This is a genomic window from Methanolacinia paynteri (genome assembly GCF_000784355.1).
Lineage (GTDB): Archaea > Halobacteriota > Methanomicrobia > Methanomicrobiales > Methanomicrobiaceae > Methanolacinia > Methanolacinia paynteri.
The window spans coordinates 125491-240361 of sequence record NZ_KN360928.1; the positions used below are offsets into that span (position 1 = coordinate 125491).

At 48.1% G+C, this 114871-nt stretch carries 117 protein-coding genes, 2 tRNA genes and 1 pseudogene (1 of these 120 cut by a window edge); 47 read left to right on the forward strand and 73 right to left on the reverse strand.

Going from position 1 to position 114871, the window contains the following annotated elements:
* Positions 1-514 precede the first annotated feature (514 nt).
* The 4 genes from METPAY_RS14060 to METPAY_RS04060 all read right to left on the reverse strand — a co-directional run bounded on the left by METPAY_RS14060 (position 515) and on the right by METPAY_RS04060 (position 5217).
* The gene (locus METPAY_RS14060) at positions 515-3004 is read right to left on the reverse strand and encodes a protein kinase domain-containing protein (protein ID WP_052418648.1); all 2490 of its coding nucleotides are present in this window, start codon (positions 3002-3004) and stop codon (positions 515-517) included.
* A gap of 122 nt (positions 3005-3126) precedes the next feature.
* Positions 3127-3921, reverse strand: coding sequence for an FHA domain-containing protein (locus tag METPAY_RS04050; protein ID WP_048149371.1), 795 nt, complete (start codon positions 3919-3921; stop codon positions 3127-3129).
* 50 nt (positions 3922-3971) lie between these two features.
* Positions 3972-4679, reverse strand: coding sequence for a PP2C family protein-serine/threonine phosphatase (locus tag METPAY_RS04055; RefSeq protein ID WP_048149373.1), 708 nt, complete (start codon positions 4677-4679; stop codon positions 3972-3974).
* 181 nt (positions 4680-4860) lie between these two features.
* Positions 4861-5217, reverse strand: coding sequence for a hypothetical protein (locus tag METPAY_RS04060; protein ID WP_048149375.1), 357 nt, complete (start codon positions 5215-5217; stop codon positions 4861-4863).
* A 149-nt stretch (positions 5218-5366) separates the two neighbouring features.
* Between METPAY_RS04060 and METPAY_RS04065 the strand changes: the two genes are divergently transcribed.
* On the forward strand, positions 5367-5954 hold the full coding sequence (locus METPAY_RS04065) for a HEAT repeat domain-containing protein (protein ID WP_052418649.1): 588 nt from the start codon (positions 5367-5369) through the stop codon (positions 5952-5954).
* 13 nt (positions 5955-5967) lie between these two features.
* Here METPAY_RS04065 and tfrB read toward each other — a convergent pair whose 3' ends face one another.
* Together tfrB and tfrA are read right to left on the reverse strand one after the other, a co-directional pair.
* Positions 5968-7440: a fumarate reductase (CoM/CoB) subunit TfrB gene (gene tfrB / locus METPAY_RS04070; protein WP_048149377.1), complete on the reverse strand. Its 1473-nt coding sequence runs from the start codon at positions 7438-7440 to the stop codon at positions 5968-5970.
* A complete protein-coding gene (gene tfrA / locus METPAY_RS04075; protein WP_048149379.1) occupies positions 7441-9075 on the reverse strand; it encodes a fumarate reductase (CoM/CoB) subunit TfrA in 1635 nt (544 codons plus the stop codon). It lies immediately after the preceding gene.
* A 162-nt stretch (positions 9076-9237) separates the two neighbouring features.
* Here tfrA and METPAY_RS04080 point away from each other — a divergent pair, with 162 nt between their 5' ends.
* Together METPAY_RS04080 and purM are read left to right on the forward strand one after the other, a co-directional pair.
* On the forward strand, positions 9238-10626 hold the full coding sequence (locus tag METPAY_RS04080; protein ID WP_013330566.1) for an aspartate kinase: 1389 nt from the start codon (positions 9238-9240) through the stop codon (positions 10624-10626).
* Positions 10623-11633, forward strand: a complete 1011-nt coding sequence (gene purM / locus METPAY_RS04085; RefSeq protein ID WP_048149381.1) for a phosphoribosylformylglycinamidine cyclo-ligase — start codon at positions 10623-10625, stop codon at positions 11631-11633. The genes METPAY_RS04080 and purM overlap by 4 nt, the downstream gene beginning before the upstream one ends.
* Before the next feature lie 488 nt (positions 11634-12121).
* Here the strand turns inward: purM and METPAY_RS04090 are convergent, their stop codons facing one another.
* Genes METPAY_RS04090 through METPAY_RS04105 form a run of 4 tightly spaced genes read right to left on the reverse strand, consistent with a single transcriptional unit; the run spans position 12122 to position 14575 of the window.
* Positions 12122-13084, reverse strand: coding sequence for a Vms1/Ankzf1 family peptidyl-tRNA hydrolase (locus METPAY_RS04090; RefSeq protein WP_048149383.1), 963 nt, complete (start codon positions 13082-13084; stop codon positions 12122-12124).
* Positions 13085-13111: 27 nt separating this feature from the next.
* On the reverse strand, positions 13112-13651 hold the full coding sequence (locus METPAY_RS04095; RefSeq protein ID WP_048149385.1) for a ZPR1 zinc finger domain-containing protein: 540 nt from the start codon (positions 13649-13651) through the stop codon (positions 13112-13114).
* Between the two features lie 2 nt (positions 13652-13653).
* Positions 13654-14022, reverse strand: a complete 369-nt coding sequence (locus tag METPAY_RS04100; RefSeq protein ID WP_013330570.1) for a cell division protein SepF — start codon at positions 14020-14022, stop codon at positions 13654-13656.
* A gap of 55 nt (positions 14023-14077) precedes the next feature.
* Positions 14078-14575, reverse strand: a complete 498-nt coding sequence (locus METPAY_RS04105; protein ID WP_048149387.1) for an RNA-binding protein — start codon at positions 14573-14575, stop codon at positions 14078-14080.
* Positions 14576-14696: 121 nt separating this feature from the next.
* Between METPAY_RS04105 and METPAY_RS04110 the strand changes: the two genes are divergently transcribed.
* The 3 genes from METPAY_RS04110 to purF are packed head-to-tail and all read left to right on the forward strand — an operon-like array spanning position 14697 to position 16600.
* The gene (locus METPAY_RS04110; RefSeq protein ID WP_048149389.1) at positions 14697-14924 is read left to right on the forward strand and encodes an LSM domain-containing protein; all 228 of its coding nucleotides are present in this window, start codon (positions 14697-14699) and stop codon (positions 14922-14924) included.
* A 44-nt stretch (positions 14925-14968) separates the two neighbouring features.
* Positions 14969-15151: a 50S ribosomal protein L37e gene (locus METPAY_RS14575; protein WP_013330573.1), complete on the forward strand. Its 183-nt coding sequence runs from the start codon at positions 14969-14971 to the stop codon at positions 15149-15151.
* 27 nt (positions 15152-15178) lie between these two features.
* Positions 15179-16600: an amidophosphoribosyltransferase gene (gene purF / locus METPAY_RS04115; RefSeq protein WP_048149391.1), complete on the forward strand. Its 1422-nt coding sequence runs from the start codon at positions 15179-15181 to the stop codon at positions 16598-16600.
* Here the strand turns inward: purF and METPAY_RS04120 are convergent, their stop codons facing one another.
* Positions 16601-17086 carry a hypothetical protein gene (locus METPAY_RS04120; RefSeq protein ID WP_157198988.1) on the reverse strand — a complete coding sequence of 162 codons (486 nt, stop codon included), beginning with the start codon at positions 17084-17086 and terminating at the stop codon, positions 16601-16603.
* A 340-nt stretch (positions 17087-17426) separates the two neighbouring features.
* Here METPAY_RS04120 and METPAY_RS04125 point away from each other — a divergent pair, with 340 nt between their 5' ends.
* On the forward strand, positions 17427-19052 hold the full coding sequence (locus tag METPAY_RS04125) for a PKD domain-containing protein (protein WP_048149394.1): 1626 nt from the start codon (positions 17427-17429) through the stop codon (positions 19050-19052).
* 33 nt (positions 19053-19085) lie between these two features.
* On the opposite strand, the gene METPAY_RS04130 is transcribed toward METPAY_RS04125, so the two are convergent.
* Positions 19086-19160 (reverse strand) — tRNA-Met (locus tag METPAY_RS04130).
* 138 nt (positions 19161-19298) lie between these two features.
* Between METPAY_RS04130 and trxA the strand changes: the two genes are divergently transcribed.
* Positions 19299-19718, forward strand: a complete 420-nt coding sequence (gene trxA, locus METPAY_RS04135; protein WP_048149397.1) for a thioredoxin — start codon at positions 19299-19301, stop codon at positions 19716-19718.
* A 13-nt stretch (positions 19719-19731) separates the two neighbouring features.
* On the opposite strand, the gene METPAY_RS04140 is transcribed toward trxA, so the two are convergent.
* Entirely contained in the window at positions 19732-20073 is a 342-nt protein-coding gene (locus METPAY_RS04140) for a 4a-hydroxytetrahydrobiopterin dehydratase (RefSeq protein WP_048149398.1), read from the reverse strand.
* Between the two features lie 342 nt (positions 20074-20415).
* On the opposite strand from METPAY_RS04140, the gene METPAY_RS04145 reads away from it, so the two are divergent.
* The 5 genes from METPAY_RS04145 (at position 20416) to METPAY_RS04165 (ending at position 24112) form a co-directional block, all read left to right on the forward strand.
* On the forward strand, positions 20416-20958 hold the full coding sequence (locus tag METPAY_RS04145; RefSeq protein ID WP_048149400.1) for a pyruvate ferredoxin oxidoreductase subunit gamma: 543 nt from the start codon (positions 20416-20418) through the stop codon (positions 20956-20958).
* Between the two features lie 2 nt (positions 20959-20960).
* Complete coding sequence (gene porD / locus METPAY_RS04150) at positions 20961-21221, forward strand: pyruvate synthase subunit PorD (RefSeq protein WP_048149401.1); 261 nt, start codon at positions 20961-20963, stop codon at positions 21219-21221.
* A complete protein-coding gene (gene porA / locus METPAY_RS04155; RefSeq protein ID WP_048149402.1) occupies positions 21221-22381 on the forward strand; it encodes a pyruvate ferredoxin oxidoreductase in 1161 nt (386 codons plus the stop codon). The genes porD and porA overlap by 1 nt, the downstream gene beginning before the upstream one ends.
* Positions 22381-23271 (forward strand): thiamine pyrophosphate-dependent enzyme, encoded by an 891-nt coding sequence (locus METPAY_RS04160; protein ID WP_048149403.1) that lies wholly within the window; start codon positions 22381-22383, stop codon positions 23269-23271. Before porA ends, METPAY_RS04160 begins: the two co-directional genes overlap by 1 nt.
* A gap of 79 nt (positions 23272-23350) precedes the next feature.
* A complete protein-coding gene (locus METPAY_RS04165; protein WP_048149406.1) occupies positions 23351-24112 on the forward strand; it encodes a tetratricopeptide repeat protein in 762 nt (253 codons plus the stop codon).
* 6 nt (positions 24113-24118) lie between these two features.
* On the opposite strand, the gene METPAY_RS04170 is transcribed toward METPAY_RS04165, so the two are convergent.
* Positions 24119-25204: a DUF3821 domain-containing protein gene (locus METPAY_RS04170; RefSeq protein WP_245611520.1), complete on the reverse strand. Its 1086-nt coding sequence runs from the start codon at positions 25202-25204 to the stop codon at positions 24119-24121.
* 126 nt (positions 25205-25330) lie between these two features.
* Between METPAY_RS04170 and METPAY_RS04175 the strand changes: the two genes are divergently transcribed.
* On the forward strand, positions 25331-26179 hold the full coding sequence (locus METPAY_RS04175; protein ID WP_048149408.1) for a cache domain-containing protein: 849 nt from the start codon (positions 25331-25333) through the stop codon (positions 26177-26179).
* 32 nt (positions 26180-26211) lie between these two features.
* On the opposite strand, the gene METPAY_RS04180 is transcribed toward METPAY_RS04175, so the two are convergent.
* Positions 26212-26850, reverse strand: coding sequence for an MASE1 domain-containing protein (locus METPAY_RS04180; RefSeq protein ID WP_048149410.1), 639 nt, complete (start codon positions 26848-26850; stop codon positions 26212-26214).
* Positions 26851-26890: 40 nt separating this feature from the next.
* On the opposite strand from METPAY_RS04180, the gene METPAY_RS04185 reads away from it, so the two are divergent.
* Complete coding sequence (locus METPAY_RS04185; RefSeq protein ID WP_052418650.1) at positions 26891-27859, forward strand: sensor histidine kinase; 969 nt, start codon at positions 26891-26893, stop codon at positions 27857-27859.
* A 24-nt stretch (positions 27860-27883) separates the two neighbouring features.
* On the opposite strand, the gene larE is transcribed toward METPAY_RS04185, so the two are convergent.
* The gene (gene larE / locus METPAY_RS04190) at positions 27884-28717 is read right to left on the reverse strand and encodes an ATP-dependent sacrificial sulfur transferase LarE (RefSeq protein ID WP_084600681.1); all 834 of its coding nucleotides are present in this window, start codon (positions 28715-28717) and stop codon (positions 27884-27886) included.
* Positions 28718-28816: 99 nt separating this feature from the next.
* Here larE and nifS point away from each other — a divergent pair, with 99 nt between their 5' ends.
* From nifS to METPAY_RS04210, 4 genes are all read left to right on the forward strand, one after another.
* Positions 28817-30001, forward strand: a complete 1185-nt coding sequence (gene nifS, locus METPAY_RS04195) for a cysteine desulfurase NifS (RefSeq protein ID WP_048149943.1) — start codon at positions 28817-28819, stop codon at positions 29999-30001.
* 17 nt (positions 30002-30018) lie between these two features.
* Complete coding sequence (gene nifU, locus METPAY_RS04200) at positions 30019-30432, forward strand: Fe-S cluster assembly scaffold protein NifU (protein WP_048149411.1); 414 nt, start codon at positions 30019-30021, stop codon at positions 30430-30432.
* A gap of 57 nt (positions 30433-30489) precedes the next feature.
* Complete coding sequence (locus METPAY_RS04205) at positions 30490-30669, forward strand: hypothetical protein (protein ID WP_048149413.1); 180 nt, start codon at positions 30490-30492, stop codon at positions 30667-30669.
* Between the two features lie 68 nt (positions 30670-30737).
* Positions 30738-30950 (forward strand): hypothetical protein, encoded by a 213-nt coding sequence (locus METPAY_RS04210; RefSeq protein ID WP_048149415.1) that lies wholly within the window; start codon positions 30738-30740, stop codon positions 30948-30950.
* A 106-nt stretch (positions 30951-31056) separates the two neighbouring features.
* Here the strand turns inward: METPAY_RS04210 and METPAY_RS04215 are convergent, their stop codons facing one another.
* From METPAY_RS04215 to iorA, 7 genes are all read right to left on the reverse strand, one after another.
* The gene (locus METPAY_RS04215) at positions 31057-31680 is read right to left on the reverse strand and encodes a hypothetical protein (protein WP_048149417.1); all 624 of its coding nucleotides are present in this window, start codon (positions 31678-31680) and stop codon (positions 31057-31059) included.
* Complete coding sequence (thrC, locus tag METPAY_RS04220) at positions 31620-32822, reverse strand: threonine synthase (protein WP_048149420.1); 1203 nt, start codon at positions 32820-32822, stop codon at positions 31620-31622. The genes METPAY_RS04215 and thrC overlap by 61 nt, the downstream gene beginning before the upstream one ends.
* A gap of 71 nt (positions 32823-32893) precedes the next feature.
* Positions 32894-33622, reverse strand: a complete 729-nt coding sequence (locus tag METPAY_RS04225) for a metal-dependent hydrolase (RefSeq protein WP_048149422.1) — start codon at positions 33620-33622, stop codon at positions 32894-32896.
* Positions 33623-33634: 12 nt separating this feature from the next.
* On the reverse strand, positions 33635-34441 hold the full coding sequence (locus METPAY_RS04230) for a nitrilase-related carbon-nitrogen hydrolase (RefSeq protein WP_048149424.1): 807 nt from the start codon (positions 34439-34441) through the stop codon (positions 33635-33637).
* Positions 34434-34646 carry a hypothetical protein gene (locus METPAY_RS04235; RefSeq protein ID WP_013330597.1) on the reverse strand — a complete coding sequence of 71 codons (213 nt, stop codon included), beginning with the start codon at positions 34644-34646 and terminating at the stop codon, positions 34434-34436. The genes METPAY_RS04230 and METPAY_RS04235 overlap by 8 nt, the downstream gene beginning before the upstream one ends.
* 84 nt (positions 34647-34730) lie before the next feature.
* Entirely contained in the window at positions 34731-35318 is a 588-nt protein-coding gene (locus METPAY_RS04240) for an indolepyruvate oxidoreductase subunit beta (protein WP_048149426.1), read from the reverse strand.
* Positions 35315-37090: an indolepyruvate ferredoxin oxidoreductase subunit alpha gene (gene iorA, locus METPAY_RS04245; protein ID WP_048149428.1), complete on the reverse strand. Its 1776-nt coding sequence runs from the start codon at positions 37088-37090 to the stop codon at positions 35315-35317. Before iorA ends, METPAY_RS04240 begins: the two co-directional genes overlap by 4 nt.
* 119 nt (positions 37091-37209) lie before the next feature.
* Here iorA and METPAY_RS04250 point away from each other — a divergent pair.
* Positions 37210-37282: transfer RNA gene (locus METPAY_RS04250), tRNA-Ile, on the forward strand.
* Between the two features lie 32 nt (positions 37283-37314).
* On the opposite strand, the gene METPAY_RS04255 is transcribed toward METPAY_RS04250, so the two are convergent.
* The 5 genes from METPAY_RS04255 to serS form a co-directional block, all read right to left on the reverse strand.
* Complete coding sequence (locus METPAY_RS04255; RefSeq protein WP_048149430.1) at positions 37315-38181, reverse strand: ion transporter; 867 nt, start codon at positions 38179-38181, stop codon at positions 37315-37317.
* Positions 38182-38619: 438 nt separating this feature from the next.
* Positions 38620-39039 (reverse strand): nuclear transport factor 2 family protein, encoded by a 420-nt coding sequence (locus METPAY_RS04260; RefSeq protein WP_048149432.1) that lies wholly within the window; start codon positions 39037-39039, stop codon positions 38620-38622.
* Positions 39040-39060: 21 nt separating this feature from the next.
* A complete protein-coding gene (locus METPAY_RS14065) occupies positions 39061-39744 on the reverse strand; it encodes a cysteine hydrolase family protein (RefSeq protein WP_052418651.1) in 684 nt (227 codons plus the stop codon).
* Positions 39741-41117 carry an MmgE/PrpD family protein gene (locus METPAY_RS04270; protein ID WP_084600698.1) on the reverse strand — a complete coding sequence of 459 codons (1377 nt, stop codon included), beginning with the start codon at positions 41115-41117 and terminating at the stop codon, positions 39741-39743. The genes METPAY_RS14065 and METPAY_RS04270 overlap by 4 nt, the downstream gene beginning before the upstream one ends.
* Before the next feature lie 81 nt (positions 41118-41198).
* Positions 41199-42476 carry a serine--tRNA ligase gene (gene serS / locus METPAY_RS04275; protein ID WP_048149435.1) on the reverse strand — a complete coding sequence of 426 codons (1278 nt, stop codon included), beginning with the start codon at positions 42474-42476 and terminating at the stop codon, positions 41199-41201.
* Between the two features lie 125 nt (positions 42477-42601).
* Here serS and METPAY_RS04280 point away from each other — a divergent pair, with 125 nt between their 5' ends.
* The 3 genes from METPAY_RS04280 (at position 42602) to METPAY_RS04290 (ending at position 44527) form a co-directional block, all read left to right on the forward strand.
* A complete protein-coding gene (locus METPAY_RS04280; RefSeq protein WP_048149437.1) occupies positions 42602-43279 on the forward strand; it encodes a hypothetical protein in 678 nt (225 codons plus the stop codon).
* An 83-nt stretch (positions 43280-43362) separates the two neighbouring features.
* Positions 43363-43821, forward strand: coding sequence for a hypothetical protein (locus METPAY_RS04285; protein WP_048149439.1), 459 nt, complete (start codon positions 43363-43365; stop codon positions 43819-43821).
* 187 nt (positions 43822-44008) lie between these two features.
* Positions 44009-44527: a hypothetical protein gene (locus METPAY_RS04290; protein ID WP_048149442.1), complete on the forward strand. Its 519-nt coding sequence runs from the start codon at positions 44009-44011 to the stop codon at positions 44525-44527.
* Positions 44528-44529: 2 nt separating this feature from the next.
* Here METPAY_RS04290 and METPAY_RS04295 read toward each other — a convergent pair whose 3' ends face one another.
* Together METPAY_RS04295 and METPAY_RS04300 are read right to left on the reverse strand one after the other, a co-directional pair.
* Positions 44530-45072 carry a hypothetical protein gene (locus METPAY_RS04295; protein WP_048149444.1) on the reverse strand — a complete coding sequence of 181 codons (543 nt, stop codon included), beginning with the start codon at positions 45070-45072 and terminating at the stop codon, positions 44530-44532.
* A gap of 48 nt (positions 45073-45120) precedes the next feature.
* Entirely contained in the window at positions 45121-46335 is a 1215-nt protein-coding gene (locus METPAY_RS04300) for a tRNA (N(6)-L-threonylcarbamoyladenosine(37)-C(2))-methylthiotransferase (RefSeq protein ID WP_048149445.1), read from the reverse strand.
* Between the two features lie 157 nt (positions 46336-46492).
* Here METPAY_RS04300 and METPAY_RS04305 point away from each other — a divergent pair, with 157 nt between their 5' ends.
* On the forward strand, positions 46493-47917 hold the full coding sequence (locus tag METPAY_RS04305) for a PAS domain S-box protein (protein WP_084600682.1): 1425 nt from the start codon (positions 46493-46495) through the stop codon (positions 47915-47917).
* A 9-nt stretch (positions 47918-47926) separates the two neighbouring features.
* Here METPAY_RS04305 and METPAY_RS04310 read toward each other — a convergent pair whose 3' ends face one another.
* A complete protein-coding gene (locus tag METPAY_RS04310) occupies positions 47927-48340 on the reverse strand; it encodes a DNA polymerase ligase N-terminal domain-containing protein (RefSeq protein WP_048149448.1) in 414 nt (137 codons plus the stop codon).
* A gap of 163 nt (positions 48341-48503) precedes the next feature.
* Here METPAY_RS04310 and METPAY_RS04315 point away from each other — a divergent pair, with 163 nt between their 5' ends.
* Complete coding sequence (locus METPAY_RS04315) at positions 48504-48938, forward strand: hypothetical protein (RefSeq protein ID WP_048149450.1); 435 nt, start codon at positions 48504-48506, stop codon at positions 48936-48938.
* A gap of 20 nt (positions 48939-48958) precedes the next feature.
* Here the strand turns inward: METPAY_RS04315 and METPAY_RS04320 are convergent, their stop codons facing one another.
* From METPAY_RS04320 to METPAY_RS04335, 4 genes are all read right to left on the reverse strand, one after another.
* Positions 48959-50395 carry an MATE family efflux transporter gene (locus tag METPAY_RS04320; protein WP_048149453.1) on the reverse strand — a complete coding sequence of 479 codons (1437 nt, stop codon included), beginning with the start codon at positions 50393-50395 and terminating at the stop codon, positions 48959-48961.
* Positions 50392-50862: a MarR family winged helix-turn-helix transcriptional regulator gene (locus METPAY_RS04325; RefSeq protein ID WP_048149454.1), complete on the reverse strand. Its 471-nt coding sequence runs from the start codon at positions 50860-50862 to the stop codon at positions 50392-50394. Before METPAY_RS04325 ends, METPAY_RS04320 begins: the two co-directional genes overlap by 4 nt.
* Positions 50863-50935: 73 nt before the next feature.
* Complete coding sequence (locus tag METPAY_RS04330; protein WP_211251516.1) at positions 50936-51361, reverse strand: GNAT family N-acetyltransferase; 426 nt, start codon at positions 51359-51361, stop codon at positions 50936-50938.
* A 160-nt stretch (positions 51362-51521) separates the two neighbouring features.
* Positions 51522-51881 carry a DUF5518 domain-containing protein gene (locus METPAY_RS04335; RefSeq protein WP_048149458.1) on the reverse strand — a complete coding sequence of 120 codons (360 nt, stop codon included), beginning with the start codon at positions 51879-51881 and terminating at the stop codon, positions 51522-51524.
* 139 nt (positions 51882-52020) lie between these two features.
* Between METPAY_RS04335 and METPAY_RS04340 the strand changes: the two genes are divergently transcribed.
* The 3 genes and pseudogenes from METPAY_RS04340 to METPAY_RS15620 all read left to right on the forward strand — a co-directional run bounded on the left by METPAY_RS04340 (position 52021) and on the right by METPAY_RS15620 (position 53965).
* Positions 52021-52605 (forward strand): HdeD family acid-resistance protein, encoded by a 585-nt coding sequence (locus tag METPAY_RS04340; protein ID WP_048149460.1) that lies wholly within the window; start codon positions 52021-52023, stop codon positions 52603-52605.
* Positions 52606-52785: 180 nt separating this feature from the next.
* Positions 52786-53226, forward strand: a pseudogene (locus METPAY_RS15720) (solute carrier family 23 protein); the annotation flags it as partial.
* A 154-nt stretch (positions 53227-53380) separates the two neighbouring features.
* Entirely contained in the window at positions 53381-53965 is a 585-nt protein-coding gene (locus tag METPAY_RS15620) for a purine/pyrimidine permease (protein WP_052418655.1), read from the forward strand.
* A gap of 12 nt (positions 53966-53977) precedes the next feature.
* On the opposite strand, the gene METPAY_RS04350 is transcribed toward METPAY_RS15620, so the two are convergent.
* From METPAY_RS04350 to METPAY_RS04400, 12 genes are all read right to left on the reverse strand, one after another.
* Positions 53978-54967: a chorismate synthase gene (locus tag METPAY_RS04350; protein ID WP_048149461.1), complete on the reverse strand. Its 990-nt coding sequence runs from the start codon at positions 54965-54967 to the stop codon at positions 53978-53980.
* A complete protein-coding gene (gene aroE, locus METPAY_RS04355; protein ID WP_052418656.1) occupies positions 54964-56343 on the reverse strand; it encodes a shikimate dehydrogenase in 1380 nt (459 codons plus the stop codon). The genes METPAY_RS04350 and aroE overlap by 4 nt, the downstream gene beginning before the upstream one ends.
* On the reverse strand, positions 56340-57611 hold the full coding sequence (gene aroA, locus METPAY_RS04360) for a 3-phosphoshikimate 1-carboxyvinyltransferase (RefSeq protein ID WP_048149463.1): 1272 nt from the start codon (positions 57609-57611) through the stop codon (positions 56340-56342). The genes aroE and aroA overlap by 4 nt, the downstream gene beginning before the upstream one ends.
* Positions 57611-58420: a prephenate dehydratase gene (locus tag METPAY_RS04365; protein ID WP_048149464.1), complete on the reverse strand. Its 810-nt coding sequence runs from the start codon at positions 58418-58420 to the stop codon at positions 57611-57613. Before METPAY_RS04365 ends, aroA begins: the two co-directional genes overlap by 1 nt.
* Complete coding sequence (locus tag METPAY_RS04370) at positions 58417-59247, reverse strand: prephenate dehydrogenase/arogenate dehydrogenase family protein (protein WP_048149466.1); 831 nt, start codon at positions 59245-59247, stop codon at positions 58417-58419. Before METPAY_RS04370 ends, METPAY_RS04365 begins: the two co-directional genes overlap by 4 nt.
* A 10-nt stretch (positions 59248-59257) precedes the next feature.
* Positions 59258-60250 carry a 3-dehydroquinate synthase II gene (locus METPAY_RS04375; protein WP_048149468.1) on the reverse strand — a complete coding sequence of 331 codons (993 nt, stop codon included), beginning with the start codon at positions 60248-60250 and terminating at the stop codon, positions 59258-59260.
* A complete protein-coding gene (locus METPAY_RS04380; RefSeq protein ID WP_048149470.1) occupies positions 60247-61041 on the reverse strand; it encodes a 2-amino-3,7-dideoxy-D-threo-hept-6-ulosonate synthase in 795 nt (264 codons plus the stop codon). The genes METPAY_RS04375 and METPAY_RS04380 overlap by 4 nt, the downstream gene beginning before the upstream one ends.
* 19 nt (positions 61042-61060) lie before the next feature.
* Positions 61061-61855 (reverse strand): 2-amino-3,7-dideoxy-D-threo-hept-6-ulosonate synthase, encoded by a 795-nt coding sequence (locus METPAY_RS04385; RefSeq protein ID WP_048149472.1) that lies wholly within the window; start codon positions 61853-61855, stop codon positions 61061-61063.
* 77 nt (positions 61856-61932) lie between these two features.
* Positions 61933-62184, reverse strand: coding sequence for a hypothetical protein (locus METPAY_RS14835; RefSeq protein WP_157198991.1), 252 nt, complete (start codon positions 62182-62184; stop codon positions 61933-61935).
* 77 nt (positions 62185-62261) lie between these two features.
* The gene (locus METPAY_RS04390; RefSeq protein ID WP_048149474.1) at positions 62262-63125 is read right to left on the reverse strand and encodes a sensor histidine kinase; all 864 of its coding nucleotides are present in this window, start codon (positions 63123-63125) and stop codon (positions 62262-62264) included.
* Between the two features lie 142 nt (positions 63126-63267).
* Entirely contained in the window at positions 63268-63738 is a 471-nt protein-coding gene (locus tag METPAY_RS04395) for a chemotaxis protein CheW (RefSeq protein ID WP_048149476.1), read from the reverse strand.
* A gap of 14 nt (positions 63739-63752) precedes the next feature.
* Positions 63753-65378, reverse strand: a complete 1626-nt coding sequence (locus METPAY_RS04400) for a methyl-accepting chemotaxis protein (protein WP_048149487.1) — start codon at positions 65376-65378, stop codon at positions 63753-63755.
* A 470-nt stretch (positions 65379-65848) separates the two neighbouring features.
* Between METPAY_RS04400 and nadX the strand changes: the two genes are divergently transcribed.
* Genes nadX through nadC form a run of 3 tightly spaced genes read left to right on the forward strand, consistent with a single transcriptional unit; the run spans position 65849 to position 68385 of the window.
* Positions 65849-66607 (forward strand): aspartate dehydrogenase, encoded by a 759-nt coding sequence (gene nadX / locus METPAY_RS04405; RefSeq protein ID WP_048149489.1) that lies wholly within the window; start codon positions 65849-65851, stop codon positions 66605-66607.
* An 18-nt stretch (positions 66608-66625) separates the two neighbouring features.
* A complete protein-coding gene (nadA, locus tag METPAY_RS04410) occupies positions 66626-67522 on the forward strand; it encodes a quinolinate synthase NadA (protein ID WP_048149491.1) in 897 nt (298 codons plus the stop codon).
* 2 nt (positions 67523-67524) lie between these two features.
* Entirely contained in the window at positions 67525-68385 is an 861-nt protein-coding gene (nadC, locus tag METPAY_RS04415) for a carboxylating nicotinate-nucleotide diphosphorylase (RefSeq protein ID WP_048149493.1), read from the forward strand.
* 3 nt (positions 68386-68388) lie between these two features.
* Here the strand turns inward: nadC and METPAY_RS04420 are convergent, their stop codons facing one another.
* The 16 genes from METPAY_RS04420 to METPAY_RS04495 form a co-directional block, all read right to left on the reverse strand.
* Positions 68389-68622 (reverse strand): helix-turn-helix transcriptional regulator, encoded by a 234-nt coding sequence (locus tag METPAY_RS04420; protein ID WP_048149495.1) that lies wholly within the window; start codon positions 68620-68622, stop codon positions 68389-68391.
* Positions 68623-69045 carry a hypothetical protein gene (locus METPAY_RS04425; protein ID WP_048149498.1) on the reverse strand — a complete coding sequence of 141 codons (423 nt, stop codon included), beginning with the start codon at positions 69043-69045 and terminating at the stop codon, positions 68623-68625.
* 97 nt (positions 69046-69142) lie between these two features.
* Positions 69143-70834 (reverse strand): cache domain-containing protein, encoded by a 1692-nt coding sequence (locus METPAY_RS04430; protein ID WP_048149499.1) that lies wholly within the window; start codon positions 70832-70834, stop codon positions 69143-69145.
* A 417-nt stretch (positions 70835-71251) separates the two neighbouring features.
* Positions 71252-71947, reverse strand: coding sequence for a roadblock/LC7 domain-containing protein (locus METPAY_RS04435; RefSeq protein WP_048149501.1), 696 nt, complete (start codon positions 71945-71947; stop codon positions 71252-71254).
* On the reverse strand, positions 71944-72291 hold the full coding sequence (locus tag METPAY_RS04440) for a roadblock/LC7 domain-containing protein (protein ID WP_013330633.1): 348 nt from the start codon (positions 72289-72291) through the stop codon (positions 71944-71946). Before METPAY_RS04440 ends, METPAY_RS04435 begins: the two co-directional genes overlap by 4 nt.
* Before the next feature lie 26 nt (positions 72292-72317).
* Positions 72318-73694, reverse strand: coding sequence for a Ni/Fe hydrogenase subunit alpha (locus tag METPAY_RS04445; RefSeq protein ID WP_048149504.1), 1377 nt, complete (start codon positions 73692-73694; stop codon positions 72318-72320).
* The gene (locus METPAY_RS04450; RefSeq protein ID WP_013330635.1) at positions 73691-74608 is read right to left on the reverse strand and encodes an NADH-quinone oxidoreductase subunit B family protein; all 918 of its coding nucleotides are present in this window, start codon (positions 74606-74608) and stop codon (positions 73691-73693) included. Before METPAY_RS04450 ends, METPAY_RS04445 begins: the two co-directional genes overlap by 4 nt.
* A 10-nt stretch (positions 74609-74618) precedes the next feature.
* Positions 74619-75182, reverse strand: a complete 564-nt coding sequence (locus METPAY_RS04455; protein ID WP_048149506.1) for a hypothetical protein — start codon at positions 75180-75182, stop codon at positions 74619-74621.
* Positions 75182-75427, reverse strand: coding sequence for a 4Fe-4S dicluster domain-containing protein (locus METPAY_RS04460; protein ID WP_048149508.1), 246 nt, complete (start codon positions 75425-75427; stop codon positions 75182-75184). The genes METPAY_RS04455 and METPAY_RS04460 overlap by 1 nt, the downstream gene beginning before the upstream one ends.
* 34 nt (positions 75428-75461) lie before the next feature.
* Positions 75462-75665, reverse strand: coding sequence for a hypothetical protein (locus tag METPAY_RS04465; protein WP_013330638.1), 204 nt, complete (start codon positions 75663-75665; stop codon positions 75462-75464).
* Positions 75662-76459: a cell division ATPase MinD gene (minD, locus tag METPAY_RS04470; protein ID WP_048149510.1), complete on the reverse strand. Its 798-nt coding sequence runs from the start codon at positions 76457-76459 to the stop codon at positions 75662-75664. The genes METPAY_RS04465 and minD overlap by 4 nt, the downstream gene beginning before the upstream one ends.
* A gap of 45 nt (positions 76460-76504) precedes the next feature.
* Entirely contained in the window at positions 76505-77152 is a 648-nt protein-coding gene (locus tag METPAY_RS14085) for a hypothetical protein (protein WP_157198992.1), read from the reverse strand.
* Positions 77139-77711 (reverse strand): hypothetical protein, encoded by a 573-nt coding sequence (locus METPAY_RS04480; RefSeq protein ID WP_157198993.1) that lies wholly within the window; start codon positions 77709-77711, stop codon positions 77139-77141. The genes METPAY_RS14085 and METPAY_RS04480 overlap by 14 nt, the downstream gene beginning before the upstream one ends.
* Positions 77712-77835: 124 nt before the next feature.
* Complete coding sequence (locus METPAY_RS04485; RefSeq protein ID WP_052418658.1) at positions 77836-78318, reverse strand: hydrogenase maturation protease; 483 nt, start codon at positions 78316-78318, stop codon at positions 77836-77838.
* 23 nt (positions 78319-78341) lie between these two features.
* Positions 78342-80204, reverse strand: a complete 1863-nt coding sequence (feoB, locus tag METPAY_RS04490) for a ferrous iron transport protein B (RefSeq protein WP_048149514.1) — start codon at positions 80202-80204, stop codon at positions 78342-78344.
* The gene (locus tag METPAY_RS04495; RefSeq protein ID WP_169743637.1) at positions 80201-80881 is read right to left on the reverse strand and encodes a metal-dependent transcriptional regulator; all 681 of its coding nucleotides are present in this window, start codon (positions 80879-80881) and stop codon (positions 80201-80203) included. Before METPAY_RS04495 ends, feoB begins: the two co-directional genes overlap by 4 nt.
* A 199-nt stretch (positions 80882-81080) precedes the next feature.
* Between METPAY_RS04495 and METPAY_RS04500 the strand changes: the two genes are divergently transcribed.
* Complete coding sequence (locus METPAY_RS04500) at positions 81081-82277, forward strand: hypothetical protein (RefSeq protein ID WP_157198994.1); 1197 nt, start codon at positions 81081-81083, stop codon at positions 82275-82277.
* A gap of 11 nt (positions 82278-82288) precedes the next feature.
* Here METPAY_RS04500 and METPAY_RS04505 read toward each other — a convergent pair whose 3' ends face one another.
* Complete coding sequence (locus METPAY_RS04505; RefSeq protein ID WP_245611521.1) at positions 82289-83608, reverse strand: PEGA domain-containing protein; 1320 nt, start codon at positions 83606-83608, stop codon at positions 82289-82291.
* A gap of 130 nt (positions 83609-83738) precedes the next feature.
* Here METPAY_RS04505 and METPAY_RS04510 point away from each other — a divergent pair, with 130 nt between their 5' ends.
* Both METPAY_RS04510 and METPAY_RS04515 read left to right on the forward strand, forming a co-directional pair.
* The gene (locus METPAY_RS04510; RefSeq protein ID WP_048149520.1) at positions 83739-85511 is read left to right on the forward strand and encodes a YIP1 family protein; all 1773 of its coding nucleotides are present in this window, start codon (positions 83739-83741) and stop codon (positions 85509-85511) included.
* Between the two features lie 78 nt (positions 85512-85589).
* Positions 85590-86819, forward strand: coding sequence for a PKD domain-containing protein (locus METPAY_RS04515; RefSeq protein WP_157198995.1), 1230 nt, complete (start codon positions 85590-85592; stop codon positions 86817-86819).
* 39 nt (positions 86820-86858) lie between these two features.
* On the opposite strand, the gene gpmA is transcribed toward METPAY_RS04515, so the two are convergent.
* Together gpmA and METPAY_RS04525 are read right to left on the reverse strand one after the other, a co-directional pair.
* Complete coding sequence (gpmA, locus tag METPAY_RS04520; protein ID WP_048149962.1) at positions 86859-87605, reverse strand: 2,3-diphosphoglycerate-dependent phosphoglycerate mutase; 747 nt, start codon at positions 87603-87605, stop codon at positions 86859-86861.
* Positions 87606-87624: 19 nt separating this feature from the next.
* The gene (locus METPAY_RS04525; protein WP_048149522.1) at positions 87625-89271 is read right to left on the reverse strand and encodes a zinc ribbon domain-containing protein; all 1647 of its coding nucleotides are present in this window, start codon (positions 89269-89271) and stop codon (positions 87625-87627) included.
* A 194-nt stretch (positions 89272-89465) separates the two neighbouring features.
* Here METPAY_RS04525 and METPAY_RS04530 point away from each other — a divergent pair, with 194 nt between their 5' ends.
* Positions 89466-91211, forward strand: coding sequence for a histidine kinase dimerization/phosphoacceptor domain -containing protein (locus tag METPAY_RS04530; protein ID WP_048149524.1), 1746 nt, complete (start codon positions 89466-89468; stop codon positions 91209-91211).
* A gap of 13 nt (positions 91212-91224) precedes the next feature.
* Here the strand turns inward: METPAY_RS04530 and METPAY_RS04535 are convergent, their stop codons facing one another.
* Together METPAY_RS04535 and METPAY_RS04540 are read right to left on the reverse strand one after the other, a co-directional pair.
* Positions 91225-92154 (reverse strand): hypothetical protein, encoded by a 930-nt coding sequence (locus METPAY_RS04535; RefSeq protein WP_048149526.1) that lies wholly within the window; start codon positions 92152-92154, stop codon positions 91225-91227.
* 117 nt (positions 92155-92271) lie between these two features.
* Positions 92272-92898, reverse strand: coding sequence for a YIP1 family protein (locus METPAY_RS04540; protein ID WP_048149527.1), 627 nt, complete (start codon positions 92896-92898; stop codon positions 92272-92274).
* Between the two features lie 241 nt (positions 92899-93139).
* Between METPAY_RS04540 and METPAY_RS04545 the strand changes: the two genes are divergently transcribed.
* The gene (locus METPAY_RS04545) at positions 93140-93433 is read left to right on the forward strand and encodes a hypothetical protein (RefSeq protein WP_048149530.1); all 294 of its coding nucleotides are present in this window, start codon (positions 93140-93142) and stop codon (positions 93431-93433) included.
* Positions 93434-93548: 115 nt separating this feature from the next.
* On the opposite strand, the gene METPAY_RS04550 is transcribed toward METPAY_RS04545, so the two are convergent.
* The 3 genes from METPAY_RS04550 to METPAY_RS04560 form a co-directional block, all read right to left on the reverse strand.
* A complete protein-coding gene (locus METPAY_RS04550) occupies positions 93549-94127 on the reverse strand; it encodes a YIP1 family protein (RefSeq protein WP_048149532.1) in 579 nt (192 codons plus the stop codon).
* Positions 94128-94234: 107 nt separating this feature from the next.
* Entirely contained in the window at positions 94235-94543 is a 309-nt protein-coding gene (locus METPAY_RS04555) for a hypothetical protein (RefSeq protein WP_048149533.1), read from the reverse strand.
* 78 nt (positions 94544-94621) lie between these two features.
* Positions 94622-95416, reverse strand: coding sequence for a TrmB family transcriptional regulator (locus METPAY_RS04560; RefSeq protein ID WP_048149535.1), 795 nt, complete (start codon positions 95414-95416; stop codon positions 94622-94624).
* A 78-nt stretch (positions 95417-95494) separates the two neighbouring features.
* Between METPAY_RS04560 and METPAY_RS04565 the strand changes: the two genes are divergently transcribed.
* From METPAY_RS04565 to METPAY_RS04585, 5 genes are all read left to right on the forward strand, one after another.
* Complete coding sequence (locus METPAY_RS04565; protein ID WP_048149537.1) at positions 95495-95908, forward strand: hypothetical protein; 414 nt, start codon at positions 95495-95497, stop codon at positions 95906-95908.
* A gap of 38 nt (positions 95909-95946) precedes the next feature.
* Complete coding sequence (locus METPAY_RS04570; protein WP_048149540.1) at positions 95947-98235, forward strand: efflux RND transporter permease subunit; 2289 nt, start codon at positions 95947-95949, stop codon at positions 98233-98235.
* A gap of 161 nt (positions 98236-98396) precedes the next feature.
* Entirely contained in the window at positions 98397-100103 is a 1707-nt protein-coding gene (locus METPAY_RS04575) for a CHASE4 domain-containing protein (RefSeq protein ID WP_048149542.1), read from the forward strand.
* A 250-nt stretch (positions 100104-100353) separates the two neighbouring features.
* Positions 100354-102378, forward strand: coding sequence for a methyl-accepting chemotaxis protein (locus METPAY_RS04580; RefSeq protein ID WP_048149964.1), 2025 nt, complete (start codon positions 100354-100356; stop codon positions 102376-102378).
* A 22-nt stretch (positions 102379-102400) separates the two neighbouring features.
* Positions 102401-102868 (forward strand): chemotaxis protein CheW, encoded by a 468-nt coding sequence (locus METPAY_RS04585; protein WP_048149544.1) that lies wholly within the window; start codon positions 102401-102403, stop codon positions 102866-102868.
* Positions 102869-102938: 70 nt separating this feature from the next.
* Here METPAY_RS04585 and METPAY_RS04590 read toward each other — a convergent pair whose 3' ends face one another.
* A complete protein-coding gene (locus METPAY_RS04590) occupies positions 102939-105224 on the reverse strand; it encodes an efflux RND transporter permease subunit (RefSeq protein WP_306413911.1) in 2286 nt (761 codons plus the stop codon).
* Between the two features lie 169 nt (positions 105225-105393).
* On the opposite strand from METPAY_RS04590, the gene METPAY_RS04595 reads away from it, so the two are divergent.
* The 6 genes from METPAY_RS04595 to METPAY_RS04620 all read left to right on the forward strand — a co-directional run bounded on the left by METPAY_RS04595 (position 105394) and on the right by METPAY_RS04620 (position 112851).
* Complete coding sequence (locus METPAY_RS04595; protein ID WP_048149548.1) at positions 105394-106683, forward strand: COG1361 S-layer family protein; 1290 nt, start codon at positions 105394-105396, stop codon at positions 106681-106683.
* 27 nt (positions 106684-106710) lie between these two features.
* A complete protein-coding gene (locus METPAY_RS04600; protein ID WP_245611522.1) occupies positions 106711-108048 on the forward strand; it encodes a COG1361 S-layer family protein in 1338 nt (445 codons plus the stop codon).
* 320 nt (positions 108049-108368) lie between these two features.
* Positions 108369-109355, forward strand: a complete 987-nt coding sequence (locus METPAY_RS04605) for an AAA family ATPase (RefSeq protein ID WP_048149553.1) — start codon at positions 108369-108371, stop codon at positions 109353-109355.
* Between the two features lie 30 nt (positions 109356-109385).
* Positions 109386-110321 (forward strand): DUF58 domain-containing protein, encoded by a 936-nt coding sequence (locus tag METPAY_RS04610; protein WP_157198996.1) that lies wholly within the window; start codon positions 109386-109388, stop codon positions 110319-110321.
* Between the two features lie 2 nt (positions 110322-110323).
* Positions 110324-111274, forward strand: coding sequence for a vWA domain-containing protein (locus METPAY_RS04615; RefSeq protein WP_048149557.1), 951 nt, complete (start codon positions 110324-110326; stop codon positions 111272-111274).
* A complete protein-coding gene (locus METPAY_RS04620) occupies positions 111271-112851 on the forward strand; it encodes a hypothetical protein (RefSeq protein ID WP_245611523.1) in 1581 nt (526 codons plus the stop codon). Before METPAY_RS04615 ends, METPAY_RS04620 begins: the two co-directional genes overlap by 4 nt.
* 679 nt (positions 112852-113530) lie before the next feature.
* On the opposite strand, the gene METPAY_RS04625 is transcribed toward METPAY_RS04620, so the two are convergent.
* Positions 113531-114871, reverse strand: partial view of a sodium-translocating pyrophosphatase gene (locus METPAY_RS04625; protein WP_048149559.1) — the 3' portion only. It continues 696 nt past the right edge of the window; only the last 1341 of its 2037 coding nucleotides appear in the window; its start codon lies off the right edge, out of view; its stop codon occupies positions 113531-113533.

Consider the following 114871-nt stretch of genomic DNA (forward strand, 5'->3'; position numbering starts at 1 on the left):
ATTATTTTCAGCCTTCCCAGGTTAAACCAAGTCAGAAACTGATAAAACAAAAATATTGAAAAAACAAAAAGGCGATCCTTTGGAACCAGAAAAGGAGGGGTGTGGTGAATTTTTCACCACAGTGGTTTTGTCTGGTTTTTTTCTGGGGATTGGTGGGATTATATTATATATTGTATTATTATCTGTACCTGTCCGGCACAAGCGGGATTGGAGTTGAAACGTGGTTTTTCCCGTTGTGCTTCGCAGATGGGGCGTATCTGGTTGCCAATTATTGGTTGCTGATTTAGGTTGCCTGAAGGCAGCCATTGACTGGTGATTTAATTTTCCGTTTGATACGGAATATGTTTCTACTGACTTATCAGGTTCCTAGTATTACCATGCATATTTGCCGGTTACCACCTCCTCATTTTGATCAATCCTTTCCGGTGTCATCGAAGATTCTTATCCTCTCAACCCTGATAGTAAGATTCTTTTGGGCTAATATAAATGAATAATATGCCGGTGGGTAACTCATTTAACCGGACGGTTCAACGTCTTTAAAGAATTCCTTCAGGTTGTCGTTTTGAAGGACAATCCCGGTTAGGAATTTTTTAAACTCATCTACAGAAGAAAAACGCTCATCCTGGTTCTTATTAAGGCATTTCATGACTACATCGTCAAAGAGATCATCCAAGGCTCCAGCTTCCGAAGGAACGACGGGCTGCAAATGCAGGATCTCGTCGGTAACCTCTGCGACACCTGAACCGGAGAATGGTTTCTTTCCGGTTATCAGCTCATAGAATACAATTCCAAGCTGGTATATATCGGTCCTTTCGTCAGGATAGCCGAAGGTCTTCGGAGCGACCTGCTCCGGCGCCGCATAATTCAGGGAAAATCCTATAATGGTCGTTTCATTCCCGTCCGACATTATCTTCCCAAGCCCCCAGTCGGTAATCTTTGCTGTTTTGTCTGCAGAAAGCATAATGTTCTGGGGTTTTATGTCACGGTGGATTATGCCTCTCGAATGGGCATAAGAAAGCCCTTCTGCAACATCATAGATTATCCTTAACGATTCCACGGGAGGAAGCGGTTTTTCAAGAGCCGCCAGAGGCGTTTCAAGATATTCCATCTCTACATAAGGGACAGGGAATATATTTACCGAATTAAGTTTGGCAATGTTCGGATGCTCCAGTCCTTCCCAGATCCTCATCTCCTTCAAAAACAGCCTTCCGGTAGTCTCGTCAAAGTTTATCGGAACTTTTACCGCCACTACGACTCCGTCTTTTCGCCTTTTTGCTTTAAAAACCCTGGCGATCCCTCCTTTTCCGATAAATTCGACATCGCTGTATTTATCATGGAGACTTTCCGGGAAATAGGAAGATGAGAGCGATGAACTCATAATATCCTCTTCTTTCATGAAGAGCGAAGTCGAATCAGGATCGAACGAAGAGGCCGTTACATCGCCGTTCTCTGCGTACCATCTCATGACCAGTGATTTGAAACGATGCCTGAAGACAAGCGGAAGAACTATTGAAAGGAGAAGAGCTGCAGGATATGCCATTCCTGTAACCGGACCGAGTTCCACAGGTACTGTATACAAAGATATTCCCATGAGAACTGTTGCAACAATCGCAACAGGGCACTGGAGACGGTAGACGTTTACAGGGAACCTACCGCTGAGAAGACCTAAAGCCAGAAATGCGGATGATGTAATCAGGAATGTAGTAATAAATATGAAAGCAACCTGAATCATCCCGTAATCGATAAACCCGTATATCAGCCTTGACGTATACGATACAACAGTGTAAAGCAGGGCAATAGACATGGCGCCAAAGGCAAGACCCATGAAGACGACTTCATACTTCCTCCCGCCTTTCAAACCGTACATTCTCCCGAACTTTCCCATAATCCCAATTAATCCGACGAATACCCCGGCAATAAGAACCATAACCAAAACGATCTCAACCGGACTCTGGAGGTAGAGCATCGGCTCGATTCTGGCCGGATCACCGCCAGTGCCACCCGGGGTAGCCTGAACCGAAATATTCTCTTTACCCCCGGGAACGCTCAGGTTTATAGAAATATTCTCCGGCAGCTGTATAATCGGAATTCCCGTCGGTCCCGTACCGTTGACACCGCCTGCAGTAATGATATCGGCCTGCGTTGTCTTCGGGACTACCACATACATTGAATTTTCAGATATCAGCGGATACTTATCCTTCACATAATTCTCATTCCTGAAAAGACCTTTCCAGTATCCTTCGTAGATCTGCTTTACTCCTTCATCAGAGAGCGAACCGATAAAGTCAGAGCCCACGGCATCCCGGATATCCGATGCCGAGGTATAGGGCATATAAGGAGTGCTGCCTATGCCGTTTCCGTCATCATCACTCCCCTTGTAATCGTCCCAGTAGTTCCCCAGAGACGAATTATAGATATCATTTTCGTAAAGATACGAAGAATTGTCCGAGGACCAGTTCAGGGTCGTCGTCAGGGATTTCGCATTCACCCTGTTGTCAAAATTATTCAGGGTTATAATACCGGAAACATTCTTATCCGCGTATATGCCGACACTATGGTTATTTATGGAATTCCCTGAAAACGAAAGCCCGCTCCCGGATATGATGCTTATAGCTATCGGAGTTCCGAGAAAGGTGTTGTCGGAGATTGTCGTATCGTTTCCCTCAATCCATACTGCGCAGTCGGCATCGCCAGAGATTGTAAATCCCTCGATGGTTACGTTATCTGAAGTTATTGTAATCCCGGCAAGCCCCTCTTTGGTAATAATATGCGGTTTTCCCGTCCCGCTATCCATTCCAAGGAGGGAGATCGGTTTATCAATTATGAAATTGCCCCCCCATTCACCGCTCTCGATCAACAGAACAGAACCTGGTTCAGCTCCTGCTACTGCTGCAGCAATGCTGTTCGTGACTGTCTGATTTATAATTCCTTCACTGCTGCTGGTATTATTTACTGCTGCAACCGGTGAGACAAGAAGCAGGAAGAAAAGAAATAAAATAACCATATGCAGAGAGCACCAGCTCAGGCAGGTAATCCTTCGCGTTATTTTATTATCCCCCCTCACCGTTTTCATCGATTATTCTGTCCTCTGTTTCGTTATCCGTACGGGTTATATTTTGAGATTTATTATTCAGGTGTGTCTTTATGAGTCAGATTGAAGATGATTCTTGCTCCTTTCGATCCTCTTGCAAGATCGATCATATCCCCGTCGATAACGGATGTCTCACGGCAGGCCTGAATCTTTGTATTATTGATATATGTACCTCCCGTACTTCCGCAGTCTTCTATGAACCAGTCCCCTTTGCGATTGATAAACTTGGCATGCGGCCTGCTTACCCTTGTTACTGCCTCATAGGAGTTGGGAAGGACTATGGCATTGTCGGAATTACTGAATTCAGGGGATTTGTTGTCTTCACGACCTATCCGGATTTCGTCTTCTTTTAAGGCATAGGCCTCTCCGTCGCATTCGCCGCCAAGAACAACTATCAGCGGGACACCTGTGCTGTTGTCCTCTGAAAGAAGTTTCCTGACCTCGTCCAGTTTGGCGTTTAATTCCTCATGCCCTATCCTTACATCGATATTTGAAAAGATACTGAGGTTGCGGATAATTCCTTCCATTCCGCCGGGGATAAGTGAATATTTCCATACTGGAAGTGCTCCTTTTGAGGTCTGCCTGCCCATCCCGGCTTCTTTCTTTATGACACCTGTCTTAAGCAGTTTATCGAGATGTTTTTTTGTATTTTCATAGCTCGTATCGATCTCCCTGGCGATTTCGCGAACCTCTTTTGGGTGGTTTTCAATCAGCTTCAGGATCCTGAGCCTTGTAGGATTTGACAGGACGTTCAGGTATTCCGAGAGGTCCTCATAAAAATCCGGATCCGAGGATATCGCAATTGTTTTGTCATTAATACCACCGCTCATTTTATCACTCCCTCGTTAATAAATCAATTCACTTTCAACTATTACATAACTTATCTTTTCAAAACAACAACCGAAATATTGTCCTCCGAGACAGGCATGGCGGATTTGACGAGCAGTCTGGCAGTTCCGTTCGCAGTTTCCACCGAATTCAGCCCATCTGATATAACATCATCTTCTATATAATCATGAAGACCGTCGCTGGATAAAAGAAGAACCTCTCCTGAATTGATCCCTATATGATACAGATCTACGGAAAAGTCTCCGCCGATAGATCTTGTTATGACGTTCTTCATCGGGTGCGTCCTCCTTTTTTCAGGATCTATTGCTCCTTTATCCACAAGTTCCTGAACAAGAGAATGATCCACGGTTATCTGCTTTAGCATTCCGTTAAAGAGATAAACCCTTGAATCGCCGGTATTTGCAATGAAAACTTCCAAATCACGGACAAATGCGGCAACGAGCGTTGTACCCATTCCGGCCCTGTCTCCTACGGCCAGAGTGCTGACATTTTCATCGGCCATCGCAAATGAATTTCTCAATAACTTTTCAATTTCAGCGGCACTCATGCCCGCCCTGTAATTTTTTGAGAACTCTGAACGCAGGGTATCTATGGCTATGCGTGATGCCACATCACCGGCAGCATGACCTCCTATCCCGTCGGCAACCGCCATAAGAAGGCCGTCCTTAATTTGTGAAGCTAAACAGGAGTCCTCATTGTGCCGCCTTTTTCCTGCAATCGAAACACAGCTGTATTCCATATAATATATCCGGTACCTGAAATGCTGGACTGAATCTGAATTTCCTGTAAAGACACGAAAACAATTACCTGTCCGCTTGAAGAGAGTTTATCCTGTTTATTTATTAATATTGACAGTGAGGAAGGTTAATAGATCTAACAATCCGGTTCAATAAAAAACAGTTTTAGATATATAATACGAATTATAATAATGCCATCCAGACCATATACGACCCTATGACCATTATGACTATAACCAAGATCAGGAGCTTATAGCAGCACTTATCACACAGGCATAAGAATCCCTTCTCTCCTTTGGATGCACCGCAGAGCCTGCATTTTTTATCTGAACCGGCAGTTATTCCGTGCTCCTTTTCGTACATTTTCTTTATTTTCGAATCAAGATTGGGGCTGTTGTGGATCCTGTGCCATTCATCAGCGCTCATTCCAAGGAAAAAATCGCAATCCTTACATTTAAGCCAGACTTCATACTCATCGGGATGTTCAATGTAAACTGATTTGTTTTTACATTTAGGGCATTCAATCTCTTTTTCACTCATAAGAAACTCCTAAAAATTAATCGAAGTTTATGCATAATAAGAGTTCCATGTGATTTCGGAACCTAAGTCCGGCGAGGCAATTATTCAGGAACCACTCTCTACCCGGTTCATCATGAACATTTTTCAGCTGAAAGGACAAAATTTGTGCAATGAAATTCAGGGCAATTCATATCGCTTCAATACTGATACTCACAGCATTCATTTTTACTGCTGCATGTACCGGTTCGTCAGGGCAGGACAATAGTGAAATTTCCAGGTATATTGAAGACCTGTATTCAGATGACAAGGATACGGTGACATCGGCTGTAAAAGAACTTGCAGCCAGCGGTGAGGCAGCGGTAAATCCCCTGATCAATGTATTCTCTTCAGGGAATCGGCAGGCTTCGGGTTACGCAGCCGTAGCTCTTGTATATATCGGAGAACCTGCGATCGAACCTCTCACCAAAAAGCTTGATTCAGATAACGAAGACGAGAGTGATTGGGCCTCAAATACACTGGCACTGATGGGCAGTAAAGCTGTTCCGGATCTTATAGAGATAGTAAATACCGGAAGCGACACAGAAAAAGAGCAGGCTGCAATAACGCTCATTAAGATCGGGGATAACGCGCTTCCTCTGCTAAATCTGGAACTCAATACCAATGCGGAGGCGGATCAGGCAGAGATCATCTCGATTATCCGGTCAATAGAAGCAACACAAAACCTGCAGGAAAAGTTAAACTATACGGGAACTGGATAAAAATTCAGGCAAATTAATTTGCCTTCTTTTCATCTTTTTTCCTGTAACCCTCAAGAATAAGTGAATTGATATTTTTAACGGGTTTATCAGTCGATTCCTGGATATGGAATTCACAGAACGGACAGGATGTTACAACAATGTCGCAGCCGGTCTTCCCGATCTCCTCTCCCCTTTTCATCCCGAGCGCTTTCGCCTCATCAGGAAGCCCGGATCTCACACCACCCCCCGCACCGCAGCAGATAGACGGCATCTCGACAAATTCTCTCGCGAACATCCCGATGAGTTCTCTCGGCTCGTCATGTACGCCCTGACCGCGGAGAAGGTGGCAGGGATCATGATATGTTACCCTTACATCAAGTTTTTCCGGGGGCTCGATCCCGTATTTGACAAGCAGCTGGTTGATATCAATCACTTCAAACGGTGTGTCATAGTCATTTTTAAGTGTCGATCCACATCCCGCACACATTGTAAGAACGGTATCAATGCCCCTTTTGGCAAAGCATACGATATTCGTCTTTTTCAGGTTTTCAAGGATCTGCGTCTGACCGGTCCTGATAAGAGGCGATCCGCAGCAGACCTGATCTTTCGGGACAATGACCCTAATGCCGTTTCTTTTAAGAACCTCAATAGTATCGAGACAGGTCTGAACAACTCTCATATTGTACATGCAGCCTACAAAGAAGCCTACCTCGCAGCGAACCTCACCATAAGGCTCGATTACCTCAGGAACCATCTCAAGGAAGGTTTCACCTGCCTTCTCGACACTTCTTCCTGTGGTCCTGACCAATTCTGCAACTGCCTTGTGCCGGTCAAGTGTTAAGCCCTGCCTGTTGGCAAGTTCCCTGAGTTTCTCTATCGCTCTTCCGGGAATAGCTATCTTCTTAGGGCAGGCAAGGTAGCAGGCCTGGCAGGAAGTGCATGTGAAAAGCCCTTCATCGACAGCCAGCGGAACCCGGTTCCCTGAACTCCGCGGATCAAGTGCAAGCCTCATCTCCTGCCTCATCAGGGTCGGCCCTGCAAAATCCACAACCCTCATCGCGGGACATACCGATACACAGCACAGGCACTCGATGCAGTCTCTTATCGGTCTTATCCTGTCGATCTCTTCCTTTTCCGGAAGTTCACCGCATCCGCAGGGGACAAGGCCGGGCATCTTTGAAAGCTCGGAGACCAGATCGACAGCAAGATCCTTTATGACCGGAAGATCAAGAGGTTCCAGAATCATCCTGTCTTCTGCGATAGTCATGCATGCAAGCTTCGGTTCGCCGTTTATCTTTATTGCACAGCTCCCGCACTGGCCTGCACCGCAGCAGTACCTGAAAGAGAGAGACGGGTCCAGGTTGTCCCTTACAGCGATCAGTACATCGAGCACCCTAGCTCCCTCGTTGACCTCAACATTATAATCCTTGTAAGAGGGAGTGATTCCTGAAGAAGGGTCCTGCCTCAGGATCTTTACTTTCAGGCTGACTTTCTTAACCGAAGCCATCTACTGCTCCTCCTTCCGTTCAATTCCCGATTTTTCAAGTGACTGGAACGTGTGGCTGTACGGTGATTTTTCCGGATTTTTACAAGGTCCTAGATCTGTCCTCATGTTGGCACCCCGTGATTCGGGCCTGATCAGTGAGCCTTTCACGACGAGAACGGCTGTAGTGAGCATATCTGCAACTGTACAGCAGTCAATAAGATTTTCACGCGATTCAGCCTTAGGTTTCTCTACGGAGAGTTTTTCAAGCTCTGAAAGAGCTGTTTTCAGGCCTTCTTCAGTCCTGAATATTCCGGCTTTCTCCCACATCAATGCCTTCATTCTCCTGCGGATTTGGGCAGGGTTCTTATCTCCTTTAAGGTATCCCTCCAGGCGGGTCCGGATTGCATCGATCTGAATCGGATCGATCTTTCTGCTGGTCAAAGAACTCTTTCCCGCAGATTCTCCGGCACGCTTACCGAATACCTGGGTATCTGCAAGCGAATTCCCGCCGAGACGATTTGCACCGTGGACTCCGCCGGTCACTTCGCCGCATGCAAAGAGCCCGGGGACATTAGTCACCCCATGAGGATCTATCCTGATGCCTCCCATGAAATGATGGGCGGTGGGTGCGACCTCCATCGGCTCTTTCCTTATGTCGACACCGAAGTTGAGGAACTGCTCAAGCATGAGCGGGAGCTTTACTTCAATATATTTATCGTTAAGGTGCGAAACATCGAGATACACGCCTCCTTTTTCAGTTCCCCTGCCTTCGAGGATCTCGGTTGCAATTGAGCGTGCGACGACATCTCTTGTCGAGAGCTCCATCCTTTCGGGATCATAATTCTTCATGAACCTCTCGTCTTTGGTATTCTTCAAAACACCGCCTTCACCGCGGACAGCCTCAGTAATAAGCCTCCCGCGGGCGTCATACGGCTGAACTGCACCTGTCGGGTGGAACTGCACCATCTCCATGTCTATAAGCTCCGCTCCTGCCCTGAATGCAAGTGCAAAACCCTGGCCGTTGCCCGTTGCACAGTTTGTATTCACCTCGTAAATCTGCCCGGCCCCGCCGGTTGCGAGCACGACGGCATCGGCTTTTATGACGACCAGATTTCCATTTCTGTCAAGCCCGGCCGCACCGCAGACTCTTCCTTCGGATTTTAAAAGTTCTATTGCAGAGATCTCGTGAAGTATTTTGATATTTTCTGTTCTCAGGTGCTCGACGAGAGTCATCATCATCTCGTGACCGGTCCTGTCTCCTGCATAGCATGTCCTGTTGAACCTCTGGCCGCCGAACGGGCGCTGGGCAAGCTGTCTTTCGGGCGTAAGGTCAAAGACTGCACCCCAGTCAATAAGATCCTTCATCCTCTCAGGCGCTTCAGCCACAAGTGTCTTTACAAGTTCAGGATCGTTCAGGTATGCACCGCCCTTCATCGTATCCTCTTCGTGAAGGGTACAGCAGTCCGCAGGATTCAGCACCGCATTGAAACCGCCCTCGGCCATAGGGGTGCAGCCGCCCTTTCCGGCAACAGAGCGGCTCATCATTACCACGTCACCGTAAAGTGCAGCTTCAATTGCCGCTCTTGTTCCGGCACCACCGCTTCCGATGACCAGAACATGGCAATCTATGATATTTTCCGTATTCTCTGCAACCATTAGGATTAAAGGTTAGTTATTTATAAGACATAAAGAAATGGCAGACTGCAAAATTTATAAACAGCACCCTAAACCCGGATAATCCCCACGCTTATTTTAATACCATAGCAACTCCATACACTATAAAACCAATAAAAAGAGTGAGCTAAATTGAGGCTTTTAATGAAATTTGGCGGCACATCGGTCGGCGATGAGAACTGCATCGGGCGCGTTGTGTCGATCATCAGCCATTACCGGAGTTCAGGGTGCGAACTTGCGGTTGTAGTATCGGCGATGTCCGGGGTTACGGATCAGCTTATTGCAATAGCGGAGGAGGTCGAAAAATCAACTGACAAGCCTCCGATTGAGGCTACCATACAGTCCCTGAGAACCAGGCACACAAAGGTGCTTAAAGGTGTTGCACCCGACGAATATGAGGCGGTCTCATCTGATATTGAAAACCGTCTCGACAACCTGAAAAACATCCTCACCGCCGTCCACAATTTAAGAGAGCTCACTCCAAGATCCAAAGACTACATCATTTCTTTCGGCGAAAGGCTCTCGGCATTGATCGTGAGCGCAGCACTGAGGCAGAACGGGATCGATTCGATGCCACTCAACGGATGTGAGGCAGGGATCATCACAAACGAGCGTCACGGATGCGCAAATGTACTGCCTGAGAGCGATGCAAGGATCAAAAGCAGGGTCGGAGCACTTTTGCAGGATATGGTCCCGGTTGTCATGGGATATATGGGATGCACGAAGGACGGAATCGTCACAACACTCGGGAGGAGCGGTTCGGATTATTCGGCGGCTGTCGTCGGTTCGGGGATAGATGCCGATGAGATCTGGATCTGGACTGATGTAGACGGCGTAATGACTGCAAACCCCCGCATAATTCCCGATGCCCGTGTAATATCCGACATCTCATACCATGAGGCGATGGAGCTTTCATACTTCGGGGCGGAAGTGCTCCACCCGAGATCTATCGAACCCGCGATGCAGAAAGGAATCCCTGTCAGGGTCAAAAACACCTTCAACCCCTCTGCCGGAGGAAGCTGCGTCCTTGCATACGAGAAGAAGGATGACCGGGTAGTAAAGGGGATAACATATATCGAGAAGGTCTCCATCATAAACATCACAGGTGCTATGATGGTCGGAAGGCCGGGGGTCGCAAAAGCGATATTCACCGAACTTGCAGACAGAAACGTCAATGTTATGATGATCTCACAGGGATCATCAGAGGCGAACATCTCCCTGATAGTGGATGATGAGCATCTCGATTCTGCAATCGCGGCACTTTCAAAGGTCCAGCAGGGAGGATACGTCCGTGAGGTTACATATGACAGGGATGTAGTCGCAGTGGCCGTTGTCGGGACCGGAATGGCAGGAACACCTGGGATCTCCGGCAGGATATTCACAGCGCTTGGAAAAGCGGGAGTCAACCTCATGATGATATCGCAGGGATCTTCAGAGGTGAACATATCCTTCGTAATAGCAGCCGAGGACGGAAAGAAGGCGGTGGCTGTTCTTCACGATGAATTCGAACTTTCTAAAGAGGAGAGCATATGAAAAAGAACGTCGCGGGCGGGTACACATACAGCGAGGCAGGTGTGGACATCAGCCTTGAAGAACTGGGCGTCAAAACCCTTGTCTCACAACTCACGTACAGAAGAACCGGCGGATATCAAATGTGCAGCGATGTAGGCCATTTCGCCGGACTCGTCGATTTTGGAGATTACGTGCTTGCACTTGCCGTAGACGGCGTCGGGACGAAGATGCTTGTTGCCGACAGGCTGAAAAACTGGTCGACTCTTGGAATTGACTGCATCGCGATGAATGTAAACGACCTTTACGTGATGAACATAGAGCCGGTTGCATTCGTCGATTATATCGCAACCGACAAAGTCGAGCCTGATAAGATGAGGCAGATCGGTGTCGGGCTAAACGAGGGTGCAAGGCTTGCAAATATGAACCTCATCGGCGGCGAAACTGCGACACTAAAAGGGCTTGTAAACGGCCTTGATCTTGCAGGAACCTGCCTGGGTGTAGGGAAAAAGGATGAGATCATCACCGGTGCGGCAATAAAGGAAGGAGATGTCATTATCGGGATTCCTTCAACCGGTATTCATTCCAACGGCCTGACACTTGCAAGGAAGGTCGTCGATTCTTACGCGGATTACAGCGAGAAGATGCCGTGGGGAAAGACACTTGGCGAGGAGCTTCTTACACCTACAAGAATCTACAGCGAAGTCCTCGAAGTAACCCGTAATTGCGAGATCCACGGGATGTGTCATATTACAGGCGGAGGCTTAAACAACCTCAGAAGACTCGGACCCTACGGGTTCGACATCTCCAGTCCCCTTGTACCCTCACCGATATTCAAATGGATCGAGGAGATCGGAAATATCGATAAACACGAGATGTACAGGACATTCAATATGGGAATGGGCTACGTCTTCATCGCACCGAAAGAAGAAGCCGGAAAGATCACGGAGATTGTTCCCGATTCAAAGATTGTCGGCGAAATCACCGGCGAAGAAGGCGTCCGCCTCGAAGGCGAAGTCTTCGAGAAATAATTTTTTTAATTAAGTTTCGGTGATTCCGGTCATTTCTATGGGATATAATCCTACAGAGATTTATAAAAGGGCATAAGCCCCTATCGAACCCCATCACAGGTTTGCTTCGCAAACATGTGCAATTATGATACCCCGGCCTCACGGCCGGAAAATGTCATATTCCACGTTACAAGGCGAAAATTTGATGAGCAGGTCCCTTCATTCTGCTAAGACCAGTATATTTCCTATCGAAATTTTAAAATATATTCTCAACTTGTAATCCCCCGGCCGAGGCTTACCCGGAAGGGTAGCGTCCAGGCCGGCTATCGCCATAGCGCAAAGCCCTGAGGTCAGGGCGTGTTCACGTAGTGAACTTGCGCAGGGGTTGCCTACCGAAGGGCTGTCGGCCCAATCGATTCCTACAGTGACCTTTGATCACCTGTAAAAAAATGAGTCAGGGAAGATGAATGCCTCCCCTCTATTCAAATTCCAGATAAACATTCAAAAACCTAAAACCTAAACCAGACGGAAGACCAGATCTCTTTTCGAAGAGCCTCACCACAGTGCCTGTCCGGTTTGATATCGGTAGTTCGTATGATCCTTTCAAGAGGGCAGTCTGCAGCAATCGCCTCTGCAAGCCGGACATCGCCCATAAGGACAAGGCAATCTGCAATATCCGCATGGGATTCCATCATAGAATCAAACGCAGCTGCGGCCTTTTCCGCATGATGTCGGATATCCTCCTCCCTGAGCCTCTCGAATCTCTTCTGCGACCACCCGCCCTTCGAATGCTTCTCCTTGACACCCGTTTTTACAAGTTCGCCTGAGAGAATATTCTTTGCATCGGCAATTCCTATGAAAGACTCTCCCGCATGTGCCAGTACAAAGGCTGCCGCCCGCTCGGAATTCAGGATGGCTGACAATTCGGCGGTTTCATAGGAATTACCGGATACTGAAAAAGACGATTCAACAGGGAATGGGGGGATAACCGCAAAAACAGGCAATAATTCAGATCCGCCGCCATGAAAGAGAGCAAATCCCGTATCCCTCTGGTCATCACGAATAACATCAACAATTTCCTGCACCGGCACTTTCGAAAGGACCTCATCATCCCCGGGAGTACCGTAAACAGACAGAAGATCTCCCTTTTCCGATCGCAGTGAGGACAGAAGGCCTATAAACTCAAGTGATTCCCTCTGTGAGAGCTTAAAACTTTTAAAAGACGGACCACAGGAGTCATTATTATCGCTCCTGCAGACCTCGAGTTCATGCTCGAGAACACCAATCTTTGTCAGTGCCTTTTTCAGCGACTCTTCGAGCTCCTGCCTCCTTGCAGGGTCCTCAGACGCCTTTGTTTCCCTCTTTGAAAGCCTTTTGCGGAGACTTTTATTATCCTTCTCGAGATCTCTTATTGTATTCAGAAGGCGCTCTTTCTCCTCTTCTGCGCCGCGATTCAAAAATTTATCAAGCATGATCAAAACCGGCCGAAAAAGATGCGATCAGGATTCGTCAGGCACATCGCCATACGGGATATATTCGGATTTTTTGGCCTTTTTGCTGACGATTCCACTGTTCCCGTTGATATCCTGGATAATTAATGTAAACGGCTCTTTTCCTTCGCGTGCCCTCTCAAGCCTTTCTTTTAACGCGATGGCATTTGCCTTCTCAGGCTCTTCATCTGAACGGGTGATAATTCCTTCGACGACATTTAGGATTCTCAAAAGAACACCTTCGACATTCGATATGAATGCCTCGCACATAGGACCCGGTTCGACAAGTATACCGAATTCAGGAATCTCGATCGAGCCCCTGCTGCTCCTGACGACTCTTATCGCGAGATCCTCCTCTCCATCGACCTTTACAGTGTACCGGATTGGATTATTGTCTCCCATGACCATAGTGTCAACCGATTTAAAACCACAGTCACAGGAAGCATGGGCAAGCATAACCTCTGAAAAATAGGGAATTCTTTCAGTCTGATATATATATTGGATATCCTTCGAACAGACCGGACATGGAGCTGTAATAACCCTTCTCAAACTCAGGCTCCAATTTTTTCGCGGGAGACCTTGACAGACATCGGAGTTATGATAATGTATTTCTGGTCGCCGAGACCGATTATATCCCCGTTGATATCATTTGCAACATCCCTGAGATCCTTTACCACCCTTTCATATGTGATCTTGTCCATTTTAAGGCGCCCGATGTCCACGATCACAATATTACCGTTATAGACCTCGTCTTTTATTCTTGGTGTGTCACGTATCTCGTTTATAGTCGCGATCTTGACGTACATTGTCGCCGGACCCCCCGAACCCGAGGATTCGACAGAGGCCAGATCAAGTTCCATGTAATCCGCTTCATCCGATGGACTTCCCTTTTTGAAGAGGGATGTAAACTTTTTAGCCATATGAAGAATTGTAGAGTGAATTTTATTTAATTTTATCTTTTGTTATTCGAATAAATCAGATCTCGAGGTTCCAGAGATCGTCTCCCACATAGTGGATATTCTTGGCCACCTTTCCCTTATCAGAAGCCATAATGCCCTCAGAATCCATAAGCGCAACCGCTATTGCCAGTGGTTTGCCATGCTTTTCCTCCACGATGACAAACGGCCTGCCCTCCCTGATGTCGCCGGTAAGACTGACAATGCCCGGGCGCATAAGATCTGCACCCTTGGCCATAAAAGCCACCGCACCGGAATCGACAACAGCCTTGCGGACTTCAAAAGGAGTCTCAACAAATGCCCTCAGGGTAGGAAAAACCCAGCCGTCCCTCTCCATAATCGCCGGTTTCCTGTTGACAAGATAGATCATAAAATCGCTGTCCGTCTCTGCAATCTCCACATTTCCGGAAAGAAAACTGTCAGCCGATTCCCCGATCTCCTCTTCCAGTTTCTTTTTAAGATCGGCAAGACGCGATTTCCGTATAGAATATCTCTTTTTTACATTCAGCTTTGCCATTTTAACTCCGATATTAGTTATTCATCATATCGATGCCAGGACTGATACACCTTTTGCGCTATATTTATCTATCTTACACTCGCAATTATACTAATCCTCATCAAAGAATAAAGGGAACCCCATGACAAAGAGACCACTGGAAATTTTGGACCAGGCTTTAAATCAGAAGCCGGTAATAGTCAGTCTGAAGGGCGGCAGAGAAATTCGCGGGATATTACAGGGATACGATGTTCACATGAATCTCGTCCTTGAGAACGCAGAAGAAGAGATTAACGGAGTTATCAAGAGCCAGGGGACATTAATTGTCCGTGGCGACAATGTAATCTACATATCTCCGTCGGTAAACTAAGAGTATTTTTTGAAAGAGAAATTTATAATTTTAGGTGATTTAAAATGACAAAAGGAACTCCATCAAGAGGAAAGAGACAGACCCAGACCCACATCGTATGTAGGAGATGTGGAAAGGTGTCCTATCACAAGCGCGATAAAGTCTGTTCGGCATGTGGATTCGGAAAGACATCAAGAATGCGCAAATATAACTGGGTTACGAAAAAATCGAAAACCCCCACACACTAAAATCTCCAGCCTAACAAGACAGATATCATGTGCGGTATCGTTGGCATCATCGGTGCCGGTGATGTTTCAATCCCGATATACTACGCTCTTTACGCCCTGCAGCATCGCGGGCAGGAGAGCGCGGGTATTACCACTTTTGACGGTAAAACACTTTTTAAGCATAAAGGTCCCGGCCTTGTCGCAGAGGTATTTGACGAGGATATACTCCACGAACTGAAGGGTTTTTCAGGTCTGGGTCATGTCCGTTACCCTACAACAGGCGAAAAGATCGCGGAAAATATCCAGCCCTTTACATTCAGGTTTATGGGAAGGTTTTGTGCCATAGCACACAACGGCAACCTGACAAATACGGAAAAGCTGCGCGAAGAGTTCGAAAAACGTGGCCAGATATTTTCTACAACCACGGATACGGAAGTTATCGGAAATGTAATCGCCGATGAACTCAGGAAATCCGGGCGCATGGAAGATGCGGTATTGGCCTGTATGAAAAGGCTCGAAGGCTCATATTCCGTGGTTTTTCTCTCCGAAGACAAGGTCTATGCATTCCGTGATCCCCTCGGGATCAGGCCGCTCTGCATCGGAAAAACGAAAGACGGATATATAGTATGTTCTGAATCCGTTGCCGTGGACGCTTTAAACGGCACGTTGATCCGCGATGTCAGGCCGGGAGAGCTTGTCTGCATAAGTAAAAAAGGGCTGGAGTCCGTACAGATTGCAGAGAGTTCAGGCCATGCACACTGTGTTTTTGAATACATCTATTTTGCAAGGGCCGATTCGGTTATTGACGGCCGCCTGGTTTATGATGTCAGGAGAAAGATCGGCCAGGCATTGTACCTCGAAGCTCCCGTAAAGGCCGATCTCGTCTCACCTGTTCCCGATTCCGGAATAGCCCATGCAACAGGCTATTCGGAAAGTTCCGGCATCCCTTACAGGGAGGGCCTGATCAAGAACAGGTACATGGGCAGGACCTTCATAATGCCTACGCAGGAAGACAGGGAGAACGCCGTCAGGATAAAACTGAATCCTGTAAAAGGCCATATCAAGGATAAATCCATTGTTATCGTCGACGACAGCATAGTCAGGGGAACAACCTCAAAGAGAATTATAAATATCCTGAAGGAAGCCGGAGCTGAAGAGGTCCACATGAGAGTAGGATCCCCCCCGATAAAGGCCCCCTGTTACCTTGGAGTTGATATGCCGACAAGAGAGGAGCTTATCGCAAGCGACAAGTCGAATGAAGAGGTGAAGGAGGGGATAGATGCTACTTCACTCCATCATGTGTCTGTCGAATCGCTCATTGATGCAATAGGCATGCCCGCAGATGATCTCTGCCTCGGCTGCCTTACCGGAGTATATCCTCTCTGGATCAAGGGCGAAAAGGCCTGCCCGAGATATACCGATTTTATAAAAGGCTCGTACCAGACGAATATTAAGGAATTCAACGAATAATCAGATATCCAGTTCCCTCTTTTTTTCCTTTATCCATTCCTGCAGCAGGATCGTCAAAAACGATTCTGCCTCCGAAAGATACATCAGGTCCGCAGATTCGCCACCTTCACAGGATTCACCGGACGACAAACGGTCCGCCGAATACAGGAACCAGCCCAGCTCATCATCAGAACACCATCCTTTCGCCACGGGATTTCCCGCAGAAGACTCGATCATCCGGAACAATTTTAAAAATCCATCCCATGTTCCGAATGCACCGGGGATCTCGCTTATTGCTGCGCCGAGGTCGCTATCCGCAGTTGCAACGAGAAAAACCGACTCGAAAGGGCTCCTGATCTGAATCTCCTCGTCATTCCCGTCCTCACACGAGATAATGAAATTCCCGTCATTTCCTGAATGCGTGTCACTCAAAAAATCTTTCTTTTCCTGCTGTGTCTCGCTAATATCTTCCGCCTTTATTTTAGGATCGCCGTTAAAGACCAGCATCGACACCCCCCGTATAAGTTTGATCTTATTGCCGGCGTCAGAGCTGACATCTTCCGCAGTAGAAAAATCCCCGGAAGAATCATAAAAAAAAGCGTACCGGCAGTCTGAAGCGGTGCGGATCAATAGTTCTGGAGCTGACCGGGATATAATATCCATGAGGTGAGCGTCTCCGGAAAGATAAACAAGCCAGTTCATAATAGTAATATGATCAGAAGAAGTAGATTCTTTTCATATTTTCCTAACATATGATTAAATACTGTATTTCCAAATTTAACCATAGCTTTTAGCAACTCATTTATTTAACCCGGAAAAATACTATTTCATATTCAGGGTTTGTAAAATGGGTGAATACAGGGGTTTGATCGTATTATTCTTTCTGGCTGTATGCCTCGTTCCGGCTGTTTCAGCAGTCCATTACCAGGCGGCAGGTACAATCTCCACGTTAACGGATTATCCGGAAGACAGATGGGAGATAGGAATCAGCGGAGACAATGTTATCTGGGTCGAACCCGGAGAAGGATATGGAGAACAGATCCTGTACCTATATAATATTCCTGAAAAGGAAGTCAAAAAGATTGCATCATCAAAATATTCCACCTTTCATCCGGGGATTGCAGACGATCTTCTTCTCTGGGGAGAGAAGACAGACATTCCGGGACCCATAAACCTAATCCGCTACGATATCCTGAATGGGAGCCTGTCTTATGTCGATCCCTACCTCTCAAACCAGGATTTTCCTGCAACCGACGGCAGTACCGTTGTATGGCTGGACAGCAGGACAGGAGGCTATACGAATATCTATCTGAAGAAAGGTGATGACGGCAGCTATCTGTTCCACGGATCGGACACAAGCGACAAGCACACCCCTCAGATTAGCGGAGAGTACGTCTACTGGGTGGAGAAAGGAACGCTCTACAGGCAGAACATAGATTCCGGGAACGCAGAGGCCATAATATCAGAAATACCGGACGATTACTCGATCTCGGGAGAAAATATAGTATGGGAGTACGAGAACGGCGATCAAACCGACATTGCCCTCCTCGACACGAACGCGATGTCAGCCGAAACCGAAGTGGATAACCCCGGCGACCAGTTGAACCCGGATATCGACGAAAACAACATAGTCTGGCAGGAAAAAGAAGACGGCCTGAATTTAATCAGGGTAAAGAACATCGAAACCGGAATAAGCGCCGGGATCTATTCTTCCGAATATCTTCAGTCCGAACCGAAGATAAGCGGTGACAACATAGTCTGGTTCGATTCCACGCCTGGAAATGAATCGGTCAGGATGTTCGATCTTGACAGTTATGCGGTGCCCTCCGCTGATTTCATATCGGATGCCGAACCTTCGCTCGTGCCGTTTACGATTCATTTTGTTCCCGAGATCACAACTTCGGTAAATATCAAACCCGATCTGCTATGGAATTTCGGAGACGGAACATTCTCGCCAGAGGCCGAGCCGGATCATACGTACACAGAGCCCGGCATATACAATGTCTCATTGACCATCTCCAACGAATATGGTACAAAAACCGAATTCAAACCCTCATATATCATTGCCGGCGAACTGCCCGACCCTGACTTCTACTCTGAAATCACTACAGGATATACACCGCTCACTGTAAGATTCACGGACAACTCCACTGGGTCTTATGACACGATACTATGGGACTTTGGAGACGGAGTGGGATCATTACTGGAAAACCCGGTACACACCTATGATGAGCCGGGACTCTATACCGTGGCACTTACCCTGTCCAACCGGTTCGGATCGGTTACAGAGACAAAATACGGATACATCAGGGCCGGTTTTGAAGTCGACATCCAGGAGCAGGATGTAACGAAAGAGGAAGGGGCATTAGGCCTCCCGGATATCTTCACCCACGGATCGACGGGAACCAGCGGTAATGAATCGGAGATGCCTTCGTTTGACGTTGAGGACTTCATAGGACTATTAAACAAATAATGAAACGGAACAAAAAAAATAACAGAATAATAGTAGCGAGGAATGGATTTGAACCATTGATCTACGGGTTATGAGCCCGCCGGGATTTCCTGACTACCCCACCTCGCTATTGTGCTATAAACCTCTGGCATTATTGCTGATATATGTTTTGATATCTACATCTGGCAGATTATTCATTATTGAGGGAATTTATCCATGCATCCGGGATATATAATAAATATTGAATAAGCGACAAAACTGAGTACTATGTCAGGAAGCGACAATGCGGACGATGATATCCAAAAGCTCAGGGAACAAAGGAAGGCAGAAATAATGAACAAGATCGGAAAAAAAAGAAATCCCGGGGTAAATGTTGTGGACGAACTGAATTTTCGCGCATTTATATCAGAAAACAGGTTTTCAGTTCTTGATGTGTGGGCCGAATGGTGCGGCCCGTGCCTGAGAGTTGCACCCGTCATCGAAGAATTTTCAAATGAATTTTCTGGAAAAATCGCATTCGGAAAGTGCAATGTCGATGAAAATCAGAATATTGCGGCGGCATTCGCCATATCTGCAATACCTACCCTGCTTTTTTTCTCCGAAGGAAAACTGATAAACAGAATCACCGGCGCATACCCGAAGGAAGCGCTTGAAAAACAGATCCGGTCCATTTTCCCGGGCATATAAAATAAATTAATTATTATTTCCCTTTTTTAAACCTCTCTTTGAAATTCATCTTCGCAGCCATTATGAAATCATTGATAGTCAGGCTGCCGACCGGATAAGTATAGAAACTCACCTCAACATATTTCCCCTGATAGATACGGACATCAGGATAATGACCCTCCCTCTTTGAAAGATCTGCAATTTCGATGAAGAACTCCTCGCATTTCTGGAAGTTTCCAAGATCATAAATCCTGAAAATCCTCCCGTCCCTGACCTCCCAGCCCGGAACCGCCCTGATGTATTCAAGGACCTCCTTTCTTGTCAGTGGTGAAAGGCGGCCGGGATTGGGATCGCATTTCATAGCATGCAGTTCCATTACTCTTAAATCCCCATTATTCTAAAAAAAGTTTTGTAAAAAAAAATGTGTATCTGCCGGCAATTCTGCATAGAGGCGCTGATGCAATAAATGTAGAAAAGGGACAGATCCAATGCGCTTTACGGCACAAAAAATACTGAAAAATCCCATCCGGGCCACATTTGCGTTTATACTATCACGACAGATAATATCCTGAGATCATTCCCGAAAAAAAGACCGTCCGTCAACCTGTACAAAATTCAAAAGGGAATCAATTTTTATTTCTTTTTCAAAAAAATAAAGAGAATGAAAAGGATACGAATATTTTTATTATTAATCATGTAAAATTTATTGGGGATTTTTTTGAGAGAACTTCGTATACACGGAAGAGGCGGACAAGGTTCGGTCACCGCTGCCGAACTCATTGCTACAGCGGCCTTCAAGAGTAATATCTACTCACAGGCCTTTCCCGCATTTGGAGTTGAAAGAAGAGGAGCTCCGGTGCAGGCATTTGTCCGTTTTGATGATAAGAAGATCAGGCTTAGGAGCCAGATCTATGAACCGGATTACATCATCGTCCAGGACAGCACATTAATCGGCGATGTGAACGTCTTCAGCGGAATGAAAGAAGGCGGAATAGCAATAATCAATACGGAAAAGGAGATCGATGGCGGAGTACCGGAAGGAGTTAAAGTGGTAAAGATCAACGCGACATCGATCGCGCTGGAGACACTTGGTCTTCCTATCGAGAACACAACTCTCATGGGCGCATTCGCAGCGGCAACAGGAGAGATCGAGTTCGACGCCCTTGAAGAATCTCTCCGCGAGAGATTCCCGGGAGTGCTTGCAGACAAGAATATTGCAGCAGCCAGAAAGGCATATGATATCGTAAAAGGAGGCACCTGAGTATGCCGCTCAACGTAGGCTGTTCCGCTAGGCCCGGAAATGCAAGGGACAACAAAACAGGTTCGTGGAGAACATTCAGGCCCGAGTTCGACAACGACAAATGCAACAAATGCGGAACCTGCATGATGATCTGCCCCGAGGTCTGTATCGGCGAAGATGAAGAAGGATACCCGGATGTCGACTACGATTTCTGCAAGGGCTGCGGCCTGTGCGCCGAAGAATGCCCCAAAGAGGCAATCACGATGAAAAAGGAGGAGAAATAATGCTTCAGATAATGGAAGGCTCACACGCAGTCGCAGAGGCCGTAAAAATGAGCAGGCCCCAGGTTGTATCAGCCTACCCGATTACCCCACAGACTCATATAGTCGAAAGGCTCGCCGAGATGGTGGCCGACGGAGACCTGAATGCGGATTATATCTGTGTTGAGAGTGAATTTTCCGCCTTATCGTCATGCCTCGGCGCCTCTGCTGCAGGTTCAAGGGTCTATTCAGCAACGACATCGCAGGGCCTCGCCTTTATGACAGAGGTCGTATTCAATGTCGCGGGAATGAGGCTTCCGATTGTAATGACAATCGCCAACCGTTCTCTCGGTGCTCCCCTGAGCATATGGAACGATCAGCAGGACTCAATATTCCTCAGGGATTCCGGCTGGATGCAGTTATATGCAGAAGACGCACAGGAGGCAACAGATCTCCATTTCATTGCATACAAGGCTGCGGAAAACTATGATGTTCTCCTTCCGGCGTTCGTGTGCTTCGACGGCTTTATCCTCACGCATACTTTCGAACCGGTAGATATCCCCACGCAGGAGGAAGTCGATGCATATCTTCCTGCATTCAAACCGTACCAGCGGCTGGATGCAAAGGATCCGATATCGTTCGGAATGTATGCAACACCCGACTACTACCAGGAGTTCAGGTACGAGATCAATGCCGCAATGACAAGGGCAGATAAAGTCCTGAGAGAGGCCGGTGCCGAATTCGGAGAAATGTTCGGGCGCGACTACTCCGGCCTTGTAGAAAGCTACAGGCTTGACGATGCAGATACAGCCATAGTGGCACTCGGTTCAGTCTGCGGAACGATAAAAGACGCAGTCGACGAGATGAGAGACGACGGAAAGAAGGTAGGGCTCCTGAAGCTCAGGTCTTTCCGCCCGTTCCCGGCCGAAGACGTAAAGAAAGCCCTTGCAGGTGTGTCGAATGTCGCCGTGCTCGAAAAGAACCTCAACATCGGATCAAGGATGCTCGGTGCGGTAGGTCTTGAGGTAAAGGATGCAGTGTACTCGTCAGGAATACCGGTTCATTCGTATGTCGGAGGTCTCGGCGGCCGCGACATCAGGAAGAAAGATATAAAGATGATTACGGAATGGGCCGAAAAAGGCAAAGACGACTGCTTCTTCGGACTTCGCGAGGAGGTGCTCTGATGGCAGACAATAAACCCGAACTCTTCGAACCCGGGCACAGGGCCTGCGGAGGGTGCGGACCCGCACTTGCTGCACGGCTTATCATGAAAGCGGCAGGCGAAAACACCATCGTAGTCGCCTCGACAGGATGCATGGAGGTATTCTCCACGCCTTATCCCGAGACCGCGTGGAAGACCCCGTGGATCCATTCCCTCTTCCAGAACTCCGCCGCCGTTGCATCGGGAATAGAGTCATCGATCAAGATGCAGGGACGCGATGAGAAGGTCGTGGTGATTGCAGGAGACGGTGCGACCTTCGATATCGGAGTTCTCTGTATCAGCGGAGCGTTCGAGAGAGGACATGACATCACCTACATCTGCTACGACAACGAGGCATACATGAACACAGGCATCCAGAGGTCAGGCGCCACGCCATACGATGCCTCGACTACCACCAGCCCGGCAGGAAAGCAGTCAACAGGAAACAGCAGGCCCAAAAAGGACATGCCTGCAATTCTCGCCGCACACGGAGCACCGTATGTTGCGACGGCGTCTGTTGCATATCCCGGGGACCTGATGAAGAAGATCGAGAAAGCAATCAACACAAAAGGCCCCTGCTATGTCCAGGTGCATGCACCGTGCTGCACCGGGTGGGGCTTTGACGGATCGAGGACGATGGAGATCGGAAAAGCCGCCATCGACTCGGGGCTCTGGGTTAACTTCGAGATGGAGGACGGCGCAGTCACGAAGGCCAAAAAGGTGAAGCGTGTCCCGGTCGACGAATATCTAAAGGCGCAAAAGAGGTTCAGGCATCTCTTCAAACCCGAACCGAATCCCGAAGAAATTGCCAAGATCCAGGCAATAGCCGATAAAAACGCTGAAAAATACGGAATAGACATCACTCCGAAATAAAAAATCCCCCAACATCACCACAACAACTTTTTTTACTGACCTACAATAGTACTGGATAATCAATCATCCTGAGGGAAACATGAAAAAAATATTATTGATATTCGCTGTATTTCTGATCGCGGCATTCTTCACATCCCCTGCATGCGCTGAAGATAATACGTCAGCGCTTCAGATAACTGATACCGGTTACATCGATCAATATAACAACGCAGTCGACCTCGCAAACTCCGGGGACTACGAAGCTGCGCTCGAAGCGATCAACGAATCGCTGGCTGAAAATGCTGACTTTGCGCTTGGATACGCAACTAAATCCGGGATCCTGTATGTGATGGGCGATTTCACCGGAGCCCTTGAAGCGGCTGATACGGCAACAGAAATCCAGCCCGAACAGGCGTGGGGATGGATAGGTAAATCAAACGCACTGCTCGCACTCGAAAGATATGACGAGGCTCTTGAAGCAGCCAATGCAGCAATAGAGATCGATCCTGATAATGCCGACTATGTTAATGCATACATCAACAAGGGTACGGCACTGATACTTCTGGGACGATACGAAGAGTCGATCGAAGCGTCGGATAAAGCAATCGAACTGAGTCCGACAGTAATCGAGGGATACATCAATAAGGGAAATGCTCTTGAATATCTCGGAAGATATGATGAAGAGCTTGAGGTCTGCAATGCGGCTCTTGAAATTGACCCTTATAACAGCATAGTCTGGGCAAACAAGCGTTATGCAGAAAAGATGATAGAAAATGAACAAAACCCGCAGGAATCTCCTCTTGCACCGGCACTGGCTGTTCTCGCAGTTGGGGCGGCTATACTAATTGCAAAAAGAGATTAATTTATTTTATTCCTTTTTTGAGGCCATAAAAATCATAATCGCGGCAAATACCACCGACATCATAATTAACATAACCGGGAGCGAAGTTTGGGGAAGTTCTGCCGGATTCGCGGTTGCCGTTGTTGTGCTTGTTCTGGTCTCTTCCGTCTGAACAGGCGTAACAGCAGTCTCCACGGGCGTTGGAGCCGAGGTGGTTGCAACCGGCGTCACAACTGAAGTTGCGGTAGGGGTCGGCGTAGGGGTCTTTGTTGTTGTCGGAGTCGATGATTTTGTTGAAGTAGTTGCCGTAGGTGTGGGCGTGGAAGTCGATTTCAGCGAACTTAGAGCCGGGGTGATAGTCTCCCCTTCAATCGATCCCAGGTTGTCCTTCATTCCGTTGACATTGCACTCGGCCCACACAGTATAGCTTCCTGCACTATACTGGCTGTTTCCGGTATCCCATACGCATGTAAGCGTTCCGGATGGAAGGAAATACTGCTGTTCCGTCGGATGAACGTTCACTATGCTTACCGACGCCCCATTGCAGTTAATTAATGCGGTGAGAGTTGCACCGACCTGATTTCTAACCTTGACATATATCCCGTCGTCACCGGATGTTACACCAGCCCTCTGGAATATCGGATACAGGTTTGAATCGATCCTGAAATCAAGGGCTTCGCCTTTGACAATCTTTCCATTAGTTATATCAAAACTCTCACCGCCCGAGCGATATGCCCACAGGCGAAGATCAAGTGAAGGCTGCAGGACGTTTATAGAAGCATAGCCGCTGGCCGAGCCGTTAGGATATGAGTACCACTGGCCTAAACGGCTGGAGAAGACTGACGGGGCAACATAGAAGCTATTCTTTGAAGGAGTGAGCACATATTCAGGAGAACCGGTTGCCGGATTGCTCCCGCTATAATATGCTAGCTGATCGTCAGACACTCCTCCCGAACTGTAAAAGACATCACTGGCAAGAACAAGACCCTGTTCCCCGATAAACACGCTGTCTCCCTCATGGATATTGGTAAGTACTGCGGCCACAGGCGACACCATTGCCAGCGAAGAGACAGTTACAAAGATTAACATTGCAAACTGTATTTTTGCATTCATATTATCACAAGCCTTAGACAACAACTCTTCGGACTTAACCGGTATTATGTTTTCCTGATGATTTAAATGGATTGACGAGAAATATTCTCCATGTTATCCGGTCAGCCAGGGTGATTGGTGTCTGTTATGGAGAAAGGAAGAATTATTCGCATATTAATCCTTGTCGCTGTGATCGCTGTTGCGATCGTTCTTTTTTCAAGCGGTGCAATATTCCCTGAGCAGCAGGGAGATAGTACTGAGCCTGACCAGCTGACATCCGTTACTGCAGCTATCCAGGAGAGACTTGATACAATTGCAGGTGAAGTTGAGAAAGCTTCCGCCGGATTATCTACCGGGATAAAAGGCGAAGAAGCAGAAAAGATCCTGTATGATGTTTTCAATGAAACTCCTGATGCAGTCCTTTTCTATTCATTCTCGCCGGGCGGGACTATTGCAGAGGTAACTCCCGACTCATACAATATTTCGTCGCTGAATATAAGCCTGCCTGGATTACCGGATCTATCCGGATCTGTGGTGAAGGGACCTGCAATGACTGAAGTCGTTGAATACGACAGCTACTACGTTTTTGAGATCGTTCATCCTGTATATGATAAAGACGGAGAGAGCATCGGGGGTGTTGCAGCCGTTATAGACTCCTTCAGCCTTCTCGGCGGGATTATAAACCCTGAAGAAAATACATCGGGCAATACTTTTACAGTGATGCAGACCGACGGCCTGATACTCTATGATATGGATAAACGGCAGGTCGGTGCAAACCTCTTCACCGATGATATATTCAGCAGTTTCCCGAATCTGAGAAATCTTGGAGTCAGATTTACCACACAAAGCAGCGGGTACGGATCATATTCATATTATCCGACCGGCAGCAGTGATGGGGGGAGTCCTGTGAAGAAACTCGCATACTGGGATTCAGCAGGGCTCTACGGGACCGAATGGCGGGTGATAATGTTTAAGGGGGCACTGGTCGCCGGATAATAGAATCAGATAAAATTATTATAATGACTTTTTTAATGCCAGTATTTCCTTATGTATAACTCATGGTTTTCCACCAGAGGTGTGAAGAACAGGAGGATGAAAGGAACCAGACATAGGCACAATATGAAATTTCCAAGAAACCATATCGAACTTACCAGGAAGACGGAATCCCATGCGATCTGGCCGCCCAGTGCAAGAGCAACCGGCCCCCATACAGCTCCCGCAATATTGTTGACAATAACCCCGAAGACCAGCAACACGATGACATCCCGCCGGTTCCTTAACGCAGGGTCACACCCAAACGTCCTGAATGCAACAAGCGGAATGAGGGCCTCCCAAAAATCCGTCAGCGACCATACGATGTTCAAATCCAAAGGAAGCCCGCTTAACAACCCCGCACCAATAAAACACCCGGCATATGCCGCAACCGCCCCGTACATTCCGAACCAGAGGGCAAAAACTATCATAAAGGCTATGCTGACGTAAAGATAGGCCGTGCCCGGGGCAAAATTAAACGAGAATACAACAAATTTGGCAATCAGGGCATTAACACAGACCAGCAGGAAAAAAAGAGCCGCGTAAAGGTATTTTGGAACCTTTTTGTTCATGTCTCCCTGATTACCGATCAGAGGCAGTCCTGCAGCACCCTGACCGGGGTTCGGCATATTCATCAATCAATATTAAAATTGATCGGGCATAAATATTAAACTGATGAAAAGTCATTTTTCCGGCATACAATGGAAGAAAAAGATTTTTTATTATCTTTCATTTCCCCCGGTAAAGGCAATAATAATTACAATTATTCTCCTGGCTATTATGCTTCCATACTGGATGCTTGCTGTTGAATGGGCAAAAACCGTACTTATGTCGCCGGATCAGCAATTCGCTTTTACGACCACTACTTTTCTCCTTGTACTTGTAATTGCGGATAGCGCATTTTTAGTTAGTTACTACCAGACCAGCCAAAAAAACGAACTTCAGAAGATCACTGAAGAACTGAAGAGGAGTGAAGAGGCTCTTCTTAGTGCGAACAAAAAACTGGCTTTGCTTTCCGGAATTACCAGGCACGATATAAAAAATCAGCTGGCAGCACTTGGAGGGTATATCGATCTCAGCCATTATTCCCTAAACAATCCTGAAAAAATGGAAGAGATCATTGAAAAAGAGATGAATATCGCCAGAATGATCAATAAAGAGATTGATTTTACAAAGGATTACGAGGATATGGGGGCATCAGCCCCGGTATGGAACAATCTCCACCAGATGATCAGGAGAGCATCTTCCGGATCTTCTCTTGGAGAGATTAAGGTATCAGAGCACGACACCGATGTTGAAATTTATGCAGACCCCCTTGTAGAGAAGGTCTTCTTCAATTTAATCGACAACACCCTGAGACATGGCGGAGACAATGTTTCAAAGATCGATATCTCCGCAAAAGCGGCTGAAGGCGGACTGAAAATATTATACACTGACGACGGAGAGGGGATATCTTCATCCTTCAGGAATAACCTGTTTACGAGAGGATACGGCAGGAATACAGGTCTTGGGTTATTCCTCTCAAAAGAGATCCTTTCCATAACCGGAATCAGCATCCAGGAGACCGGCGACAGCAATCCGGGAGTATGCTTCGAAATTCAGGTTCCTCCCGGAGGATACCGCACCCTTTCAAAAACTACCTGATTTTTTATACCGGGCTATTTCTTTTTAGTCCAGACTTCCGCTGACAAAACCGTCGAGATCGAGGGTCACGAACTTAAAACCGTTCTGTTTTAAGAAAGATGATATTTCATCACTGTTTGAAATTATCAATCCAAAATCACCAGGATCAGTTTCAATCCTGGCTATGCCACCATGTTTCCTCACCCGTACCTGCCCCACGCCAAGGGAACTTATAAAATCCTCCGAGGCTTCGATCTCCCCGAGGATTTCCTCTTCGAGCTGGTCTCCGTAAGGTATCCGCGATGCAAGACAGGAGTAAGACGGCTTTTCACTGACCGGAAGCCCATAGATCCTTGCAAGTTTCCGGATATCCTCTTTATCCATCCCGGCTTCAATGAACGGATGGATGATTCCTGCCTCCTCCGATGCCTGGAACCCGGGCCTGAACTTTGCGAGATCCGAGATGTTGCTCCCGTCGGCTACATGCTCCAAACCAAGCATCTCTGCTTCCCGGAGGAGAAGACCGGACATCTTCTTTTTGCATATGTAACAGCGATCCCTTCCGTTCTCCCGGAACTCCGTATCCTCAAAAACATCTGATTTTATGACGGAGCATGGCAATGAAAGCGACTCGGCAAGCTCCAGTGCCTCTCTTATCTCCGAACGGGAGACAAGCGGCGAGTCTATGAGTGCGCATGACATCCGGGCGGGAAGAACCTCATTTGCGGCTACGGCAAGGACGGTGCTGTCTACACCTCCCGAATAGGATACAAGGAGACTCCCGGCCGAATTGATGACTTCTTTCAGCTTTCTTATCTTTTCATCGAACGAATCCATGATATCAGGGACAATGGAATAACTTGACCGCTCCCACCGCATATTACTTCCGGCATTGAGAGCAGAGGGAGAGGACCGATCGGATAATTTCTTTTTGTCTCAGATCGAGATTCTGTGCAGGACTTTAACAGAAAGATCGATATGACCGAGGAAAAGAGATTCATATACATGGACAATGCAGCAACCACTCCCACCAGGAAGGAGGTGGTCGATGCCATGATACCCTATATGTCGGATAATTTCGGAAATCCGTCATCCCTTTACAGCATTGCGGAATTATCTGCTGAAGCAGTAGAGACAGCAAGATCACAGGTTGCATCCGCGATTGGTGCATTGCCGAAGGAGATCTATTTCACATCCGGCGGAACCGAGGCTGACAACTGGGCGATCAAAGGCGTTGCATTTGCCAACAGGGACAAAGGCAATCATATCATAACCTCGCAGGTGGAGCATCACGCAGTTCTCCATACAACCGAATGGCTGGAAAAACAGGGATTCGAGGTAACTTACCTCCCGGTGGACAGCTACGGCATGGTCAGCCCCGGCGATGTCAGAGACGCAATTACCGATAAGACCATCCTGATCACGATAATGACGGCCAACAACGAGATCGGGACTATCATGCCGATTGCGGAGATCGGGAAGATTGCACGTGAAAAGGGCGTTCTTTTCCACACCGACGCTGTTCAGGCCGCAGGTCATATCCCTCTCGATGTCAACGAGATGAATATCGACATGCTCTCGTTGTCGGGACATAAATTCAGGGGGCCGAAAGGAACAGGTGCACTCTATATCGGCAAAAGGGTGAAGATCGATCCGCTTATGCACGGCGGCGCACAGGAGAGGCACAGGAGGGCCGGCACAGAGAATGTCCCCGGAATCGTAGGGCTGGGAAAAGCCATCGAACTTTCAGCAGCAGAGATGGAAGAAGAGTCCGGGAGGATCTCTTCTCTTCGCGATGTGCTGATTCAAAAACTCCTTGAAATCCCGAAGAGTCACCTGAATGGCCATCCGGAGATCAGGCTCCCGAACAATGTGAATGTCGTCTTTGAGTATATAGAGGGGGAATCAATTCTGCTTATGCTCAACCGCAGAGGAATATGTGCATCCACAGGCAGTGCGTGCAGTTCGAAATCACTTGATCCCTCCCATGTCCTTATGGCATGCGGCCTGCCCCACGAGACAATCCACGGCTCGCTGAGGCTTACGCTCGGGCACGATACCACCGAAGATGATATTGAATATGTCGTGCAAAATATCCGCGAGGTAGTGCAGAAACTGCGGAACATGTCTCCGCTGACACCGCCTGAACTGAGGAACAGCTGAGAAAGGGAGAATGAAAAATGTACAGCGATAAGGTAATGGACCACTTTGAAAATCCCAGGAACCAGGGAACGATCGAGGATGCCGACGGAATTGGAGAGGTAGGAAATCCCCAGTGCGGGGATATTATGAAGATCTACATAAAGGTCAGGAATGACACCATCGAGGATGTGAAGTTCCAGACGTTCGGGTGCGGAGCTGCAATTGCCTCCAGCAGTATGGCAACCGAGATGATAAAGGGAAAGACCGTTAAGGAGGCGTGGGATCTGTCCAACAAGGCCGTTGCAGAGGCTCTCGAAGGCCTCCCGCCCCAGAAACTTCACTGCTCCGTGCTGGCCGAAGAGGCGATCCACAAGGCTATCAATGACTACCGGGCGAAAAACGGCCTTGAGACATGGGAAGAGACAGGCGGGCACCAGGAACATCACCATTAATCGATCCCTGACATTTTTTGTCATAATCTAAATAACAGGAACTACAGATCCTTTTTTATGAAAAACGTTGATATGAAACTTGAAGGAAGCATTCTCACGATTAAGGTTGACATCTCAAAGGATTTCGGAGAGTCGAAGTCAGGAAAGTCAATCACAATCGCATCGACAGAAGGGAATGTTTCGATACCGGACAATGAAGAGATCAAGATCGGCCTGAACATCTACAGGAAGAAATAGTCTCCGGGCAAATCTCTTGTTTGGTATTTCCGAATTGCTTAAATCAAATCTGAACCATCAGTATTCGTATGAAGAAGGTATTCTTCCTGGTACTGGTGGCATTTGTTATGACAGCAACTGTTCTTTCAGGAGGGTGCACGGCACTTGACCCGGGCGAAACGCTTTTCCTGGACGAACTTTATGGCAGCACCCCGACACAGACTCCTGATAATGCAGATTCGGGGGATCTGGATAAGATCCCGGACGATGTGGAAAGGGTCGATAATAACAAAGACTGGTGATCTCTAAGCGGAATCCACCCTGATTCAACCGCATTTTAAGCAGGATTTCACGAAAAAATTCTCTTAAAGCCTGAAATCAATATGCGGTTTATGAAAAATTGTATTTTTATTGATCTTTTTTCCTTCTTGACTGGAGATACGGTATCAGGAATATGAGTACAAGAGCCAGCCAGAACGACCCGAATGCAAACAGCATCTTCTCCTGGAAATCGTCATAGAATCTTGCTTCCGCATATTTTTTCATCTTCCACGAGATTTCGGTGAAATTTCCGCTCTTATTTACCGAACCGCCCGTGGACACCATCCCGAGAAGCGGATTGGATACCGAGTATTTATCCGGAAGATACAGCGTGATGTTATAGGATGAATCCAGCAGGACATTGAAATCATTGTTACTGAAGGCCTGGTCGTACCCGACCGTATAGTTGCCTTTCTCAAAGGAGATCGAATGCCATCCCTCCTCAAATTCGGCATCTTCACCCGACTCCCCGGAAAGCGAGATATTTGTGACATCCACAGAAACTTTCTCGCCCAGGTAACCGGGTTCCGTAAACTCATACGCCTCAGCTCCCTGAATGGCGACTTCGGCATGAAAGAGGCTGCCGTTTTCCGCAACGTAATAATCCGCATCAAGAGCAGATGCAGGATAAAAAAAAGCTGCGAGAAGGATTAACGCAGCACAGAGAGCAAGGATTCGAGATCCGCGTCTATCTCTGTCGGGGGTTCGCATTGCCTGATCACCGTCTCCGGGTCCTTTAAAAGGTGACCCGTTACTACACAGACTATTCTCTCGTCCTTATCCAAAAGACCTTCCTCGGCCATCTTCTTAATACCGGCAACGGAAGCGGCAGATGCGGGCTCCACACCTACACCTTCCTTTCTTGCGAGATCCCTCTGCATCGCAAGAATCTCGTCGTCAGTAACCGAAAGAGCGGTTCCGCCTGTCTCCCTTATCGCACGAAGGGCCTTTTCGGCATTTACGGGCGCACCGATCCTTATGGCCGTTGCGATGGTCTCAGGATTCTTGTCAGGTATGACTTCCGGAAGCTTCTTCGAGATCGCATCTGCAACCGGCCTCGAACCTTCGGCCTGGACACCGGTCATCATCGGCATCGAGTCGATGAATCCAAGCTTTATGAGCTCCCCAAGACCCTTGTGAACCGCAGATATGTTGCCTGCGTTTCCTACCGGAAGAACCATCCTGTCCGGAACTCCTCCGAGCTGGTCTATGGCCTCGAAACCGATGGTCTTCTGGCCTTCGAGACGGTATGGGTTGACCGAATTGAGAAGATAGAGACCTTCCTTGATGCAGAGGTCATGGACCATCTCGAGTGCCCTGTCGAAGTTGCCGCGTATTGCGATGACCTTTGCACCGTGCATAAGCGCCTGAGCAACTTTTCCGAGCGCAACCTTTCCAGCAGGAAGGAGGACGACTGACGGTATGCCGGCCTTTGCCGCATACTGTGCAAGGCTTGCCGATGTATTCCCTGTGCTTGCGCAGGCGACGGTCTTCATCCCGAGCTGGAGCGCCATCGAGACCCCGACAGTCATTCCGCGGTCCTTGAACGAACCGGACGGGTTCATTCCCTCGTGCTTGGCATAGAGCTCTTTTAACCCGAGTTCTTCGCCTATTGTTTTCAGGTGATAGAGCGGAGTTCCGCCCTCCTGGAGTGTGACAGGCTCCCTGCTAACAGGCAGTAGTTCCTTATAGCGCCAGAGCTTCAGCGGGCGCGAGTCCCATTCCCGGCGCGAGACATCTATCGTGTCGAAATCGTATTCGACCGCAAGAAGGTGTCCGCACTTGCCACAGCGGTAAATTACCTCGTTCTGGTTGTATTCTGCACCGCAGTTTATACAGACAAGACGAAACATGATTAAAAGTTTCTGTCCCCTGAGATGTTATATGTAGTGGACATCAGCCCCGGCAAGGGCAGGAATACGAATCAGCTCCACTTCGCCCCGGTCATTTTGAGGATGATCGCCCAGGCAAAGATGAGAACGATCAAAGGGGCTGCAAAAGGCATTTGAGGTGGGAAAGTGGCTGTGAAGTCTTTGACATATACAGCAGCGAAACCGATTCCGAGGACTGCCGTTATCAGGAGGTTTCTCTTCCCTCTTGAAAGCAGGGTCCCGCCGACTTTTTTATCCGAAAAAGGGAAGAACCAGTAGACACCGCTCTTAGAACACGAATCTTCGACGAGGTGCATGAACGCACCGAAGAACATCCCTGCACCGAACAAAAGTGCATATTGCGAATAATCCGGTGCCGACAGCAGGTACAGGATAATCAGGAGCATCGCCGTAAGTATTGCAGACATGAAGAATGTCCCGAAGAGGGAGTGCAGAAGCCCCCTGTGCTTCGGCTTCACCTTCCCGAGAGTTATTATCCATAACAGCGCCGAGAGAGGGAAATAGATCAGGTAGCGTATAAGATATCCGAAGAACGGGAGGATGAGAACGGTATGCCGACGGACCACCCTTACCGTGCCGTTTCCCCCGGGTATCCCGTGCATGATCGAAGAGTCGGCGGAGTCGGCGTCCGGTGCAAGCGACCCGACGAATGCCGCAACGAGGAACACGATTATAAATGGAATATTTTCGATGGAGACTACGGGGGACAGCAGGATTCCTGCCGATAGGAGCGTGTAGAATACGTGTTTTTCCCCCTTCATCCTTTATGATCTCTAAGAGTTCTGCATCCAGGACTTGTAAAGATCATCTCTGCGGTCCGAAAGTGTATCGGGGCCGGGTAATTTTTCCGAATTTATGGGATCTATATCCGCGTAGAGAAGGCCTTCCTCCTTCACCGGGCCTGCTGCAATAATATCTCCGGAAGGGGATACAACCATCGAACCACCGCAGTACTCGTCCACCGGGGTTCTGCCGGTCGTATTGATGCCCGCCAGATAGTACCTGTTCTCGACAGCTCTTGTCCGGAGGAAGAGGTCCCAGTGTGAGAGTCTGATGCAAGGCCACGCCGCGGGCACAAGTATGCATTCGGCGCCGAGATTCCTGTACCTGAGGAAGAGTTCCGGGAACCTCAGGTCATAGCATATCGCGATACCGAACCGGATACCCTTGTATTCAAACACCGACGGTGAAGAGCCCGAATTATAGCATTTGTCCTCGCCTGCCGGGGAGAAGAGATGTATCTTTGAATATTTCGAAAGAACCTTACCGTGTTCGTCGAAGAAAACCGCCGTATTCCGAAAGCCGTCACTGTTCCTCTCCCTGAAACTCCCGAGAACACCTATACCGGATTCCGCCGCGATATCACTGTATGCACCTGATACGGGGCCGCCTTCATCTTCGGCAAATGACGATGAAGCAGGGTCCCAGCCGGTCGCAAACTGTTCGGGAAAACAAATTATCGCCGCACCCTCGCGGGATGCACGTTCAGCAAAAACAGATGCCTTTTTCAGGCTTGATTCCGGGTTTTCCCACGCGGATTCGGCCTGTGCCAGGCAGAGCCTGAGAGCCGTCCTATTCACCCGACTCTTCCTGCTCTTCTTTGATCTTTGAAGTTCCGTACATTATGATTACGATCCCGACAACGATAAGGACGGAGATTATTGCCAAAATAATATTGAAATATTCATAGCTGTATCCCATAATCATCGCCGCGATTATTATTCCGCCGACGGCTAAGCTTACGGCTGAAAGAATGGCGCCTTTATATATAATACTCTCATTCATTACCAATTTCCATTAGGTTTCATACATAATATAAAGCAATCGCTGATTGTTATAAAAGGAAAAAGAATTGCCGGAGAGGGTAAATCAAGGCTGTTTTTTTCCTTCCCTGACCCCGATCTCAAAGGCTTTTGAATTTATTTCAACTGTTTTGGGCGGAACCAGTTTTTTGACCACCTCAAGAAGCGACCCGGGTTTTACAGGGAGAGGGTGCGATGCGGCACCAAGCATGACTATATTTTGCGAGAGCATATTCCCGGCTTCAAGCGCGGCCGAAACGGCGTCGATTATGTAGCATTCTGTCCCGGAAAGCATCTCTTCAAGCGATTCACGGGAAGGAACTTCAAGGCCCTGCTGGAATGTCGATGTGGGAACCACGATGTCTTTACCCGAGACTATGACCCCTCCTTTCTTCAGGAAATGGCTGTACCTCACCGCCTCAAGCAGATCGAATGAGATTATCAGGTCTGCCGTTCCGGGAGAGATCAGCGGGCCGTATTTTCCGTCGATCCTGATATGGGTCTCAACCGATCCACCTCTCTGCGACATGCCGTGCGTCTCAGCCGAACGGACCGTTCTGCCCTCTGAAAGGCAGGCCTCCCCGATTATATTGGATGCAAGGATCGTTCCCTGGCCTCCTACGCCGACTATCAGGAGATCGTAACTTCCGGTCATCTCTTCACCTCCGGTCTTATCGCTCCCTGGGGACAGATATCCGCACACACTCCGCATCCGGAGCATAGGGAATTAATCGACGCCTTCCCGTCTATGAACTCGATCGCAGGGCAGCCATATTTGACGCAGACTCCGCAGCCCGTGCAGGTCTCGGTATCGACGAAGTAATGCTTCCTTTTAATTCCCCTGCGTCTTGCATCGATGACGCACGGCTGCCTGGAGATAATGACCTTGACGCCAGCAGTCTCCTTCGCTCTTTTGAATGTCTCGATCATAGTGACATAGTCGTATGGATCTATCGTCTCGACGAACGAGACACCGCAGGTCCTGCATAGGGCCTCGAGCGAGATCGCCGGCGAAGGATCTCCCATCGCCGTTACACCCGTATTCGGGTTTGGCTGGTGGCCTGTCATCGCGGTGATCCTGTTGTCGAGTATTACCACTGTCATGTTGGCGCCGTTGTAGGCTGCGTTGATAAGACCCTGGATTCCGGTATGGAGGAAGGTGGAATCTCCGATCGTGCATACTACCGGGTTTTCATCGCCCGCGTTCGAGATTCCGCTTCCGATCGTAATCGAGGCGCCCATGCATATCGTGGTGTCGACGGCACCGAGCTGGAGCCCGAGCGTGTAGCACCCGATATCGGAGGGATATATCCCCTTGTTTCCGAAGACCTTCTTCATCGCGTAGAATGTCGCACGGTGGCCGCATCCAGCACAGAGAATCGGCGGGCGGGGCGGGAGCCCCTCTGCGGGAGAGATGTCTTCAGGGAATTCTCCGTTATATGGTATTCCGGCCTTTTCGAACGCTGCGGCTGTCGATGCAGGATCGAGTTCTCCTTCGTACGGGACACAACCGTCCTTCTTGCCGTGGACAACTGTTCCGCATGCAACCTGGCGGACGACCTCCTCGACCACCGGGGCGCATTCCTCAACGACAAGGATTGTCTCATGCTTCGATACGAATCCGGCGAGCCATTCCTCGTCTATCGGGTACGCACCGATCTTTGCGACCGAGACATCCCCGGGCACGATCTCGTTTACGTATTCCGATGCGATTCCGCTCGTGATAATCCCGGTCTTTCCCTTTATCTCGTACCTGTTGAACCCGAGTTCGACGAGTCTTTTCGCGAGGGCGGCCTGCTTCTCGTTGAGCTTTTTATGAAGAATACGGGTATGGGCCGGAATTACGACATACTGCTTCGGGTCCTTTTCGAAGATCCCCTTGCGGCGGTCATCAGCCGGTTCACCAAGCTCGACATCGCTCTTCGAGTGACATACTCTCGTCGTCGGCCTGAAAAGAACAGGAAGCGAGAACTCCTCAGAGAGTGAGAATGCGGCGGCCATCATATCATGCGCTTCCTGCACTCCGGCCGGGTCGAGACACGGAATTCGTGCGAAATGTGCATAAACCCTCGAGTCCTGCTCGTTCTGCGAACTGTGCGCATATGGGTCGTCGGCGGAGAGGATGATGAATCCCCCCTTCACCCCTGTATATGCACTGGTCATGAGCGGGTCTGCGGCGACGTTCAGCCCGACATGCTTCATCGTCACGAGAGAACGGACGCCGGTCCACGCCGCACCGAGCGCATTCTCGAACGCAACCTTCTCGTTTACAGACCATTCGATATAGAAATCACGGACTTTCTGCCGTCTCAGGGTATCGACGACCTCGGACGATGGCGTCCCCGGATAGCCGGATGCAAAATCGATGCCGGCCTCAACGCAGGCGTGTGCGATCGCCTCGTTTCCAAGCATATATCTGACAGCCATAATTGTTTGATATTTTTGTATCCGGATGGCATTTAAGCTGTTGATGAATATCCGCTTCGCCAAACAAAATCCACAACCTATAAAAACCAATGAAAACAATTTATTTAGGCACTACTAAAGGGCCCGTAGCATAGTCGGTGGTGCACCCGGCTGATAACCGGGAGGTCGTGCGTTCGAGTCGCACCGGGCCCATTGCTTTTCTTATGATATGATTCTTCAAAGTGCTAGTTATTTAATATCCTATTTTTCAAATCATCAAATTCATCCGGATTTAGAGTTCCCTTCTCTTTTAAAGATGTAATTCTTTCCAAATCAGTTATTGTATTGGCCATTGATTCAGAATTTGTCCTTTTTAATTCATTGATATAGCCAGACGACATTATTGCCGTAGGCAGAGCCACAAAACCAATTCCAAGAAGTACAATAAATCCAGCCATAAATCTGCCCATTGCGGTCACAGGATATACATCACCGTACCCCACTGTTGTCAAAGAAGCAACCGCCCACCACATTGAATTAGGAATGGATCCAAACACTTCAGGCTGAACGTCCTTCTCGGCATAATACATCAATGAAGATGAAATAATCAAGGTAACTATCAAAAGGAAAAAAGTGATAACTAAAGATTCTTTCTCTTTTTTCAAAACTCTGGACAATATTGCAAAAGATTGTGTGTATCTTGCAAGTTTAAATACTCGGAAAATTCTGAAAAGTCTCAGTACTCTTAAAAATAATAAATCGATTGGGAAGATGAAGGGGAGATAAAAAGGTATTATCGCCAGTAAATCGATTATTGCAAGGGGTGTGGTTGCATATCTTAACCTTCCTGTAAAAGGATTATGATATTTTTTATCTTCTACGCATGACCAAAATCTCAGGATATATTCTATTGTAAAAACAACTATTGAAAGCAATTCAATTACAATAAAAATTTCATAATTTGCTAACGCAGGAATACTTCCAATTATTAGCGATAAAACACTCAAAATTATTAATACAATTATGAAAATATTCAAAAATATCGCAAATCTTCCTGAATCTTCAGTTAATTCGAGATTATCATAAACTTTTTTCCTGATTTTTCTGAACATTTGTTATAACTATTGATGATAAATTTAGTGCATTAATAACATTTTGATTTAAATCGATTTTTCAATCCATTTATGCCCTAAACGGTTTGAGAGAGAAAGGCAATCCTTGCGCAGTCCGCTCCGCATCCTCTTCGCGAGCACACCCTGACCTCAGGGCTTGCGCTTTCGTGATAAACCCGGCCTCGTGACCGGGAAAAGAACGCGGTTTGAAGATTTATTAATGATTGAATTCCTAAGATCTAAAAATTCAAGGGACATTCAGGAGCAAAAGGGATGCTCGTCCATCCCTTTTGCAACCTATCGCCATGAGGGGGAGGGTCAGAGGGAGGGGGAGACCTCCCCCTCACTCGAATATAACATTCTAAGAAAATATAACTCGCAAAGAAGGAAGATTTTCGAAGCTCATCCTCCTTTCAAAAATCTCCAACCTTCCGAAAATTATTGCGAATACATCTTCAAAAGGTCCATGGTGTTTTCGTCGCAGAAACGCCTGTAGACCCTCGCATGAGCAATCTTGTCGTTTTTCACGGTATAGAAACCGGCATCGTAGAAGGTTTCCTTCTCCCCTTTCTTCCTGTCCCGGATATAGAAACCGTCCTTTATGGCCGTAAGGAGGATCTGTAATTCGACCGATACGAGGCCGTCTTTTTCCATATAATTGATCAGGGTAATCTCCTCCTTCACAACCGAACTTAAGGCATTGGCGAAGTGGTCGGCAAGGTTGTCCGCCCCGTGGATCGTATAGCCGGTCTTTTCGAATATGGCATCATCGGCATAATATTTTTTTACAAATTCACTGAAATTGCCCGAATTAAAATTTTTCAGGTACTCCTCAAATTTCTCTCGCGTCTCTATCATGATGACTCTCCGTCCGGCTCTTTAGTTTCCTTTCTTGGGCAGGACGGATAATAAACCTTTCATGCTTCTCACGTCCCCGAAGAACAGCCTGAAGTTCAGAAGCGTGATTTTATGAATCAGTTCGAAAGAAGAAGCGGTCGCATCCGATATCAGGATCGTTTCGAAACCGGACTGCATGGCATCGCGGGCTGTGCATTCGACACACACGTTAGTCGCAACCCCGCAGATCCATAACTGTTCTGTGCCAAGCCCGCTCAGTACTTCCTTCAGACTGGATGAACCTGGCGCGAAGGCGCTGTACCTGTTCTTGAAGACAGTAATATCTCTTTCCGGGTCAAAGTTCATTCCCTCATATATTTCCGTATCAGGGCCTTCATTGAACATCCCGGCGGAGATCGGCCGCCTGTGGAAGAGAGGATACAAACCGGCATTATCTCCTCCATTATCCCTTTCAAAATTATGCCTCAGCCAAATCACCGGGACATTACTGCTCCTGCAGTTTTCCGCAAGGGCGTTTATGCTTTCAATAACCGAATCAAGGCCCTCAAGCCTCCTCCCGTCTTTAGGAGAGCAGACGAAGTTTTGCATGTCGATAATAACAAGAGCGGCTTTCTCCGGGTTTATCGCGAAGACATTCTCAGCTCTTCCGCAGATCTCCATGTATTCTTCGGCCTGAGCCTCAAGCTCTTCGAATTCAGTTTTCATTTCCCCTTTCCTCCTGTCATTCTGCGTTTAAGGGGTGCAACGAGCCAGTCGATCCTCTCTTCGGACTCGATATTCCATATCCGGCCGATGATCCCGTCTGCGGTTTTATCATCCATGACACAGGCAATATTCAACCGTGCCTTCTCTTCGAGTTCCTTATCGCTGAGCGGATCGTGAGGATCGCCTTTAGGAAAATCCCTGTTCCCTGAGAAAGTCGTTCCGTCATTCATACGGACCGTAATACTGCACGGTGCTCCGTCAGGATACTTCCCGTTCATCCCGGCATTCTCAACGACCCGGACTTTCTTCATGAGACTGCCGACTTCAGTCTCCTTCTCTGCGAAATCATCGTCAAAACACGAGTACTCGATCGTTTTCATGACCAGTGCGGCCGCCACGCAGTAGGGGATCGAATGGGTCCTTCCTGCACGCGATACCGGATTGAACGCCCCTTCGGTCGCCGCGTTCCTGATCGCCTGCCCGTATGTCTGCACCTCGATACGATCGATATCCCCTGGACTGCCGATCTCGCCGGAAAGATCTATCGCGACATCGATCGGTGTCTGGCAGAATACAAGCGCCGGCCATCTCTTGAAGACAATCGAACCGAGATCCGGAAGTTTAGGGAGCATCTCCTTACTATGAGGAAAGAACCGGTTGACACCCGCATCACCTTCGTAGATCTCTTTGGCACCCTCAAAACCCGCGAGGGCCATTCCTGCGATATGAGTCCCCCTCATGGCACAGGATGCATAGGTGCAGTGCTTCCAGTCGGTCACCTCACCCACTGCAGTCTGGTTGATATCGAGCCCAAAGACACCTGCAATCCGCTGAACTTCAGTGAGCTGCGCCTTATCAAGACCAAGAATATACCCGATAATCACAGGGACGTAAAGAACAGCCTGTGCGTCATGATCGTAGCCCGACGGCTCGGGATTATAGTAATCCGAAAATGCGCACGAGAGAATGAACGAGGCATAGGTATATCCCAGCAGGTCCTTCCCGCTTTTCCCGAGCCAATCTGCCATGCACAGGACGAGAGCAACGTTATCGGACGGATGATTCCCCCCCATATTCCCGGGGGAAAGATACGTATCGAGCAGATCGCTTCTCCGGGCAAGGATCGTGTTCATGAATACCGCATCAGGAACCGCTGCCTTCCTGCCCACGCCCCAGACATCCATTCCATTCCCGTCAGGCACGAAAGAGGCCAGCTTATCGAATTTCTCCAGCATCACCGTATCCCTGAGAGAGGCACAGATTCCCGCATACGAATCAAGGAGGTTTCTCTTCAGTATATGCAGATCCGCCCCGTCTATGGATTCATAAGAAATGCCTGAGACGAAATCCGCAAGCCGTTCCTCTATCATCATATCTCTGATTAAGTGAGGTCCCATATAAGAATAATGCAGCTAAAGAGCAGGATCGATCAAAAATATATTGAAATTAATAAATCAGAGGGTCTCGGTACCATTCATGTACGGCCTGAGGGCCTCGGGAATTACGACCGTTCCGTCCTCTTCCTGGCAGTTTTCAAGAATTGCACGGAGAGTTCTCGTCGTCGCGACCGCCGTGCTGTTCAGGGTGTGGACATAATCCTTCTTCTCGAACTCGTGGGGGTCCCGGACCTTGATGTTGAGCCTTACCGCCTGGTACGCTGTGCAGTTGGAGCATGAGACGACCTCGCGATAGGTCTCCTCGCGGGGCATCCAGACCTCGATATCGTACTTCTTCGCGGCAACCGTTCCGATATCACCTGTACAGATATTTACGACGTGATACGGGAGCTTAAGCATCCGGAAGAAATCCTCTGCATTCTTAAGAAGCTCCTCATGAAGATTCCATGAATCCTCGGGTTTGCAGTAGATGAACTGTTCCACCTTGTTGAACTGGTGAACCCTGAAGAGTCCCTTTGTATCGAGACCGTGGGAGCCGATCTCGCGCCTGAAACATGTGCTTATACCGGCAAGCCTTAGCGGAAGATCCTTCTCTTCGAAGATCTCGTCCATGTACATCGCGGCCATCGGGTGCTCGCTCGTTGCGATAAGGAACTCGTCCTCGCCGTCAATCTTGTACATCACGTTCTCGAAGTCCGAAAGATCGGTAACACCCTCGTATGCCGCACGGTTCATCATATAAGGCGGCATTATCGGGGTATATCCACGATCAGCCAGGAGATCGATCGCAAGCCTCTGGAGGGCGAGGTCCATCAATGCAAGCTTTCCTTTGAGAATATAGAATCCAGCACCGGATATCTTCGCAGCCCTTTCGAACTCCGCGAGACCTTTCTCCATCGCAAGCTCTCCGTGGTTCTTAACCTCGAATGAAGGAATTGCCGGCTCACCCCATCTTCTGACCTCGACATTCTCCGAATCGTCGGCACCCACGGGAACGCTCTCGTGCAGGATATTCGGTATCCTCATCTGGTAGAATTTTATCTTTTCCTGGATCTCCGCAAGCTCCGTCTCGGCATCCTTTATCTTTGACGGTAGAGACTTTGCCTCTTCCAGGAGACCGGAGATATCCCCGCCGGCCTTTCTTGTCTGGTTTATCTCACGGCTGATGACATTTCTCCGGTTGCGCATGGAGTTTATTTCGACCTGCATCTCGCGTGATCTTTCGTCCTTTGCAAGAAGATCGTCCACCCATGCAAGCTTCTCCGCGTCGCCCCTCTTCTTAAGATCGGCCCTGACTACATCCGGACTGCCCCGGATAAATTTCAGTTCAAGCATATCTCCATTAATTTATGTAGATCATAGAGGATTATATTTGCGAGCAGATCTTCTTTCTGCCCGGATTTTCAACAGAACAGTCCGGCGCCGTTAAGATAAATTCAGAATAAAACTCAACTCATAACATGGAAGAGACCGGAAAGGAACAGAACTGTACTGTTAGAAAAGAGCCAGGCTGCGGTTCGTGCACGATGGGGAGATACCTGAACTGCAGGTGGGACAAAAATATTCTGAATTCCTTTTTAACTGCGGCCTCCGGTCTTTTTATCGGGACTATTATACTTCTGGCCATGATCTGGCTCATGACTGCACTTTACTGGCCGCTCATTCTCTATATAATTCTCATCTTCGCCATGTTCGGGTACGAGATCAAATTTCTCTGCAGCCACTGTCCTTATTACGCAGGGGAGGGTAAGACCCTGAAATGTCTTGCAAACAACGGGATGCCGAAGATCTTCAGGTATAACCCGGCCCCTATGACTGGTGGTGAAAAATTTATGATGAAACTCCTGATCGCTGTTTTTATGGTTATTTTTCCAGCGGCATCATCGGCAACAGTATTCTGGTTAACCCTCTTGGGGCATTACGGCACAATCGCTCTCGCGGCTGTAACAGGAGTTATTATCCTTATTCTCTATGCAATTGCTGCATTTTACCAGGTATTAAGGACATTTTTTTGTAAGAGATGTGTAAATTTTTCGTGCCCGTTCAATAAGGTTGAAAAAAGATTCGTCGACGAGTACCTGATGAAAAACGATGTAATGAGAAAAGCGTGGGAAAAGTCCGGTTACAGGATGGGATAATTCATTTTTTACAGCCTGAAGACTTTATCGGTTACAGATCAAATCCATTATAATCTATACCCTGCAAAAAATGGTTTATTCAGATGGAGAAAATTTATAAAATTGCAATTGCAATCTGCCTCGCAATATCGATCCTCCTTTTCCCTGTTTCGGTACTGCTGACAGCCACGGGACTGATTCTTACAGGAACCCTTGCAATGGTGATCCATATAACGGAATCGGCAGGAGAAGCGATCGACAGGCCTGTTCTTTTTGTATTTTTAGGAGAAGACGGCCGGAGTTTTGTCATACGTAACATAGGAAATGCGGCCGCCTCCGGGATCCATGTGTCTGTAGTGCCTTCGAACCTTGAATATATAATCGAGCGGATCGATGCCGACGGAGAAGAGAAAACCGACTGCGGGCAGTTGATCGGAAAGAACAGGGTTATTATTGAGTACGCGGATGAGGCCGGAAAAAGATATAGCAAATCGGAAGATCTCCGTTTTGAAGACGACTGTGAATACGATCCCACGAAGCCGATGATCCCGATCTTCAAATAATTTTGGCAATTGTATTGAAAATTATTAATTAATTGCACCTTTTTGTGATAAAGGAATTTTTGTCTTTGAAAGATCATCTCGAATAAAACAAGTGTTGCGCGTCGCCCTTACATAACTACTTACACACTTTATATATCCATTCAACTTTTCAAAAAGACATATATACAATAATCATTCATCGCGAATTATGCCTGCAAAAATCAGTGGGATAGCTGTCTACCCCCTTGAAAAGTTTAAACTACTAAAAGAAGATGTACTGGAAGACCAAAAATACAGAGAAGACAATCTCATCAAAGTCAAAACATCGTGTAACGTTATGAGTGTTCCCTGTACAAAAGAAGTCAAAATTCGAATGGATCCGCGTCTAAAATACAGGATGGCATGTGCAATCAGTTGTGAAAACCCCAATGAAGTAAGTAACTATTCAGTAGAGGGAGCTATTAAAAAAACCTTTGGTCCACTTATCGCTGACAAAGAGCTTCAAAAACGAACCTTCAATGATGGAAGTAAGGATCTAAATGGGCACTATCGACATTGGTGGGATTGGGAATATCACTTCCCTCAATGGACAGAGTTCGGAAGATATGATGTTAAACTCATCCTGACTAATAAAAAGGACAAAAAATCAAGTGAAATTACAATTCCTGTAACATTTTCCGAAACTGATTACCCTAAACATGGAATTGACATAGATCCGATGTGTTGAAATTAAATTCCTTTTTTCTCTTCCTCTTTCATTATAAACGAAATAACCTTCTCAAGAGCAGTGACAAACTCCTTCTCATCCGTCAGGTACTGCTCAAACGCCTTATAGAGCATATACAGGATCTCAAGGCCGTAAAGATCAAGAGCCTCTTCAGCAGTAAGTTCGTTCTCATATGAATCCGTCAGGGGGCCTATTGTCGAATACATTATCTCAATGAACTTCCCGTCCTCGCTCAGGGCACAGAACTGGCTGTTGACAGGTTTGCTCATATCGTCCGGGCGGTAAGGCATGGGATCGGTCTTCCCAAGGACAAACATCTTCCTGTCATGGAAGCGTGTCTCGACCATCTGGCCAGATGCATCGGATTTCGCACCGATCAGAAGTGTAACACCCAACTTTGATACGAGGGGTTTTGCCTTCTCCGCCAGTCTCCTGAGAAGAAGCGCCTCATTTTCCAGCACTTCTGAGGTCAGCTCCTCCTCCCTCTCTTTGGACTCCTCGATCTGTTTCAGCAGTTCGTCAAACCCTTCCTCTATTTTTCCCATGCCAGAAAATTGGATCTATAAAGCAAAAAAACGATCAGGTATAATTATTCACTCAATCCTCTCTCCGATGAGATAATGCCGCCTGTGGGAAACTATCCGGACCATGTAGCGGGCTCCGGCATCCAGCTCCTCTTCTATAACGATATTATTGTATGACTTATCCCTTGCAATGCAGCTTCCGGCCCTCTTCCTCTCTGTTACGATAACATCAAGATCCTTTCCGATAAACGACTCGTTTACCGAATCATAGAGCCTGTTCGCGGCAATCGTAAGTGTTCTGGAACGCTCCTTTTTTATCCAGTCGGGAATGTCCTTCAGTTTCGCCGCATCGGTCCCTTCTCTTGCCGAAAAGCGGGTGATATTCACCTTGGTTGGCCGGATCTCTTCAAAAAATGCAAGCGTTTTAAGGAAGTCATCTTCGGTCTCAGTAGGATAACCTACGATAAAGTCGGTCGATATTCTGATCACGGGATCCTTCTTCCTGAGTTCAGCTACCAGGTTCCTGAAATCCTGTACCCGGTATTCCCGGTTCATATCCGAAAGGACCTTATCAGATCCCGACTGCACCGGAAGATGGGCGAAGGAGAATATCTTTTCTCCCAAAAAAGCATCGGACAGCTCATCAGTCAGCGGGATAGCTGTAGAAGGATTCATCATCCCGACACGAACCATAAACTCTCCTTCCAATGAATTGATCCTGTCTAAAAGTTCCGGGAGGGAGGAGCCGGTATCCATCCCGTAAGCACTCAGGTCCTGCCCGGTGAGCTGGATCTCGACGGCACCGGCGGATACAAGCCTTTCAATCTCTTCGATTATCTTATCCTCCGGAAAACTCCGGAGATGGCCCCGGGCGCTTCTTGTGATACAATAGGCACACCTGCTTACGCATCCCCTGGCAGTCTGGACAATTCCTGTCGAACCGTCCACGAGGGCTCCGATCGTCTCCGGGCACCTGTTCAGATCCTCGGGAAGGATCAGCCTTGCATCGGGGCGGACACCATATATCAGATCCGGCTGGACTACCGCCATACACCCGGTGACATAGATCTCCTTGTCGGGAAACTCGGCGATCGCTCTCAGCATCGCCCTTTCGGTCTGAGCGACAACAGTACAGGTATTGATAATAACTGCTTCCGCCTCACCCGGCGGCACTATACTGCAACCCTGCTTTTCTGCAATGCGGACAATCTTTTCAGTATCGGCAAAATTGAACGTGCAGCCATATGTCTCAATATGAATTTTTTTGTCCTTCAGGGTGTGCATATCGCTTCTCTCTATTTATTAGCAGTTCCAAAATGAAAAACAAGACCGTATGGGTATACTGCCATAAAATTTAAATGCGGCCATATTTTAAATAGAATATATATTCCTATTGTGAAAATTAAATATAATCCCGCTTAAGAATCAGTTTAATCTAAGAATGATACCTAAAACGTGGGCGGAGATGGGTTGTCAAAAAGATTCAACGCAGAAATCGGGGGAGATTAATGGATATGCACCGTTGAACAGGGCGCTAAGATTAATTATAGATAATGCTTCGAATCCCGTGATAATAACGGATGAAAGGGGAAGGATAATATATAATAATCCTGCTGCACTGCAGTTCATATTCATGAACCCGCAATCAGCTGAACCTCACATCCACAATCTGAAATTTGCAGGCGACTATGGAGATATTCTGGCAGTTTACGATTACAATAAAGATGAAGGCTGCATCTGGACCGAGGATGTCGAACTCCTGAATACAAAAGGTGAAAAGAGAACCCTGAAGTTAAAAATAAGCGTATTCTTTGAAGATTCAGAGAGCCAGTACTGCTTCCATATGGTCGATCTGACAGACAAAATCCTCTCTGAAAAGGCCCTGAAAAAATCAGAGATGGACAAGACCTTAATCCTGAATTCGGTTCACGAAAATCTCGTGTATTACGATAAGAATTACAGGATTATATGGGCTAACCAGCAGCCTGCAGACTCTGTCGGCCTCACTCCGGCTGAAATGAAGGGCAGGTTCTGCTATGAACTATGGTACAACCGCGATTCGCCTTGTCCCGACTGTACAATTAAAAAGGCAATGGAATCGCACCAGCCCCTGATAGAAGAAAAGGTGAAACCCGACGGAAGAAACGTGAAGGTCGCCGCATACCCGGTATTCAGTGAAAAGGGAGGGTTAATCGGAGCAGTCGAGTCGGTGCTTGACATTTCACGCCGAAAGAAGGCTGAAATGGCTCTCGACGAGATCCTGAAAAAGTACAGGGAGCTCTTCACCACGATGACCAACGGATTCGTCCTTCACGAGATTATTACCGACGATTCGGGAAAGCCATATGATTTCAGGTTTTTGGACGTAAATCCGGCATTCGAAGAGATGACAGGCCTCTTCTCCTCGGAGATGGTTGGAAAGACAGTACTTGAACTCTTCCCCGATTACAGCAGGGAATGGATAGAAAGGTACGGGAGGGTGGCCCTTACAGGGGAGCCGGAAGAATTTTCAGACTATAATCCGACATTCGGGAAGTATTACCACATCTATTCATATTCACCTAAGAAAGGCCAGTTCGCAGCTATATTCTCAGACGTAACCGATCTTGTGGCCCTGAGAAAAGAGCATAATCAGATGATGATCCAGATCAACAGGAATTTTGAACAGCTTGCAATCCTGAACGACGAGATCAGGAACCCGCTGCAGGTTATCGCCGGATATGCACTAATGGACGAATCAAATTATTCTGAGAAGATATTAAGCCAAATCCATACAATCGATAAACTGATCAATGAGCTTGATAAGCGATGGCTTGAATCGGACAAGATCAGGGAATACCTGATGAAACATCACAACCTTTACTGAATTAAGGAATCATCTGGTCTTCATCAAAAGCCAGTCCTTATCACCAGCCTTCTTAAACCTGACAAGAACATAACGGCCTTTGAACTTCCTGCCGTTCAGCACGAATACAATCTTTTCATCCTTCCATGATTCCGTTTCATAAGTTCCCGAATCATAAATTGAAATCTCGCCGGCACCGTATTGCCCTTCCGTAATAGTCCCGGAAAAATCTAGGACCGACAGAGCATGATCGCCGCTGTCGATTGCAAGACGCCTGAGTCCGGGGTGATCAGGGATTCCTTTGGGAACTGCCCAGCATTTAAGAACCCCATGCCTCTCCAGGCGAAGATCATAATGTGGTGTCTTTGACCTGTGACAGTGAACCACAAACCTTTGCAGACTTTCCGTCTTTTCACCCGCAGGATCATTCCCGGGATAATCCATTGATTTTTGATTCACCTCGCCGGTTCAAAAAATTATCCCCGCTCCTGAAGGGGCCATCTAGGGGTGCCTCCGATCCTTCGGATCTTCCGGGATGAAAAAAATAAATCTAATAATCCTCAGTACAACTTATAATCATTTAATCTTCGCATGGAGTTACAGTTCAATGAGAACGAAGTTTGAAGAATGCGTCAGAAAGGGCCTGATATCAAAGGCGAATATCGACCCAACTCTCGTAAACAGGGAGATAACTGATGCAGAAGAAGATTTGAAGCGCGGGCACAAAGCCCTTGAAGAGCACGATTTTATCAGGGCAATGATCTCGGGCAGAAACTCCCAGATACATTCTATAAGAGCGCTTGTCTTTTCCGAAGGATACAGGGAAAAGAAGGTTTTGCTGCTTGTGATTGCTGCGGAGTCGCTGCTTCTGGACAAAGGTCTTATAAGAAGTGAAATTCTTGAAGATTTTGAATATGCGATGAAGTATGAAAATCCGGAATCCGAACCCGAATACCTCCACGAATCGATCGCGGAAGACATAATGAGAGGATCAGACAGGATATTCAAAAGAGCAAAGATAATTCTTGAAAAAAATATTTAATTTTTCACATCAGGAACTTTTTATACAGAACCGGTAGCTTTAGCTTCGGCTTTATCCTCGTACTTCAGGATTCTTCTAAGATACGCCGAGGCCCACAGGTAGCCCACTACTCCGCCCAGGATATCTCCGGCGACAATTCCCCACCAGATTCCTGCCTGGCCGAGGTCGAAAACAAATGCAAACACCCATGCGAAGATCGAACTGAAGATCAGGCTCCTCAGCAGATTGATTATAAGGGAGTTTACACCTTTTCCTACCGCCTGGAACAATGATCCCGACATCATTCCCGGCGGGACGAATATGTAGAAGAAGCACATCGTCTGCAGGAAGGCGATGATGGTCGGAGCAATATGAGCCGATTCACCTGAATATGTAAAGATCAGCGTGATCTGGGGTGCAAACACCCACGTAATTACGGCAATAAACAGGGATATGATCAGGCCCAGTTTCAATGAGTAATAATAGGACTCATTCATTTTGCTATAGAGTCTGCCGCCGTATGCAGCTCCGGCGACGGCGACAAGTGAGGTTGCAATCGCTATCATGGGGATGATTGCAAACATTACAACTCTCCAACCGGTGGTATATACCGCAACGGCATCGGTTCCCCCGACTATAACGAGCATCCAGTTGATAATTATCATTAAAGCCGACATTATCACGAATTCAAGGCTTGCAGGAATCCCTACGGAAAGGATACCCTTGATAATTCCAAAATCGGGAGAAAAATCCTTAAATTTAAAACTGATATATGTGTCCTTTTTGACAAAGAACCAGTACAAAATTACCAGGCTTACTACGGCAACGGACAGTATCGTTGCAACTGCAGCTCCTGCAATTCCCATCCCCAAGGTATAGATGAATATCGGATCAAGGATCATATTCAGGACTGCCGAGATAGCCATCGCATACATCGTCCTCTTCGTATCCCCTTCCGCACGGAGTATTGAGTAGGAGATGTTCGAGAATATGAAGAATATGGTACCATAAAATATTATGCTCCCGTAATCGAGCGTAAGCCCTATAACGTCTCCTGCACCGAGCATGAGCAGGATCTGTTCTGCCAGGGGAACCAACAGTATTGTGAAGATAACCGATAGTACCAGAGCAAGGATCAATGAATGTATTGCAGCACTGTCCGCACCTTTTTTATCCTTAGAACCAATTCTCCTTGAGATTAAGGATGTTACTCCTGCACCGATTCCGTTTCCAAACCCTACGACAATCATAAAGACGGGAGTGACGAAACCGATTGCGGCAAGAGCATCGGAACTGATGCCTGCAACCCATATCGCATCTACGATATTGTACATCGTAAGGAGAAACATCGCTACAAAGATAGGCCAGGCCATTGATCTTATGGCGGCTTTCGGTTCGCCTACCAAAAGTGAGACACCCCTCGTTATCTCTTCCTCCCTGGGATCGGCACTGTTTACAGTGTTTTCGTCCTGCATCATGAACGATCCCCGTATCCCGGAACCTCCATTGCCGAAAGAAGGCTCCTTTCGCAGATTGTCCTCAGCAGGGAGTTGAATTTATCAAGATCTTCCGGTGAAAAGCCCTTGCAGACATCTTTATCCCATTTATTCGCGATTTCTTTAATATAAGGTAGGATTTTTTTCCCTTTTTCAGTGAGGCTCAGCTTGTGCGCCCTGCGGTTATCCGGGTCCTGCGTTCTGCATATGTATCCGGAATCCTCGAGTTTGCGGACTGCACGGGCAACTGTTCCTTTGTCGAGATAGAACAACTCCGCGATCCTGTCCTGTGTGATATTATCCTCCTTTGAAAGAGTGATCAGGGCAAAGACCTGCCCCTGGGAAAGCCCTGTAGTATTCATTGAATTATTGAGATAGATATTCCGTGACCGGTATATTATTGAGAAAAGACCGCCGAGCGGAATATCTTTATTCAGAATGTCCTGCATGAAGGTACAGGTTTGATCAGAACATGGTATCAATGTTGCTTATGCAACAGTTGCATACGCAATAAAATCCCGTTTAACTTCGTTCATCCGGAAGATTTCCGCCATAAGGCGCAGTCATGACGATCCGATCTTCACCTTTCCCGAAATAATCTTTGATATAATCGGACCTTGCAAAACCAAGTTTTTCATAAAGCCTGACAGCTCCTTCGTTCGACGGCGACACTGTCAGTGACACTGAGACTACCCTGAATTGCGAAAAACGCTTTCCAAGTTCATCCATAAGCAACCGTCCCGCCCCGCATCTCCTGAAACCAGAAGCGACAAATATCCTCATCACCAGACCGGATTTCGGTTCGCCTGCACTTATGCCTCCGAGCGTATACCCGATAATGTCACCGTCTTTATTGAGAGCAATAATAAACAATTGAGGAAAAAGAACCGCCATCTGGCGTATAAAAACGGCATGCGAGTATGGATCGCCGCCTCTTGACGATTCCATCTCAAGTATGGTATTAAAATCGCTCCCCCTGTATTCCCTTACAAAAAAATCATCACGGCCCATGAGATTACTACCAGATATGCCGGACTATCAGAAAAGATGTTTGATATCCGTGGATCTGGATTGAGGATAATTGTTCTTTCCGCAAGCTCGTCTCTTATTACTTATTACGGAAAATCCCGCCGATTCCTCCCCCTATCATGCCAAAAATTCCGAAAAGAAGAGTTGCAAAGATCATTATCACAAGATCGATAATAGCACCTACGAAAGCTCCGATAATTCCAAAGAGAGCAGCCCCTGTAATAAGTATTATCACTGAAACCAGCAGGGCGCCGAAGACTCCCGAGATAAAGCCGACCTTTGCACCTTCACCGACACCTTCGCCAAGGACAATTCCCGCGATGAAACCACCGCAAAGAGGACCGATTAAAGATGCATATAACGGATAAGAGTCTTTGAGGAGCCAAGTGATTACAACCATCGAGATAAAACCTAAAATAGCAGCAATCCAAAATCCCATTGTAATATACTAATTTCAATATAGAATAAAAAGGTTTTTGGTATGAATATATTAATGAAACAAATAAACAATCTCCTCCCAATAATTCGAAAATAATTTATGCTACAAAAAGAATTGAGAATAAAAGGAGGATAAAATTATGGTAGATGAATCCGGATTTCTTGGAAATCCGATAAACTTCACACCTGAATGGTGGACCTTTGTTCTGATGGGTATCTGTGCCCTGATTCTGGGAGCACTTGGATTTGCGATGCCTCTCTGGTTTGCAGAATTTTTCGGACTGTTTATAGCATTCCTTGTAATAATTTACAGCATTATTACGCTCATCCAGGGAATTAAAAGCAAGGAAGGAGCCGGAGCTTCAATAGCACTGATAATTCTCGGAATTATCGGAATCATAATAGGGATTCTGATTGTAACAAGTGCTCTTGCAGCATTCCTGCTGACTACATACCTCATTGCATTCTGGATGTTAATGATCGCCTTTTCGGACATCTGGATGGCATTTACAGGCAGTGCCGGAACCGGATACAAGATTCTTCTTGTAATTGCCGGAATATTCGCACTCATTATTGGGTTCTACCTGTTGATGTTCCCGATTCTCGGAACAGGCATCATGATCCAGGTTATTTCAATATTCGCCATGGTTTGGGGAATATTCATGATCATTACAGGTATGGCTGGCAAAGGTGTTTCTGCTGCTGCGGCGGCTGAAGCAAGCTGAATGCATTGAAGAGAAAAACAAAATCGCTTCAATGCGATTAACCTTTTTTTATTATTTCCAGATCAGTAACTGAAGATGAAATTCCTTTACGGCCCTGACGAAAGACCCCCTTTCTCCGTTTCTTTACCGGCAGGGATACAATGGGCGGTTATCTCGGTTGCATATATCCTCAGCTTTGCGATGCTAATTGAAAATATCCAGGGCGGAAACGGTGCGGTTACGGTTGCATTCATCCAAAAAGTCCTGCTGATAACTGCGGCGGCACTGGTACTCCAGATATTCGCAGGACACAGGCTTCCGCTTGTCTTCGGACCGTCGGCAGCCCTGCTTATAGGAATTTCTTCATCCACCGGTTTTACAGAGGGAGTTATTTACGGTTCGATGGCTGTTGCAGCCGCCGCAGGAGTCCTGATCGCCTCAACAGGGCTGCTGGCTTACATCAGCAGGCTCTTTACGTACAGGGTGATCACCGTTGTCCTCTTATTGATCTCGTTCACGCTGATTCCGGTAATTACTCCGATGTTCATCTCTTCAGAAGGAAGTTCAGGAAGCTTGTACACCCTAATATTCGGACTTGCGGTATTGGCCGGGATGTACCTTGCGCAGAGATTCGGCGGAAGGATCATCAGGGCAACGCTCTTTCTCTGGGTGCTGATACCGGGAACTCTCATATACAGCCTGATCTTTGCATATAATCCCGCAGAGATTCCGCACTTCGGGCTTATGGGGATTTCCAACAGGATTCACTGTCGAACCCGGTGTCCTGATCTCATTTTTGATCTGCTACCTTGCCGTAATTGTAAACGATATAGGTTCGATACGTTCGATTGCCGAGGTGATCGAAGAAAGATCGATGCGGGGAAGATACAAACGCGGCATAATTGCGACAGGAATCGCCAATATCGCATCCGGTCTTTTCGGGGTGATAGGCGGGGTCAATTATTCGATAAGTGCCGGGATGATACTTGAAACACGCTGCGCATCCAAATGGACACTTTTACCGGCAGCCATTATAATGGCCGCGATCGCCTTTCTGCCTGACCTGGTAGCCCTCATGACTCTGGTTCCTCCCGTAATCATAGGAGCCGTCTTAATCTATGTTCTGGCAGCCCAGTTTTCGGCCGCGTTGTATGTTTTCTTCAAAGAGACTGCGGGCAGGGAATTTGAATATGAGTCCGGAATTATAGTAGGCCTGCCTGTAATCATCGGCACCATGATATCGTTCATCCCTTCGGAGACTGCGGAGGCGTTCCCGCCACTGGTCAGGCCGGTTATTGCAAACGGCTTTGTTATGGGAGTGATCGTAGTGATACTGCTGGAGCATGTCATATTCAGAAAAAAGAAAGAACCTGTATCCTGACGGGATTACACTTCAGATTCTGCTGATCTTTTGGGAGAGAAACGCATCTGCAAGTACCAGGGCGGCCATGCATTCCGCAACCACAACAACCCTCGGGACAATGCAGGGATCGTGCCTTCCTCCGACAGATATAGTGCGCTCCGACCCGGAGACATCCACCGTTTTCTGATCTTTTTCTATCGAGGGAGTAGGTTTCACAGCGATCCTGACGACAATCTCATTGCCGTTGGAGATCCCGCCGAGAATTCCGCCGGAGTGGTTTGAGAGAAAACCGGATTTGTCCATGCAGTCGTTGTTCTCGCTCCCGAGTGCTCCTGCGGAGAGAAAACCGTCACCGATCTCAACGCCCTTGACTGCGCCTATCGACATCATCGCTGCTGCAAGCGAGGCGTCGAGTTTCCCGAACACCGGGTCCCCGAGACCTGCCGGACAGCCCATAACCGAGACCTCGACAATTCCCCCGACCGAATCTCCCGATCGTTTTGCCGAGAGGATCGCCTCCTCAAAGATGGCAGGGTCGGTTTCGCCGTGTATCTCGAGTATCCTTCCATCGACCGTTATACCCTCGCAGCTGAGAAGTTTCATAGCAAGGGCACCCGCCATTACACGCCCTGCAGTCTCTCGTCCTGAACTGCGCCCGCCGCCGCGGTAGTCGCGGATACCGTACTTCTGCTGATAGGTGTAGTCTGCATGGCCGGGGCGGAACATGTCCTTTAACTCGTCGTAATCCCCGGACCTGAAGTTTTCATTCCTGATTATCATTGCAACCGGAGTCCCTGTGGTGACGCCTTCAAAGACACCGGAAAGGATCTCCACCTGGTCCGTCTCGGACCGTGGAGTGGAGAGCGGATTCTTCCCCGGCCTCCTTCTTTCCATCAGCGGCATTACGTCGTCTTCGGAGAATTCTATCCCCGCAGGGCAGCCGTCAACAACGGCACCTATCGCCCTGCCGTGGCTTTCACCGAATGTCGTGCAGCGGAAGAATCTCCCTGTCGTATTCATCTCTGTAAAACCTCCCTTATCTCTCCTGTATCTGGAATTATGCCGAACAGCTGCCTGAACTGTTCAGCTGCCTGATATATGAACATCTCTGTGCCGGGAATGCAGTTGCATCCCGCTTTCTTCGCCATCTTAAGCAGAGGCGTCTCAGGCGGTGTATAGACGAGATCGAAGACGGTCATATGGGACCTGAACTGATCCTCCGCCAGAGGAGAACCCTTTCCTCCCATCCCGAGGGATGTCGCATTTACGACGATCTCCGTCTCATCAGGCCTGAAATCTCCGGGCGGTGAGAAGGAACACCTGAAATGCTCCGCAAGTGCCAGTCCCCTCTCTACGGTTCTGTTTATAACGGTTACATCCTTCCCGAGATCCGTCAGGGCGTATACGGCTGCTCTCGCTGCACCGCCGGCACCGAAGACGACCGCGTTCCTCCCTTTCAAATCACGGAGCGGCTCGCGTATTCCTATCCAGTCGGTATTGGTCCCGTATAGCCTGCCGCAGGAGTTCAGGACGGTATTAACCGCCCCGATTTTCTGCGAATGGATGTCGGTTTCGTCAAGGCATTCCATGACATCCTCCTTGAACGGTATTGTGACTGAGAGACCTTTCATTCCCGCCGTTTTCATGACCTCAACAATAGTCCGTATGTCTTCAGCCTGCATATATGTGTAATGCGAATCTATGCCGTAGCGGGCAAAGAGTGCTGAATATAATTGCGGGCTTTTGCTGTGGAGGCACGGATTCCCTGCGATTGCACAAAAGGGGACCGCACCGGCAAGCCCGATCCTCGAAAGGGTTCTCTCTCTCAGATCTTCAGGCACCGGGGAATTTCTGAAAAACACGGCTGCCGCAGTACGTTCCTCCACCGTGCACGGGCCGTAGTTCATGATCCCGCCTATCCTGTCGCAGATTTCTTCAGGAGAAAGACCGGCATCGATACAGAAATCCGAAGCCATCCTGTAATACGGCATCCTCCGGGATATCAGGCCTGCGGCCTCGTCCCCTACAGGTTTTCCGGTAAGAGACGGGCGTTCGCTGCCCGAGATCCTCATCGTGGCAAGTTCCGGGGAGACGTTCAGCAGGAAAACAAGAGAGTCACGCCTGAGGTTCATGACGTTTTCAGGGTTCAGGATCGCACCGCCGCCTGTCGAAACTATGCATGGCATGGCAGGGAGTTCCCGGATTACCTTTGATTCAGCTCTCCTGAAGGCGTCCTCCCCTTCTTTCGAGAATATTTCTGGGATAGGCATCCTGCATTCGGCTTCGACCATCTCATCGGTATCATAAAGCGGAAGGCCCGTCCTCTCCGAAAGCATTTCACCTACGGTAGTCTTGCCTGAGCCGCGGAATCCGGTGAGAATAATTCTCTTCTTCAAAGTCCCGCCCTCCTGAGTTCATCCCAGAAACCGGGATACGACTTCCCGACGCACTCCGGGTCTTTTATCGTCACCCCTCCGGCACCAAGACCAATTACCACACCGGACATTGCGGTCCTGTGATCGTCCTGGGGATCGAGGACAAACCCGTGAATCTCACCCGGTGTTATCACGATCTCGCCTTCATTATCATTATATTCAAAACCGGCACCGCATCCCTCGACCATCCGTCCGATCGCTCCTATGCGATCGCTCTCCTTGTATATGAGATGCGAAACTCCGGTTATCCTCGTAGGTGAGCCTGCAAATACCGCTACTGCTGCAAGAGTCTGTACCGTGTCGGGCGATGATGACATATCGATGTCCACTCCCGAAAGATGGCCCTTTCGTGTTACCGTTATCGAACCGGCATCTTTCGTTACCCGGCAACCCATAGAGACAAGCGCCCCGAGAAAGGCGGTGTCGCCCTGGACGGAATCCGGATTCAGGTTGTTCACGGCAACGGTTCCACCGCATACTGCGGCGATTGCAAAAAGATAAGACGCGGACGAATAGTCTCCTTCCACCCTGTAATCCCGCGGAACGTATGCACCGGACGGCACATGGAATCTGCCATCCGGCATTCGTTCAACCGCCGCACCGAACTTCTCCATTACATCTACAGTGATGTCGAGATAGGATTCCGATGCTACGTGGCCTTCAGGAATGATATCCACAGGATCTTCTGCATACGGTGCCGAAATGAGCATCGAGGATATGAACTGGCTGCTCTTCGATGCGTCGATCGACACGCTTCCCCCGGAGAGCTTCCCTGATATTTCAACAGGGGGAAATCCGGGTCTTTCAGTAAACCGGATATCTCCCCCTATATCTCTCAACCCCCCGGCAAGCTCCCCGACAGGCCTCTCCTTCATCCTCTCACTTCCGGTAAGCGTCACCCTGCCGGGATAAAGAAGTGCAAATGTTGCGAGGAACCGGAGCGACGTACCCGAACCCTCGCAGTCTATTGTCACATCGCCGCCGGGGGGCATTACGCCGCCGCACCCGTCAACGATAATCCCGTCTGCCGTTCGTTCGGTCCGGACTCCAAGCTGCCCCAGGGCCCTGCACGTGACCTCCGTATCGCCGGAATAAAGAGGGTTCTCTATTATCGATATGCCGTCGGCAAGGGCCGCACAGAACAACGCCCTGTGGGTATAGCTCTTAGACGGAGGGGCAGAGAAAGTCAGATCAACATCCCGGTGCCGGTTGATAACGATCCTGTCCATCAAACGACCTCCGTTCCCGAATAGCACCCGAGCTCCTTAACGAAAGTAATCTCCTTCAGCCGCCTGACTGCATCGCCGGAATAGGGAGTCATGGCAAAATCGATGAAGAAGACATAGCTCCCCATACCTCTTTTAGAGGGCCTGGACTCGATCCTGGAGAGGTTGATCCCCATGGCTGCAAAGACACCGATGATCTCGTAGAGAAGGCCGGGACGATCTTCCTCCGGATCGATCAATATGCTGCACTTTTTACAATCGGGCGAATCATACGGGTATCCCCCGGGATAAAGGCTCTTCTCTACTCTGACAAATCTCGTCACGTTATTGTCCGAGTTTTGGACGTTCTCCCTGATTATCTCCAGGCCGTGTATAGCCGCCGCAGGGGCGGAGGTTATCGCCGCAGTTCCTGGTTTTTCGGCCGCGGCCTTTGCACTTGCCGCATTGCTCGCCGTATGAATTACCGGAACACCGAGATCATCGACAAAACGGCTGCACTGTCCGTGAGACTGCGGGTGTACATAGATGCATGACGGTTTTTCTCCCACGGGGACAGCGGCTGCATAATGATGCCTGACAGGGAGATAGTATTCGGCAGTTATGTGGCAGTCGGTCTTCATGAACCCGTCAAGGGTCTCGCCTACACCGCCTGCTTCGCTGTTTTCAAGAGGAACTATTCCGGTGCATCCTCCGGAGGCGACTTCTGCAAAGACGGCCCCGATAGTCGGGCAGAGTATTATATCCCTGCCGCAGACTTTCAGGGCCATTTCGTGGGAGAATGTCCCTTCCGGCCCAAGGACTGCGCACTTCATGTGAGATTCACCAGCGCCTCGATCAGGGCATCCGTATCCCTCGTTGCAAGTGGGATATATTCATTAAAGCATTCCCTGTTACCGTTGAAAAAGGCCTGAAACTCTTTCTCGTCAGGAGATGCGACAGACTCCCTGAGTCTTTCGACCGAATCGGAGAAGCCGTTCAGCACAGGCATGACCTCGGGATTCATCCTCAGGATGTCACCGTACAGATCGGGACTCTGGCCGAGTATCCTCCCTATAAGGCCCATCTCGATCCTGTAGACAGGGCTCATGACCGAGAGGATCTTTTCGAAATCGGTCCCGCTCGTCCTGACGGCATCGGCGACCGCTAGGGTTGCGAAATGAACGAGCCCCTGGACGACCGCCACCACACGGTCATGCTCCTCCGGGGTCATAATCGTGACCTGTGCCCCTTCCGAAGCGAAGATCGATGTAAAGACGGAGAGTATTTCTTCAGGACACCTTGCAGGAGTCGCAACGATGTTCTGCCCTCTTATTCCGGGGAGATTCGGCCCGAACATAGGATGGAATCCAATAACCGAAGCCTTCGATTTGAGCATCGCCTGAACGGGCATCGTTTTTACAGACGTAAGATCGCACAGCACCTGCTCCGGCTTCATGAGAGGGACGATCTCATCTATTACGCTCACCGTCGCCCTTATCGGGACCGAGACCATAACGATTTCGCAGCTCTCTGCAAGGTCCCTGTTCGAGAGCCTGGTGTTCCTCCCGGATACAGAAACCTCATAGCCGGCCCTTGAAAAGACCGATGAGAAGAGGCGCCCCATCCCTCCGTTTCCGCCGATGATGCCTATACTATTCATGGATCATGCCTCATTTCTCGAGTATGGTCTCTTCTATGGCGTGCCCGAAGTGCCTTCCACCCTTCTCCATCCGTCCGAGGATACGATCCCCAGGTTTCAGTTCGATTACGGATACGGCGCTACCATCCTCCCTCATCAGGCGGATCGTCTCGGCGTTCTGGAGAACCACGGATATCGGGGCTCCGCCACCATCAGGCTCGGCCTCGACGAGAAGAAGCGGCCTCTTCTCTATCTTTACACGCCCGACGGTCGCCTCCTCGGTTTCGCCAGTACTGTTTACTATCAGTACCCGGTCGCCGGCTGAGATCTCCGAGAGATACGAGGTTTTTCCTCCCGCAACAAGTGCATATGAGTGCACTGCACCGGCATTCACCCTGAAGGGCCTCGGGGAGACATATGGGTTCTCAAGCGTCTCCGCGTGAACCAGGAGGAATGCTGATGACGTATTTCCGACAGCCATTCCCTCGCCGTCATGCATCATGGTGCATGTATCTACGCAGACCCGGTCGCCCATTCCTGCGGATGTCACCGATTTTACGGTGAATACCGAGAGCTCCAGTTTCCCGCCCGACTTCTTCACGAGGGATGAAACCGACTTTATCACATTGGGATCGGTATTTTTGAGCATTATTCCTGCAACACCGCCTTCAAGTACCCCGAGAGCGGTTTCCGTCTCTTTTTCATCCAATACAGCCGCGATTATTCTGTCTGACTGCGCAACGAGATTTTCAAGAGGGATTACAGTCCAGTCCGTAGTCGAAACTATGACATAACCTTTCTTTCCAAGCTCTGCGGCCTTTTCTTCGGATTTTTTATCCGTGATCTCAATCTCGAATACATCTCTGCCGGGGACGAGGTCTCCGTCGGGAGAGATTATCTTGATGAGCCCGAGCTCTCTGACCTTTGCTGCCTTCTCTGCAACAATTGCGTCCGCACCGCTCTCGATAGCCGTTGTCGCGGCATCCTTATCCCATTCCCTGAGGTCGATCCAGAATAATTTCATGCAGGTTTCTCCAGGTCCCTGATCGCTTCCCCGGGCGTCGCCTTCCCGTTCACCACTCTGGACAGGGCACTGATGAAAGCGGACGGGTTTTCACGCTGGAACGAGTTTCTGCCGAGACATACTCCGGCACCACCGGCTTCGACGGAATCGAGAACGGTCTCTAGGGTTTGGAGGTCGCCCGCCTTTTCACCGCCAGCGATAAGAACCGGGACTGAACAGGCTGCGGTTATCTTCCTGAAGCTCTCTGGATCGCCCGTATAGCTGGTCTTGATCAGGTCTGCACCGAGCTCTTCCGCAACCCTGACACAGTGCCCCACCGCCTGCGGGGAGTTGGGATCAATGCCCTGCCCGCGTGGGTAGATCATTATCAGGAGCGGCATACCCCATTTCGTGCACTGCTTCGATACCATCCCGGCATCCTCGATCATCTTCGACTCGTTCGGAGCTCCGAGGTTTATGTGGATTGAGACCGCATCCGCTCCGAGTGCGATTGCCTCCTCGACTGTGCACACCATTACCTTGTCATTCGGATCGGGGTTCATCGAAGTGCTCGCCGAAAGGTGGACAATGAGACCGATATCCTTCCCGTGCTTCCTGTGGCCGGCCTTGACCATTCCCTTGTGCAGGACGATAGCATTCGCACCGCCTTCTGCTACAGCGGAAATTATCTCCGGCATGTCGCCCAGGCCCTCGATCTGACCTAGCGTGAACCCGTGATCCATCGGGATTATAACCGCACGTCCAGTATTCCTGTTCATTATCCTCTCAAGACGAATCTGTTTTCCAATCATTTTTTTCTCCTTTTTCGCCTCAATCCTGTTTGAGGATCTCCATCGCCTCTTCTGCAGAGCGCCTCTCGTGCACTATCATCGTTGCAGCCCTTACAAATTTGTCCGGGTATTTGTGCTGGAACGCATTCCTGCCGATTGAAACACCTGCACCGCCACCCTCCATCGAACCCTCGATAAGCTTCAGGGTTGTCAGGTCGTCGGACTTCGAACCGCCTGCAATCACAACAGGCACATGGCAGCCTTCGGTGACCTCGCGGAACGTATCGGGGTCTCCGGTGTATACGGTCTTCACAATATCTGCACCGAGTTCGGATGCCACCCTTGCCGCGATCTTAATGGAATCTACCATATTATCGTCGTTAATCTTTTTTCCGCGGGGGTACATCATCGCAAGAAGCGGCATGCCCCATTCGATGCACTCGATCGCGATCGAACCGAGGTCCTGAAGCATTCTTGCCTCGGATTCTGCACCGACATTGATGTGAACCGATACCCCGTCCGCACCCATTTTCAGTGCGTTTTGTACCGTATTCACGAGAACCTTATCGTTGGGATCGGGCCCGAGGTCTGTACTTGCAGACAGGTGCAGTATAAGGCCAATATCGGGGCCTCCTTTGCGATGGCCGTGCAATGCAAGTCCCATATGCCCGATTACGGCATTGGCACCGCCACGGGCGACAAGTTCGACACTCCTGTCAAGGTCTATCAGACCCGGAATAGGGCCTGACGTGACGCCGTGATCCATCGGGACTATGACCGTCGTTCCGGTGTCCCGTCTCATTATCCTTTCAAGTCTAATCTCTTTTCCACGCATAATTATCACTCTCTAATTTATCATAACGGATTTCAGCACCCAAAAAGCCTGCGGAGGTTTTACAAAGCAGATGGCTTTCAGGTGCGGGTCAACCAGCTGAAATAATAGCCGAAGAAATAGCTAAAATCAGCAAAATAGCTAAAGAAGATGTTAAATAAGCCAAAAAATTCAAAACGAAGTGACGATATAAAAAGAGCCCCGGCTGCGCCGTTTAGTTGCACAGGAGAAGCGGATCTTTCACATGTGCGGATTTCAGTGCCGTTGCTATCAGAGATAAAAGCATTCACCGGCGAAAAAACATTCACCACACATTGAATATAATTTCCCATTCTATGATTTAAATACATTGTGATGCAGGCGAAACGGACTATGAAAAAACCGGTTTGTGAATCCTGAATTCAATGAATTAAATATCTAAACCGCATTCCGCCGGGAAATGAATAATCCACTTCGTTCCGGATTCACTCTGTAATTCGGCATTTCCCTTAAGCTGCATGGACACTATGTCATGTATAAGGTTAAAACCCAGGGATTCACGGCTACCGTGAAGCAGATGTTTGGGGATGCCCACACCGTCATCGCAGACGCACAACTCGAACATGCCGTTTCTGCATTTGTATTCAACGCATATCTCCCCTGAAGCCCTGCCTGAAAACGCAAATTTCAAAGAATTGCTGATAATTTCATTCATCACGATACCCAGAGGTACGGCCTGGGTCATACTGATATAGCATTCATCCCCCTTTACGTTATAATCGATATCTCCGGCAAGGAAATAAGTCTGAACCAGCTGTTCTCCCAGACCTGTAAATGCGTCACGGACATTCACTTTGGAAACACCTTTTGAATGCAGAAGATTTTGATGCACCAGCGAAATGGCCATTATCCTGTTGTTGATCTCGTTCAGTTTCTGCTTTGTCTCCTCTTCATTCGAATTTAAAATCTGCATAGAGACAAGACTGCTGATAACGGCAAAGGTGTTGTTCAAACGTTCGCCAACCTCGGTGCTGAAGGCTTCTCTTTCTTCACAAAGCTTTTTCAGCAGAGTCTGGCTCGTCTTAAGCCTGCCGGAGTAAAAAAATGTTATAAAAAGAACCGCGGTAAATGACAGAACGAGGATCGTCCCTACAGCAGTGTAGTCATTGAGTGGCGAAATTCCGGATGAAGACTGATCTGAATACAGCGATGCCATGCATTCGCCCGGCAAAACACAGCCGGCAAATATGGCCATAAATAGCAATACAGTAAGAAGATGCCTTTTGGTTGTCATTTTATCTCTTGCAGTCCTGTAAATGGTGAAGTAAAGGTGGAGGATTTATTTTCTGTATGTCCTCCGGATATCCCCGGAATTCCGGTATATTATATAACGGTTATTTCCCGGAAGCCTCCAGATTCGCTTCACCCTTTTAATTTCAGACTACTGCCTCCCCGCTACAAAGAGTCTCCGACAGAAGCTTTTCAATGTCTATCCAGATTACAAGGTCTTTTTTCCCGTCCCCCGATTCCCCGGTCTTGATAATCCCCTTCACATAGGCCTCTTTTGATATTGATGCATCCATCTTATCGATATCATCCTGGTTTACCTGGAGGACGCTGTGTACATCATCAACTATAAGACCGATGATTGAACCTCCGGCAGCCTCAGGAACGAGCACGATTATTTTCTGGCCCTCTTGTTTATTTTCGGAACTTAAGCCCATAAGATGGCTTAGATTCATTATGTTTGTGATCTCCCCTCTTAGATTGATAATCCCCGCAATATGAGGCGGTGCCCTCGGTACCGGCGTTATCGGCATCATCTCCACGATCTCCCTCGCGGTTTTGATATCAATGGCATAACTTGTACCCGAAAGCTGAAACTGAACGACGTCAATGATCTCCATCAAAATCACTCCATTCAGTATTTGAAATGCGAATTCGCTTCATCCAGTTTCTTAATTAGTTCATTCACCTCATGGATTGCACTTCCGATCTCCTCAACGGAAGCACTTGATTCCTCTGCAAGTGCAGCAAGCTCCTGGGCATTTTTCTGGACGTCTTTAGTCATCTTATTGCCTTTTTCGGCAGAGATTACGACATTGTTAGCAATATTTGCCTGATCCTCGATCGCCTTCGTGATCTCTCCGACATCGTGGGTCACCTGGCCGGCGTTCTGGATGATCGTATTCAGTGCCTGCAATGTTTTGTTAACACTGTCCACACCTTCAATAATTTCGTCATTAGCAGTCATAATGGCCTTTGCAGTATTCTCACTGCCCGCCTGAACTGCAGATACGACATTTCCGATAGAATCAGTTGCAGATCTTGCCTCTGCTGCAAGGTTCTTGACCTCGCCGGCGACAACAGCAAAACCCCTCCCGTGTTCGCCTGCACGGGCCGCCTCTATTGCAGCATTGAGTGCGAGAAGATTGATCTGGCTTGTTATATCGTTTATGAGTTTGACAACGTTTCCGACTTCCTTTATCTGATCGTTCAATGCTCTTATCTCTTCAACGCTCTTGCTCGCAATCTTCTCGACACTGCTCATCTTATCGTTGGTGCCGTTTGCAAGATCCTGCGTCTGCTTGCCGATCTCTACGACGTGGTTGGCCGCGGTATATACTTCCTGGGAAGTGCTCGCAATCTCCTCGTTTGAAGCGGACAGATCGGCAATCTGCCGGGTAATATCATCGATGCTCTTTAAAAGATCGTTTGTCAGATCAGCAGTTTTCTGGCTCGAATTTGCAACGCCTTCGGTTGCCTTTGCAACCTCGTCGGTTCCCTTTGTAACCTCACTCGAGTTGGAAACCACCTGCATTGTTACGTTGCTTGTTAAGGCAAGACTCTCTGATACCGATTCTCCGATGTTGTTAATCGCGTTTTTAAAATTCTCAAAGGCGCCCTTCATTTCAACTGATGGGGAAAAACGCTCTGAGAAATCAGCGTCGGCATAACTGCTGCAAACCCTTATCGATTCCTTTATCGGAATTAAAAAGGCCTCTGCAACATTGTTTACGGATTTTATGATCTCGCTGAACTCGCCTTTATGATCCGACGCCTTCCCGCGATAATAAACATCTCCATCCGAGATTTTTTCCCCGATCACTTCGACTTCCAGGGTGACGTTGCTAATCGCTTCCATCATGGATATAAATGCAGGAACGATTTTGTCATTTTCACATCTCTTTCCCGCCCCTCCGCCTATACCTCTGAATTTATCAAGATCGGAAAAATTCCCTGCAGAGATGTCTTCTGCCGCCTGTTGAAGAGTCAGCAGGCGTAGCTGAACAAGGTTGACAGACGTGGATAATTTTTTATAAATTCCTAAAGAATTATTGTCTACTTTTCGGGTGTAATCATTGTTTGACATCTCGCTGAGAATGTCATCAATGTCATACAGCGCTGTAAAGCCGTCCTGAAGAGTGTTCAATTCATTGACTATCCCGTGGAATTCCTGCCCGAATTCCGCGGGGTTTAGACCTTTTGTCCTGTCACCATTATTTAACGCCGACAGAAAGGATTCAATGGTTTTTAGTTCTGACATAAAATGCCCTCCTTAGATGTACTATTCTGTGTGGTTTTCAACGGTCATCGATCAGGGGAAAATAATGTTGACCGGTCAATATGATTTATCGCCAACGACCACAATCCTCACGTGAAACACCACGATTGGGAGGTTATTTTTTATATTATATTAATATGATCAAATAAAATAATATATAGATAATATTATTATTATTAAGAGATCGAAGCATGAATATATTAATTAATATTTAAAAAAGAATATTTATAATGAGGACTATATATCTCAAAACACCTGCACCTATCATCAGTCAACAGTGCCATCTATATCAGCATCATTCTGGTACCGTCTCCGATTAGCAACTATGCCAAGCACATAGGACTATCACCACCATCTTACTTTAGTATTTCCATACCGGTAAAATTCAGAATATTACCACCTTTAATCACTCATCACAACAATTAACCGTAAATAAGCAGCAATAAGTAACAATGATAAAGGTTGGCCTCCTGGGATGTGGAAATGTGGCACATGTCATAGCAAAGGAGACTGAAGGCTTTTTAATAAAAGCCTGCTTTGATCTGATGCCCCGGCGGGCTGAAGAAATATCAAAGCTAACAGGTGCCGGATCGTTTTCATCTTTTGAAGAATTTATAAAAGAAGACCTCGACATAGTGGTTGAGGCGGCTTCCGTGACAGCAGTCCACGAATTTGCCAGAGAGGTGCTCGAAAACGGAAAAGATATTGTAATCCTCTCCGTCGGGGCGCTCGCTGATCCCGGGCTGAAGAATGAGCTCAAAGAGACCGCAAAGAGGACAGGAAGGAGAATATATATCCCCAGCGGCGCAATAATGGGCCTCGACAACCTCAAGATCGGAAGGATCTCCAATATTTCAAAGCTCCTGCTCAGGACGACCAAGAATCCCCGTTCGCTCGGGATCGAAACGGACAAGAAGACGATGGTGTTTTCCGGAAGAGCGGACGAATGCATCAGGCAGTTTCCGAAAAATATCAACGTGGCTATAGCACTCGAACTTGCAACAGGGCATGATGTCGAGGTAGAACTGTGGGCTGACCCGGACCTTCAGAGAAATACGCACGAAATTATCGTCGAAGGGGATTTCGGGAATTTTTACCTGAAGATCGAGAACAAACCCTGTCCGGACAATCCTGCTACAAGTTACCTTGCCGCATTATCGATCATAACACTGCTGAGAAACCTGGAAGAGCCTATAAAGATCGGGACATAAATAAAAGACAGGATTCCAATGGGCGTAAAAGAAGATATTGAGAGACTCAAAAAGGAGAAGAAAGCTGTCATTCTGGCTCACAACTACCAGCCTCCCGCAATTCAGGATCTTGCAGATATCATAGGAGACAGCCTTGAGCTTGCAATAAAGGCAAAAGAGGCAACAGAAGATCTAATCGTCCTTTGCGGAGTTCAGTTCATGGCAGAGACGGCAAAGATTCTCAATCCCGGCAAGAAAGTGATATTGCCCGTAAAGGATGCGGGATGCCCGCTTGCCGACCAGCTTACTCCTGATATGATAAAAGAGGCGAGGAAAAAACATCCCGGGGCAGCAGTGGTCGTCTATGTAAACTCGTCTGCCGAATGCAAGGCCGAAGCGGACGTAGCATGCACCTCTGCAAACGCAGCCGGTGTTGTCAGGTCCCTGGAAGAGACGGAGGTCATATTCGGGCCTGATTCGAACCTCGCCTCGTGGGTTCAGGAGCAGGTTCCCGGGAAAAAGATAATTCCTGTTCCTCCCGACGGCCACTGCCCGGTCCATGCTGTATTTGAGATCGGGGATACGGAGGAGGCAAAAAAGCTGGGCTACTGTATTGTCTGCCATCCCGAATGCGAAAAGAGCATCCGGGACACATCCGATTTCGTAGCATCCACAGGCGGTATGATGAAGATCGCTTCCGAAGCCCGGAGATGGGCCGTCCTTACCGAGAAAGATATGACATACAGGCTTTCGAAGGAGTACCCCGAAAAGGAATTTCTCGCTTACGAAAAGTCAGTCTGCAAAGATATGAAAAAGATCACGCCCGGAATTCTCAGGAATTCCCTTGAGACAGAAGAGTACGAGATCGTACTTGACGAAGAGGTAATGAACCGTGCAAGAGGTGCGATCGAGAGGATGATAGCAATAAGGAGTTAGTTATGCATATAAACAGGGAGATCCTCACGGGCTATCTTTCGGAAGATACGGAAAGAGGAGATCTGACATCGGATGTTGTTGTCCCGGATATTGAGTCCTACGCCGAGATCATCTCAAAGGACGACGGCATCATATGCGGACTTGAAGAGGCGGCATTCCTGTTCGGCTATGCGGGCGCCAAAGCCGTTCTTACCGCATCCGATGGCGAGAGGGTCTCTGCAGGAAGGAAACTGATGGAGATCAGGGGAAAGGCGAAGGCCATTCTTCTTGTCGAGAGGACCGCCCTGAATATAATAGGAAGGATGAGCGGAATTGCCACAAAGACCGATATTATAGTCCGGAAGGCGAGATCGGTCAACCCGAAGATCAGAATAGCCGGAACCAGAAAGACATCTCCGGGTGCAAGGGCGATAGACAAAAAGGCCATTGTTACCGGCGGGGGAGACCCGCACAGGTACGATCTCTCCGACGCATTTCTGATAAAGGACAATCACCTTGCAGTATGCCCTGCAGCAGAGGCAATAAGAAAAGCAAAGGAATATTCGGCATACAAGAAGATCGAGATCGAGGCCGAATCCCCGGCAGACGCACTTGCCGATGCAAAGGCAGGTGCAGATATTATTATGCTGGATAATATGAAGCCGGAAAAAGTATCGGAGGCATTAGGGCTCATAACCGACGCAGGACTCCGCGGTAGGGTCTGCATAGAGATTTCAGGCGGGATCGACGGAAAGAATTTCGAGACCTATGCAAGTCTCGATATCGATGTAATAAGCATGGGTGCGCTTACGCATTCGGTCAAAAACTTCGATGTCTCCCTGGATATGAAACCGGGCGTTAGGAACTTCACGGTAAAAATCTGACTGTTATTGTTCAGGATTATCTGCATCATCCCGGATTCCGTCCTCTTTATCGAATATAAAAACCTCTTCAATGGCGCAGTTAAAAAATTCCGCCAGTTTATGAGCCAGGAGGACGGACGGGTTATATTGTCCTTTTTCAAGAGAGATTATAGTGCGGGAGGAGACATCCACTTTTTCTGCAAGCTCCTGCTGTGTCACCCCTCTCTCGTTCCTGAGCTCTTTAATGCGATTGTCCATTCACATCCTCTTTTCATAATAGATCAATGAACCTGCCACGAGCGAGGACTGGATAATAATCAGTGATGCTAATAAAATTGTGATATACAGCTCCAGGTTCATAAGTGCCGATGCGAGTGCGATGAAACAAAGTAAATAGACCATTATGCGGGACGCATTCCACCCGGCTCTCTCCCTGATGCGGATGTTCCTCTCGTCTTTCTCCTCACGGAGAGAGAGCTTCTCAATTTCAGGTGTTGCAACAGCCTTTGTCACGTACTTTCCGGCCAGATGCCCGACACCCAGCACAGCAAGTGCCGCACCGATCCCGATACACAGGCCGTTAATCTGGCTGCTGTCGAATACAGATGATTTGGAGATGAACATGAGCACAATGCCAAGAATCGTCACAACCCATGCTGCAGAGGTATAGTCTTTAATCATAACATATCATGTGAAGTTTATTTCATATGAAGTTTACTTCACATACATGTGTTACAATCCAAAAGAACAGGAACTGAAAAAAATAAATTCCGGTGGATCAGAGGCTTTCGGTATAAATGCCGGAGCCGACAAACCACTCATCATCAACCGGTGAAACATAACAGAGTTTCAGCCGGGCGTCACCGGTATCCGGATCGAAATACTGGACATATACGAACCCTCCGCCACGTTTTGCAACGGACGACTCCCACCCGAGAATCTTCACCCCGTATGTATCCAGCAGATCGAGCCTGTTTGTCCCGATATATTCAGGCTGGTGCGGAAGTGCAAGAGTATTTCCCTCGTAATCATATGCAAATATGTATTTCCCGCCGTCTGCGAAGGTCCCGTTCAGGTCGTTGAAGTCGGAAACGGCCTTTTCCTTCCCGTTCGCCTGTGCATAGTCACGTGCGTTCTTCACCCTTTTTACAAGCTCGTCCTTCTCCGAAATATTGAACTCTGCCGGAATTTCAGGCAGATATATCCCCGATCCAACAAACCACTCGTCATCTACTGGCACCACATACGAGAGCTTGAACTCCTTCTGGAAGTTGTCTTCAGGATTCGGGTAGATGTAATAGATCGAACCGCCGCCGTCCGGAGCGGCGTCGATCAGACCGTCGATGAATTCAACGCCGTTTGAATCGGAAATTCCGGTGCGGGCCGTGCCGAGCAGTTCCTGCTGGTACGGCAGTGCAATTACCGTTCCGTTCATCTCGTATGCAAAGATGTATAGTTCGCCGTCTATGAAAGAACCGTCTACATCATTGAACTCCTTCAATGCGGCCTCTTTCCCGTTTTCTTTTGCATAAGCTGCGGCATTATCGACGAAGGCCGTAAGATTCTCATAGCGGGAGTCGGTTGAACCTGCCGCTGCCGGGGAAGAAGCGTCTTCTTCTCCTGCGTTATCGCCCGAATAAGTGACGACGACCCTCCATTCGACTCCGTTTATACCTGCTGTTCTCCAGAAGGCAGTCTTTGTTACATTGCGGTTCCATGTCCTGTCCGAGAAGATGTATTCAGCCGAACCGGATTCCTCCCCTGCGATACGGGTCAGCACCTCCTGGAGGGAGGCATCGCTGTATATGGAATCAGAGAAGAGATTGTTGCCGATCTCTTCGCTCTTCGTATCATAGATCAAAGTCCCGTCCGTCTGTGCGACCCACACATCATAAGGCGTTCCTTCGATGACCGGCTCAATCTGCCTGCCGAGGAATGTCTCCGGCTTGTATGTCATATCGGTGTAGCCGAGATATTCGCCGGAAGCGGAAAATACCGGGTAGCTCTGCGAAATTCCCGTAAAGCCTTCGGCCATAGTGAAGACATCGCTGACAACCGGAACCTTTTCGCTGTTGGCCTTCTGCACCTGCGCCTGCCAGCTCAGATCCGTTCCTACGATCTCCTCGTAATTTCCGGGCACTGCGGTCACGACAATGCCGTCATTCGTTATCACGAGCGAAGATATCGCCCACGGAAAATTCAGGAGGTTCTCAGACAGGGCTGCCTTGGCTTCCTCCCCGGTCAGGCCTGTCTTTGAAAGGACTTCCGAATTGTTTGAAAGTCCCGAATCTATCTCCTCAAGTCCCCCGTTGATCGATATAACAAGTTCTTCTGCGACTGCGTCTATTTCATTCTGTGTTTTCGTATCGTTTCCGGACGAAACATTATCGCCGTCCGTGCCTGTGCACCCGGAAAAAGCAGCCAGAACCCCCAGAACGAGCATTATAATCATAAACGAATATTTCACCATCAAACCACTCACCATAATGCAGGAATAATGAAATCCTGCCCGGATGCTATGTTAATATTTGAGGGATATAAGGTTAGTGAATTTTCTTTGAGAGATTCACAAGAGCTGAATTAAAAAAATATGTTCAACAGGCAACCCTTGCGCAAGTCCGCTTCGCGTACACGCCCTGACCTCAGGGCTTTGCGCTATGGCGATAGCCCGGCCTTTCGGCCGGGAGAGAACCCGGTTTAGGAAGATAGTGATAGACTTTCGGAGAGCAATAAGAAATATTTCCCGGCCGAGGCTCCCCGGATGGGGAGCGTCCAGGCCGGGTTATCATCATTAAGCAAATTTCGCAGAAATTTGCGCCCGGGCTGCCCCGGCAGGGGCTTATGCCCTTTAAAAGAAGATATGAAATATAAAGGAAAATGAAAATCTTCAGATTTCCCCGAGATCGTGCTTTATCGACTGAATCACAAGCCTTATCAGGCCGAGCTGGCAATCGGTCTCTGCAAGGATGCAGATGAAGAGATCGCCCACCGGTGATATGATCAGCTTTCCCTGCGGGGTTTCGAGAATGAGCTGGGTTGAAGAGTCCATACCGAGATCTGCGGTGATCTGGTTGGCGGACCTGACAAGATCCTCGGACAGTGCCGCGACCTGCTCGAAATCCGCATCTCCTGCCGAATGAAGGGCAAATCCTTCAAAGAAAAGGGAGACCGCCTTCACTCCCGGCTGTCTAAGGACGTTTTGAAGAGTCTTTTCAGAGAGAATCTCGTCGGAAGAATCTCCTGAAGAAGCCTCTCTTCCCTCTAACTCAGATATATCAAAGCTGAAAGATCCCCTGACGAGAATATTCGCCTCGTCGAGTTCGTCATCAGTATATTTTTTCAGTACGCAGTCCAGAGATTCCTTTTTCAGGAGATTTTTGTATGCCTCCATGCCTGAAAGTTTAAGATCCCCGGCGGCATAACCGGCAGCAACAGGAGTACCTGCATCGGCGAGAACGAACCCCCTGGAATTATTATATTCGATTACAATGCAGCCTGTAAAATCCCGGCTGAGCTCAAAGAGTTTGTCCAGTGAAACCTCCATGCAGCCCACATGTTCCCCGGCCGGCAGAGATGCATTCATAAGGCTGCAATGATCCTTTCGCGATTTTTCTTGAGCTCGTACCTGATCCTGCCCACGTTCACATCCTTCTGGGCGACAATTGCGATCAGTTCGTCCTCGGAGAGAGGAGAGATCAGGATCGGCCCTTCATCGAGCTCGATAATGATCTGGTTCATCTCATTTTTTCCAAGTTCCCTGCCCATCGCCTCCGATGTACCAAGACCGGTCGAGGCCATAGCCCCGAGAGCATCTATATCGACGTCTCCCGAGACGGCGCTCTCAATTACAAAACCGTCCCTTCCCGCAACAACGGCAGCGGACACACCGTCAAGTTTCAGAAATTCGCTGAGTATCTGTTTAAGCATATATCATCTGTCTCCTTTTCAACTCATTATCTTTCGGGTTTTCTCCTTACAAGCTCAATATCCACGGGCATCTGGCCAATTGCATGCGTGGCGCAGGAGATGCACGGATCATACGCCCTTATCACCATCTCGATGCGGTTCGCGGCGCTCTCGGAGAGAGAGCCGCCGGACACCACCTTTCTCGCGACATCCTCCACACCCCTGTCCATACCGAAGTTGTTCTGGCAGGTCGCGACAATCAGGTTGCAGTCGGTGATGAAACCCTCCTCGTCAACCGAATAATCGTGGATTAATGTCCCGCGTGGCGCCTCGACAATTCCCACGCCCCGAGATTTGGAAACGCCGGAGACCGGGGTTCTTACATCCCCGCCGCATATCGACGGATCCGAGAGATATTCAACTGCCTTCTCGCAGCATGACAGAAATTCTATGTACCTTGCCATATTGTAGGCAAGCGTCGTCTGCGTAAACTCGCCAAAGGTGCTCCTGTACTCCGCAAGCGCCGCATCCGCCTCGGGCGTGCCCATCTCTTTTACAATATTCAGCCTCGCAAGCGGCCCGACACGATAGTAATCACCGCCCTTAAGCCTTGAAAACTTGAGATACGACCAGTCCTCAGAGTATTCCTCGATCAGGTTGAGATAATCGGCACCTGAAAAAGCCGAGACCGGGTTCCCGTCCTTTCCTATGACATTCACTTCGCCGTTGTATGCAGAAAACCTGCCGTTATCGGACATACCCATAAAAGCGGTATCAACGGCACCGAACGAGAGATCGGTCTGGTCGAGGATCGTCCTGGCAATATTCCATCCCTCCCTCGCCGTTTCAAGAGATTTTTTGCTCATCTCAAGAAGCTCCAGCCTCTTTGACTCCGCAAGGGGATACGATACTCCGCCGGGTATGCATGTCGAGGGATGAATCGGCTTGCCGCCGATCGCCTCCGTCATCCTCTGCCCGAACTTCCGGACTTCGATTGCCTTTTTCGCGATATCAGGAGCTTTTTTGACAAGACCCAGGACGCTTCTCTCGGCTGCAGGTGCATCATGGCCGATCAGGAAGTCGGGGGCCGCAAGCATGAAGAAGTGAAGCGAGTGGGAATGAATGAACTGCCCGACCATGAGAAGTTCACGCAGCTTTTTCCCCGTTGCCGGTGGAGCGGCACCGAAGATCTCGTCGCAGGCTTTGGCTGCCGCAATGTGGTGTGCCGTCGGGCAGATGCCGCATATTCGCGGTGTTATCCTCGGCGCTTCCTCTACTGCGGCACCGATCATGAACTTTTCAAATCCCCTGAGTTCGACTACCTCGAAATGGGCGTTATCAACGTTCCCGGAATCGTCGAGATTTATCTTAACCCTCGCATGGCCCTCGATCCTCGTAACGGGGTTTATCGTGATCTCCTTCATAGGCTTCTCTCCTTTACAAGGTCGCGGATCTTGGAATTCTCCTTGTCCTCCATGATCAGGCTCCCGATGGTGAACGGGTACATCGTATGGGCAACATCGTACAGCTCTTCCTCGATCTCCTTCTCTTTGTGGTCGGTGAGATCGGAGATCCTCCTGACCATCATATTGTAGAGATCGCGGCACGGCTCCCTCAGTATATCCAGCGAAGGCCCGTTGCACCCATGGCATGGCACGTTGTTCTTCGGGCACGAGGCACCGCATCTCCCGAACGTCACCGGCCCGAGGCAAAGATAGCCCTGGCCGAGAAGGCAGTGCTCCCTGTCGGGTACACCTTCATAACGGCGCTTAAGCTTCCAGCCTTCAACAGATCCCATCTTCCTGTCGCATTCCGAGCACACCGACTTTCTTGAAAGATCAAGGCTGTCACCTGCAATCAGGGCAGGAATAATCTCCCTCAAAAAATTCTCTTTCGGCGGGCAGCCGGTGATGTAATAGTCCATCATTGCAAGATCCCCCACTGCAAATGCCCTGTATGTAAACGGGGGAACACCCGAGGGGATCTTCCCGTCTTCACCCACCGTCGCACCATTACGGTAAACCTTGTTGAAGATCTCAGCGTTGCTGCTCAGCATTGAGAGGCCCGATACGCCGCCATAGCATGCACATGTCCCGAGAGCCACAAGGACCTTCGATCTCTTCCGGATCATCTTCAGGCGCTCACGGTTCTCCTCGTTCCTTACCGCACCAGTTACAAACGCAATATCTATTCCCTCGGGAGGCTCCTTAACATCCATGATTACGGGCGAATAGACGATCTCGGCCTTTTCCACAACATCGAGAAGCATCTCGTGCAGGTCTAAAACGGCAATCGTGCAGCCGGAGCACCCGGCAAGTTCCTCTATTGCTATCTTCATTCCCGAAACCTCACTTCAGAATCAGTTTTTTCAGGCAGGCATTTGGGCCTGTGTGTTTGATCTCCAGCTTCGCACGCTTTCCGGTGATCTCCTCGATCGCCCCCACGACATACCCACAGAGGGTCTGGCAGAGCGGGCCGGCCTGCTCCTGCCCGTTTCTCCGTAATGTCTGGCGGACGATACAGTCATGAAACACGAGATAGATGAACCTCTCCCCGCCCTCTTCTATGAGGAACGTATCGCTGTCCGCCGGTTTCCATACCTCAAAAGAGTACTGGCCCTGGAGCAGGTCGGAGAGTTCATGGAGTGCATCCTCGATATCTTCCCTCTTCTGGAAATACTTCGCAACCTCGTGGCCGAACTTCTTCCCGGCCCTGAAGGTCACCGCGTTCGCCCCCCTTCCTGCAATCTCTTCAAGAGAGCGTATAACAAGCCCGTTGAGCTTCATAACCCCGTGAAGGGTGGCCTCCACCTCTTTTACGGGAGGAACGCAGTTAAGCGGGACATCCTCCGACTTGTAGCTTATGTCAGTACTGAACCTTTCATGCAGTTCGTCTACATAACTTGCGGCCATCAGATCACCCGGTTCAACATCTCGCATACGCGGATATCGATATAATGCCTCTTTGCAGGATATATCCCGCTGTGCTCAAGTGCCTGTGCCGGACATATCTCATGGCATGAAAGACAGCCCATGCAGTCCTGTGGCCTCACCGGAACGCTATGCTCCTCTTTCAGTTCGAAGACCTTCATCGGACAGTCCTTAACGCAAAGACCGCACCCGACGCAGGATGCCTCGTCAACCTTAATTTCGATCATAATTTCACCAACACCAAAAACCCGGAAATTTCAATTAAAACTTAATACCCCCAAGGCCGCGAATCGCATCCGCAAGCAGATCAACATCGCTGTTGGAGAATTCCACGTTCCATTTCAATTCCTTCACTTCACGGGACAGCATGTTGATGCGAACCTTCATCAGGATGATTACGAGGATAAAAATCACGTTCACCACAAGCTGTCCGATTATCATCATTTCATATAGCTCCATCTTCATCTGACCCCCGGGAAAAGGGCGCGTGCAAGGCGCTCCACGAATTTTTCTTTCTTCTTGGATTCCACCGCCTTATCGGCTTCACTCTCTTTAACACCTGCAATATCCCTCGCCAGCTTCCGGAAGGCCTTTGAAGCACCTGAAGAAGGATATTTAAGAACAACCGGAGCCCTAGATGCCGATGCACGCCTGACATTGGCGTCCTCGGGGATCATCGCGATGACATTCACACCGAGCATCTTTTCGATCTGCTCCTTTGTCATATCGTCATCCTCGGAATTTACACGGTTCAGGATCGCACCCCTGATCTTTCCCCCGATCATCTCGGTAAGCATCTTGGTCTTAAGGGCATCCAGAATCGAGGATATATCGGGAATTACCACAAGAATAACCTCGTCGGCTACAGCGAGGGGCACTATCCCGTCATGGTTTATCCCCGCCGGAGCATCGATAATCAGTACATCGCACTCATCGACGATCTCGTTCATGACATCCCTGAGCCTGTCGGGATTTGCATCCTTAAATCCCTCGAGCGACAGACCGCTGGGTATGACGTTTACTCCGAAAGGCCCCTCATAAATCGCATCGTGGACATCCGCCTTTCCTGCCAGAACCTCATGAAGCGATACCGGCATCTTCTCAAGACCCAGGACGAGGCCCAGGTTGGCCATACCCACATCAGCATCGAGGATGTATGTCCTTTTTTTATAATACGCAAGCATCGAACCGAGATTTGACGTAACAGTGGTCTTCCCGGTTCCTCCCTTGCCCGATGCAATAGTAAATACTATTGTCATATCTTCTTACCCCATCTAAACAATCCACAACTGATTCCTGGAGAATCAGACTGATTTTCTTAAAATGAACCTGATATCACGCTCTATGAATTCAAGCTCCTTTTCTGTAAGCTCATCCTCGGCTTTTACTATGCCGACAACTGTCCCACCCTTGTAGGGAACTCCAATTAGTTTGACATTCGGCAAGTCCGGCTGCTTTCCCTGCTGGTGCAGGTAGCTGTACCTGGCAGCATCCTCCTCCGGGTCGGGATCGGTCGAACTGATCACAAGCCCGTCCGATGTCGACATTGTAAACGATTTGAGTTTATAGCGGTCAAAAAGTGCAAGAAGGTTGTCGCGGATTGCATCGGCCGTATAATATTCGGCAGGGTCTTTCCCCCTCTCCTCTTCAAGATGCCGTCTCTCCTCCTCTCTCTGTCTCCGGACAACCTCCTCGTCAGGTTCTGCGGCAGTATCTCCGGCTGAATACTCGTCATATGAAAGGAGCTCCTCTTCCGCCGGCTGCAGTAAGAGATCCTCCTGCTCATGTCGGGCAGAAAGTGATTCGGCCATTGTGGAGCCCATCTTCTCATAAAGTTTTTTGATGTAAATCTGCTGCCTGATGATGAATATCAGGATTAAAAGCAGGATTACTATCACAACAGCAGCGAACACCAGAATATACGCTGCCGGATCAATGTCAATGTTTATCATCTTCATCCTCCCCGGATTTGTCATTTATAATGAGGTGATCGAGATTTATTCTCTTCAGGAGATCTCTGGCACCGGAACGAAAATTGGTGACTATTGACTCAATTTCCGATTCGTCTATGAATATTTCACAGCTGTCTCCCGGTCCGGCTGTATCTTTCATTTCAGGTTCGGGCTCTTTGACTTTTTTTTCAGCAACCCTCTCAACAGATCTCCTCTTCTCCTGTGTTCCGGGAAAAACAGTCACAGGCACCTCTTTCGTTACAATGCACTTAGGATTGAACTCACTCGCCAGTTTCAGCTCGGAAGGGGTGTAAAACGACAATTCAGCGGAAAATATACTGCCAGGGTCGGAATTGAACTTATTTACAGCATCCGCTCCGTTGGTGGAGGAATATTCCGCAAGGATGATGGCTCCGTTATCAAAAACAATCTCAACAACCGATTCTTCTACAGTCCCCGAACATCTCCCGGAATACCCGGTTTCCCCCAATTCCTTAACAATCCCCGATATTGTCCCATCCTGAACAAAACGGTCGAACCTGCCTCTTGGCAGTTGCATAAATTAATCTTCGAAGTTTGTTTTAAAAAGGAATCTTAAATTTTATCTTACGCGAACTTTCTTCGAAAATCATCAACATGAATGAAATAAATCCGGTTGTTAAGATACTAATAAGAAATTTTATTCAATTATCTTTCTCTTCTATTATATCCATGATCAATTCCGCAGCATTTCTGACGCCCTCCATGACCCCGGGATCGATCTTATCTGAATACTCCGCAATTGCTCCCGCCTCAATACCGACCGCAACGATCTCTGTCCCGGGATTAAGTTCGCGGGCAATATCGATAACCTCGGCCACACCGATATCCTGAAAAGACATCCGGGAAGGTTTGTAGGGAGGGGTTTCGGCAAATATACGAATATCTCCTGGATTTTTGCAGATTCCGGTCATTGCATCGGCAATAATCACAAGGTCTGCACCTTCGATAAGGGGAAGAAGACCGATGCCGCCGGTTCCCCCTTCTATTAATTCCAGCCCGGAGCAGGACTTTTCAAGGATATCCAGTACGCGAAGGCCTGCTGAATCGTTACCCATCAGCAGGTTCCCGCAGCCGATTACGCGGATGCACCTCTTCCCTGTATTAAGACACCTCTTTTCAGTCAAAGACAGATCCTCCTCCCGTTACCTTACAATATATTGAATACAAAATTCAAAATTGCACCGCAGACCATTCCGAGACAGAGAGTGTAGAATGAAACCATTGCCGCAATCTTAAGCCCCATCTCCCTGTACAGGACTGCAATCGTGGATACGCACGGGACAAAGAGAACGCTTACAACAGCAAATATATAGAGCTGGGATGCAGCCATAACAGCCCCGAGATCGGCAGTGCCGGCAAGAACCGCAAGGGTCTCGAAGGCCATCTCCTTCCTGAAAATCCCGAATATGAGCGAGGTGGATGCATAATCGGGAAGACCGAGCACCTGCTCCATGAAAGGTGCGAAGATTTTCTGGAATTCCGCCAGGATGCCAAAGAAGTCGAGCATCCCGAGGAATACGCTGCTTACAAGCAGGAGCGGCATTGCAATGAATAAAAACTCCTTCATGTGAAGCCACGCTCTATTGACCGTCTGGTCTGCACGGGGTTTTCTCAGAGGAGCCATCTCAAGTATCATCCCGTACTGCTCCCCCGGAGTGAACCGTGTCAGGACGAAGCCCGTCAGTATTATCAGCAGGAAGACAAGCAAGTATATCGAAAATGCAGCGGCTATTCCCACGAAAACCGCAACGATACCGGCAATTATCACGGTCCTCGCTGAGCACGGGACCATCGTTATCAGGAATGAGGCGATTACCCTCTCTCTTTTTGAAAGCTGGCGGATACTCATTATAGCAGGGACATTGCACCCGAAGCCAAGGATAAGCGGGATCAGGGCCTGACCGTGCATCCCGATCCTGTGCATCGCCCTGTCGGCAAGGAAGGCGCCGCGTGTCATATAACCAGAATCCTCGAGTATTGATACAAGAATATAGAAGGTAAAGACAAACGGAAATGCAATGCCGAGACCTGCTTCTATTGCAATAAGGAGGGAGAACACCATCTTCTCCCAGAACGGAGACAGACCCAGCGTATACATCGGAGCGATAATCCACGTATCAAAGAATTCGACAATCAGCTCTTCCAGAAACGAACCGATAATAAACACTGCAAGAAGCGTGACGAAAAGAATTGTGATAAGTATGGGTACACCGGGGATAACTCTTGTCAGAAGGCTGTCGATATCGAAAGACGGCCTTTTTGATCCGTCTCCCCTGTTTTCGGTAACCTCGGATGCAATCCGTGCAGCCTCGTTGTGGCGGTTCGTCGCAATTATCTGGTGAGGGGACATCTGGTGATCCTCCTCAATCTCGGAGGCGATGGTCCCGGCAGCCTCCAGGAGCTCCTTATCCTCACCGATTCCCTGAAGAGCCAGGAATGCATCCATTCTGCTGCAGCCGGTAAGCTTTACAAGACTGCGGACCCCGGCTTCTATATGCTTTCCATAGGGCACGTAGAGATCGATAACAGCAGCATCCTGCATCGCTGCAGGAATTATGAGGTCTATGTTTTTTCCCTCAAGTGCAACTGTAGGAATAACCCTGCAGCCGATAACTGATGAAAGTTTTTCATAGTCTATGATTGTACCCTTTTTTTCGGCTTCGTCTGCAATATTTACGACCACTATCAGTGGAATTTTGTATTCTGAAGCCTGAATGAGAAGATACAGGTTTCTCTCAAGTTTGGTCGCGTCAAGAACGACTATGAGTGCGTCGATGTTGTTCGTCCGGAGATAGGATCTGACCTGCTCCTCTTCCTCGGTTTTTCCTTCAAGCGAATATATTCCGGGAAAGTCGATGAGTTCGAACCTCTCCCTCTGGTAACAGACATTCCCCGAGAGCATATCGATGGTTGTTCCAGGAAAATTTGATATTTCAACGCCTATTCCCGTCAGCTGGTTGAATATAAGAGATTTGCCCACGTTCGGGTTTCCAATCAGTGCAAACTTCATAAACTCTCTTTGCCGGAAATTTTTTCGACAATTACTCGGCCTGCAATCTCCTGGCTTATTGCAACCTCGCTGTCCTTGACCAACACAAGGACGGATCTGCCCGGAAGCCTCCTGATGATCTTAATCTCCTCACCTGGGATCATCCCGAGATCGATGAGACGCCGCCCTCCCCCGGGCCCGTGCCTCATACCTAAAACCTTCAGATAATCCCCCTCGTCAAAATCATCAAGGACATTCAAATTGCACAATTTCCCCTGGGAGTGCCGTTCTATAAATCCCATACCATGTCTTCTCCCCCTGCATCTTATCCCGCTGCCGGAGAGAAGGTTTCCGATCTTATCTATGGTATATTCGGAGGCTGAATGCTCCATCTCGCATGCCTCCTTCGAAGCGGTTTCCGCATCCATTCCCAGCATTTCAGTAAAGAAGCATTCGAGAACCCTGTGTTTTTTCAGGACGGATTCGCCTGTCACCCTGCCTTTTTCGGTAAGGGTGACCGAACCGTCGCTGCCGATCTTCAGGTCGCCGCTCTCTTCAAGAGCAGCGAGGTCGGCCGCGATTTGATCTTCGGATCTGTCCAGTACTCCTGATAATAAATGGAGAGCCCCGGCTCCATGCCCTTCTGCAGAATGCATAATTATCGCTTCAAGGTAATCCTCACGGTCAGACTCTTCCATAAATCCAAAGAAGATTTGCTCTTTGATTACAAAAATATTAGGATTGTTCGGATTTTCATAAAAATCCAAAAACCCTCCTTTACTTAATCGGATAGCAAAAATACCGCAGAGACTCGGACCGGCTTGGGATCGTGTCTGCCAGAGACCCGGAAATCCCTTCATCCAAAAGAGATAATTTCAGACAGATAGATCTTTATCCATGTATTTAAGGATCTCAGTCAGCGGGTGTACCCTGTTCGCCATGCTGCAGATCCTGATATGCGTAGCAGTTATTGCTTCTTCCGGATGCCTGAGCACCGGGGAGCCGGTTAATGAAACCCCCGCCGGCGAAACACCTGTTTCAAACGAAAGCGTTAACGCTTCAAGTGTTAAAATAACGGAATCTGCAACCCCTGCAAACCATCTTCCTGAGATCGTCCCGGCAGAGATCTCAGGAGACCCGTATGAAGACCGGACCTTCAATGTAAAATTTGAAAAATCGGAATACGAACTGGTTCTTCCTGTCAACCTCTCGGTATATTACGGTGCAAAAAATGCAGATAAATCGATAACCGAGGGAACGCTCTGGAAAGAGACGGAGAAGGTATCGAAATATTACAGGTCTTTTTTCGAGGGCGATGCCATTGAAGGATTCTACACGGACATCCTCAAAAAGATCAGGCACATAAAGATAGCCGAAGGATTTTCCGACGAGGAATACCTTGAATTCCTGATGACTTTCGTCCAGCAGATCCCCTATGATTCGGAAGCGGAATCGCCGAGATTTCCTGTGGAAGTGGTCTACGACATGAAAGGGGACTGCGATGAAAAGAGCATGCTTCTTATCGGGCTGCTGGCCCGCGAAGGATATGATACGGCCCTCATTATATTCCCGGAATATCACCATGCAACCGCAGGAATCAGGATCATAACAAGCGGCGATACCTCCTTCAGACAGTTCAAATCTGAGGACGGCAGGAAATACGTTTTCATAGAATCGACCGATTTAAGCTACATCGGGCAGTATCCGGGGTATTACGAGGATGCATACGCCGTCGTAATACCGATCGGCGACGGGAACAAGACCTTTGAAAGATACAACTATGTCTCGTACATCACCGAGAGCCTTACAAAGATTGCCAACAGGATACTCTTCTTCCAGTCCGAGTTAAACAGAATGTATGACGAGATAAAAAGTCTCGAATCTGATCTCAACGGGGCAAAGAGCTACGACTCAGACTCGGACTGGCAGAATGACCATACAAGGTACATAAACCTGATAGATGATTACTATGAATACGAAGATTTAATCAGCAGAAATATTGAGGTTTACAATTACATCATAGAACATCCCTATGACGTCGCCGGTGTAAGGAGATATATCTACAACAGCAAAGTGAACGAGATCGAATATTAAAAAAGGTTATATTATCTCTTTTTGGAGACAAAGACGACAAAAGCTGCTCCAAGTGCAGTCACTACCGTCAGAAGTGTAAAACCGGGAGTCGAAGTGGTCGGCGTCGGTTCAGTCGTTCCCCCCGATGAAGATGACAGACCGACGGTAAGCTGAGCCGTCTCCCCTGCAGTCACCGTGATTTTGGACATCCCGTCATTATAGCCGCTAAGCCTGAGGGTGACGGTATGCTCCCCCGCAGTGACTCCTGTCAGCGTATACGGTGTCTGCGCACTCATATAGATATCGTCAAGGTAGATCGTGGCGCCCGACGGAGTCGATGTGATATATATCGATCCTGTCGATCTCGATGGAGTTCTGCTCATTTCTGCATCGATCTCAACAGGGTCTCCGCCTGAGACAATCGAGACGCTCGTGCTGTAATCAGGATATCCGTCGAGCTGAAGCACCAACGAATGTATCCCGACCGAAACACCCGTAATCGGAAATGCCTGATTCTCCATAGTCTCTCCCTGGTACACGCCGTCGAGATAGATCTTTGCTCCTGACGGGTTTGAGGTCACAAGAATCTCTTGGGTCTGGTCTATCGACTGTAAAACCGCATATAGCGAGATCTGCTCGCCTTCAACTACATTAACGGTTTTCTTCCAGTTGTAATATCCGTTCATAGTAACCATGAACTCATGGTCTCCGCTCGAAAGGCCGGTAACCACATAAGGAGTCTTCCCGACAAGATTGCCGTTGACATAAACATATGCATCGCCAGGGCTCGACTCGACGGAGACGGAACCCGGTGAAACAAGCGTCAGGTAAACGTTCTTTGTAGATCCTGCAGTTACATAAACCGTTGTCTCTGATGTCTCGTAGCCGTCCATCTCCGCATCGATCGAGTACGATCCGGCCCTAAGACCGCTCAGGGTTATAGGAGATAATCCCTGGTACTGATCGTTTAGGTGAATTCTTGCTCCGGAAGGGCTTGTTGATACATATAGAGAACCGTATTCGGACTCAGTATCTGTCGGCTTCGGATTAAGTGTCACATATACGTTAGTCGTTTCACCCGCAGAAGGTGTTGCAGGAAGCGAAGTGGAGGCGGTATAATATCCGTCCATCCGGACCGAGACAGTTTCATAAGGAGTTGCCGTGGTATAGACACCTACCGACAGAACCCCGGAATGAATCTGGCCTTTATATTCCCCGTCAAAATAGACGCTTGCACCGTCCACATTGCAGTGGATATCGTACCATCCGACATCTCCCCCCACGGCAGATACGGACTGGCAAAAGGAAAAAGCGATGATTAGGACAAACATCGCCTTTATACAGACTTTCACACGACCATTCATAGAGAATGGTTGCCTTTAATTTGTTTAATTCTTTTCAGGTTTTGAACCAGGCATGATGTGAGATTATGGGCAAATCATTTCTATATTACAGAACATATATTTCAAAACAAGAATATAGGTGATTGCAACGCCTGCTCCGGTATTAGGAAATAATGAGAAACTGCTCTTCGAAATTCCAAATATAGAGATAAGAAATATAGAGTTCAGGCTCTACCTCACAAACAGGAGGCTCTTTCTTTCAGAGGATAATACAAATAAATCGACACCGATAGAGATCCCGCTTCCCGTAATCAGTTCTATAAGAACAGGTCAGACCGTATCCGATGAACCAACCCTGATTCTCTCAGTAAAAACACCGGATGGTTCGCAAAAAAAGATGACCATTACATTTTCACAGGACTTCTCCGGAATGCGGAATATGGAGAGAGATTACCTGAAAAAAGAACTTGAAGGGATGATCTCCGAATATGTACCGGCTACACTCCCCGAAACTCCCCAGCCCGAATATCCCGATTACCAGCAGGGGGGAAGCACGTATTCCCAAATGCCGCCTGAAAGACCGCCTACGCATGGTGCGACGGTCCCGGGCGGAGTTCTCCTCCAGGCTCACAACGTCATTGTCAAATCGCAGGAATTCACGATAGAACTCACATCAAAAGAGATCTCCCTGACCGATCCCAACCACCCCAACAAACCGTCATCAATATCGCTGAAATCGGTCAGGAACGTTGAGATAACAAAAAATGCCCAGAATGAGCCGGTAATCGTTCTGAATGTCGGGTCTCCCAACGGCGACATAAGGACGATGAGACTCGCATTCTCCCACTGGCATAACGGAAACAGGTGGCAGGAAAGAGACACGTGGGCTGGGGCTATCAACGATATAATCTCAACAGGAGGAAGTGTATCCCATATTCCCGGTCTTGGTTCCCGGGCACCAGGCCCTCAATTTTCACCAGAAAACCAGGGATTTTCAGCTAAACCCACGGGTGGCAGTACATTTTGCCCACGGTGCGGCGGGCAGGTCCCTCACGGAGCCAAATTCTGCCTCTCATGCGGTTCACCTGTAGGCAGCGGCTCTGAAAGCGAAACCGGTTATGATACAGGATCCAAACAGGACTTTGAAGGAGGGATCATCGATGCAGACTACGGTGATGACGACGACTTTTTCTCAGCACAACCTGCAGCAAGGAAGTCGGGGAGGACAAAAAAGGCGCGTCCTCCCAGGCGCAAAAAGCCTTCCAGAAAAAAGAGCAGCAAAAAAGCCTCACACGGCGATCCCCTGGGACTCGGGGAAAGAAGTTCATATTCACCGGACGATTCGATTCTCGGGAGGCTTATAGGATTTATCAGGGCTCCGACTGAAACGTTCAGAATGACAAAGGACCAGGACCCACTCGAAGCCCTCCCGGTTCTTGTCCTGGCGCTGGCGGTATTCGGGTTCCTGACAGGCATAATATTCCAGCTATACGCGGGATCACTCGACAGCACGACATATCCGGAAATAACTGCTCTTCAAGACGCCGGGGCCATGATCTTCTTTGTCATCGAGATTATAATCGTCGGAATAACATATGCAGTTTTAAACGGATTCCTGCTTCATCTCGGGCTCCTCATAACCGGCAATGCGGAGGATATCCGGGATGACCTGAGAATTTCGGCCTATTCGATGTGCCCGTTTGCAATTGCAGGCATAATCCCTCTGTTCGGGCTTTTGATAGCTCCTTTATGGGCATTCTTCCTCCAGTTCATAGGAGCGAGGGAGACATACAATCTTGACGGGAGGAGTGCTGCAATAGCAGCGATTGTTCCGGTCCTGGTCATTATAATGCTGTTCTTATTTTTTACAGGGCAGGGAGAGACAGGATTTACTTTCTTCGGGGGTGCGTAGATCTCCGAAAGGTCTGTTTATTTGGGAATAATCCTGATAATTGCGATCTTTTTAACCCTGATTACACATGCATCGGCTTTGACAACGACATTTACGTATAAACAGGGAGACAAGGGTGATTACCTCAAGGTCTATTTCTACGGAGAGGTCGGTTCCGGAACTGTCACCTCATGGGAGTGGGACTTTAATTCCGACGGGATCACAGACAATACTTCGCAAAATCCGGTTTATTCTTTCCCGATAGCAGATACATATACGGTAAAGCTAACCACTACTTTCGATAACGGGGTAACCGAATCAAGGACACTGAATATCATTATGAAGGAACCCGAACTTGAGGCAAGTTTTGCTACATCCGTATCCAGTGGAGAGGTTCCACTGCAGGTGAACTTTACCGACCTTACTCTCGGGGTACATGACTCACGCTGGGATTTCGGCGATAAATCGCCGAAGATCGCATTGCAGAATCCGACTCACACCTTCACAGAACCGGGCACTTACTGGGTCCTACTCACGGTAACGGGCATCAACGGTAACACCGACGATTACACAAAAGAAATTGTTGTGAATTATCCCTCCCCTGTTGCGCTTTTTACAGCCGATCAAAAATCAGGAAAACCCCCGTTAAGTGTTCAGTTCGCCGATAGTTCGACTATATCCTACGGGAAGATCACAAACTGGAACTGGAACTTCGGAGACGGGACGTCATCTGAAGAACAAAACCCGTTGCATGAATATTCGCAGGCGGGCAATTATACGGTCACTCTAAAGGTGACATCCGATTATTCCAGGACAAATACCTCCACGAGGACAGACTTTATTATAGCTACAAGCGGCATTACGGCATCTTTTAAAGCAGAGGATACAAGCGGCGAGATCCCGTTTATCGCAAAATTCACTAGCAGAATTCCTGCAAATATAGAAGTAAAATCATATCACTGGGACTTTGAAGACGGAACATCGACTGTCGCAAATCCGGTACACACATTCAGGAAGCCGGGAATCTACAACGTCTCCCTTACTGTAACTGACATCGACGGGGAGTCCTTTACGGTGACAAAAGAAGACTATATCACAGTTGAAAGAAAAGCAGCAGGGAATGAGGTTTGGGTAAATACAACTGAAAACACGAATAACAGAATGAACGGAACGGCCGGATTAAATATCCTGGCAGATTCAGGAAATGTAACGAAAATGCTGGATAATCCGGGAACCGAATTCATAAGGAATGAATCAGTGCGATTCCAAAATTTCTTCGGAGAATGGCTTCGCCTGATTATGGAAATTTTAGGTCTGAATAAAAATTAAAATCCCCTCTTAGGAGGAAGATAGAATTTTCAAAAATAATTATTTTGATTTGCCCTGTTTTTCTACAGATTTTATTGCAGCTTCAATCTCTGCCTGATTGCCAAGATAGTAATGGCGTATAGGTCTTAGGTTTTCATCAAGTTCATAGACAAGGGGAACTGCCGTGGGTATGTTCAGCTTGGGAATATCATCGTCCGCGATATTATCGAGATGCTTGACAAGGGCACGAAGGCTGTTTCCGTGTGCCGCTATAAGAACTCTTTTCCCGGATTTAATCGCAGGAGCAATCTCGTCGTTCCAGTAAGGAAGAAATCTCGCAACAGTATCCTTCAGGCATTCTGTAAGGGGATATTCCTCCGGCCTGAGATCTCCGTATCTGGGATCTTTTTTTGGGTTTCTCTCATCCTCCTCGTCGAGAGCAGGTGGAGGGATATCATAACTTCTCCGCCATACAAAAACCTGTTCGTCCCCGTATCTTGCCGCGGTCTCCGATTTGTTAAGTCCCTGCAGGGCCCCGTAATGACGCTCGTTGAGCCTCCATGATCGCGAAACGGGAATCCACATCAGGTCCATCTCATCAAGGGTTATCCATAATGTACGGATCGCCCTTTTAAGAACCGAGGTATACGCAACATCGAACGTATAACCTCCGGCTTTAAGCAGTTTTCCGGCATTATGAGCCTCATCAAGCCCTTTTTCCGACAGATCGACATCAGTCCATCCGGTGAAACGGTTTTCCCTGTTCCATGTGCTCTCGCCGTGACGGAGCAGTACTAGTTTATACATCTTTTCCAACCACCTCTGACTACGGATAAGTCAGCACTGCAGTACCGCTGCCCGATGTCTGCGCACTATCAACTTCCACGCCTTTATCATTGTATAAATAAATTGAAAGCGTACCGCCGGCTCCACTGTCGAGTATGCTGGCCGATATCGATACAGTTCCGCTGAATGATCCGAGTCCTTTATCCGGCAGAGTTCCGTAAATCACGCTCTCCCCCGATTCATCCGTTATTGTGGTAGTTCCGCCGTTAACGGTATAGGTGCCGGACCATTCTCCTGGATAAAATACGCTGAAGTACCAGTTCCCGTATGTCTCAGATGTATTTGTAGTGCCGGTGCTGACGCCTGCCAGCGGACTTGTACCTGAAGACGAGGGAGACTGGGAGTTTCCTCCGCTTGACACACCGCTGCTGCCGCCGTTGCCTCCGAACATTCCGCTGGAGAATGCAAAACCGGCAACCGCTATTACAGCGATAACTGCAACAGCAATTATGATGATCTTCGGCTCGGGCATCCTGCTCTCCTTATAGCCGTAGGGATCATTATATCCCCTGCCTTTCTGTGCCCTTTTCATTGCCTTCTGCCGTTCTTTCTCGGCACGGGCCTGCTCTTTCATACGAGCTTTATCCGCCTTCGCCTGCTCCTTCATCATGGATTTCTGTCCCTTCGGGGACATCGCGCCTCCCTGTCCGTACCCGTATCCACGATCATCTGCAAGGGATATTCCACCGTCGCGGGGAGGATATCCGGGCTGCTGCCCGTATCCGGTGTGACCGGAAGATGGCGGAGGAGGACTTACAAATCCCCTGTCTCCAAAATTCTGCTGCCGCGGTGCAGGCGGAGGTGAAAACTGCTGGCGATCTGCCTGTTGTCTCTGGGGAGGAGCCCCAGAGAAAGACTGCTGGTGCATTGCCTGCTGCTCAACTTTTCCCCCGCAGGAGGGGCAGAATGCTGACCCGGAAGGAACTTTTGCACCGCAAAAACGGCAGAAGATAGGTTTTTCATCATCTGAAGACGGCCCCTGGCGATAAGAATACTGCGGAGAGGCCGGAAGCTGGGAAAAACCCTGCTGCATCTGGTGCCTTTCTTCTGGCGGAATTCCCTGACGCGCCTGGCTACGGAAATCCTGCTGTCCATAATAGCTGTCTTCGGCAGGAGCAGCAGGAGGCTGGCGAAATTCAGGGGACGGAGGGGCATACGGATTTTCTGAACCCGTATTGAACAGGTCGGCGTCCCGGTTATTCGCCGACGGCGCAGAAGGCTCTGCTTTAGGGGGCATACCACCCGAAAACTGGTTTTGCCCGCCTGCCGAATTCCGGGGAACCATACCGCGGGACAGGGATTTCAAATCTTCAACCCAGTCGTCCCTTTCTGCATACCTGTAGTCACCTGCCTGAATAAATTTGAGGATGAGGTCGCCTACCTCGCCCGAGGGTTTTTCTATTGAAAATTTTATGGCAGGTGTTCCCGATTCATCGGAGGAGGGCTGGTAATCTTTGACAAGATTCAGGGGAAAAACAAGCTCCTTTCTCTCCTGTATTGAATCAGTTTTTTTTACGAAAATTATTCTTTTGCTGGTTAAAAACGCGTCAAAAGGGACATTTTTAACATTTACTCCGGGAGATATTTTGACGAGTTCTTCTCCCGGCCTGAGATTAGGTCTGTACATATTATAAATTTATAATTGTATCCCGACATTCATTAATCTAATTCAAAAAGAGGGTTTTGATCCATAAGGGGTATCCATAACAACGGATGATTTTCCCGGATGACTTCCGGGGGAACAACAAATAAATATTAGTTTTTAGCAATAACCTCCTGTTTATTTATAACCGGGCGGGGGGATCGGGGTGTTTTATACCTATGGCAGGAAAAGGGGATTCATGGAACTCTTCATCATTCGTTTCGGGCCTTAATGACAAGAAAGACTTCCTGATTGCAGCATCGGTTTTAACGGCATTCATCTTAATTGCGGTCTTCTATTCTTTCGGTTATACAACCGTAACCCCTCACCTTATGGACGTCCCGATAATTCTCTGCGCCTTTTTTTATCCGAAGCGGGGAGTTGCAGCCGCCGTTATTCTTTCGGCAGGATACGTCCTGATGGCTGCACTGCTGACAGGGTTCTCCGGGATCGAGATAATATATGCCGTGGGAAGAGCGGTTATTTTCATAATGATAGGCACAGTGGTTTCATTCATCTCCGAAGGACTGAACAACGAAAAAAAGAGATATTCGGATCTTTTCAACAATCTCTCGGATACCACCTATATCACCAGCTGTACAGCGGACGGTGAAATTGGAGAGATAGTTGAATGCAATGAAACCACACTTAAGAACACCGGATATAAAAAAGAAGAGCTTATCGGAAAACCTGTCTCTACCCTGATCGGCGGCACCGTTCCTTCCCTAAGGAATACTGGGAATGAAACTGACGATACAGAAAAGATCAATGGCGAGGGGATCTATGTCTTTGAAACAGGACACAAAAGAAAAGACAGGCCTTTATGCCCAGTAGAGATGAAAATAAGAAGTTCATTATTTGACAAAAAACCCGTTTTCATAATAACCGCCAGGGATATATCCCGGAGAAAGGAGACAGAGGACAAGCTGACGGCGCAGGCGAAATTTCTCGAATCACTTATCGAAACCATTCCGATACCGTTCATGTACAAAGATCACGATCTCAGGCATACTATGTGCAATACCCCCCTCCTGAACAGCCTGTATCTTAAGAAGGAGGATTTTATCGGTAAAACGGTCTATGATGTCCTGCCGGCTGAATGCGCAGATGAGATCAACAAAATGGACCTCGAAACAATCACATCCCACCAGCCTGTTTCAAAGACACTCTCTATTCCGTTGAAGAACGGGGGAGAATATGTGACTCTCGTCAACACAATGGCAGTCTTCTCCGAAGAAGAAGAATTTTCAGGAATAATTACAATCTCGCAGGACATCTCGAACCTGAAGAAGGTAAAAGAGGACCTCAGGCGATCACTTGAAGAGAAAACCGTCCTGCTGCAGGAGGTTCACCACAGGGTCAAGAACAACCTTGCAATTATAATAGGATTCCTTTCGATGCAAAAGACGCTTATGGACGATGAGGAGTGTATAGAGGCGATTGCAGATGCGGGAAACAGGATTTATTCGCTCGCTGCCGTGCATGAATCGATATACCTCTCGGAAAATATATCAGAGATCGATGCCGGAGATCATTTTAAAAACCTGATAGGAAGTATTCTTACAACGTGCGCCGAGGATTCGACAATCAGATATTCAATCGATACAGGCGGCTGCAAACTGGATATCAGACAGGCAATTCCTGCAAGCCTCATAGTAAATGAGATAATCACCAACTCTGTAAAATATGCATTCAGGGACCTTAAATCAGGGAATATATCACTTAAACTGCACAAAGATGAAAACGGCCGATTCAGTATGGTGATTTCGGACAATGGTATCGGTCTTCCGGAAGGCTTCGATCAATCAAAATCGCATACTCTCGGAATCAAGGTAATAAACAATATCGTCAGGCTTCAGCTTAAAGGAGACGTCAGTCTTATATCAGGATCTTCCGGGACAGCGTGGAATATAAGCTGGAAATAAAAATTAGGATTTTTTATCTGCGCAGTCTTCCTGCAACCAGACAGAATGCTCCGAAAATTGCAGAAAACGCACAAATAGCTGTAAATCCGGGTGTTGCCGGAGTTGCCGCCGTCGTCGGGGCAGGTGTCTGGTAATCGGTCTGGACGACGGTTGCAGGCGTTGTCACTGCGGTCATCATGCTGGTCGGTCCTTCCGTCAGGCCTTCGGTTTCGAGGGTTTCCACTTCATTCAGAATAATCGTGCTTCTCTGGGTGATATAGATAGTAAAGTCTGAGACAGCCTGCGGTCCGGCCATAATCACATCAGATGAACTGCATTGCGAGGATTCACCTTCACCTGAAACAAAGGTAATCAGCGGGATGTACTGCAGAGTCGCGTTGTCCCACCCGAATACGTGGGTGCTACCGGGGTACATATCGGCCGATTCGACTTCCAGTCCGTCCCTTTTAACTGTTACCGATGCACCCGATGCCTCACAGATGGTTCCTTCACACAGTTCGCAATCGGATTCGGATATATAAGAAATCTCATAATTCTTATAGAACGGAGATACCAGCCTTGTCGGGTCACCGTAACAGGCAATAATCGGTTTGATCGCCAGACCTGTAGAGCCTATCTTTCCGATGGTGATCCATTCTCCTCCGGGTCCGCCCATTATAGTGACTTCAACCGAGTCACCCTGGCTTAAGTCTTTGAAAACCGAAGGGTTTGAGGTAGTTCCGGTTACTAAATTATTCTTAAGGCTGCTTTTACCATAAGTTACCCATTCGCCACCCTCATAAACGGAGGCTACATTAACTATAATCCTGTCATATGAGGGTTCGAGTTTCGAGATCGCGCCCATATACTTTTCCTCAAGAAGTACTGCGGAAGCTGGTGAACAGAAAACAACCGCAAATACGATGATAAGGGCTGCTATCAGGGTCATTCTTATATTCTTCATTTTATCAAATCCTCCTTTGGTCGTGAAAGTCCGAAACAATCCGGACAAAAACCATGTCAATTACTATGGGGTAACTGATAAAAAAACCTGTGGTAAATAAAGGAAAAAAAAGAGGAATCAGATAAGGCCTGTGAGCCCCAGGATTCCGCCGATGAATGATGCAATAACAACCGCAAAGAGGATCATTCCGATCAAAACCAGAACTATCGGAATTAAAACAACAAAAACCGCTTTCCCGGTTGAGAATTCCTGTAATTCACGAATTCCGAGAACTAAAAGAACAAGCGTCCAGATCCCGGCGATGATGTTGACATAGGGGATCCAGCCCAGGATAAAGTATGGCGTATGTGCATACATTACGGTTTTAATCGTCTGAACATAGCCATTGCCTCCGTCAAACATTAGGACAAAGCAGTGAAGTATCAGACCGCAGAGAAATATCGAGAAGAGCCCGATGACGAAAGCGGTATAGATCACAAACACATCGAAAGAGATCAGGAACGAACTGAACAAGGAGAAGTCAGACACCCACTGCATTCCGGGAACCTGGCTGAGGGCATCGATCGTTGAGCTCATGAAGTTCATATCCGTTACAACAGCAACAATTCCGTACAGTATTGTGAAGATCACAAACAGGACAATGTAGTACTGGTAAGCTACACCAAGGCTTTCACCTTTGTGAGCCTGAAAGGTTTCAACAGGTTTTACAAGGAAACCTTTTAGTTTTTCACTAAAGGATGACATAAAGAGAAAATAACACACGTTATATAAATAGTTTCCCGCGAATCCGAAATTCGCACAACCATACGGGCATATTATGCAGAAGAAGTAATAAAAAAAACCGTAAAATTATAACAGGACATCCTGTAAATATTTCTTAATTCGTTCGGTTATGGATCTAAAGCCGATATTTTTGCCATAGAAGACAAATCCATATATTGTCCGACTGATTATAGGAATTTGTAAATTTAATTTTGGAGGAATTATGAGCGTAATTAAACGATTTGGTGTCTTATCCGTAGCAAAGATCTTTGCAGCCATAAGCCTTGTCATCGGCCTGATTGCAGGAATATTACTGCTTCTGTCCGGAGGACTTATAACACTCTTTATGGGGCCGTATGCGCCCCAGGCGGCAGTTGGTGTAGGGCTTGGTGTTGTGGCAATCATTATCCTGGCGATTGCCGGTGCCATCGGCGGTTTCATATACGGTGCAGTAGCAGCATTCATTTACAATCTTGCTGCAGGCTGGTTTGGCGGAGTAGAGATGGACCTGGAGTAATTCCGGGGTCCATAAAAACCCATTTTATTGTGATAACATTTCTTTTAAGTTGAATATTCATCCGAAGCTAAAGAAATCGGTCAGATATAAGGTTTTTTCAGAAAAAAAGAATTGATTAATAATAGCCTGCCGTCGTAACAGCCGCCACAAGGAAGAAACCGATGAGCAGTATGACAAGAACCATTATGATGATTATCGGCAGTATAATCGCTAGTACCGCTCTTGCAGTCGACATCTCCTGGATCTCTCTTATAGCAAGAATTTCGAGTATAAATGCCCATATGCCCGCAATTATGCCTATAATAGGAATCCATCCGAGAAGCATGCTCGGAGTTGAGGCATAGATCATTGCTGCAGTGGTCTTTGTGAATCCCTGCTTTCCGCCAAGAATTGCGACGAAGATATGGACGATTATACTCTGTATGAACAGTGCGACTATGCCGATGATAAAAAAGAAGATTATGATACCGATTATCATCCCCAGGCCCATCCCTGCACCACCAAATCCTGGAATGCCGGCCATGTTAGATCCCATACCCAGACCGGCGATGAGACCGTAAAGCACCGAGAAGATCAGGAGAAGAACAAGATAATACTTGAATGCTTCGCCGAATTCCTCGGACTTATATTTGTTAAAACTCTCAACAGGGCTTAAAATGAATCCTTTTACTCTTTCTACAAAATCCAGTGCCATGATATCTAATATCCCGGCAAGTATTTAAAGATAAGACCTGGCAGCGGTTTTTTCCGGATGTTATGCAATTTATCCTGTAAAACCAGAATTTCCACCCGGATAAAGGATTACTTCTTCAACGCCTTCTCAAAACCCTCGGCAATATCCTCTATGGTTTTATCGATCTTCTCTTCAGCTTTTTTCACTTTTTTTGCAAGATGCTCTCTTCCTTTCTCCGTAGTGATCAGTGCCTTTCCGACACCGAAGAGATCAGTGAGATTTTTGGATATGGACGATTTGAGTTCTGCAACTTTTTCATCGAAATCCTCGATATTTCCGTTGTCCTCATCAGTGCCCTGCCCCGGAGCCGCATCCTCTGAGATCTCCTCGTCCTCCAGCCATTTTCCTTTTTCAAAGTGCCCTTTCTTTTCGGCCATAACTCTCATACTCCTCTGTAAGCTGTGTATATTATCCTGAACTTTACAGGAATAAATACCTTAAGTGCGGACGATCGGTCAGGGCAGAACGAGATCGGTGTTGTTTTCAAGAATATAAAGGAACGAGCGTATCATATAGCACAATTCAGGAATTTCAATAATGTGTCCGATAATATTCCCGTTCTCTTCTTCAACAACCATGCTTATTCTCCTGTCGAATATGTAAAAGCAACTTGCCCCCTTATGATTTCTGAATCCCCTGTCTTTCATGTAATCATCCTTGATGTAATCGTCCATATTCTTCAGGAACTCAATGATCCTCTGACTGTTTCTATGCACATCAAGCTTCATCCCGGAAAAGGCCTCAGTATTAAAGGTGTGAACTTCGATATTGATCCTTTTTCTGACTTTTTGGAGGTCTTCAAGAACCCGTTTTACTGATTTAGGGTCATCGGACAATATCACGATTTCTTTTTCCGCATTCTGGATCAGCGTCTTTAACCTGTTCTGGACCCCGATCTCGCTCCTAATAGTCCACATCTTTGCCGGCGGCAGCGACTCATACTGGATCTCGGACAGGTAATCCCCGGCTTCGGATATTCTGCGATCCATCTCCGTTTTCAAAGGACCTAATACATCAAATGGTTTTTCCGCACAATAACTTGCAGGCGTCCCTTCCCCGACGAAGATATACCCCTTATCCGCAAGAGATCTCAATATTGAATATATCCTCCCGTGCGGTACTCCCGATATGCTGCTGACTTCTCTTGCCGTTGCATTGCCGAGTCCGATAAGGGCAATATAGGCTCTTGCCTCGTATTCGGTAAATCCTATGCCGGCAAGGGTTTCGACAATCTCCTTCTTGATCTCCATAATGCAACTCCAAAAGTTGCACTTGATTATTAATAATTTTAACCCATATTAGTACTGAGCAGCGTTAAGGTGGCAAAAATGCCGGAAACAAGTATTAACAAATCCAATTGCCCAAATCTTGAAACTTCGGCTGTCTGGGAGGAGGCCGGATTCATCCCCCCGGCCTTCTGCCGGACAGTAATCGAATTCCTCCACAGACTTTATAATGATGATATCGAAAATATCTATGACATCGATATCGCCAGAGATCAGATCTGTGATACTGGTGAAAAAACCATCTCAAGCTGCTCGGAATATATTTTTACCGACAGGGAAAGAATGTATCATTTTGCAGATGAGATGAAAATACCTGCCGGAGAGATGAATGACACTGAGATTGCAGATGAAATTATTTGCAGGCTTATAGATGAATACACCGGGGATAAATTTGCCTTTACAGACAGATCAGGGATTATGGAAGTCCTTTATAAAATTTCCACATGCATGGCGTAAAATTCTGAAAAATACCTGTCAAACGGAGTGTAGAAGTCTTGAAATCGCCTTTTGAGATAATTGCCAATGTCATTAACAGGCATACTTTAATTGTTGCCGGTCTCGTCGTGGGAGTGATGCTTTTTGCACTATACGGTGCCTCGATGACGACAATGAAGACCGGTACCGACACTTACCTTTATACCGACGAGCCGGTCGGCTCGCTCCTGATTCACTACGAGGAAGAGTTCGGATCAGACTCGGTCATATTGATAATTGAAGGAAGCGACGTCACATCTCCGGCAGTAGTGAATTACCTGGAAGAACTTGAAGCAGACATTGCCGATGAACGGTATATCGCAAGTGTAACCGGTCTGCCTGATCTAATAAAAAGCGTAAACAACGGGGTGATCCCCCAGTCCCAGGCAGAAATAGACGCCTGCATCAGCTTACTGCCCGAGGAATATTCTGAAATGGTTCTGCCTTCAGGGACTATGACACTCATGTCCGTCCCTCTTGAAACAGGCTACCCGGAGGATGCCGAAGAGAGCATCGTTAATACTATAAATTCGATTATCGATTCGTCAAATCCTCCACCCGGAATTTCCGTATCGGCATCGGGCTCTCCGGCATTCAGTGTAGAGATGAAAGAGGACATGCAGAAGAACATGGGCACACTCATCGGTCTTGCGATGCTCCTCATGATTGTTGCAATGGCACTGCTTTTCGGCCATGTAAGGTACAGGATGCTCCCCGTACTGATTGTATTCTGCGGGATAATACTGACATTCGGCGTTATGGGGCTGGCAGGGATAGCCCTGACTTCAATAGTGATTGCCGCGTTCCCGGTACTTATCGGAATTGGAATAGATTACGCGATTCAGTTCCAGTCCAGGTTTGACGAAGAGCGGAGGCGCTCTTCTATTACCGATGCGGTAAAGACGACTATTACAAGTTCGGGGCCTGCAATCCTCCTCGCGATGATTGCAACAGCCCTCGGATTCGCAGCTCTGTCTCTTCTTGCACCATCTCCGATGGTCTCCGATTTCGGAACAATCTGTATCGTAGGAATTGCCTGCTGTTACCTCTGCGCAATGATCATAGTACCAACTTTTGCAAAACTGGTAAATTACACACCAAAGAATACGGGTAGCTCCTCCGATGATCCCGAATCCTGTGTCCTTGAATGGAAAGGCTGCAATGAAGCCGGCAAGGCTCATAAAAGCAGTAAAAATGTTTCATTCATGGAGAGGTACGACGAACTGCTGAGCAGGCTTGCGGAAAAGATTGCCAGACACCCGGGACCTATACTGATCATCTTCCTGATGGTCGCAATCGTCGGGTTCCAGCTCGATTCCAAGGTCATCATCGATACTGACGAAGATTCGATGGTGGACCAGAATATGCCCGCACTTATAACGATGAACAAGGTTACAAGCGTTATGGGCTCAACGAGTACAATTACGGCATATGTGAAGGCGGATTCCATACTTGACTATAACACGCTCAAATGGATGGATGATTTCGGGGAATATGCCGTTTCGAAGCATGATGATCTGACCGGCGCGACAAGCATTGCAACCTACATAAAATCCTACAACAACGGAGTAATCCCCTCCGATAAAAAGACACTGGAAGATGTCTGGGAGAGCATCCCAGAGAGCACTAAAGAGAGCTATGTCAGCGGAAAAACCGAAGCCGTCATAGAATTCTCGATGGAGGATATCTCAATTCCCGCAACCCAGGAGCTCATTGCCGATATGGAGGCTGATCTCAACTGGTATACGATGCACCCGGGGATGGATGTGACATTTACGGGCCAGATGTATATGTTCAGCGACCTGATCAACGGCATCAAAGATACCAAAAACCCGATGACTTATCTCGGTTTTGTCCTGATATTCATATTCCTGCTGCTTGTTTACAGGAAATATACGGCAATATCTCCTCTTGTGCCCATTGTGATGATCGTCGGATGGAACGGCCTGATAATGTATTCTCTCGGCCTCACATATTCCCTGCTTACGGCGACACTGGGGGCAATGACAATTGGTGTGGCCTCCGAATACACAATCCTGATCATGGAGAGGTTTGAGGAGGAGAGAGAGAAGGGTGTGGGAACTTATGTAGCAATTCAGACTGCAATCCAGAAGATTGGAACTGCAATCTCGGTCTCAGGCCTTACAACGGTATTCGGGTTTTCTGCCCTTCTGCTGGCGACATCCCCGATTATCCAGAATTTCGGAACAGTTACAGTTATCACCGTAGGCTTCTCACTCGTTGGAGCAATAGTGGTAATGCCCGCTGTAATTTCCATATTAGAAAGATTCAGGCCTAAAGAGGCCTGATACTCCAATTAAATCTGTCATCCAAATCCCAAAAAATCCATAATAACGATACTTTTTTGAGAACACTGCCCGGCTGTTTTGCCGAAACATTATTTTACGGAAACTTATTATAGAACGCTGAAAAATAAACGATCCTTCAAAGGCTAAGGGGGCGCTTCAGGATGACACTCAGGAGAAAACTGCTAACTGCAGCCATAATAATTACATTTTTCACAATTCTGTCTGTTTCAATCTTTACACAGTTCATATTCCTCGATCAGGTCAGGGACTTCGAAGAAGAAAGCGCCGGGCAGGAACTTCAGGGGCTTGCAGGAATTATCAACGAACGGATCAGAAGTGAGGAGATTGCCGCAGCCGGCTGGTCGACCCGCGACGACACTTATGAATTCGTCCGGGACGGAAATGAAGATTTTATCCGCTCGGCGCTTGGAAATCAAACGTTTCTTAAGGGAAAAGTAAATATAATGCTTTTCCTGGATGAACGCGGAGATGTTGTCTACGGGCATGCCTTTGATCCAGACGACGACACCATGACCGGGATTCCCGAAGATTTCAAAAAGAGCCTGATCGACCACGGCATTCTCTACAACCACACATCAGACTTCGAATCATCGGCAGGCATTATTGTTCTGAACGAATCCGTCATGCTCGTCTCAGAATATCCAATAACCGGCACCGGTGAAGGCCCGGCAAAGGGCGTCCTTATACGGGGTACATACATTGATTCGGAAGAACTTGCAGAGGAAACAGGATCAAAAGCCGTTTCGTTTACCATCGGAGGAACACACAGTTATGCGGCGGGCAGTACTTATTCTCCTGAAGATGATGGAATTATATTCCGCATCGACGAAGGGAGTTCTCCCGGGGACCCTGGCAGAATTCACGCCGCCGCAACAACATATGATCTTTATGGTGACCCTGTATTACTTGAAATTGAGATGGAAAGGATCACGTATGTACGGGGATTCACTGCCCTCATCTATACAATACTTGCAATAATCGTTACCGGGATCGTCTTTGCTGCAGCTTACCTGACAATCATCCGAAAATCCGTTTTCATGCAGGTTGAAAGACTTGGCAGAGATGCCAGTGAAATTGCGGAGAACAAAGATCCCGGAAGGAGAATCGATTTTGAAGGCGACCCCGAATTCATGCGGCTCGCCGAATCCATCAATAAAATGCTGTGTTCGCTGGAGGATGCAACATGCGGGAAGATGGAGAGCGAGATGAAATATGTGGACCTCTTCGATTCGAGCCTTGACGGTATAGTATTAACTGATCTCGAAGGGATAATCCTGGATGCAAATCCGGCTTTTTTGAATATGAGCGGAATCGCCGAGGTCTTCAAAGAGAATTCTAATCGATCCGTCTGCTTATTCGGTGTAATTGAAAAAGAATGCAATCCGGATGCCGTCGAAAGAATGCTGGATCTATGGGAGAAGGAAAATAAGCCCTTTAAATTTGAGACCGGGATTCTGAACCTTAAAACAGGCATTCTGCCTGTAGAAATAACATCCTGGCCGCTGAGTGACAAAAACGAAATCATAAAGGGCCTGTGGTGGCTGGTCAGGGATATCAGTGAAAAGAGGGCAATCGAAGAGATCAGGAGCAATGCCGTCTCTCGTATCGAAGACAATCTCGAAAAGATGGCAATTCTCAATGATGAGATCAGAAATCCGCTCGCCATAATCGTGGGACTTGCAGAGATTAAGTGCGGAGCAGCCTCTGAGGAGATCATCAGACAGGTGGAAAAGATCGACCAGATAATCAATCTTTTAGACCGCGGATGGCTGAGTTCGAAGAAGGTCCATGAATTCCTGAAGAAGCAATATATCCAGGATGAAGAGCTGAAAAGATTCCAAAAATAAATCTTTTAAGTCCCGGGAGTCCGGTTTTTTCATAAGAATTATTTTGCGTGTATTACGGTTTGCTATATACGTTACTATTTTATTCTGAAACTGAGGATAGAGAAAAACCCACGAAAGGGTTGCCAAAGAAAACAGGACTGAAAGGTTGCCTCCATATGCCTGGGGGGGGATGTATATCTGCCGAATCTTTGGTAAAATTATAATAAGGCAGAATAGGGCATCGACGCAGCCAGACATGGAGGAAAAAATAATGTCAATCGAAGCATTTGAAAAAACAATTGAGAATGCCGTAGATAAAGGCATCTATGAAAAAATGGATCTGTCGGGTCTCAAACCCGAATTCAGGCAATTGGGCGGGATGGTAAACGGTCTTCTCGAAAAGCTGGAAGAGTCGGGGGATGCTCTGTCAGCAGCCGGAGACCAGATGGCAGATTTTGCTTCAGGAAAATTTACCGTCAGTGAAGAGGTCAGATCAAAGTGCCCTTCTCCTGTGACTGAAAATGCGGACAATCTCGCAATAACCCTGAAATCTTTCTGTTCGGCCGGAATAAAAAAGAGTGAAATACTCTCAGATGCAGATTTTTCTGCCAGAATGGAATCTTCGGAGTTCAAAGGGGAATTTGCTGAATTTGCAGACGCCTTTAACATGATACCGGAGAATTTCAGTGAATCGTTCGGGCTTACACTGGATTACCTTGGGATGATTGCAGAAGGAAAGGTCCCGGAAAAGATAGAAAAGGGCCTAAACGGAGGATTCAGTGTTCTCAGGGATAACTTCAACGACTGTATCAACGGCCTTAACGGACTTAAAGAGGCTGAAAAGATCCTGAAGATGATGTCGGTCAACGATTACACCGATTCATTCCACGGTGAATACAAGGGGGTCTACGGGGATATCGGAAAAGAGATCAACATCGTCCAGACAAGACTGAAGAATGTCATAGACGTCTGTGTAAGGACAAGCAACGGAGATCTTTCAAAACTGGGCGAGCTTGAACCGATCGGCAGGAGAAGCGAACATGACGAGCTTCTCCCCGCACTCATACTCATGATGAAGTCGGTCCAGAAGATTATCGACGACATCGCCCTGCTCAGTGAACATGTTGTCAACGGCAGCCTTGCCGAACGGATCGATGCAAATGACCATAAGGGTGCATACAAGGATGTGGTGACGGGCGTCAACGAGGTTTTGAACGCTATTGTGACTCCCCTTAACGAGGCCATCCGGGTTTCAGACAGCCTTGCAACCGGGGACTTTTCAGAGAGATTCGACAACAGGATCAATACAAGAGGCGACCTCCAGAGATTCAGGGATGCAATCAACAATGTCGGGATCTCAGTCTCCAGGGCCATCGATTCTGCGAACGACATCTCCAACCAGGTCGTAATAAGCTCAAACGAGGTCTCGAAAGGTGCCGACGAAGTCGCAAAGGCCTCTGAAGGAGTAGCAAACACCAGCCAGATCACAGCCAACCTTACAAAAGAGCTGCTTGGAAAGATCGAGGAGATCAATCACCAGATTGCAGACCTTTCGGCATCTAACGAGGAGATCGCCAGCACTTCGCAGGAGGTCTTCAATGCAGCGAACGATGTCGTCGAGACAGGAAAGGAAGCACAGAATCTCGGAAACGACGCCAACAAGAAGATGACGAATGTCGAAGTCATAGCCAAAGAGAGCGTCGTCGAGATCGAGGACCTTAAGGATAAGATCAAAGAAGTATCAAACGTAGTAAAGGTCATAAACGATATCACCAGCCAGATCAACCTTCTTGCATTGAACGCAGCAATCGAAGCGGCCCGTGCTGGCGAACACGGACGTGGATTCGCGGTTGTTGCAGGCGAGGTCAAGAATCTTGCAGGAGAAGCGAGGACTGCGGCAGATTCCATAGGAAACGTCGTTTCGACGGTCTTGACCAGCAGCGAAAAGACCGCAATTGCAATCAAATCTGCGAACGAGGAGATAATCGAAGGTGTGGGGAGCGTTAACAATGCGATCGAAGCACTGAACACGATCATCAGGAATGCAAGCCAAGTTTCACATGACATAGGTGAGATCACCAAGGCTATCGAAGACCAGGCGAACATCGCAAACAACGTTGTCCGGATGGCAGATCAGGGCACGGTCATGACGAATAAAGTGCAGAAAGAGGCTGAAGAACTCGCAGCTCTCGCAGAGGAGGCAAGTGCGTCGACAGAAGAGATCGGAAGCGCCATTCACGAGGTAAATGCGCTCTCCAATCAGCTCAAAGAAGAGATGAGCCATTTCAGGACATAACCAAGCAGGAAGTGTGGTAAATATGACAATAATCGATGTAGTCCAGTTCGAGATCGGCGGAACAATGTACGCCCTCGACATACAGCTTGCAAGGGAGATCGTGGAGATGATCCCGATAACTCCCATTCCACGGGCGCCGCCTCACATTGCCGGGATCATCAACCTGAGAGGCGAGATCACAAATATCCTGAACCTTAATTACCTCATGGGCCTTCAAATGAAGGACAACAAGGAAAACCAGAAGATTATCGTCCTTGTTCCGGAAGCTGCCGGAGGTTCGAATGTCGGCATGATCGTAGACGATGTCAGGAGTGTTCTCCAGATATCCGATGACAATATAGACCAGATGGATGCCTCGATGTCAAAAGAAACCTATGTCAAAGGCATTATCAAACTTGGAAACAATGAGAGCGAAAAGAAGGACCTCGTCATCTGGATCGATATTGCCAAGATCCTGTCCGACATTCTCGGTACGGCAGTTCCGGCGTAATAATCAGGACTGATCCTTCTACAGGAACAATCCCTTTTTTCCACATTTTAACAGAAATCAGTGTAAGAGATCAGACAACTATTTTCTTTCTCTCAAAACGGCCTTCCGCCTTTGCAAGCAACATGAGAATAGCAGGCATTATCACTATTGCACCTATCAGCGAAAAACCTACGGCGATTACAGTTGAAAGCCCGAATGAAGATACAATCGGGAACGAGGATAGCATAAGTGCTGAAAATCCGCTTGCAGTCACAAGGCCGGATACTGTCACGGCAGAGCCTATCTTCTTTACAGCCATCTCGATAGCCCCTGTCCTGTCCCCGGATTTGTCATACTCTTCTGTGTAACGCTCCATGATCAGGATGGTATATTCGGATGCGACACCAATCGTCATCGAACCGAGACAGGCGCTTATCGGATTGTATTCCATACCGAGAATCAGCATCGCAACGGTATTCCAGCCGACTATGCAGATGATCGGTACAATTGGCGTTGCAGCAACCACACGCCTGTATGCGACCAGGAGAAACAGCAGGATAAGGATAAAACCTGTAAATGTCATCCTGTCCTTGCTGTCCGCGATCATCGTTACAAGATTGGTGTAGAGATCGAAGTCCCCGGTCGGGAAAAGGGCGATGGAAGGCGGAGGATCGAGCCATAATACATCGGTCTCTACGGAATCCTTCAGCTCACCCTGTTCATTCATCGTAAGGCTTATCGTCGAGAAAGAGACAATCCCCTCATCGGGCTCCTGGAGATACGGAGAGATCTTGTCATCCGGGATCGATGCCAGTATTTCATCGAGATCCTCCTGGTTGTCCGGGATCTCCCCGTTGTTATGTTCACTGATAACCGTAGCTATGCTGTCGACGGATGTTACCTCCTGGTGAGCTGAGACAACGAAATCCCCGAACCAGCCTATCCACTGCACCACTTCAACGGAAGACAAATCATCCCCCTTGATATAGAACGGCATAGGCGTGACCGAACCTGCGACCGCTTCAACCTTGTCGAGCGAGAGCTGTGCGGGGAGATCCGCAGGAGCCATATCCTTTGTGCTTGTATCGATAGGGATCGTCGGATCGAGCGCTATGCCTGCATAGGCAATGGAGATCGATATGATCAGGATCGGAATGAACACACGGATTATTCTTCTCGCCGCCTTTCCGAGAGCAAGATCGTAGCTGCGCATGAGGTTCTGCCCGGCTCCCTTTTCTTCAGTCTTAGGGGTATAACCCGTAAGCGTGGCAATGGCAGGAAAACCGAAGAGCGATGTCAGGTAGCTGCAGGAGACCCCGATAATTGCAACCAGCCCGAAGGTCCTTATCATCGGGATTGGTGTCAGAAGCATTGCAATGAATCCCATGGTCGTTGCGAGCATGGCAAGAAGAACAGCCGGTCCTGTATTCGATACGGTCTCCGAAAGTGCAGCCTGAACGGACAGGTCTTTGCGCCGCTCCTCGTCGAAACGGGCATGGAACTGGACCGCATAATCTATTCCGAGACCCAGAAGGATCGGAAGAGCGGCGATCGCACCGTTGTTCATGGGAATGCCGAATAACCCCATCATTCCGAAGGTATAGACAAGACTGAACATAAGGAGAACAATCGGGAGGTACCAGTACCGCATATTGGAGAAGAGAATTGCAAGAACGATAAACATCAGGATAAATGCACCGGCAACGAGCACCACGCCCGACATAACCATCTCGGTCTGCATCTCCACATTATACGGGGTGTTGCCGGTAATCTCTATGCTCACACCCGGAGGAAGGACGGCACTGTCGACAATCGAGGTAACGCCCGGAAGAACGGTAGACGATACGTCTGTCGAGACACCTTCCTCAAGCATCACATATGCAAGAGCGGTTTCACTATCCGGGACCAGTTCTTTGACGGTATCTCCCGGGAGCATCGCGAGGTATTCGTCTATCAGCTCCTGGTCTCCCGGCAGAACGCCCCCGTTCATCTCCTTCAAAACGTCGGCAACCGATGTGGCGGACGAGATATAATTGAGTCTTTCGATCTGCTCCTCCATTACGAGGAGATCCTGCATCAACTCGTAATCAGTCGGGTTTGATGTCTGGATAAGCAGAATATAGGTATCGGAAACAAAATTGTTGTTATATTGATCATAGATTATTCCCTTGGGGGTGGACTTGTCAAGGTACTGGTCCGACATCGACTGGGACTGGAGACCCGTCATGAAATACATGGCGAAAACAAAGATCACCAGCATTACGGCGACAATCGTTCTCGGGTGACGGTAGATGCCCCCTCCGATCTTCCCGTAAGCCGAGTTCAGCCTGCCCGTAAAAAAACCTCCATGTATAATGCCCCGGATATTGGTTTTGATTCTGCCTTATGCAGAATTCCCTTCATTCGGGGCATCGCTGAATAATGATTCTTGTTAGTACTATAAATGAATGTGCTTTTAAATACCCGGCACTTTACGGCCGTAAACCATGGTTCTTTAAAATTGTTTATATGCCATACCGACATAATTTCCAATCGGAATAGATATCATGAAAACGGGAAAAGGTCTGATTTTTTTATTGCTTATTCTTGCAACATGCATTGCAGCACCGGCTGCTGCAGGCGATAAATATTATACGAACGGTCCGGACATCTCCGCCGCGATTGAAGGGACAAACGAAATATCACCGGGTACGGATACTACAATAGTAATTTACGTCGAAAATCGCGGCCTGATCGACCTGAAACTGGTAGAGACTACGGATATAACACCAGACTATCTCCCGACGACGGCAAAGGGGTTGACGGCAACTCTTAAAAGCGGCAGTTCTCCGGTAACTGTAAAATCAGATCCGCAGATTGTGGGCGACATCCCCGAGGGCTATTACAAACCGGCGCAGTTCTCGATCAATATTCCCCAAGATGCCGAAGAAGGTGATTACGAACTGATACTCCGGGTAGATTATGAATACATGTACAAAACCGAGCAGACTGGAACCGATGCAATCTCATACAGGTTCAAACAGGTCTCACAAAATATTCCCGTCCTGATAAAGATCAAGCCGTCGGTTCAGCTTGAGATCTCAGACGTCGATACATCAGGCCTTTATGCAGGCGGCGAAGGCTACATCTCGATGAATATCACAAACAGCGGCTCAGACACCGGAAAAGAGACTGCAATATATATCGATCCTGTAGGAAAGAATCCCGTGACTCCCATTGAAAACAGCATATATGTCGGCGAATTCGAACCGGGCGAAGAGATTAATGCCCGTTTCAAGGTTTCTGTCTCCAGTGATGCGGATCCGTCTCAGACATATCCTATCGAAGTCTATGCGGGCTATAAGAATTACGAAGGCATAAGCTCCCAGACTGCAACGACATCCATAGGTGTGGGGTTCACCGGAAAGATCAGCTTCGAATCCGTTGGTGAGCCTTCAGTCGCATATGCAGGAGAAAACTCCCTGATCTATGTTACATACAAGAACACAGGGGATGCAACCGCATACCAGGCGGAAGGAAGAATCAGCGTAGTTGACCCGTTCTCAAGCGATGACGACAATGTATATCTCGGGGATCTTGCGCCCGGAGAATCGGCACAGGGAATCTATAAGGTGAAGGTCTCGTCCGACGCCACGATCAAGCAGTATGCACTCGATTCCGAGATCAGGTATAATGATGCGGAAAACAACAACTACGTTTCAGACACCGTTAAGGTTATTGTGGATGTCCGGAATAACAGCAATACGACAATAATTATTGCCGGGATTATCATCGCCATAGTAATCATTGCCGCTGCCTGGTTCATGATAAGCCGCAGGAAAAAGAACAGTGAGTAACCGGATAAGGGTTTTCCAATGAATTGCATGGCTTCAGAAAATAAAAACCCGAAGACTGCGGCAATGGGAAAGCCGGCCGTCTTTTTAATCTCCGTAATACTCCTGATGCTCGTCGCAACAGGGCCTGCTACTGCAGGCGAGAAATTCGTGTGGAGCGAACCCTTCCTCTCCGCGACGATTACAGGATCAAACGAGTTCTACCCGGGAAATAACTACGAGATCGAGATCGTCATAGAGAACATGGCCGAGGACACGAACGAGATCCTGACCCTTTACCCGAATTTAGTGCCTGTACCTCCCTCGGCTGCTCTCGGAACCGAGGTGACACTTCTCCCGGGAGACTCAACAGCAGTGATCAAAAGCGGAAGCTACATGGTCGGGGATATACTCAAAGGTGAGTCCGCGACAGTCAGTTATATCATATATATCCCGGAGGATGCGAATGCAGGAAACTGCAATCTCTCGCTTGTGACCGATTCGGACTATCTCTCGTACGGTTATCTCATAACGGAATCAGAGATAAAATACGACTACGGAGAATCTGTACAGGTGATAGACATCCCCGTAAAGATCAAAGGAAAGATAATTCCCGGGATCGTTTCGGTCGACTACGAGAATCTTGACTCGGGCAAGCAGGGATATATCGGTTTGACATTCAAAAACGACGGTTATGCATACGGCAAAAATGCCGAGGCTATACTCACGTTTCCCACAGGCAGCCCCGTAACTCTTGAAGAAGGAAGTGTTTTTATCGGAAACATCTCCCCCGGGGAGACAAAGACCGCACGCTTCAAGGCACAGGTGAATGAAAGCGTTAATTCCGGTGAATATCCTGCAGATTTCATAATATCGTATACCGACGAGTACGGGAACCAGGCTGAATCTGACGATGTGACAGTGGGTATAAGCACGGGGGCCGGACCGAAGTTCGAGGTCGTGGCTGAAGATATCACCATATCACCGGGAGAGACCAGGAAAATCAGCGTCACCTACAAAAACACCGGAGATGCAACCGCATACGATGCAAGTTCCAGAATAACGGCAAATGATCATTTTACAGCAGTATCCGACTCTGCAATGCTCGGCGAGATTGCACCCGGGGAGACCGTGACGGCCGAATATACCATCTCTCTCGACAGGACTGCAATAATCAAACCCTACGGCCTGAACACCGAGATAAAATATTACGACAAACTCGACAATCTTTGCCTTTCCGACGAGCTGAAGGTGGAGATTACGGCAGAGGACAGGTTCGATATCGTATCCGCAATCACGAATCCTGTCGTTGTTGCAATACTGATGGCAGCAGTTCTCCTGGGGATCTATTATATCTACAGGAAAGAAAGCAGAGAACACGAGGATTAATCGATTATCCCCGAAAATTATCTATTTTATTTCCAAACTTTTCAGCAGACGTGATGCCGGGTTCATTGATTTAGAACTGCGCTACAGACTCCTGCCATTTCCAATTCAGTAAAAAAAACACACACTTGAAAATAATATTTAATTTATTGGATCGCATTTTCCGGCTGAATCCTGTTGCCGGTGATTGAACCACGAATCGCCAACATACCCCTATAAAATTCCGGGAATTTAACCGAAACCATCAGGATCATTTATATAAGAATCCAAAAAATAGGGAAAGGACCTCATAAGAGCATTATTTTTGATTTCAGGAGGTAAAAATGGATTCAGAAATTGAAGAACTAAACAGAAAAGCATCAAAATATTCAGAACAACTCAACAATATCAAGAATGAAGTAAAAAAGACAATTGTAGGCCAGGATGAAGTCATCGAAAGGCTTCTTATCGCCCTTTCCGCCGGCGGGCATGTCCTCCTCGAGGGAGTACCGGGGATTGCGAAAACCCTGACTATCAAGACTCTTTCCGAGTGCATAGATACTGATTTCTCACGTATTCAGTTTACACCCGACCTCCTGCCTTCCGACATCGTCGGAACCAGAATATACAACCACCAGAACGGAGAGTTCAGTACGGTTAAAGGGCCGATATTTGCCAATTTTATTCTCGCAGACGAGATCAACCGTGCACCCCCGAAGGTCCAGTCGGCACTCCTCGAAGCCATGCAGGAGTACCAGGTTACAATACAGGGCAGCACGTTTCCGCTGACAAATCCCTTCTTTGTACTGGCAACCGAAAACCCGATCGAATCCGAAGGAACATATCCCCTCCCCGAGGCCCAGGTCGACAGGTTCATGCTTAAGGTGATGATGACTTATCCCGGACTTGAAGACGAAGTTACCGTGCTCGACAGGTTTACCGGTGGATATACGGTCAGACCTGAAAAAGTAATCTCCGCCGATAAAATAATCGAGATCAGGGGATTCGTAAAGGAGATCTACGCAGAATCCGAGATAAAAAAATATTGCGCATCACTGGTCGACGCCACCCGCTACCCCGGGAAGTACGGGATCGATGCTGCGAATTACATCTCGTGCGGGGCATCGCCGAGGGCTTCGATCTATCTCGTCCTCGGGGCGAAGGCACATGCACTTCTTATGGGAAGGGGCTATGTAACGCCGCAGGATGTTAAATTCATAGCACCAGAAGTGCTCAGGCACAGGATCCTCCTCACATACGAAGCGGAAGCCGAAGGAGTCACTTCGGATGACCTGATAGAGAAGATACTGCAGTCGGTTACTGTCCCGTGAGGCCGTCCGGGCATCATGGAGGAATAAGGGATGAAACTGAATCTCTTAAACAGTGGCGAAAAGACCCCTGAAGAAATACCGGCCCGGAGAGGGGACAGCAGGGATCTAATAAAGAAGATCTCAGATATCGAGATCTATACGAAGATCTACGTCGAAGGGCTTCAGGCCGGACAGCATATGTCCGTATTCAAAGGGCAGGGCATCGAGTTCACCGACATAAGGGAGTATGTCCCGGGAGACGACATCAGGGCGATAGACTGGAATGTAACGGCGAGGCTCAACCACCCGTACGTAAAGGAGTTCACGGAAGAGAGGGACCAGACCTTCTACATCGCCGCAGACTACTCCGGCTCAGGAAAATTCGGGATGGAAATACCAAAATTCGAGAGGATGATAGAGATCTGCGCCTCAATCGGGTTCGCGGCACTGAAGAACAACGACAGGATCGGTCTTTGCATATTCACCGACAAAGTCGAAAAGTTCATACCTGCAAGACGCGGGAGAAAGCACCTGATAAGATTGCTGAACACGATGATCTCGTTTACTCCGAAATCCAGGGCAACGGATATCGCCCCGGCCGTCACATTCCTGTCGAAGGCCATCAAAAGAAGAAGCTCGATAATTATCGTCTCGGATTTTTACACAGACGGTTTCCAGAAACCCCTGAAGATTCTGAACAACCGCCACGAGGTGATCGCAGTAAGGCTGACAGACCCGAGGGAATCCGAACTCCCTGATGTCGGTCTAATTGAGCTTGAAGACCCCGAAACAGGCGAACAGATCCTCGTCGACACTTCGGATGAAAAGATCAGGTCCGAATACGGTCGGTGTGTTGCAGAAGAAGGGGAGAAGATATCGTCCTCCTTCAGGAGATGCAGGATCGGCTGCGCAGACATAAAGACCTCGGACAGGTACGATATCGTTCTTAAGAAATTCTTCTCGGATGATATCAGGAGGAGGGCCTGATCATGACAGGATTTTACAGCCCAGAATGGCTCCTGGGACTGCTGATTCTTCCGGTCTGCTGGTATTATATCCGGAACTCCGCAAAGAAGAGAAAACAGGAGGCGATGGTATTCTCAAGGGTCAGTTTCCTGAAGAGCGCCCTTGGCGACGTCTCAAAATCCAAAAGGCCGAGGATACTGGTGATACTGATCCTTGCAGCAGTCGGTTTCATTTTCATCGGCCTTGCAGACCCGCATATTCCACTCGAACAGACAAAAGAGGGAGTAAATGTTGTTCTGGTTATCGACGATTCAGGAAGTATGCAGGCGACCGACTACTCTCCCAACAGGCTTGAGGCGACGAAAAGTGCGGCTGAAGAGCTCATAAACGATCTTGATCCCAAGGACTATGTAGGAATAGTCGTCTTCGAATCGGGAGCCTCGACTGCAAGCTACCTGTCCCCTGACAAGGACAGTGTAATCGAGAATCTCGAGAATATAATGGAAAAGGACGGCGCAACCGCCATCGGTGACGGTCTCTCACTCGGGATAAATATGGCCGATTCGATCCCGAACAGGAAGAAGGTCGTAATCCTGCTCTCGGACGGTGTGAACAATGCAGGAGTGATATCTCCGGATGAAGCCATCCAGTTCGCCAAAGACAGCGATATACAGGTATTCACCATTGGTATGGGTTCGGAACAGCCCGTCGTTATGGGATACGACTGGTTCGGAAACCCGCAGTATGCAGAACTCGATGAGGCGACCCTGAAGGAGATCGCGGACGAAACAGGCGGCAAATATTTCAAATCGGTCGACGACCAGACACTTAACGAGATCTACTCCAATATCAATTCGGAGATAAAGCGTGAGAAAGAGGACACCAGCATAGCATACCTCTTCTTCATAGGCACACTGGTTCTGCTGCTCGCAGAGATCTACATAAGATACGGGAGGGGGCGGATCATACAGTGAAAGCAAAAATTCTCCTTTTTTTGCTAATCGCCTCCATGCTGATCGTCGCCCCGGTTCTCGCGGACGATATCACGTTCACGACAGAACAGAGGGACTACTATTTCAATACAGGAGAGACCGCCGAAATTCCGATAGAATACCTGAATAATCTCGGGAATTCCGTCTCCGGCCAGATGATCTACACTACCGCCGAAGGAGTAAACTCGGGGGGATTCACGTACTCCAGTTCAAGTACTCACAGCACCTCGCTCACGATTCCTTCAGGTACAGGAAACTTCTATCTTACCGGGCTTACATCCGATTCCGAAAAAGTAATCGATCTCGATATTTCATTCCAGTATTCGGAAGGAGGAAGTTCGAAGACAGTGACCCTCGGAACAATTACGGTTCACTTCACCTCAGATTCCACCGGGATGAACAGCCAGAATCCCCAAACCAGCAAGGAAAGTGCCACATCCTCGTCATCCTCATCTTCGCAGTCTTCGGCATCCCAGCAGTACAGCACTACGATAAGCCAGATGATCGGAGGCTCCTCAACACAACAGGCATCATCGTCCCAGCAGGCACTGCAGAACAACCAGCAGAACTACAACTCCGACGCACTTAAAAGCCAGATGGAGGCAAGATCCAGTGAGATTGCGGAGCAGAAGGAGGCGCTCTCCGAGGTTCTAAAAAACGACGACCTGCTTAGCAAAGTCGAGGAAAAACTGTCGGAGGAAGGTTTCAAACCTGTGGACGATTCAGAATCGATCAGCCCCGAAAGCAGTACGGACGGCACATTTACGAAAGAGTACAGAAGCCAGGACGGAAGTTCGGTCACTCTCTCCGGAAATATCGAAAACGGGGAGGTTTCATCAGCTGAAACGTCATTTGATCCGACAGAGCAGGAGAGCCTGATCCCCCAGAGCCTCCTGGAGAACACAACGTACCAGGGATACCTCAAATCCCTGACAAATGACGGCTTTGCCTCAACATCGGCCTCGATAAATTATACAAAAAGCGAAGCGCTGTTCAACCAGACCTTTGCACCTGCTTCAGGTGAGGACAACGGTGAAAACAACCCGTTCATAAACGCAACACTAACAAATGACCTGGAGAACGTTACCTCGGTCCAGCTTACCCGCTATGCGGATTATTCGTGGCTTATTCCGGCATTCATTATAATACTGGCCGTAGTTCTCTGCGCAGCCGGCTGGTTCGTCTATAACAGGTACTTCCGGAAAAACGAGGTTGAAGAGATCCTGCCTCCGGTTGCAAGAAAGCCTGCATTCAACTACAGGGAGTATGCAGAAAAGCTGCTCCGGGAGGCTGAAGGCGCCTTCGAAGAAGGAAACTACGTCATCGCATACGGTTTCGCCGGACAGGCCCTGAGAGTTTATCTTTCCAACCGCTATTACAAAGGAACCGAGATGACGAATGAGGAGATCTTTAAAAAGATTGCATTGAACAACGAAACAAGATGGGCGGTAAAAACGATCCTCGACGATTGTGCAATGGTGGAGTTTGCAAAAGGAGCACCGGACACTGACAGATTTGAAGAGATCGTGTCATACATAAGGAAGATGATTGCAGAATGAGTTTAAAGGCTTTGGAATCCGTCTTTAATACATCAGAACTGTGTAAAAGGAAAGAATCTGATGGAGGGCATAAGCCCCTGCGGGGCAGCCCTATGCTTAATTCGCTACGCGAATTTGCGCAGATGCGGTAAACCGGTTTGGACGCTACCCTCCCGGGTAGCTCTAAAATATATTATTTTATGAAAAACAGGAGCAGGAGGGATGCCTGTCCATCCCGGCTGCGACCTATAGCTATGAGGGGGAGGGTTACAGGGAGAGGGAATCCTCCCCCTCCCTTCTGAAGTGAAGTAGCCATATTAATGTAGAATGTAGCCTCGCCCGGGAAAAAATCCAAATAAAATCCATCCTTTTTTCAATCAAAAAAATCCTTCAAAACAGGCTATAAAAAGGAAGGATAAGCTGGCGGATCACTCCACCGTTCGCCTCCCAAAATGAGAATATATTCTGATTGTTAATAAGTCCTTTTAACGATACAGCGGACTGGCAGGGAGATCAGTTGAAAATAACTTTTATGTGATACGATGCGAAAACTCTGCAAGTACAAAAGACCCCATTGCAGGTGGATGAATAAAAACGCGCCACTTATCTTTTCCTGCGCTCTCTTTCACACCGTATGAAAGCCTGAATCAAGGAAATAACGCCATTTATAAATTAACTGCTCAGGAAAAAAAAGAAAAAATTAGAGTGCAAGGAAGAGCGGTGCAAATACAACAGCCACGATGCTCATGAGCTTGAGCAGGATGTTGATTGCAGGGCCTGATGTGTCCTTGAACGGGTCGCCGACTGTATCTCCGGTGACTCCGGCCTTGTGTGCGTCAGATCCTTTTCCGCCGTAGTTTCCAAGTTCAATGTACTTCTTTGCATTGTCCCATGCACCGCCGGCGTTTGCCATTGTGATAGCGAGCATGAAACCGGATACCAGCGAACCTGCAAGAAGTCCGCCAAGTGCTCCAGGACCAAGAAGAAGTCCGACAAAGAGAGGTGCTGCGATTGCAAGAACACCCGGAGCAATCATTTCCTTTAATGCAGAGTTTGTGGAGATTGCAATACATGAAGCGTAATCCGGTTCGGCTTCGCCCTCCATGATGCCCTTGATCTCCCTGAACTGTCTCCTGACCTCAACTACAATACCCATGGCTGCCTTTCCGACGGCCATCATCGTCATTGACGAGAAGAGGAACGGGAGCATTGCACCGATCAGAAGACCGATGAATACGTATGAATTCATTACATCGATGTACTCGAGTCCTACCGCAATACCGTATGACGAGAAGAGTGCAAGTGCTGTAAGTGCAGCCGATCCGATTGCAAAACCCTTTCCGATTGCAGCTGTTGTGTTTCCTACTGCATCGAGGGTATCGGTGATCTCGCGGACCTCCTTCTTCTGGTGGGACATCTCCGCAATGCCGCCGGCATTGTCTGCCACAGGGCCGTATGCATCGACTGCGAGTGAGATACCGAGTGTTGCAAGCATACCTACCGCGGAGATTGCAATACCGTAGAGGCCTGCAAGCTGGAAGGCGATATAGATCGCAACACCGATGATGATAACCGACCAGACTGTGGATTCCATTCCCTTTGCGAATCCGGTGATGATGTTTGTCGCCGCACCAGTTTCACAGGATGCCGCGATCGAGAGTGTGGGCTTTCTTTCGTACGAAGTATAATACTCCGTGACCTGCCCGATAAGGAAACCGGCGACGAGACCGGCGACTGTTGCAAGGAATACTCCGAAGCCGTACTCCCCGAGGAGCATGTTTGTAACGAAGTACGTGGCGATTACGACAAGCACAAGGGCTACGATGAGACCTGTGTTGAACGCCATGTGGATTGCCGAGGACTCGGTCTTCTTCGTGCGCACGAAGAACGTTCCGATAATCGATGCCACGATACCGAGTGCCGCGATAACAAGCGGAACAAGGATTGCATTGATGACATCGACACCGGGGAATGTAATCGCTGCTGTCGACGCTGCAAGGAGCATCGTCGCAAGGATCGAACCTACATATGACTCGTAAAG

What these genes read in the sequence shown, in the direction of transcription:
- METPAY_RS04165 (WP_048149406.1), top strand. Translation starts at nt 23,351, where the DNA reads ATGAAAAAAATATTATTGATATTCGCTGTATTTCTGATCGCGGCATTC.
- METPAY_RS04425 (WP_048149498.1), bottom strand. Translation starts at nt 69,045, where the DNA reads ATGATTAAAGACTATACCTCTGCAGCATGGGTTGTGACGATTCTTGGC.
- METPAY_RS04395 (WP_048149476.1), bottom strand. Translation starts at nt 63,738, where the DNA reads ATGGAGATCATTGACGTCGTTCAGTTTCAGCTTTCGGGTACAAGTTAT.
- METPAY_RS04525 (WP_048149522.1), bottom strand. Translation starts at nt 89,271, where the DNA reads ATGTACAGACCTAATCTCAGGCCGGGAGAAGAACTCGTCAAAATATCT.
- nadA (WP_048149491.1), top strand. Translation starts at nt 66,626, where the DNA reads ATGGGCGTAAAAGAAGATATTGAGAGACTCAAAAAGGAGAAGAAAGCT.
- METPAY_RS04120 (WP_157198988.1), bottom strand. Translation starts at nt 17,086, where the DNA reads ATGCTGGTCTTTAACGGCGATCCTAAAATAAAGGCGGAAGATATTAGC.
- nifS (WP_048149943.1), top strand. Translation starts at nt 28,817, where the DNA reads ATGACCGAGGAAAAGAGATTCATATACATGGACAATGCAGCAACCACT.
- purF (WP_048149391.1), top strand. Translation starts at nt 15,179, where the DNA reads ATGTGCGGTATCGTTGGCATCATCGGTGCCGGTGATGTTTCAATCCCG.
- nifU (WP_048149411.1), top strand. Translation starts at nt 30,019, where the DNA reads ATGTACAGCGATAAGGTAATGGACCACTTTGAAAATCCCAGGAACCAG.
- aroA (WP_048149463.1), bottom strand. Translation starts at nt 57,611, where the DNA reads ATGGACAGGATCGTTATCAACCGGCACCGGGATGTTGATCTGACTTTC.
- METPAY_RS04585 (WP_048149544.1), top strand. Translation starts at nt 102,401, where the DNA reads ATGACAATAATCGATGTAGTCCAGTTCGAGATCGGCGGAACAATGTAC.
- METPAY_RS04315 (WP_048149450.1), top strand. Translation starts at nt 48,504, where the DNA reads ATGAGAACGAAGTTTGAAGAATGCGTCAGAAAGGGCCTGATATCAAAG.
- METPAY_RS04255 (WP_048149430.1), bottom strand. Translation starts at nt 38,181, where the DNA reads ATGTTCAGAAAAATCAGGAAAAAAGTTTATGATAATCTCGAATTAACT.
- METPAY_RS04330 (WP_211251516.1), bottom strand. Translation starts at nt 51,361, where the DNA reads ATGGAATCGTCAAGAGGCGGCGATCCATACTCGCATGCCGTTTTTATA.
- METPAY_RS04495 (WP_169743637.1), bottom strand. Translation starts at nt 80,881, where the DNA reads ATGGAAGAGTCTGACCGTGAGGATTACCTTGAAGCGATAATTATGCAT.
- METPAY_RS04440 (WP_013330633.1), bottom strand. Translation starts at nt 72,291, where the DNA reads ATGCTTAAACAGATACTCAGCGAATTTCTGAAACTTGACGGTGTGTCC.
- METPAY_RS04605 (WP_048149553.1), top strand. Translation starts at nt 108,369, where the DNA reads ATGGATTCAGAAATTGAAGAACTAAACAGAAAAGCATCAAAATATTCA.
- METPAY_RS04450 (WP_013330635.1), bottom strand. Translation starts at nt 74,608, where the DNA reads ATGAAGATAGCAATAGAGGAACTTGCCGGGTGCTCCGGCTGCACGATT.
- METPAY_RS14575 (WP_013330573.1), top strand. Translation starts at nt 14,969, where the DNA reads ATGACAAAAGGAACTCCATCAAGAGGAAAGAGACAGACCCAGACCCAC.
- METPAY_RS04310 (WP_048149448.1), bottom strand. Translation starts at nt 48,340, where the DNA reads ATGGATTATCCCGGGAATGATCCTGCGGGTGAAAAGACGGAAAGTCTG.
- METPAY_RS04295 (WP_048149444.1), bottom strand. Translation starts at nt 45,072, where the DNA reads ATGGGAAAAATAGAGGAAGGGTTTGACGAACTGCTGAAACAGATCGAG.
- METPAY_RS04350 (WP_048149461.1), bottom strand. Translation starts at nt 54,967, where the DNA reads ATGAATACGACAGGGAGATTCTTCCGCTGCACGACATTCGGTGAAAGC.
- METPAY_RS04435 (WP_048149501.1), bottom strand. Translation starts at nt 71,947, where the DNA reads ATGAATGCATCTCTGCCGGCCGGGGAACATGTGGGCTGCATGGAGGTT.
- larE (WP_084600681.1), bottom strand. Translation starts at nt 28,717, where the DNA reads ATGCGGTGGGAGCGGTCAAGTTATTCCATTGTCCCTGATATCATGGAT.
- METPAY_RS04060 (WP_048149375.1), bottom strand. Translation starts at nt 5,217, where the DNA reads ATGAGTGAAAAAGAGATTGAATGCCCTAAATGTAAAAACAAATCAGTT.
- METPAY_RS04370 (WP_048149466.1), bottom strand. Translation starts at nt 59,247, where the DNA reads ATGAATAGTATAGGCATCATCGGCGGAAACGGAGGGATGGGGCGCCTC.
- METPAY_RS04080 (WP_013330566.1), top strand. Translation starts at nt 9,238, where the DNA reads ATGAAATTTGGCGGCACATCGGTCGGCGATGAGAACTGCATCGGGCGC.
- METPAY_RS04340 (WP_048149460.1), top strand. Translation starts at nt 52,021, where the DNA reads ATGGTAGATGAATCCGGATTTCTTGGAAATCCGATAAACTTCACACCT.
- METPAY_RS04545 (WP_048149530.1), top strand. Translation starts at nt 93,140, where the DNA reads ATGAGCGTAATTAAACGATTTGGTGTCTTATCCGTAGCAAAGATCTTT.
- METPAY_RS04160 (WP_048149403.1), top strand. Translation starts at nt 22,381, where the DNA reads ATGGCAGACAATAAACCCGAACTCTTCGAACCCGGGCACAGGGCCTGC.
- nadC (WP_048149493.1), top strand. Translation starts at nt 67,525, where the DNA reads ATGCATATAAACAGGGAGATCCTCACGGGCTATCTTTCGGAAGATACG.
- feoB (WP_048149514.1), bottom strand. Translation starts at nt 80,204, where the DNA reads ATGAAGTTTGCACTGATTGGAAACCCGAACGTGGGCAAATCTCTTATA.
- METPAY_RS04270 (WP_084600698.1), bottom strand. Translation starts at nt 41,117, where the DNA reads ATGATGATAGAGGAACGGCTTGCGGATTTCGTCTCAGGCATTTCTTAT.
- METPAY_RS04335 (WP_048149458.1), bottom strand. Translation starts at nt 51,881, where the DNA reads ATGGGATTTTGGATTGCTGCTATTTTAGGTTTTATCTCGATGGTTGTA.
- METPAY_RS04460 (WP_048149508.1), bottom strand. Translation starts at nt 75,427, where the DNA reads ATGATCGAAATTAAGGTTGACGAGGCATCCTGCGTCGGGTGCGGTCTT.
- METPAY_RS04445 (WP_048149504.1), bottom strand. Translation starts at nt 73,694, where the DNA reads ATGAAGGAGATCACGATAAACCCCGTTACGAGGATCGAGGGCCATGCG.
- METPAY_RS04600 (WP_245611522.1), top strand. Translation starts at nt 106,711, where the DNA reads ATGGCTTCAGAAAATAAAAACCCGAAGACTGCGGCAATGGGAAAGCCG.
- minD (WP_048149510.1), bottom strand. Translation starts at nt 76,459, where the DNA reads ATGACAATAGTATTTACTATTGCATCGGGCAAGGGAGGAACCGGGAAG.
- iorA (WP_048149428.1), bottom strand. Translation starts at nt 37,090, where the DNA reads ATGGCTGTCAGATATATGCTTGGAAACGAGGCGATCGCACACGCCTGC.
- METPAY_RS04240 (WP_048149426.1), bottom strand. Translation starts at nt 35,318, where the DNA reads ATGACCGGAAGTTACGATCTCCTGATAGTCGGCGTAGGAGGCCAGGGA.
- METPAY_RS14835 (WP_157198991.1), bottom strand. Translation starts at nt 62,184, where the DNA reads ATGGGAAATTATATTCAATGTGTGGTGAATGTTTTTTCGCCGGTGAAT.
- tfrB (WP_048149377.1), bottom strand. Translation starts at nt 7,440, where the DNA reads ATGGCTTCGGTTAAGAAAGTCAGCCTGAAAGTAAAGATCCTGAGGCAG.
- METPAY_RS04260 (WP_048149432.1), bottom strand. Translation starts at nt 39,039, where the DNA reads ATGATAGAGACGCGAGAGAAATTTGAGGAGTACCTGAAAAATTTTAAT.
- METPAY_RS04555 (WP_048149533.1), bottom strand. Translation starts at nt 94,543, where the DNA reads ATGGCCGAAAAGAAAGGGCACTTTGAAAAAGGAAAATGGCTGGAGGAC.
- METPAY_RS04110 (WP_048149389.1), top strand. Translation starts at nt 14,697, where the DNA reads ATGACAAAGAGACCACTGGAAATTTTGGACCAGGCTTTAAATCAGAAG.
- METPAY_RS04065 (WP_052418649.1), top strand. Translation starts at nt 5,367, where the DNA reads ATGAAATTCAGGGCAATTCATATCGCTTCAATACTGATACTCACAGCA.
- METPAY_RS04375 (WP_048149468.1), bottom strand. Translation starts at nt 60,250, where the DNA reads ATGAAATTATTCTGGATCGACCTCAGGGAATGGGATAAGGATGCCGCG.
- trxA (WP_048149397.1), top strand. Translation starts at nt 19,299, where the DNA reads ATGTCAGGAAGCGACAATGCGGACGATGATATCCAAAAGCTCAGGGAA.
- porA (WP_048149402.1), top strand. Translation starts at nt 21,221, where the DNA reads ATGCTTCAGATAATGGAAGGCTCACACGCAGTCGCAGAGGCCGTAAAA.
- METPAY_RS04140 (WP_048149398.1), bottom strand. Translation starts at nt 20,073, where the DNA reads ATGGAACTGCATGCTATGAAATGCGATCCCAATCCCGGCCGCCTTTCA.
- METPAY_RS04595 (WP_048149548.1), top strand. Translation starts at nt 105,394, where the DNA reads ATGAAAACGGGAAAAGGTCTGATTTTTTTATTGCTTATTCTTGCAACA.
- purM (WP_048149381.1), top strand. Translation starts at nt 10,623, where the DNA reads ATGAAAAAGAACGTCGCGGGCGGGTACACATACAGCGAGGCAGGTGTG.
- nadX (WP_048149489.1), top strand. Translation starts at nt 65,849, where the DNA reads ATGATAAAGGTTGGCCTCCTGGGATGTGGAAATGTGGCACATGTCATA.
- METPAY_RS04170 (WP_245611520.1), bottom strand. Translation starts at nt 25,204, where the DNA reads ATGAATGCAAAAATACAGTTTGCAATGTTAATCTTTGTAACTGTCTCT.
- METPAY_RS14085 (WP_157198992.1), bottom strand. Translation starts at nt 77,152, where the DNA reads ATGATAAACATTGACATTGATCCGGCAGCGTATATTCTGGTGTTCGCT.
- METPAY_RS04215 (WP_048149417.1), bottom strand. Translation starts at nt 31,680, where the DNA reads ATGCGAACCCCCGACAGAGATAGACGCGGATCTCGAATCCTTGCTCTC.
- METPAY_RS04480 (WP_157198993.1), bottom strand. Translation starts at nt 77,711, where the DNA reads ATGCAACTGCCAAGAGGCAGGTTCGACCGTTTTGTTCAGGATGGGACA.
- METPAY_RS04575 (WP_048149542.1), top strand. Translation starts at nt 98,397, where the DNA reads ATGACACTCAGGAGAAAACTGCTAACTGCAGCCATAATAATTACATTT.
- METPAY_RS04055 (WP_048149373.1), bottom strand. Translation starts at nt 4,679, where the DNA reads ATGGAATACAGCTGTGTTTCGATTGCAGGAAAAAGGCGGCACAATGAG.
- METPAY_RS04455 (WP_048149506.1), bottom strand. Translation starts at nt 75,182, where the DNA reads ATGGCCGCAAGTTATGTAGACGAACTGCATGAAAGGTTCAGTACTGAC.
- METPAY_RS04465 (WP_013330638.1), bottom strand. Translation starts at nt 75,665, where the DNA reads ATGAAGATGGAGCTATATGAAATGATGATAATCGGACAGCTTGTGGTG.
- METPAY_RS04290 (WP_048149442.1), top strand. Translation starts at nt 44,009, where the DNA reads ATGCCTGCAAAAATCAGTGGGATAGCTGTCTACCCCCTTGAAAAGTTT.
- METPAY_RS04175 (WP_048149408.1), top strand. Translation starts at nt 25,331, where the DNA reads ATGGAGAAAGGAAGAATTATTCGCATATTAATCCTTGTCGCTGTGATC.
- METPAY_RS04300 (WP_048149445.1), bottom strand. Translation starts at nt 46,335, where the DNA reads ATGCACACCCTGAAGGACAAAAAAATTCATATTGAGACATATGGCTGC.
- METPAY_RS04540 (WP_048149527.1), bottom strand. Translation starts at nt 92,898, where the DNA reads ATGTCATCCTTTAGTGAAAAACTAAAAGGTTTCCTTGTAAAACCTGTT.
- METPAY_RS04610 (WP_157198996.1), top strand. Translation starts at nt 109,386, where the DNA reads ATGAAACTGAATCTCTTAAACAGTGGCGAAAAGACCCCTGAAGAAATA.
- gpmA (WP_048149962.1), bottom strand. Translation starts at nt 87,605, where the DNA reads ATGTATAAACTAGTACTGCTCCGTCACGGCGAGAGCACATGGAACAGG.
- METPAY_RS04385 (WP_048149472.1), bottom strand. Translation starts at nt 61,855, where the DNA reads ATGCGTGGAAAAGAGATTAGACTTGAAAGGATAATGAGACGGGACACC.
- METPAY_RS04105 (WP_048149387.1), bottom strand. Translation starts at nt 14,575, where the DNA reads ATGGCAAAGCTGAATGTAAAAAAGAGATATTCTATACGGAAATCGCGT.
- porD (WP_048149401.1), top strand. Translation starts at nt 20,961, where the DNA reads ATGCCGCTCAACGTAGGCTGTTCCGCTAGGCCCGGAAATGCAAGGGAC.
- METPAY_RS04180 (WP_048149410.1), bottom strand. Translation starts at nt 26,850, where the DNA reads ATGAATATGCCGAACCCCGGTCAGGGTGCTGCAGGACTGCCTCTGATC.
- METPAY_RS04530 (WP_048149524.1), top strand. Translation starts at nt 89,466, where the DNA reads ATGGCAGGAAAAGGGGATTCATGGAACTCTTCATCATTCGTTTCGGGC.
- tfrA (WP_048149379.1), bottom strand. Translation starts at nt 9,075, where the DNA reads ATGGTTGCAGAGAATACGGAAAATATCATAGATTGCCATGTTCTGGTC.
- METPAY_RS04090 (WP_048149383.1), bottom strand. Translation starts at nt 13,084, where the DNA reads ATGCTTGATAAATTTTTGAATCGCGGCGCAGAAGAGGAGAAAGAGCGC.
- METPAY_RS04285 (WP_048149439.1), top strand. Translation starts at nt 43,363, where the DNA reads ATGGAGAAAATTTATAAAATTGCAATTGCAATCTGCCTCGCAATATCG.
- METPAY_RS04185 (WP_052418650.1), top strand. Translation starts at nt 26,891, where the DNA reads ATGAAAAGTCATTTTTCCGGCATACAATGGAAGAAAAAGATTTTTTAT.
- METPAY_RS04565 (WP_048149537.1), top strand. Translation starts at nt 95,495, where the DNA reads ATGCCGGAAACAAGTATTAACAAATCCAATTGCCCAAATCTTGAAACT.
- METPAY_RS04235 (WP_013330597.1), bottom strand. Translation starts at nt 34,646, where the DNA reads ATGAATGAGAGTATTATATATAAAGGCGCCATTCTTTCAGCCGTAAGC.
- METPAY_RS04550 (WP_048149532.1), bottom strand. Translation starts at nt 94,127, where the DNA reads ATGGCACTGGATTTTGTAGAAAGAGTAAAAGGATTCATTTTAAGCCCT.
- METPAY_RS04320 (WP_048149453.1), bottom strand. Translation starts at nt 50,395, where the DNA reads ATGATGCAGGACGAAAACACTGTAAACAGTGCCGATCCCAGGGAGGAA.
- METPAY_RS04365 (WP_048149464.1), bottom strand. Translation starts at nt 58,420, where the DNA reads ATGAAGTGCGCAGTCCTTGGGCCGGAAGGGACATTCTCCCACGAAATG.
- METPAY_RS04615 (WP_048149557.1), top strand. Translation starts at nt 110,324, where the DNA reads ATGACAGGATTTTACAGCCCAGAATGGCTCCTGGGACTGCTGATTCTT.
- METPAY_RS04280 (WP_048149437.1), top strand. Translation starts at nt 42,602, where the DNA reads ATGGAAGAGACCGGAAAGGAACAGAACTGTACTGTTAGAAAAGAGCCA.
- METPAY_RS04535 (WP_048149526.1), bottom strand. Translation starts at nt 92,154, where the DNA reads ATGAAGAATATAAGAATGACCCTGATAGCAGCCCTTATCATCGTATTT.
- METPAY_RS04400 (WP_048149487.1), bottom strand. Translation starts at nt 65,378, where the DNA reads ATGTCAGAACTAAAAACCATTGAATCCTTTCTGTCGGCGTTAAATAAT.
- serS (WP_048149435.1), bottom strand. Translation starts at nt 42,476, where the DNA reads ATGCTTGAACTGAAATTTATCCGGGGCAGTCCGGATGTAGTCAGGGCC.
- METPAY_RS04205 (WP_048149413.1), top strand. Translation starts at nt 30,490, where the DNA reads ATGAAAAACGTTGATATGAAACTTGAAGGAAGCATTCTCACGATTAAG.
- METPAY_RS14060 (WP_052418648.1), bottom strand. Translation starts at nt 3,004, where the DNA reads ATGGTTATTTTATTTCTTTTCTTCCTGCTTCTTGTCTCACCGGTTGCA.
- METPAY_RS04225 (WP_048149422.1), bottom strand. Translation starts at nt 33,622, where the DNA reads ATGAAGGGGGAAAAACACGTATTCTACACGCTCCTATCGGCAGGAATC.
- METPAY_RS04210 (WP_048149415.1), top strand. Translation starts at nt 30,738, where the DNA reads ATGAAGAAGGTATTCTTCCTGGTACTGGTGGCATTTGTTATGACAGCA.
- METPAY_RS04380 (WP_048149470.1), bottom strand. Translation starts at nt 61,041, where the DNA reads ATGATTGGAAAACAGATTCGTCTTGAGAGGATAATGAACAGGAATACT.
- METPAY_RS04560 (WP_048149535.1), bottom strand. Translation starts at nt 95,416, where the DNA reads ATGGAGATCAAGAAGGAGATTGTCGAAACCCTTGCCGGCATAGGATTT.
- METPAY_RS04500 (WP_157198994.1), top strand. Translation starts at nt 81,081, where the DNA reads ATGTATTTAAGGATCTCAGTCAGCGGGTGTACCCTGTTCGCCATGCTG.
- METPAY_RS04390 (WP_048149474.1), bottom strand. Translation starts at nt 63,125, where the DNA reads ATGACAACCAAAAGGCATCTTCTTACTGTATTGCTATTTATGGCCATA.
- METPAY_RS04125 (WP_048149394.1), top strand. Translation starts at nt 17,427, where the DNA reads ATGGGTGAATACAGGGGTTTGATCGTATTATTCTTTCTGGCTGTATGC.
- METPAY_RS04430 (WP_048149499.1), bottom strand. Translation starts at nt 70,834, where the DNA reads ATGGTGAAATATTCGTTTATGATTATAATGCTCGTTCTGGGGGTTCTG.
- METPAY_RS04580 (WP_048149964.1), top strand. Translation starts at nt 100,354, where the DNA reads ATGTCAATCGAAGCATTTGAAAAAACAATTGAGAATGCCGTAGATAAA.
- METPAY_RS04420 (WP_048149495.1), bottom strand. Translation starts at nt 68,622, where the DNA reads ATGGACAATCGCATTAAAGAGCTCAGGAACGAGAGAGGGGTGACACAG.
- METPAY_RS04050 (WP_048149371.1), bottom strand. Translation starts at nt 3,921, where the DNA reads ATGAGCGGTGGTATTAATGACAAAACAATTGCGATATCCTCGGATCCG.
- thrC (WP_048149420.1), bottom strand. Translation starts at nt 32,822, where the DNA reads ATGTTTCGTCTTGTCTGTATAAACTGCGGTGCAGAATACAACCAGAAC.
- METPAY_RS04325 (WP_048149454.1), bottom strand. Translation starts at nt 50,862, where the DNA reads ATGCAGGACATTCTGAATAAAGATATTCCGCTCGGCGGTCTTTTCTCA.
- METPAY_RS04305 (WP_084600682.1), top strand. Translation starts at nt 46,493, where the DNA reads ATGATACCTAAAACGTGGGCGGAGATGGGTTGTCAAAAAGATTCAACG.
- METPAY_RS04100 (WP_013330570.1), bottom strand. Translation starts at nt 14,022, where the DNA reads ATGGCTAAAAAGTTTACATCCCTCTTCAAAAAGGGAAGTCCATCGGAT.
- METPAY_RS14065 (WP_052418651.1), bottom strand. Translation starts at nt 39,744, where the DNA reads ATGAAAACTGAATTCGAAGAGCTTGAGGCTCAGGCCGAAGAATACATG.